The 114304-nt window shown below is 71.2% G+C and carries 102 protein-coding genes and 1 pseudogene (1 of these 103 only partly in view); 57 read left to right on the forward strand and 46 right to left on the reverse strand.

Annotated elements, in window-relative coordinates; genetic code table 11:
- Positions 1-701: 701 nt before the first annotated feature.
- A complete protein-coding gene (locus DTL70_RS10475) occupies positions 702-1121 on the forward strand; it encodes a hypothetical protein (protein ID WP_245979233.1) in 420 nt (139 codons plus the stop codon).
- Positions 1118-1300, forward strand: a complete 183-nt coding sequence (locus tag DTL70_RS10480; protein ID WP_114021606.1) for a hypothetical protein — start codon at positions 1118-1120, stop codon at positions 1298-1300. Before DTL70_RS10475 ends, DTL70_RS10480 begins: the two co-directional genes overlap by 4 nt.
- Before the next feature lie 149 nt (positions 1301-1449).
- Here DTL70_RS10480 and DTL70_RS10485 read toward each other — a convergent pair whose 3' ends face one another.
- The 12 genes from DTL70_RS10485 to DTL70_RS10540 form a co-directional block, all read right to left on the reverse strand.
- The gene (locus tag DTL70_RS10485) at positions 1450-2508 is read right to left on the reverse strand and encodes a hydroxymethylglutaryl-CoA reductase (RefSeq protein WP_114021607.1); all 1059 of its coding nucleotides are present in this window, start codon (positions 2506-2508) and stop codon (positions 1450-1452) included.
- The gene (fni, locus tag DTL70_RS10490; RefSeq protein WP_114021608.1) at positions 2505-3596 is read right to left on the reverse strand and encodes a type 2 isopentenyl-diphosphate Delta-isomerase; all 1092 of its coding nucleotides are present in this window, start codon (positions 3594-3596) and stop codon (positions 2505-2507) included. The genes DTL70_RS10485 and fni overlap by 4 nt, the downstream gene beginning before the upstream one ends.
- Positions 3593-4714 carry a phosphomevalonate kinase gene (locus DTL70_RS10495; protein WP_114021609.1) on the reverse strand — a complete coding sequence of 374 codons (1122 nt, stop codon included), beginning with the start codon at positions 4712-4714 and terminating at the stop codon, positions 3593-3595. Before DTL70_RS10495 ends, fni begins: the two co-directional genes overlap by 4 nt.
- Positions 4714-5766, reverse strand: coding sequence for a diphosphomevalonate decarboxylase (gene mvaD / locus DTL70_RS10500; RefSeq protein ID WP_114021610.1), 1053 nt, complete (start codon positions 5764-5766; stop codon positions 4714-4716). Before mvaD ends, DTL70_RS10495 begins: the two co-directional genes overlap by 1 nt.
- Complete coding sequence (mvk, locus tag DTL70_RS10505; RefSeq protein WP_281278665.1) at positions 5756-6769, reverse strand: mevalonate kinase; 1014 nt, start codon at positions 6767-6769, stop codon at positions 5756-5758. The genes mvaD and mvk overlap by 11 nt, the downstream gene beginning before the upstream one ends.
- Positions 6770-6878: 109 nt before the next feature.
- Positions 6879-8222, reverse strand: coding sequence for a cytochrome P450 (locus tag DTL70_RS10510; RefSeq protein ID WP_114021611.1), 1344 nt, complete (start codon positions 8220-8222; stop codon positions 6879-6881).
- A gap of 211 nt (positions 8223-8433) precedes the next feature.
- Positions 8434-9354, reverse strand: a complete 921-nt coding sequence (locus DTL70_RS10515) for an aromatic prenyltransferase (protein WP_245979237.1) — start codon at positions 9352-9354, stop codon at positions 8434-8436.
- A gap of 84 nt (positions 9355-9438) precedes the next feature.
- A complete protein-coding gene (locus tag DTL70_RS10520; RefSeq protein WP_114021612.1) occupies positions 9439-11025 on the reverse strand; it encodes a class I adenylate-forming enzyme family protein in 1587 nt (528 codons plus the stop codon).
- Positions 11026-11137: 112 nt separating this feature from the next.
- Positions 11138-12133 carry a class I SAM-dependent methyltransferase gene (locus DTL70_RS10525; RefSeq protein ID WP_114021613.1) on the reverse strand — a complete coding sequence of 332 codons (996 nt, stop codon included), beginning with the start codon at positions 12131-12133 and terminating at the stop codon, positions 11138-11140.
- Positions 12130-13287 carry a DegT/DnrJ/EryC1/StrS family aminotransferase gene (locus tag DTL70_RS10530; protein ID WP_114021786.1) on the reverse strand — a complete coding sequence of 386 codons (1158 nt, stop codon included), beginning with the start codon at positions 13285-13287 and terminating at the stop codon, positions 12130-12132. The genes DTL70_RS10525 and DTL70_RS10530 overlap by 4 nt, the downstream gene beginning before the upstream one ends.
- Positions 13288-13292: 5 nt before the next feature.
- A complete protein-coding gene (locus tag DTL70_RS10535; RefSeq protein WP_114021614.1) occupies positions 13293-13862 on the reverse strand; it encodes a cupin domain-containing protein in 570 nt (189 codons plus the stop codon).
- 52 nt (positions 13863-13914) lie between these two features.
- Complete coding sequence (locus tag DTL70_RS10540) at positions 13915-14985, reverse strand: type III polyketide synthase (RefSeq protein ID WP_181860872.1); 1071 nt, start codon at positions 14983-14985, stop codon at positions 13915-13917.
- A 581-nt stretch (positions 14986-15566) separates the two neighbouring features.
- Here DTL70_RS10540 and DTL70_RS34210 point away from each other — a divergent pair.
- A complete protein-coding gene (locus tag DTL70_RS34210; RefSeq protein WP_425470344.1) occupies positions 15567-15905 on the forward strand; it encodes a hypothetical protein in 339 nt (112 codons plus the stop codon).
- Between the two features lie 92 nt (positions 15906-15997).
- A complete protein-coding gene (locus DTL70_RS10550) occupies positions 15998-16627 on the forward strand; it encodes a hypothetical protein (RefSeq protein WP_245979238.1) in 630 nt (209 codons plus the stop codon).
- 109 nt (positions 16628-16736) lie between these two features.
- Here the strand turns inward: DTL70_RS10550 and DTL70_RS10555 are convergent, their stop codons facing one another.
- On the reverse strand, positions 16737-17123 hold the full coding sequence (locus tag DTL70_RS10555; RefSeq protein ID WP_114021615.1) for a VOC family protein: 387 nt from the start codon (positions 17121-17123) through the stop codon (positions 16737-16739).
- Positions 17120-17413 carry an ArsR/SmtB family transcription factor gene (locus tag DTL70_RS10560; RefSeq protein WP_114021616.1) on the reverse strand — a complete coding sequence of 98 codons (294 nt, stop codon included), beginning with the start codon at positions 17411-17413 and terminating at the stop codon, positions 17120-17122. The genes DTL70_RS10555 and DTL70_RS10560 overlap by 4 nt, the downstream gene beginning before the upstream one ends.
- A gap of 263 nt (positions 17414-17676) precedes the next feature.
- Between DTL70_RS10560 and DTL70_RS10565 the strand changes: the two genes are divergently transcribed.
- Positions 17677-18603: a hypothetical protein gene (locus DTL70_RS10565; RefSeq protein ID WP_114021617.1), complete on the forward strand. Its 927-nt coding sequence runs from the start codon at positions 17677-17679 to the stop codon at positions 18601-18603.
- 158 nt (positions 18604-18761) lie between these two features.
- Here DTL70_RS10565 and DTL70_RS10570 read toward each other — a convergent pair whose 3' ends face one another.
- A complete protein-coding gene (locus tag DTL70_RS10570; RefSeq protein WP_114021618.1) occupies positions 18762-19454 on the reverse strand; it encodes a haloacid dehalogenase type II in 693 nt (230 codons plus the stop codon).
- 83 nt (positions 19455-19537) lie between these two features.
- On the opposite strand from DTL70_RS10570, the gene DTL70_RS10575 reads away from it, so the two are divergent.
- Positions 19538-20089: a CGNR zinc finger domain-containing protein gene (locus DTL70_RS10575; protein ID WP_114021619.1), complete on the forward strand. Its 552-nt coding sequence runs from the start codon at positions 19538-19540 to the stop codon at positions 20087-20089.
- Positions 20090-20154: 65 nt separating this feature from the next.
- On the opposite strand, the gene DTL70_RS10580 is transcribed toward DTL70_RS10575, so the two are convergent.
- Together DTL70_RS10580 and DTL70_RS10585 are read right to left on the reverse strand one after the other, a co-directional pair.
- Positions 20155-21087 carry a DUF3048 domain-containing protein gene (locus DTL70_RS10580; protein ID WP_181860873.1) on the reverse strand — a complete coding sequence of 311 codons (933 nt, stop codon included), beginning with the start codon at positions 21085-21087 and terminating at the stop codon, positions 20155-20157.
- Positions 21088-21357: 270 nt separating this feature from the next.
- Entirely contained in the window at positions 21358-21819 is a 462-nt protein-coding gene (locus tag DTL70_RS10585) for a hypothetical protein (RefSeq protein ID WP_114021621.1), read from the reverse strand.
- A gap of 627 nt (positions 21820-22446) precedes the next feature.
- Here DTL70_RS10585 and DTL70_RS10590 point away from each other — a divergent pair.
- Entirely contained in the window at positions 22447-23376 is a 930-nt protein-coding gene (locus DTL70_RS10590) for a D-alanyl-D-alanine carboxypeptidase family protein (protein ID WP_114021622.1), read from the forward strand.
- Between the two features lie 272 nt (positions 23377-23648).
- On the forward strand, positions 23649-24320 hold the full coding sequence (locus DTL70_RS10595) for a chitinase (RefSeq protein WP_245979242.1): 672 nt from the start codon (positions 23649-23651) through the stop codon (positions 24318-24320).
- Positions 24321-24489: 169 nt separating this feature from the next.
- On the opposite strand, the gene DTL70_RS10600 is transcribed toward DTL70_RS10595, so the two are convergent.
- Positions 24490-25059, reverse strand: a complete 570-nt coding sequence (locus tag DTL70_RS10600; protein WP_114021623.1) for a TetR/AcrR family transcriptional regulator — start codon at positions 25057-25059, stop codon at positions 24490-24492.
- Between the two features lie 83 nt (positions 25060-25142).
- Here DTL70_RS10600 and DTL70_RS10605 point away from each other — a divergent pair, with 83 nt between their 5' ends.
- The 9 genes from DTL70_RS10605 to DTL70_RS10645 all read left to right on the forward strand — a co-directional run bounded on the left by DTL70_RS10605 (position 25143) and on the right by DTL70_RS10645 (position 34795).
- Positions 25143-26087: an NADP-dependent oxidoreductase gene (locus DTL70_RS10605; protein WP_114021624.1), complete on the forward strand. Its 945-nt coding sequence runs from the start codon at positions 25143-25145 to the stop codon at positions 26085-26087.
- Between the two features lie 1071 nt (positions 26088-27158).
- The gene (locus DTL70_RS10610) at positions 27159-27479 is read left to right on the forward strand and encodes an antibiotic biosynthesis monooxygenase (RefSeq protein WP_114021625.1); all 321 of its coding nucleotides are present in this window, start codon (positions 27159-27161) and stop codon (positions 27477-27479) included.
- A 111-nt stretch (positions 27480-27590) separates the two neighbouring features.
- Positions 27591-29105 (forward strand): pyridoxal phosphate-dependent decarboxylase family protein, encoded by a 1515-nt coding sequence (locus tag DTL70_RS10615; RefSeq protein ID WP_181860874.1) that lies wholly within the window; start codon positions 27591-27593, stop codon positions 29103-29105.
- A gap of 182 nt (positions 29106-29287) precedes the next feature.
- Positions 29288-30388 (forward strand): cupin domain-containing protein, encoded by a 1101-nt coding sequence (locus tag DTL70_RS10620; protein ID WP_114021627.1) that lies wholly within the window; start codon positions 29288-29290, stop codon positions 30386-30388.
- Positions 30385-31077 (forward strand): type 1 glutamine amidotransferase domain-containing protein, encoded by a 693-nt coding sequence (locus DTL70_RS10625; RefSeq protein WP_114021628.1) that lies wholly within the window; start codon positions 30385-30387, stop codon positions 31075-31077. The genes DTL70_RS10620 and DTL70_RS10625 overlap by 4 nt, the downstream gene beginning before the upstream one ends.
- A 64-nt stretch (positions 31078-31141) precedes the next feature.
- Positions 31142-32146: an L-tyrosine 3-hydroxylase gene (locus tag DTL70_RS10630; RefSeq protein ID WP_114021629.1), complete on the forward strand. Its 1005-nt coding sequence runs from the start codon at positions 31142-31144 to the stop codon at positions 32144-32146.
- A 72-nt stretch (positions 32147-32218) separates the two neighbouring features.
- Positions 32219-33223, forward strand: a complete 1005-nt coding sequence (locus tag DTL70_RS10635) for a class I SAM-dependent methyltransferase (RefSeq protein WP_114021630.1) — start codon at positions 32219-32221, stop codon at positions 33221-33223.
- Between the two features lie 61 nt (positions 33224-33284).
- Positions 33285-33707, forward strand: coding sequence for a cupin domain-containing protein (locus DTL70_RS10640; protein ID WP_114021631.1), 423 nt, complete (start codon positions 33285-33287; stop codon positions 33705-33707).
- A gap of 8 nt (positions 33708-33715) precedes the next feature.
- Positions 33716-34795 carry a branched-chain amino acid aminotransferase gene (locus DTL70_RS10645; RefSeq protein WP_220183601.1) on the forward strand — a complete coding sequence of 360 codons (1080 nt, stop codon included), beginning with the start codon at positions 33716-33718 and terminating at the stop codon, positions 34793-34795.
- A 62-nt stretch (positions 34796-34857) separates the two neighbouring features.
- On the opposite strand, the gene DTL70_RS10650 is transcribed toward DTL70_RS10645, so the two are convergent.
- Positions 34858-35799 carry a DMT family transporter gene (locus DTL70_RS10650; protein WP_245979244.1) on the reverse strand — a complete coding sequence of 314 codons (942 nt, stop codon included), beginning with the start codon at positions 35797-35799 and terminating at the stop codon, positions 34858-34860.
- Positions 35800-35873: 74 nt separating this feature from the next.
- Between DTL70_RS10650 and DTL70_RS10655 the strand changes: the two genes are divergently transcribed.
- Positions 35874-36785 (forward strand): LysR family transcriptional regulator, encoded by a 912-nt coding sequence (locus DTL70_RS10655; protein WP_114021634.1) that lies wholly within the window; start codon positions 35874-35876, stop codon positions 36783-36785.
- 97 nt (positions 36786-36882) lie between these two features.
- Here DTL70_RS10655 and DTL70_RS10660 read toward each other — a convergent pair whose 3' ends face one another.
- Positions 36883-38061 carry a Cmx/CmrA family chloramphenicol efflux MFS transporter gene (locus DTL70_RS10660; protein ID WP_114021635.1) on the reverse strand — a complete coding sequence of 393 codons (1179 nt, stop codon included), beginning with the start codon at positions 38059-38061 and terminating at the stop codon, positions 36883-36885.
- 297 nt (positions 38062-38358) lie between these two features.
- Between DTL70_RS10660 and DTL70_RS10665 the strand changes: the two genes are divergently transcribed.
- From DTL70_RS10665 to DTL70_RS10680, 4 genes are all read left to right on the forward strand, one after another.
- Positions 38359-39624 (forward strand): MBL fold metallo-hydrolase, encoded by a 1266-nt coding sequence (locus DTL70_RS10665; RefSeq protein ID WP_425470345.1) that lies wholly within the window; start codon positions 38359-38361, stop codon positions 39622-39624.
- A gap of 198 nt (positions 39625-39822) precedes the next feature.
- On the forward strand, positions 39823-40974 hold the full coding sequence (locus DTL70_RS10670; protein WP_114021637.1) for a S1 family peptidase: 1152 nt from the start codon (positions 39823-39825) through the stop codon (positions 40972-40974).
- Between the two features lie 227 nt (positions 40975-41201).
- Positions 41202-43493, forward strand: a complete 2292-nt coding sequence (locus tag DTL70_RS10675; RefSeq protein ID WP_245979246.1) for a phosphoinositide-specific phospholipase C-related protein — start codon at positions 41202-41204, stop codon at positions 43491-43493.
- A 329-nt stretch (positions 43494-43822) separates the two neighbouring features.
- Positions 43823-44593: a DUF4232 domain-containing protein gene (locus DTL70_RS10680; RefSeq protein ID WP_114021638.1), complete on the forward strand. Its 771-nt coding sequence runs from the start codon at positions 43823-43825 to the stop codon at positions 44591-44593.
- 129 nt (positions 44594-44722) lie between these two features.
- On the opposite strand, the gene DTL70_RS10685 is transcribed toward DTL70_RS10680, so the two are convergent.
- Positions 44723-45478, reverse strand: a complete 756-nt coding sequence (locus DTL70_RS10685; RefSeq protein ID WP_181860876.1) for an IclR family transcriptional regulator — start codon at positions 45476-45478, stop codon at positions 44723-44725.
- Between the two features lie 135 nt (positions 45479-45613).
- Between DTL70_RS10685 and DTL70_RS10690 the strand changes: the two genes are divergently transcribed.
- The 9 genes from DTL70_RS10690 (at position 45614) to DTL70_RS10730 (ending at position 51731) form a co-directional block, all read left to right on the forward strand.
- Complete coding sequence (locus DTL70_RS10690; protein WP_114021640.1) at positions 45614-46756, forward strand: amidohydrolase/deacetylase family metallohydrolase; 1143 nt, start codon at positions 45614-45616, stop codon at positions 46754-46756.
- A complete protein-coding gene (locus DTL70_RS10695; protein ID WP_114021641.1) occupies positions 46753-47154 on the forward strand; it encodes a hypothetical protein in 402 nt (133 codons plus the stop codon). The genes DTL70_RS10690 and DTL70_RS10695 overlap by 4 nt, the downstream gene beginning before the upstream one ends.
- Before the next feature lie 18 nt (positions 47155-47172).
- Positions 47173-47538: an SFCGS family glycine-rich protein gene (locus tag DTL70_RS10700; protein WP_114021642.1), complete on the forward strand. Its 366-nt coding sequence runs from the start codon at positions 47173-47175 to the stop codon at positions 47536-47538.
- Entirely contained in the window at positions 47535-47870 is a 336-nt protein-coding gene (locus DTL70_RS10705) for a DUF4312 family protein (RefSeq protein ID WP_114021643.1), read from the forward strand. Before DTL70_RS10700 ends, DTL70_RS10705 begins: the two co-directional genes overlap by 4 nt.
- 7 nt (positions 47871-47877) lie before the next feature.
- Positions 47878-48669 (forward strand): DUF4311 domain-containing protein, encoded by a 792-nt coding sequence (locus DTL70_RS10710; protein WP_114021644.1) that lies wholly within the window; start codon positions 47878-47880, stop codon positions 48667-48669.
- Positions 48670-48686: 17 nt separating this feature from the next.
- Entirely contained in the window at positions 48687-49430 is a 744-nt protein-coding gene (locus DTL70_RS10715) for a DUF4310 family protein (protein ID WP_114021645.1), read from the forward strand.
- A gap of 32 nt (positions 49431-49462) precedes the next feature.
- Positions 49463-50638 (forward strand): DgaE family pyridoxal phosphate-dependent ammonia lyase, encoded by a 1176-nt coding sequence (locus tag DTL70_RS10720; RefSeq protein ID WP_114021646.1) that lies wholly within the window; start codon positions 49463-49465, stop codon positions 50636-50638.
- Positions 50639-50766: 128 nt separating this feature from the next.
- Positions 50767-51039, forward strand: a complete 273-nt coding sequence (locus DTL70_RS10725; RefSeq protein WP_114021647.1) for an HPr family phosphocarrier protein — start codon at positions 50767-50769, stop codon at positions 51037-51039.
- Positions 51036-51731: a bifunctional 4-hydroxy-2-oxoglutarate aldolase/2-dehydro-3-deoxy-phosphogluconate aldolase gene (locus DTL70_RS10730; protein WP_220183602.1), complete on the forward strand. Its 696-nt coding sequence runs from the start codon at positions 51036-51038 to the stop codon at positions 51729-51731. The genes DTL70_RS10725 and DTL70_RS10730 overlap by 4 nt, the downstream gene beginning before the upstream one ends.
- A gap of 135 nt (positions 51732-51866) precedes the next feature.
- On the opposite strand, the gene DTL70_RS10735 is transcribed toward DTL70_RS10730, so the two are convergent.
- On the reverse strand, positions 51867-53501 hold the full coding sequence (locus DTL70_RS10735) for a fucose isomerase (protein WP_114021648.1): 1635 nt from the start codon (positions 53499-53501) through the stop codon (positions 51867-51869).
- 352 nt (positions 53502-53853) lie between these two features.
- On the opposite strand from DTL70_RS10735, the gene DTL70_RS10740 reads away from it, so the two are divergent.
- The 4 genes from DTL70_RS10740 to DTL70_RS10755 are packed head-to-tail and all read left to right on the forward strand — an operon-like array spanning position 53854 to position 58179.
- Positions 53854-54942, forward strand: a complete 1089-nt coding sequence (locus tag DTL70_RS10740) for a glycoside hydrolase family 172 protein (protein ID WP_114021649.1) — start codon at positions 53854-53856, stop codon at positions 54940-54942.
- A 48-nt stretch (positions 54943-54990) separates the two neighbouring features.
- On the forward strand, positions 54991-56367 hold the full coding sequence (locus DTL70_RS10745; protein WP_114021650.1) for an ABC transporter substrate-binding protein: 1377 nt from the start codon (positions 54991-54993) through the stop codon (positions 56365-56367).
- The gene (locus tag DTL70_RS10750) at positions 56364-57326 is read left to right on the forward strand and encodes a carbohydrate ABC transporter permease (RefSeq protein WP_114021651.1); all 963 of its coding nucleotides are present in this window, start codon (positions 56364-56366) and stop codon (positions 57324-57326) included. Before DTL70_RS10745 ends, DTL70_RS10750 begins: the two co-directional genes overlap by 4 nt.
- Complete coding sequence (locus DTL70_RS10755; RefSeq protein WP_114021652.1) at positions 57316-58179, forward strand: carbohydrate ABC transporter permease; 864 nt, start codon at positions 57316-57318, stop codon at positions 58177-58179. The genes DTL70_RS10750 and DTL70_RS10755 overlap by 11 nt, the downstream gene beginning before the upstream one ends.
- A gap of 77 nt (positions 58180-58256) precedes the next feature.
- Here the strand turns inward: DTL70_RS10755 and gad are convergent.
- The 3 genes and pseudogenes from gad to DTL70_RS10770 form a co-directional block, all read right to left on the reverse strand.
- A pseudogene (gene gad, locus DTL70_RS10760) lies at positions 58257-59694 on the reverse strand (glutamate decarboxylase).
- A gap of 133 nt (positions 59695-59827) precedes the next feature.
- The gene (locus DTL70_RS10765; RefSeq protein ID WP_114021792.1) at positions 59828-60235 is read right to left on the reverse strand and encodes a RidA family protein; all 408 of its coding nucleotides are present in this window, start codon (positions 60233-60235) and stop codon (positions 59828-59830) included.
- Between the two features lie 159 nt (positions 60236-60394).
- A complete protein-coding gene (locus tag DTL70_RS10770; RefSeq protein WP_114021653.1) occupies positions 60395-61348 on the reverse strand; it encodes a GntR family transcriptional regulator in 954 nt (317 codons plus the stop codon).
- A 197-nt stretch (positions 61349-61545) separates the two neighbouring features.
- Here DTL70_RS10770 and DTL70_RS10775 point away from each other — a divergent pair, with 197 nt between their 5' ends.
- Complete coding sequence (locus DTL70_RS10775; protein ID WP_114021654.1) at positions 61546-62850, forward strand: aspartate aminotransferase family protein; 1305 nt, start codon at positions 61546-61548, stop codon at positions 62848-62850.
- An 88-nt stretch (positions 62851-62938) separates the two neighbouring features.
- Here the strand turns inward: DTL70_RS10775 and DTL70_RS10780 are convergent, their stop codons facing one another.
- From DTL70_RS10780 to DTL70_RS10790, 3 genes are read right to left on the reverse strand one after another with little or no spacing between them, the layout of a single operon-like run.
- Positions 62939-63769, reverse strand: a complete 831-nt coding sequence (locus tag DTL70_RS10780; RefSeq protein ID WP_114021655.1) for a methyltransferase domain-containing protein — start codon at positions 63767-63769, stop codon at positions 62939-62941.
- A gap of 50 nt (positions 63770-63819) precedes the next feature.
- Positions 63820-64377 (reverse strand): hypothetical protein, encoded by a 558-nt coding sequence (locus tag DTL70_RS10785; protein ID WP_114021656.1) that lies wholly within the window; start codon positions 64375-64377, stop codon positions 63820-63822.
- Positions 64378-64423: 46 nt separating this feature from the next.
- Positions 64424-65053, reverse strand: coding sequence for a TetR/AcrR family transcriptional regulator (locus tag DTL70_RS10790; protein WP_114021657.1), 630 nt, complete (start codon positions 65051-65053; stop codon positions 64424-64426).
- Positions 65054-65122: 69 nt separating this feature from the next.
- Between DTL70_RS10790 and DTL70_RS10795 the strand changes: the two genes are divergently transcribed.
- Entirely contained in the window at positions 65123-66559 is a 1437-nt protein-coding gene (locus tag DTL70_RS10795) for an FAD-dependent oxidoreductase (RefSeq protein WP_114021658.1), read from the forward strand.
- Between the two features lie 117 nt (positions 66560-66676).
- Here the strand turns inward: DTL70_RS10795 and DTL70_RS10800 are convergent, their stop codons facing one another.
- From DTL70_RS10800 to DTL70_RS10815, 4 genes are all read right to left on the reverse strand, one after another.
- On the reverse strand, positions 66677-70819 hold the full coding sequence (locus DTL70_RS10800) for an nSTAND1 domain-containing NTPase (protein WP_245979249.1): 4143 nt from the start codon (positions 70817-70819) through the stop codon (positions 66677-66679).
- 385 nt (positions 70820-71204) lie between these two features.
- Positions 71205-71414: a hypervirulence associated TUDOR domain-containing protein gene (locus tag DTL70_RS10805; protein WP_114021660.1), complete on the reverse strand. Its 210-nt coding sequence runs from the start codon at positions 71412-71414 to the stop codon at positions 71205-71207.
- Positions 71415-71539: 125 nt separating this feature from the next.
- Positions 71540-72280, reverse strand: coding sequence for a response regulator transcription factor (locus DTL70_RS10810; protein ID WP_114021661.1), 741 nt, complete (start codon positions 72278-72280; stop codon positions 71540-71542).
- Positions 72281-72311: 31 nt separating this feature from the next.
- On the reverse strand, positions 72312-73499 hold the full coding sequence (locus DTL70_RS10815) for a sensor histidine kinase (protein WP_114021662.1): 1188 nt from the start codon (positions 73497-73499) through the stop codon (positions 72312-72314).
- Between the two features lie 275 nt (positions 73500-73774).
- Between DTL70_RS10815 and DTL70_RS10820 the strand changes: the two genes are divergently transcribed.
- The 3 genes from DTL70_RS10820 to DTL70_RS10830 all read left to right on the forward strand — a co-directional run bounded on the left by DTL70_RS10820 (position 73775) and on the right by DTL70_RS10830 (position 78911).
- Positions 73775-76297: an ABC transporter permease gene (locus DTL70_RS10820; protein ID WP_114021663.1), complete on the forward strand. Its 2523-nt coding sequence runs from the start codon at positions 73775-73777 to the stop codon at positions 76295-76297.
- Between the two features lie 392 nt (positions 76298-76689).
- Complete coding sequence (locus DTL70_RS10825) at positions 76690-77472, forward strand: hypothetical protein (RefSeq protein WP_181860877.1); 783 nt, start codon at positions 76690-76692, stop codon at positions 77470-77472.
- A 929-nt stretch (positions 77473-78401) separates the two neighbouring features.
- The gene (locus tag DTL70_RS10830; RefSeq protein ID WP_114021664.1) at positions 78402-78911 is read left to right on the forward strand and encodes a GNAT family N-acetyltransferase; all 510 of its coding nucleotides are present in this window, start codon (positions 78402-78404) and stop codon (positions 78909-78911) included.
- A gap of 180 nt (positions 78912-79091) precedes the next feature.
- Here DTL70_RS10830 and DTL70_RS10835 read toward each other — a convergent pair whose 3' ends face one another.
- Positions 79092-79715, reverse strand: coding sequence for a TetR/AcrR family transcriptional regulator (locus DTL70_RS10835; RefSeq protein ID WP_114021665.1), 624 nt, complete (start codon positions 79713-79715; stop codon positions 79092-79094).
- Between the two features lie 52 nt (positions 79716-79767).
- Here DTL70_RS10835 and DTL70_RS10840 point away from each other — a divergent pair, with 52 nt between their 5' ends.
- The 3 genes from DTL70_RS10840 (at position 79768) to DTL70_RS10850 (ending at position 82656) form a co-directional block, all read left to right on the forward strand.
- A complete protein-coding gene (locus tag DTL70_RS10840; protein WP_114021666.1) occupies positions 79768-80610 on the forward strand; it encodes an alpha/beta fold hydrolase in 843 nt (280 codons plus the stop codon).
- 251 nt (positions 80611-80861) lie between these two features.
- The gene (locus DTL70_RS10845) at positions 80862-81686 is read left to right on the forward strand and encodes a SigB/SigF/SigG family RNA polymerase sigma factor (protein ID WP_114021667.1); all 825 of its coding nucleotides are present in this window, start codon (positions 80862-80864) and stop codon (positions 81684-81686) included.
- 127 nt (positions 81687-81813) lie between these two features.
- Positions 81814-82656: an aminoglycoside phosphotransferase/kinase family protein gene (locus tag DTL70_RS10850; protein WP_114021668.1), complete on the forward strand. Its 843-nt coding sequence runs from the start codon at positions 81814-81816 to the stop codon at positions 82654-82656.
- Between the two features lie 175 nt (positions 82657-82831).
- Here DTL70_RS10850 and DTL70_RS10855 read toward each other — a convergent pair whose 3' ends face one another.
- From DTL70_RS10855 to DTL70_RS10870, 4 genes are all read right to left on the reverse strand, one after another.
- Entirely contained in the window at positions 82832-84172 is a 1341-nt protein-coding gene (locus DTL70_RS10855; RefSeq protein WP_114021793.1) for a GH1 family beta-glucosidase, read from the reverse strand.
- A gap of 134 nt (positions 84173-84306) precedes the next feature.
- On the reverse strand, positions 84307-85146 hold the full coding sequence (locus DTL70_RS10860; RefSeq protein ID WP_114016592.1) for a carbohydrate ABC transporter permease: 840 nt from the start codon (positions 85144-85146) through the stop codon (positions 84307-84309).
- A 202-nt stretch (positions 85147-85348) separates the two neighbouring features.
- The gene (locus tag DTL70_RS10865) at positions 85349-86485 is read right to left on the reverse strand and encodes a carbohydrate ABC transporter permease (protein WP_245979250.1); all 1137 of its coding nucleotides are present in this window, start codon (positions 86483-86485) and stop codon (positions 85349-85351) included.
- Between the two features lie 7 nt (positions 86486-86492).
- Complete coding sequence (locus tag DTL70_RS10870) at positions 86493-87809, reverse strand: ABC transporter substrate-binding protein (protein WP_114021669.1); 1317 nt, start codon at positions 87807-87809, stop codon at positions 86493-86495.
- A gap of 233 nt (positions 87810-88042) precedes the next feature.
- Here DTL70_RS10870 and DTL70_RS10875 point away from each other — a divergent pair, with 233 nt between their 5' ends.
- Positions 88043-89314 (forward strand): ROK family protein, encoded by a 1272-nt coding sequence (locus DTL70_RS10875; protein WP_114021670.1) that lies wholly within the window; start codon positions 88043-88045, stop codon positions 89312-89314.
- A 120-nt stretch (positions 89315-89434) separates the two neighbouring features.
- Here the strand turns inward: DTL70_RS10875 and DTL70_RS10880 are convergent, their stop codons facing one another.
- Together DTL70_RS10880 and DTL70_RS10885 are read right to left on the reverse strand one after the other, a co-directional pair.
- Complete coding sequence (locus tag DTL70_RS10880) at positions 89435-89959, reverse strand: hypothetical protein (RefSeq protein ID WP_147266762.1); 525 nt, start codon at positions 89957-89959, stop codon at positions 89435-89437.
- A 67-nt stretch (positions 89960-90026) separates the two neighbouring features.
- The gene (locus DTL70_RS10885; protein WP_114021672.1) at positions 90027-91253 is read right to left on the reverse strand and encodes an FAD-dependent monooxygenase; all 1227 of its coding nucleotides are present in this window, start codon (positions 91251-91253) and stop codon (positions 90027-90029) included.
- A gap of 150 nt (positions 91254-91403) precedes the next feature.
- On the opposite strand from DTL70_RS10885, the gene DTL70_RS10890 reads away from it, so the two are divergent.
- Both DTL70_RS10890 and DTL70_RS10895 read left to right on the forward strand, forming a co-directional pair.
- Positions 91404-91943, forward strand: coding sequence for a MarR family winged helix-turn-helix transcriptional regulator (locus DTL70_RS10890; RefSeq protein WP_114021673.1), 540 nt, complete (start codon positions 91404-91406; stop codon positions 91941-91943).
- 179 nt (positions 91944-92122) lie between these two features.
- On the forward strand, positions 92123-92494 hold the full coding sequence (locus DTL70_RS10895; RefSeq protein WP_114021674.1) for an AQJ64_40280 family protein: 372 nt from the start codon (positions 92123-92125) through the stop codon (positions 92492-92494).
- Between the two features lie 41 nt (positions 92495-92535).
- On the opposite strand, the gene DTL70_RS34945 is transcribed toward DTL70_RS10895, so the two are convergent.
- Complete coding sequence (locus DTL70_RS34945; protein ID WP_114021675.1) at positions 92536-93894, reverse strand: Rid family hydrolase; 1359 nt, start codon at positions 93892-93894, stop codon at positions 92536-92538.
- 176 nt (positions 93895-94070) lie between these two features.
- Here DTL70_RS34945 and DTL70_RS10905 point away from each other — a divergent pair, with 176 nt between their 5' ends.
- The 4 genes from DTL70_RS10905 to DTL70_RS10920 all read left to right on the forward strand — a co-directional run bounded on the left by DTL70_RS10905 (position 94071) and on the right by DTL70_RS10920 (position 100581).
- Entirely contained in the window at positions 94071-95300 is a 1230-nt protein-coding gene (locus DTL70_RS10905; protein WP_114021676.1) for a M20 family metallopeptidase, read from the forward strand.
- A 227-nt stretch (positions 95301-95527) separates the two neighbouring features.
- A complete protein-coding gene (locus DTL70_RS10910; RefSeq protein ID WP_114021677.1) occupies positions 95528-96925 on the forward strand; it encodes an MFS transporter in 1398 nt (465 codons plus the stop codon).
- Between the two features lie 118 nt (positions 96926-97043).
- Positions 97044-98240, forward strand: a complete 1197-nt coding sequence (locus DTL70_RS10915; RefSeq protein ID WP_114021678.1) for an MFS transporter — start codon at positions 97044-97046, stop codon at positions 98238-98240.
- 583 nt (positions 98241-98823) lie between these two features.
- The gene (locus DTL70_RS10920; protein WP_245979251.1) at positions 98824-100581 is read left to right on the forward strand and encodes a BCCT family transporter; all 1758 of its coding nucleotides are present in this window, start codon (positions 98824-98826) and stop codon (positions 100579-100581) included.
- A 327-nt stretch (positions 100582-100908) separates the two neighbouring features.
- Here the strand turns inward: DTL70_RS10920 and DTL70_RS10925 are convergent, their stop codons facing one another.
- The 3 genes from DTL70_RS10925 to uriH form a co-directional block, all read right to left on the reverse strand.
- Positions 100909-101358 (reverse strand): NUDIX hydrolase, encoded by a 450-nt coding sequence (locus DTL70_RS10925; RefSeq protein ID WP_114021796.1) that lies wholly within the window; start codon positions 101356-101358, stop codon positions 100909-100911.
- A gap of 275 nt (positions 101359-101633) precedes the next feature.
- Entirely contained in the window at positions 101634-103088 is a 1455-nt protein-coding gene (uriT, locus tag DTL70_RS10930; RefSeq protein ID WP_114021679.1) for a uridine transporter UriT, read from the reverse strand.
- Complete coding sequence (gene uriH, locus DTL70_RS10935) at positions 103085-104032, reverse strand: uridine-preferring nucleoside hydrolase UriH (RefSeq protein WP_114021680.1); 948 nt, start codon at positions 104030-104032, stop codon at positions 103085-103087. The genes uriT and uriH overlap by 4 nt, the downstream gene beginning before the upstream one ends.
- A gap of 273 nt (positions 104033-104305) precedes the next feature.
- Between uriH and DTL70_RS10940 the strand changes: the two genes are divergently transcribed.
- Positions 104306-105382 carry a LacI family DNA-binding transcriptional regulator gene (locus DTL70_RS10940; protein ID WP_114021681.1) on the forward strand — a complete coding sequence of 359 codons (1077 nt, stop codon included), beginning with the start codon at positions 104306-104308 and terminating at the stop codon, positions 105380-105382.
- Complete coding sequence (gene rbsK, locus DTL70_RS10945) at positions 105379-106284, forward strand: ribokinase (protein ID WP_114021682.1); 906 nt, start codon at positions 105379-105381, stop codon at positions 106282-106284. Before DTL70_RS10940 ends, rbsK begins: the two co-directional genes overlap by 4 nt.
- A 27-nt stretch (positions 106285-106311) precedes the next feature.
- Here rbsK and DTL70_RS10950 read toward each other — a convergent pair whose 3' ends face one another.
- Positions 106312-106686, reverse strand: coding sequence for a hypothetical protein (locus DTL70_RS10950; RefSeq protein WP_114021683.1), 375 nt, complete (start codon positions 106684-106686; stop codon positions 106312-106314).
- A gap of 170 nt (positions 106687-106856) precedes the next feature.
- On the reverse strand, positions 106857-107528 hold the full coding sequence (locus DTL70_RS10955) for a GntR family transcriptional regulator (RefSeq protein WP_245979252.1): 672 nt from the start codon (positions 107526-107528) through the stop codon (positions 106857-106859).
- Positions 107529-107691: 163 nt separating this feature from the next.
- Between DTL70_RS10955 and DTL70_RS10960 the strand changes: the two genes are divergently transcribed.
- The 5 genes from DTL70_RS10960 (at position 107692) to DTL70_RS10980 (ending at position 113105) form a co-directional block, all read left to right on the forward strand.
- On the forward strand, positions 107692-108867 hold the full coding sequence (locus DTL70_RS10960; protein ID WP_114021685.1) for a 4-oxalomesaconate tautomerase: 1176 nt from the start codon (positions 107692-107694) through the stop codon (positions 108865-108867).
- Positions 108864-109889 carry an amidohydrolase family protein gene (locus DTL70_RS10965; RefSeq protein ID WP_114016380.1) on the forward strand — a complete coding sequence of 342 codons (1026 nt, stop codon included), beginning with the start codon at positions 108864-108866 and terminating at the stop codon, positions 109887-109889. Before DTL70_RS10960 ends, DTL70_RS10965 begins: the two co-directional genes overlap by 4 nt.
- A gap of 23 nt (positions 109890-109912) precedes the next feature.
- Positions 109913-110596: a 4-carboxy-4-hydroxy-2-oxoadipate aldolase/oxaloacetate decarboxylase gene (locus DTL70_RS10970; RefSeq protein ID WP_114021686.1), complete on the forward strand. Its 684-nt coding sequence runs from the start codon at positions 109913-109915 to the stop codon at positions 110594-110596.
- A 137-nt stretch (positions 110597-110733) separates the two neighbouring features.
- Complete coding sequence (locus DTL70_RS10975; RefSeq protein WP_245979253.1) at positions 110734-111654, forward strand: amidohydrolase family protein; 921 nt, start codon at positions 110734-110736, stop codon at positions 111652-111654.
- Between the two features lie 44 nt (positions 111655-111698).
- Positions 111699-113105 (forward strand): MFS transporter, encoded by a 1407-nt coding sequence (locus DTL70_RS10980; protein WP_114021688.1) that lies wholly within the window; start codon positions 111699-111701, stop codon positions 113103-113105.
- 43 nt (positions 113106-113148) lie between these two features.
- Here DTL70_RS10980 and DTL70_RS10985 read toward each other — a convergent pair whose 3' ends face one another.
- On the reverse strand, positions 113149-114304 hold the 3' portion of the coding sequence (locus DTL70_RS10985) for a sugar porter family MFS transporter (protein WP_114021689.1). Its footprint extends 248 nt past the window's final position; the window shows 1156 of its 1404 coding nt (coding positions 249-1404); its start codon lies beyond the right edge, outside the window — the gene reads right to left on this strand; it ends in the stop codon at positions 113149-113151.

Below are 114304 nucleotides of genomic sequence, written 5' to 3' on the forward strand. Positions count from 1 at the left end.
TCCTCTGGTTCATAGAGAGAAGGGGCGCTCGGACACTCGCGTGCGTGCGTGCGTCGGTCGGCCAGGCCGCCGCGGCACGGCCGACCGTGCCCCTGACCTCGGCGGCGACGCCCGTACGAGACTGAATCTGGAGTTCCCCTTTAGCGGCGGTGGACTGTGAATGTTGAACGTTGACACCCTTGCCCGCTCGGTGGAAACCTTCCTGGCGTCCGGGTCGGAACCGAACGGGCAGCCAAGGGCACGGAAAGCACATGGCGGGCCTCGTCCACCGGGAAAGGGCCACGCCGCCGGGAAAGGGCCACGAGGGAAACGGCCCAGGTAAAGGGGCCGCAGAGAAAGGGCCGCGGGCCACCGCGCCGTATTCGGATCCTTGACGGCGACCTCACGCATTCCTCACGAGCCGACGCCTCGACCACCTCTGCGCCCTCCGCGGGCACGTTCACCGTGCCGTGAGACGGCCGCCGCGCAAACCACGTCAGAATGGAGACGGAATGGAGTTCCACACCTGCCCCAGGACTGCGCCGCGGGAGCCCGGAGAGGTGGCAGAAGCGGTCCTCGGCGCCTCGCGCGTCCGGCAGCTGGAAGACAACCTACGCGCGCTTCCCGGCCTCTACCAGGAGAGTCTGCACCACGTCTCACCCATATCCAGACGGACCCACCACACGCGCGTGTCCGGGAGCCGGAGCGGAGACCGACTGAACATGTCCGCGCTCGACTCCCGGCACAACATTCTCGCGGTTCTCGAGTCGTGGTGTTCCCTCGTCGCCGACGAACTCGGCCACGCCGCCCCGACACGCTCGGTTCCCGACCTGGCGCGTTTCCTCCTGCGGAATGTGGAATGGCTCACCGAGCAGCCGCCTGCCGCCGATTTCGCGGACGAGATCGACGGTCTGCGACGGGAGTTGCTGCGGACCATCGACCCGGAACGCGGCGAGCTGCGTGCACCCGTCTGGGAATGTGTGATGACCGACTGCACCGGAAAGATCTCCGCGCCCTCACAGTCCGTCGGCACCGCGGGCGCGACGAAAATCCGATGCTCGTCGGGGCACGCCTGGGAAATGCACGAGTGGATCACCCTCCGACCGCTCGTGGAGCGCCGGCGGAAGGCCGTCGGGACATGAGCAGACCGCCGCGCCACCGGCTGGTGCCCACCAACGTGGCCGCGCTCGCCGCGGGGGTGTCCGAGGCGACGATCCGCAAGTGGGTGAGTCGCGGGCAGCTCACCCGCTACGGCACACCGGGCCGGTCCGAGTTCGACATCGACGAACTCACGCGGATCGCCCTGCGGCGCCGGCGCTAGACACCGACGAGCACCTTATGGCCGTCCCCGGACACGCGCAGGTCAGCGAGGGTCTGCGAGTGCCGGGACGGCCTTTGCGCGCGCGTCTCGTCAACACGCTTGTGGGCACGGATGCCCGCCGGCCTGAAGGGCCCCGTGGTCTCAGCTTCCTAGACACCGGCCTTCGCACGCGTCTCGTTCCGCTCCAACTGGACATGGGCCCGCATGAGCTCGCCCGGATTGGTCTGAGCCGCGAGGAGGGAGAGTTCACCGCACAGTACGGTGGCCGCCGCGAGGGCGGCGAGCCGCCGCGCGTTCTCGCCGGGGTCGCGCTCGGCCCGGCAGCCGAGTTTCGCCAGGTTCGCCTCCACGAAGTCGAGGCCCTTGCCGTTGCCGACGGAGCCGACGATCAGGTTGGGCAGGGTGCAGGCGAAGTAGAGGTCTCCGTCCCGGTCCTCGGCCATGACGACGCCCTGGGAGCCCTCGACGATGTTGGCCGCGTCCTGTCCTGTGGCCAGGTAGAACCCGAGCAGCATGTTGGCGAAGTGGGCGTTCGCCGAGCGGATGCCGCCCGCGAGCAGCGTTCCGAGCATGTTCTTGCGCACGTTCAACTCGGCGATCCCTGCGGCCGTCGTGTGCAGCACGTTGCCGACCACGTCGCGCGGCACGAGCAGCTCGGTGACCACGTTCTTGCCGCGGCCGAGGATGCCGTTGATCGCGGTCGCCTTCTTGTCCGTGCAGTAGTTCCCGGAGATCGACCCGTAGGAGATGTCCGGGATCGTCTTCAGCAGGTGTTCGAGCAGCAGATCGGAGGCGAGGGTCGCCATGTTGTGCCCCGAGGCGTCGCCTGTGGTGAACTCGAAGCGGACGAAGAGCAGGTTCGCGTTGATCTCGTGGCGTACGCCGATCAGTTCGGCGAACCGGCTGCAGGTGCGCACCACCTCGCGCAGCTCGCCGATGCGGGCGTCGATGGTCCGTGCGGCCGTCAGCGCGGCCTGCGCGTCCACGGCCTCCACGAGGACCGAGCGGGTCATCCGCTCGTCGACGAGGGTGGCGACGATGCCCCGCTCGGAGAGCATGGAGACTTTCGCGCCCCGGCCCACGGAGGGCCACAGCGGCGACTCGTAGGTGGCGAGGGGGACCTGTGTCTCGGTGGTGGCCACGTTTCCCGAGATGCGCACGGGCCCCACCCAGCGCATCGGGACACCGGCGATCGCATGGTCGGTCATCGTGTGTTTCCCGTCGTCTCGTTGGGCAAGTCAGGGCTGCTGGAACGGCGGGCGAAGGGGCCGGGGTCGATGCCCCGGTCGGCGCAGAAGTCGCGCAGCTCACCGCGGATCAGCAGGTCGCAGTGCGTCAGCTCGGCGGGGGTACGCGCGCCGAGCATGGTCAGGAGCGCGGTCAGTTGGTCGAGCCACACCGTGATGCGCTCGATCAGCGCCGACACACCGTCGTCGAGCAGCGTACGCAGGAAGGTGCCGGAGACGCCGACGCCGGACGCACCGAGCGCCAGCGCCCTGGCCACGTCGAGAGGGTGGCGCACACCGCCGGAGGCGAGGACGGGCAGCCCAGCCTCCTGCGCGTCCAGCAGGCAGGCGGCGGTGGACTGTCCCCAGTCGGTGAGGTAAGCGTAGTCGCCGAGCCGGCGTCGACCGTTCTCGATCCGGGCGAAGTCGGTGCCGCCCCGGCCGCCGAGGTCGGCGACCCGCACCCCCAGGCCCTCCAGCCGGCGCACCGTCTCGCGGCTCAGCCCGAAGCCGACCTCCTTGACGATCACGGGGACGTCGACGCCGGCCGCGATCTCGCCGATCCGCGGGGCCCAGGACGAGAACGACCTGTCGCCTTCCGGCATCACCGTTTCCTGCACGGTGTTGACGTGGATCTGCAGGGCGTCCGCCTGGAGGAGGTCGACGGCCCTGCTTGCCTTGTCGACGGAGGCCGTCGCGTTGACGTTGGCGATGACGAAGCCGCCCGGGTTCTCCTTGCGCAGCACGCTGAAGGTGTCGGCGCAGTCCGGGTCCTTGAAGTAGGCGCTCATGGACCCCGAAGCGAGAGCCACGCCGGTCTCGCGGGCGGCGATGGCCAAATCCCGGTTGATGAGGCCCGTGCGCTCGCTGCCGCCGGTCATCGCGTTGATGTACAGCGGCACCTGCCACGAGATGCCGGCGAAGGCGGTTCCCAGTCCGACCTCGGCCCTGTCGAGGCCGGCCAGCGCGTGGTGGACGAACGCCACTTCGTCGAACTGGTTGCGCCCGCTGTGCTGCTGCTGTTGCTCGACAGCGAGCCGGACGTGGTCGTCCTTGCGTTGAGCGATCATCCCTCGTTCCCTTCCGCGGTGGGACGGATCGGCAAGGGCACCACCCCGGCCGAAGCCCACCTCTCGCGCAATCGAGCCAGCTGTCGCGGGGCACCGGCGTCCAGCAGGGCGATGCCGCAGTCTCCGCCACCCGCCCCTGAGGGCTTGGCCGCGCCGCCGACGGCTTCGGCGGCCTCGCACAGCGCCCTCAGCCGGGGCGTGAAGACGCCCAGAGCGACCTCGTCGTCCAGCCGCGCCAGCTCCCGCCCGGCCCGCCGCACCTGTTCCAGCAGTTCCCGGCTTTCGCCCGCCTCCAGCGCCCCGATCGCCGCGCACACGCAGTCGGTGGTGGCGCGGATGAACCTCAGGTGTGCCGCGGTGCCACGCCAGTTGCGCCGGTGCAGGTCGGACACCAGGGAGGTGGTGGAGGCCGGGCTGCCTGTCCAGCCGACCTCCAGTGCGAGGCCCTCGGGAGCGGGCAGGCGACGCGCCGCGAACCCGGGCCAGGGCACGCGGAGCGCCTCCTCGACGCCGCGGCTGCGGGCGAGTTCGAGCGCGGCGGCCCGGTCCGGCGCCCGGTAGGAAATCCAGCCGCCCCAGGTGCTGGCGGCGACGTCACCGCCGGAGCCCTTGGGGTCGATTTCGGCGGTGGCGAGCAGAGCCAGTCGGAACCGCTCCTCGTCGGTCGGTGTGAGACCGCAGAACGCGGCGACCGCGGCGACCGTCGCCACGGTCACGGCACCGCTCGACCCCAGCCCGTACTTGGTGCCGCCCTCGTGGAGGCCGCTGTCGACCGACACGCTGAGGGCCGGCGCGGAAGAGCCGCGTTCGGCCGGCAGCGCGGAGACGGTCTCGATCGCGGAGACCACGTGCGCGAGGCCCGATCGTGCACCCTGCTCGTCGCTCGTGTCGCACGGGCTGAGCCGACCGTCTTGCCACCGCCATCGCGTACCGTGCGGCCTCAGGTCGGAGGAGATGACGACGCCCGCCTCCTCCAGGCCGGTCACGGTGACGGTGACGGTGACGTGGCGGTCGACCGCGACGAGGATCGCCGGGTTGCCCGGCTCGACCACCGCGTACTCCCCCACGACGAACAGCTTGCCGGGCGCGCGGCTGACGACTGTTCGCCCGCGGGTCATCAACCGCTCCCAGGCAGCAGGCGGGCGCCGGGGCCCTGACTGGCGACCAGCACCGACCCTGCGGGGGCTGCTTCGCGTACGGCCTCGGCGACCCGGTCGGCGTCCGCGCGGCGGCACAGCACCTTGACGTTGGGACCGGCGTCCATGGTGGCGTAGGCCGGGACGCCGTCCTCGCGCAGCAGGAGCACGCGGTCGAGGACGGTGAGCGTGGCCGGCGACAGGTAGCGCACGGCAGGCCGCGCCGCGAGCATGGTCGCGTGCATGCCGAGCGCGTTGCGCTCGGCGATCTCCCCAACCGTCTCGAAGTCGCCCGCGCGCAGTGCGGCGCGCATCTGGGCCAGGTCGTCCCCGCTGGAGACGGCCCACGGCTCGTACAGCGGAGAGGTCTCGACCGTGCGCCGCATGGCCGCTCGGCTGGGGGTGGTCTTCGGGCCCGCGTCCACCACGGCGATGACCAGAGCCGGATCGATGTCACCGACGGCAACGGGCTCGGCGTAGGAGCCGAGATCGGCCTGTTCCGCGGTGCCGGAGTCCGTGCCGGCGTGCCACACCGCGAACCCGCCGAAGAGGGAGCGTGCCGCCGATCCCGAACCACGCCGGGCCAGCCGTGACAAGGCGGTGGCGTCCAGATCGAGCCCGTGCGCGGCAGCGGCGGCGACGGCCAGGGCGGCGAATCCGCTCGCCGACGAGGCGAGCCCCGCCCCGGTGGGGACGGTGTTCTCGCTGGCCACGACGGCCTTGGAGGTGAGACCTGCCCGCTTGCGCACCAGGTCGAGGAAGGCGACGACGCGGCGCAGCTTCTCGCCTTTCGCGGGCCGGCCGTTCAGCGTCACTTCGTCGTGCCCGGCCTCGTGGTCGAGGCGCACGCGGGTCGTCGTCGGAAACAGGTCCAGGGTCATCGACAGACTGTCGACACGAGGCAGGATCAGGTGCTCGTCCCGCTTGCCCCAGTACTTGATCAGCGCGATGTTCGGATGCGCGACGGCGGTGGCCCACCCAGCGCTGCCCCGATCAGGCGCGCGGCCGAGGAGGGCCGGACGTTCAGCGCTCATCGTCTGCGGATCCTCTCATCGGCACGGCCCAGCTCCGCACGGCGCCCGCCGCACGGAGCCGCTGTTCGACCTCGTCGGCCTGCTCAGTCCCGGTCACAGCGATGACGCAGCCGCCCAGGCCACCGCCGGTGATCTTGGCTCCGAGGCTGCCCGCGGTGAGCGCGGCCTCGACGAGGCCGTCGATGGCTCCGGTGCTCAGCCCGGCCGCCCGCAACAGCTCGTGGTAGTCCGTCAGCCGCCTACCGAGCTGCTCCGCCCTGCCGTCGGCCAGGGCGTACCTGGCCTCTTCGGTCAGCCGCGCAGCACGGCGGAGGAACTCCTCTTTCGCCCCGCGGCGCATCTGGAACGCGTCACGCAGCAGCTCGACCGCGTCCTTGGTACGGCCTACGACGCCGCTGTCCGCGACGACGAAGACCCCCTGGCAGCCGACGCTCAGCTCCTGGACCTCGCCCTCGCGGAACAGCAGCGGGGCCCACGCGCCGACGGCTCGTGCGTCGACGCCGCTGGAGCGGCCGTGCGCCACGTTCTCGGCCGTCTGCACCAGGGCGAACGTCTCGTCCTCCGTGACCTGACGGCCGTGCAGGTCCGCGAGCGCGTGGACGACCGCACGTGCGCAGGCCGCGCTGGAGCCGAGCCCCCTCCCGTGTGGGATGGCACAGTCGAGGGTCACCTCGAGGTGCGGGCGGTCCTCCACGCGCATGGCCGCCGAGAACTCGGAGATCAGCCGGCGAAGGCCGTCGGACGCCTGCGCCGCCACCGGCCGCGACAGTGGACCGGCCACCGTGAAGGACACGTCGCCTGGCCCTTCCGTCTGCCGGCCGGACCGGCGGGCGCTCGCCGTGACCGTCAGCTGCGGAAGGGGCACGGCGAGCGCCTCAGCCCCGTACACGACCGCATGCTCCCCGAGCAGAACGGCCTTGGCGTGGGCGCGACCGACGCCGACGGGAGAAACCCGGCGGCCTTGTGACACCCCCTCGGGCGAGGTCGACAGAGTCAAGGACACTCAGCTCCCTGGTCGAGTCCGTGGTGACATCGCGTCGTCCAGCGGTACGGCGGCGCGGCTGCCCCGCGCGGTGGAGTGCCGCAGACGGCAGCGCGCGGGGGGCCGCTGCTCACCGCGGCTGGGGGATCAGGAACAGGCGGCGGGGATGAAGCGTGGTCTCCGGCGCGGTGCGCACCTGACGGCCGGGTTCGGTACCCAGCTTCCACTCCTGCGTCACCACGTCGAGGATGACCTCGAGCTCCTGCCAGGCGAACAACTCCCCGATGCACCCCTTCGAGCCGATGCCGAAGGGGATGTAGGAGGCTTCGACATTGCTCGGATGGATCGAAAGCCACCGGTCGGGGTCGAACCTGTGCGGGTCCGGGTAGCTCACGGGGTCCCGATGCATCAGGTAGGAGCTGAACACCACGTTCGTGCCCGCGGGCAGGTCGTGGTCGCCGAGCGTCACGTCGGACAGGGTCTTCCGGCACGAGATCCACACCGGTGGGTAGAGCCGCAGGACCTCCATCAGGAACCTCAGGGTGTAGGACGGCGCGCCATGGCCGTCGTCCGTCCCACCGCTGCGCCGTCGCGTCAGGTCCTTGAGGAGCCTCTCCTCGGCCAACGGGTCCCTGGAGAGGACGTGCAGGGCCCACGACATGACGGAAGCTGTGGTGACCGTGGCGGAGGTCAGCATCATGACCGCCTCGTCACACACCTCCTCCGCCGTCAGGAGGCGGTTCCCCTGCTCGTCGGAGTCGGCCAGGAGTGCCGAGAGGTAGCCGCCGGCGGGGTCGGGAGAATCGGGGAGGTCGGCGACGCACGCCGCTAGCAGCTCCCGGAACTCCTGGCGGGCGCGGGACAGCTGCCGGTTCGCACCCGGCCGCGCCGCCCGGGCCGCTGCCGACTTCCCGTACAGCGGTTTCCTGATCATCTCCCAGGCCAGCCGGGAGAGCCGCTCGCTCAGCGCTTTCGTCGTCTCGGGCGCCATCCCCGGGATGAGTGTGCCCACAGCGATCGCGCAGGCGATCGAGCACATCTCCGACTGGATGTCCACGGCGTCGCCGGCGCGCCAGGAGGACGCGGTCTCACGGACCACGTCACCCATGAGAGGCAGATATCCCTCGACCGCGCTCGACCGCAGGTAGGGGTTGGCCAGGCGCCGGTAGTGCCGGTGCATGGCCTCGTCCTGCGAGAGCATCCCTACTCTGCTGAGGTTTCTGGCCTTCCGGAAGAGTTCGCCTTTCCCGAATTTCTTGCTCTCGCTCACCAGGATCTGGCGCACCAGGATCGGGTCCCTGACGAACACGGCGTCGACGCCGTCCACGGTCAGACGGCGGAGCCGACGTCCCCGCAGCAGGCTCTCCATGCGGCTGAACCGGAAATCGGGGCTGCCTTGTACGCCCTGGCCTTCGAGGCTGTCGGGGGCACCCCGGTCCTCCGGCGGTAAGGTTGCCGTCGTCTGACTCGTCATTGCACACCTCTCGTACGCAATCTCGCGCGCGCTCCGGAAAATCGGGCTAGAAGACTGTGGGGCCACCGCGGCAGAGGCCGCGCGCGGGCACGACGCGACCGCGCGCGACTCGCACTCCGAGCGCCTTACGCCCCGCCGCGTGGGCAGCACACGACAGGGGACCCCGCGGCGGGCGGGGCCCCCTGGGAGCCGCGTGGAACCGCGGGTTCTGTTACGCGGATTCCTTGTCGCGAGCGGCGATGTACGCGGCGTTCAGCCGGCTGACGGAGCGCCAGCGGTAGTACGACTGGAGTTTGTAGTACTCCTCGCCCGAGGACGTGACGGCCGCGTAGACCATCTTGGGGTCGTCGACACCGTAGGGAACGTTCTTCACGAAGTGCTCGATCTTGGTTCCCAGCCGGGCGAAGAACGCCATCGGGTCCTCCGTCTTCGCGCCGTAGGACATCCGCTGAATCTCCGCCGCATCCCAGTTGTGGGTGGTGTAGAGACCGAACGACCTCTCGCAGAAGTTGAACATCTCCTCACTCGGGCTCGGCAGCCCCAGTTCCCGGTGCATCGCCAGGACGGTATCCGCCTCGAAACATGTCGCGGGAGCCGCGAGGTAGGCGTTCATCGTCCGGCTGCGGTAGTCGATACCGATCACGTCCACCTTCTCGGCCAGGCCGTAGCGGGTGAAGAAATCGATGTTCTCGGCCAGGCTCCGCGGCATCGACGCGAGAGAGGTCAGCCGGGCCAACGTCTCCTGCTCGCCCTCGGGGAAGTACACCCAGATCTTCTTGAACCCGGAGGTGACCCCGAAGTCGATGCCGAAGCTGTCGATGGCGCACAGCTGCTGAATGTCGGAGAGCAGCCCGCCAATGGGGTGGTCCGTCTCCTCCACCAGACCCTTCGAGAGGGCTACGGCGTACGGATCGACCTCCTTGGGCAGGGTGAAGCGGGCATCGAAATCCCCCTCGTGCTGCGCGTTGGTCGCCACCCTGAAGGCGATGACGGCATCGGCGAGTTCGTCCTCGAACGCGGTCAGAATGGGCCACACGACGTCGCGTGAAGCGGTCACGTCGATCAGCCCGGCTGACTCCTCGATGGCGGAGTAGACACTCGCCACATCGGCATCGGCTGTACCCGGCATCATGACTCCAAAGGTGCGTTGCGGTTCCTGTTTGCCTTGCTCACGTGGCCGCCCAGCTCACGTCTGGTCCGGTCACGCGTGAACCGGTCACGCCTGGTCCGTCGGCCGGTTCTGGAGCCGGTCGGCCAGCGAGCGGCGCCGAACCTTGAGGGTGCCGGTGCGCGGCAGTTCCGCCTCGGGGATCTGCACCGGGTCCGCCAGCTTGGGGAAGTCGGCGACGGCCGCGCGCCAGCGGTCCAGGTCGAGCGGCTGGTCATCGTGGGTGCACAGCACCGGGACGGCCTCGGAGTCCGAGCCGTGGACCACGACCAGCTCGCTCAGCTCCTTCAGCCTGTCGAGCATCACGTCCTCGACCTCCAGGGAGCTGGCGACGCCGGGGACCATGTCGACCTCGCGGTCGAGCATGTGGAGGCAGCCGAACCTGGTGAAGTAGCCGACGTCGCCTGTGGCCCACCAGTCGCCGTCCCGGTTGCTGTCGTAGCGCTCCTGCTCGCCGAAGTACGTCTTGGCCAGGGCGGGCCAGGAGACCTGGATGTGACCGGGGTTCTCCTTCGTGGGCCGCTGTCCCTGGCGGTTGACGACGCGGACCTTCGCGGATCCCACCGGCATCGGCCAGCCGACACAGCGGCCGTTGGCCTTGTGCGCGGAGTGGCGGAAGTAGGCGCGCCCCACGGCGGGACCGACCTCGCTCTGCCCGTAGATCTGGAAGAAGAGGGCGCCGCGCCGCTCGGACGAGGTGAGCAGCCGGCCCATCGTTCTGGGGTGGATGGCGTCGAAGGTGCTGCTGAAGTACTTTACCGAGGCGAAGGGCTTGCGCGGGTCGTCGGTCAGGTCCTCCCAGGCCATCAGCGAATTGGGCAGCGCCTCGACGAGCCCGGGGCGGTTCTCGATGAACAGCTGGGCGACGGTGCCGGGGTCCGACTCGTTCATGAGCAGCACCGGCATCTCCTTCAGAAGGGCCAGCGTCATCGCGGCGACGTTCCGGGAGTGCACGAAGGGGATGTGGATCGCGACGTTCTCCCGCTTCCGCATGAGGGAGAGCAGCCGCCACTGCGGCTTGAGCCGGAGGCCCTGGGTGCGGGGGGTGTGCACGACCAGCTTGGGCACTCCGGTGGTGCCGGAGGTGTGGGTGATCACCGCGGCCTCGTCGAGGGGCCGCACCACCGGCTTGACCCGCATGGACCCGGCGAACGTGGCCAGTGAGACGGTCTGCGGCCGCTCACCGGCCACGATGATCACCTGCCCGGCCAGTTCCGCCAGGGGCAGTTCCGCGAGCGCGTCCAGTTTGTGCTCGTCGGTGAGCAGGCGGGGCTTGTCGATTCTCTCGAGCAGCGCGCCCACGGTCTCCGCGTCCAGGTTGGGCGAGAGCAGCACGGGCACCGCGCCGACCCGGGAAGCGGCGCAGGCCAGCATCCACACGTCGGCGTTCGCCTTCTTGTGGAGCACGAGGTGCTCGTCGGGCCGCACACCCGCGGCCCACAGGCGGGCCGCCAACTCATCGACCAGCTCGGCGAGTCTGGAGACCGTCAGACGCCTGCCCACCTGGGGAAGAACGTCCAGGTCGTGGTCGAGGGTGATCGGCGTCGTTCCGTTGACAGCCGCGGCCATGGCTGGCAGCAGGCCGATGTGCAGACCTCGCTTCTGTATCGATTGATAGGCCACAGAGCCGTTCATCGGACTGTCTCCCTTGCAGTGACGATGGGCATGGAGGGCTGTCACCGGATCGCGGTGCGGTACCGGGCCGCCCGCGGTGCGTGTCATGGCGCGGACGCGATGGGCCTCGCGCTTACCGGGCGATGACGAGGGTGGCGGGCGGCGCCGAGTGGAACGAGACGTCCCGGAAGCCGACCTTGAGGAGCCAGTCGCGGTAGTCGGACCGCCGCCAGGTGTTGCCACGATTGCTCTTGACCAGCATTTCCGCGGCGAACATCAGCGGGAAAGCGGGACCGCTGCGGTCGTCGTCGACGACATAGTCGCAGACCACAAGGGCGCCGCCGGGCTTGAGCGCGCCCCGGAGGCGTGCGAAGACCTCGACGTTGTCCTCCGGCCCCTCTTGGTGGGCGATGTGGGAGTACAACGCGATGTCGTACTCGCCGGTGCCGAAGTCGGTCGTGTGGAAGTCACCGTCGACAGTGGTGAACCGGTCGTCCACGCCGCGCTCCGCCAGCAGCCGGCGGGCGATCCCGTTGATGCGCTCCCAGTCGATCTGGGTCGAGCGGGCGGACGGGTTGGCGTCCAGCAGGACGGATGAGTAGACGCCCGACCCACCGCCCACGTCGAGGACGGAGAGCGGACCGGCCGAGGCCACGCCCAGCACCTCCGCGGCCATCGTCGCGGTGGGGACCGACTGCGCGGCGAGGGCCGTGACGAGCTCCTCCCAGTGCGGGTTGTCGGCCACCTCGGTCACCGCGTCGTGCGCCGGACCCCCGGCACGGACCACCTCCGGCAGTGCTGTCAGACCGCTCATGTGTTTCAGCTTCAGCTTGGCGAAGCCGCTGAGGGAGGTGGGCTTGCCCTCGACGAGGTAGGCGGCCGCCTCGGGCGTGTTGTGGTACCGGCCCTCGTGCACCTCGACCAGACCCACGCTGACGAGACCGTCGAGGAGGGTCTGCGCGCCGCGCTCGGCGATCCCGGCACGGTCGGCCAGCTCCGCGGCCGTGCCGGCGCCGTTCTCCAGGTGTGTGAAGAGCGAGTGGTCGGCCGCGGCGCCGATCACGCCGGTGGCCCAGTAGCCGTTGATCAGCCGCAGTACGCCGTCCGGTGCCGTCCGGTTGTCCGTCACGCTGTCCCTCCCGGAGTCGTGGTGGGCACCACATGGGTGCGGACCGCGCCGCGCAGCGCCTCCACGACCCGTTCGACCTGGCTCGTGCTGAGTTCCGCGTGCATCGGTATGGCGAGGTGGCGCTCGAAGAGTTCCGCCGAGACCGGGCACTTGTGCTTCGACTCGAAGACCGGCTGCACGTGGGTGGCGAAGGTACCGTGGCCGCAGCCGATGCCCTTGGCGCGCAGCTCGGTCGCCACCGCCGCGCGGTCCACGGCCGGGTCCAGCGTCACCATGTACGTCTGCCAGGCGTGGGTGCGGTCGTCCGGCACCTGCGGCACCGCCAGCAGTTCTTCGCCGGCGAGCAGCTCGGCATACTGCGCCGCCACCGCGTCGCGGCGCGCACGCAGTTCCCCGACCCGGTCGAGTTGCACCTGGAGGATGGCCGCGGCGATGTCGGACAGCTTGTAGTTGTGGCCGATGCGGGTGAACTCCGGGATGGGCAGGCCGACGACCTCACCCATGTCGAAGATGCTGCCGATGCCGAAGGAGGCCCGCAGCCGCGCGTCCGCGCCGATCTTCGGGTCGGCGGCGAGGAGCGCGCCGCCCTCGCCGCTGCTGGCGCCCTTGCGCCCGTGGAAGGACAGGACACCCACCTCGGCGAGCGCACCGGCCTCGCGGCCCTGATACGTCGCACCGACGGCGCAGGCCGCGTCCTCGATGAGGAACAGGCCATGGCGGTCGGCTATCGCCTGCAGCTCCACGTAGTCGGCGGGGATGCCGACGGTGTCCACCGCGATCACGCCGACGGTACGCGGGGTGATCAGATCGGCCACCGCCCGCGGGTCGACGGTTCCGGTGTCGGCGCGTACGTCGGCGCAGACGGGAACGGCGTCGAGGTAGCGGACGGCGTGAGCCGGCGCGGGGAAACCGTAGTCGGCGACGATCACCTCGTCACCCGGCTCGACCCCGAGGGCGAGCAGGGACACGTGCAGCGCGGCACCGGCGTTGCACAACGCGACGGCGTCACCGACGGCGTACCTGCCCGCCAACTGGGCCTCCAGGGCCTTGCCCTTCGGTCCCTGCCCGGCCGGCCAGCCCGAGGCGAACACCTCGGCGACGGCCGCGAGTTCCCTCTCCCCCAGGCTCGCGTGCACCAGCTGAACCGGTTCCATCTCGGTCACCTCCCGCTCCGCTCCCCGTCGGCTCCGTGGCCGGTGTCACCGGCGCTCGTCGGAGGCTCGTAGCGCAGCGGCGTGATCTGCCTGACGTCGTACCGCTGACGCATGGCCTCCACGGCCGCGGGGTCCACGGCGGTGCCACGCGACCAGATCTCGGCGATCTCCTCGAAGTAGGTCTCGTGCTCCGGCGAGGGGAAGCTATGGAAGAGCATCTTCGTCGGCTTGTCCGTGGCGTTGCGGAACGCGTGCGGGGTACCGGAGGGCACGAACATGCAGCTGCCCTCGCCGGCACGGACGACGCGGTCGCCCTTCAAAGACTCCCAGTGGTGCCAGGTGTCCGGGGTACGTTCGGTCGGCTCGAAGCACAGCAGGTCCAGCTCGCCCTCAAGGACGTAGAAGAACTCCTGCGAGTTGTCGTGGACGTGCGCTCCGACGTCGAATCCGGGCGGGACGACCACCTCGAAGATCGATACGGAGGATCCCATCTCTCCGGTGGCCTTGAAGGTCACCTCCTGCGCCGGTGTGATGAGCTTGCGCCCGGCTCCGGCCGGGATGATGAGGTCGGTCATGTACTCCGCTTCCTTGTGTGCGCGCGTGCGGTCAGGCTGTACGCGCGTGCGGTCAGGCGAAGGTCTGCGGTACGCCGTCGGCCGCCCAGGTGCCGAGCGCCATCTCGGCGGTGATGCCGGGGCCGAACCCGGCGATCAGTCCGGTCGCGCCGGCCACCTGAGCGTCCTCCTCGAACAGCCTGCGGCCGGCCTCGAGTACGACGGCGCTGGCGATGTTCCCGTACTCGTTCAGGGTCGACCAGCTGTGCCGGAACACCTCGCGGTCGACTTCGAGGAACTTCGCGAGGTCGTCGAGGATGCGTGGTCCGCCGGCGTGGATGAGGTAGAAGTCGAGCTTGCCGACGTCCCAGCTGTGATCCTTGGCCATCTCGCGCAGGACCGGGGCGAGCGGTTCCATAGTGCCGGGCACGCGGCGGTCCAACTGGAAGTGGAAGCCGGTGTCCTTGACCGCGTAGGAGATCCAGTCCTCGGTGCCCGGGATGAGGTAGGAGGCGTTGCGTTCCAGGTCGATGCCGACACCCCCTTCGCCCCGTACGACAGCTGCGGCGACGGCGTCGCCGAACAGACCGTCCGAGAGCAGCGAGCCGACGTCGTCCGCGTCGGGCTGGTAGCAGAGCGAGCACAGTTCGCAGGAGACGACCAGGACGTTGCTGCCCGGGTGGGCGGCGCAGAAGTCGTGGGCGCGATTGATCGCCGCGCCACCTGCCGCGCACCCCAGTTGGGCGATGGGTATCTGGCGGGTGTCGGACCTGAAGCCCAGGGTGTTGATCAGCCATGCGGTGAGCGACGGCATCATGAACCCGGTGCACGAGACGTAGATGATCGCGTCGATGTCCCGGGCCCGCAGCTCGGCGTTGGCCAGGGCCTGCTCGATGACCTGGGGCGTCCGCTTCTTGGACTCGACCTCGTAGACGCGGTTGCGTTCCGCGAAGCCCGGGTGGCGGAGCGTCTTCTCGATGGGCTGGACGATGTGCCGCTTCCTGACTCCGGTGTTCCGGATCAGACGGAGCGCCAGCGCAAGCTGTGGCTTGCCCGCATGGGCTCTCTCGGCGAAGTCCAGCGTCTCTTCCACTGTGATCACGTGTTCAGGCGCATTCATCGCCGGCTTGCATAACCTCGGCATATCCGGGATCCACTTCCTCAGGGTCTCTGGTGAAGGGCAGGGAGGCATTGCGCTGGTGGCAGAGCGTTTCGCCCGCCGTCCTGGCATGTGGTGCTGACGGGTGCCCGCGTCGGATGTCCTGACGTACCCGCCGCGCGGAGGCGGGCAGTCGGACGAGGGGCAGACTGACAGGACCTCATGCCGACAGATCCTCAGACCGGCAGGTCCTCAGGGCGACCGGCTGGACGGGTCGGCCATGGTCGGCCCGATAACGGGAGAACAACGCGAAGGAAGCGTTCGTGGCAACGCCCGGCCCGACAGAGAACGTCGGCGGGGACTTGCGCCTGCCCTTCGGGGGAAGGGACTTCAACTGCTCGGACAGTGCCTCGCGGGCTGTTTTCGGGCAGGGAAGGCGTGCGGAAATCGTGACACGCCGGATGCGCCGACGCCAAGAGCACCCTTGAGTGACTCAGGTCACATGACCCCTCGCCCCTCCCCTCCCGCACAGGTAAGGCCCACCTCCCTGAGCGGAGGCGGGCGCCCGCGACGCGGGATCCATGACCGGAATCGCGTGAGGAGCGGAGTAGCGGGGTCGTCGTCTCGTGGAGTTCCTTGATCCGACTGGTGACGAAGACCTCGCGGTCCACGCCGACGGCCGCGATGACGACGCCGCCGATGCCCGCGCAGCCGAACGAGCGGAGGAAGTACGGGGGCAGATGCACGGCCTCGTCGTCCTGGAGGTGTTCGGACGCACCTCCTTCCTCGGCGACCACCATGCAGAGACCTTCCGCATGGCGATGCGGAACATGCTGGAGGGCATCCACAGCGTGAAGCCGTGGGCGCAGGGTAGGGGCGCACCACGTGCGCCTCGATCTTCCGGACGGACATGGCCTGGGTATGAAACCGTTCGGCTGCTCAGTCCGTTTGCACGTCTGGTGTGATGTCTCGGTCGGAGAGGCTTCGACAACGCACCGACGCATATGACGTATACAGCGCGCATGACGCAATGACGCAGATGAGAAGGATCACCAGAGTGAAGACAGACACTTACCGGAAGAGGCCCTTCGGTTGGATAGCCTGCGCCGCGCTGGCGGCGATGGTCGTGGGGGTCACCGGGTGTTCGAGCGACTCGGATTCCGGTGAGAAGAAGCCGGCCGCGGACGGCTCGTCCGCGGACCGGCCCAAGGAGGAGAAGAAGGACGACGCGGCGACGCCGCCGCCCTCGAACACCCGCCAGTCCTCGGCCGAGGAGGCGGTCGCCGCGTGGGTCACCGCGGTCGTCAAGGGGCAGCCGAAGAAGGCCTGCCTGGTGATGGCGGAGCCGGCGTCCGGCTCCTCGCCCGCACAGGTCGGCTCCCCGTCACGGTGCAACAGTGACGATCCCGAGGTGCGCAAGATGCGGGAGAACCTCGGAAGGTTCCGCGAGTCGTTCTCACCCAAGCCGCCGCCCAGCGACCCTCAGGTGGAGGTCGCCAAGACCCCGGCCACCGGTGGGAAGGCGGTGGTCCCGGCCGACAAGGTCACCATCGACGGAAAGAGTCTCGACAAGGTCATCGTGTCCAACTCGTCCGGCGTGAAAGAAGGGCAACTGGACGTCAACATGACGTCCTCGAAGATCGACGATGCCTGGTATGTGACCGACTTCGCCCTCGACATAGGCTGACTACCCCAACTTCGGCCCGCCTGGTGGCAGGCAACCGTGCCGATGGCCTCCGCTCCGGCGTCAGAGGCCTCGGCACGGTGCCAGCCCTCGGCAGGGGCCGTGGACCACCTCACCTGCTGTGCATGATCTGGATCAGGTTGCCGACGGTGTCGTCCAGGACCGCTGTGGTGACCGGGCCCATCTCCAGCGGCTCCTGGGTGAAGCGCACACCGAGCCCGCGCAGCCTCTCGCATTCCGCTCGCACGTCGCCCACCGCGAAGGACGCGGCCGGGATGCCGTCCCGGACCAGCGCCGTCTTGTACGGCTGGACCGCGGGGTGACCGGACGGTTCGAGCAGCAACTCGGTCCCTTCGGGGTCCTCCGGCGAGACCACGGTCAGCCACCGGTCGGAACCCAGCGGAACATCATGCTTCGTCACGAAACCCAGCACCTCGGTGTAGAAGCGCAGAGCCTGCTCCTGGTCGTCGACGAAGACGCTGGTGAGATGGATCCTCATAGGTGCTCTCCCGGTGCATCGGGCCTGAGCCATCGGGTGACGATGCACTCAAGGGGTTCGGTGTTCAGGTCGTGGAACTTGTAGCGGCCCTGGCGGCGCGAGTGGACCAGCCCCGCGGATTCCAGCACCGCCAGATGCTGGCTGATCGCCTGGCGGGACAGCGCGAGACCGTGCTTGGTCACCAGCCGTGCGCAGATCTCGAACAGGGTTTGACCGTCCCGCTCCGTCAGCTCGTCAAGGATGTGCCGGCGGGTGGGGTCGGCCAGTGCCTTGAAGACATCCTCTGCCATGCCCCACACGATAGGCAAGCAACGACTTGCCTATCAAGCCCGGTGCTTCACCGCCGTCTGGCAGCCGGCGCCACGACCCGCCCGACCACTCGATCGCCGTAACCGGCGACAGTCCCGAGCCCTCGTGAGGAGGCACAGCGCGGAAGCCGGACCGGTCGGGTTCGAAGACCCGCCCGCGTGGGTCGGCCACCCTGAGGGAACTCTCGCCGGACAGGCCACGTCATACCAGTGAGCGGTGCGCTCATCCCCTTTCGGGAGGTCATATGCGGGCCAGACCGTCGCGTTCCCGTTGCCTGGTCGCGGTGCTCGTCTTGTCCGTCGTCGGTCTGGGCGCCCTGGCCGCCGGTTGCGGTGGTCGGGAAACCAACGGTGGCAGCACGCGGGAGGCGGACGACGAGAGCAGACAGGTGCGGGCACACCGTGCCCGGCAGGTCGCCGCCGCCTGGGACGGATCGAGCGCTGCTGTCGCGTGGCGCGCCGGCTACCACCCGACGGACGAGATCACCCAGCCGCCGCGGGAAGGCCTGCACACCAAGGACGACAGGCAGGCCTATCGGGACCGAAGTTTCGCTCTGCGCGGCAAGTTGCCCCCCACCGGGGCAAAGGAAGGCCAGGTTGCTTTTGCCGAAGGCAGAGCGCTCACCCGGCCCCTGGAGGCAGCAAAAGAGTCGTACGGGGCCCTGGTCCGTTCCGGCGCAAAGCCGCGGCTGACGGTGACCGGCGCGAAGCTCGGAGAGATGACCGTGGTCACCAGCCGCGGTCCTGCTACGGTCCCCGCCTGGCTGTTCAGCCTGAGGGGCTACGACACTCCGCTCAAGCAGGCTGCCGTCACCGCCTCCGGACTCCCCCGGTCACCGGTCGAGCCGGTCGCGGGACCGTCCACGCGGCTCGGCGGCCTGGTGCGCTCTGCTGTCGACGCGCGAGCGGTGACCGTGATCGCCTCGCACGGCGCCTGCGACGACGGCGCCGTGGTGGACGTGACGGAGACGTCCGGCAGCGTGGTGCTGTCCGCCTCCGTCAGGGGGCGACGGGCCGGCCTCTGCACCAAGCAAGCCGTGCTGCAGCAGGTGACGGTGCAGCTGAGCCGGCCCGTGGGCGACCGCGTCCTGCTCGACGCACACACCGGCCGACCTGTCCCCTACCGGCCATGGGGCGCTCGCCTTCAGGCGGGAGAGGAGGCTGCCTCGTAAGCAGCGTCTATCAGGGCCATCTTCCGCGGGTCGTCGGCGATGTGCGCGCCGCGACTCCCCGGGCGGGGCGGCGACCGGCGCGTCCCGAGTTGGCCGCGCTCGCGGAAGTTCTCCGCGAGAGCGGCACGGACGCCTGCGAAACGTGACAGGCACGTCGGCTAACTTCGCACCAGGGTGGCGACCAGTTCGTGCAGTCCGTTGAAGTGCTGGTCGAAGGTGTCGGAAGGCTTCGGTGGGTCGCCGGACGGGCGGTGAACGTAGGCGGTTCGCATTCCGCTCGTTCGGGCGGCGCGCAGGTCCCACGCGTGAGCGGCCACCATGAGGACGCGCTCCGGTGGGCAGCCGGCGGCCTCGACGGCGAGTTGGTAGACCCGGGGCGACGGCTTGTAGGCCGGGACGGCTTCGGCGGACAGTGTCTGGTGCCAGCGCAGGCCGGCATGCGCGTTGAGTCGCAGCAGAGCGGTGCGACTGGCGTTGGAGAGTCCGAGGACGGGGAACCGCTGCGCGAGCCGCGCGAGCCCGGCGACGGAGTCGTCCCAGGGAGGCAGTCGCTGACCAGCCGTGGCCAGCCGGGCGATCACCGCCGGGTCGGTGAGTCCGGCTCGGCCGGCCGCCTGTTGCGCGGCTTCCGCGTCGATGACCTCGGTGTTGGCGTACGTGCGGTCTCCTTGGCCGATGCGCTGCTCCTCGCGTTCACGGCGCCGCCGCCACAAGGTGAGCAGTTCGTCGGCCGCCGCGTCGTCGGCCGCGGGCACAGCGTCGCGAAGGGCCGCTCGGAGCCCGCTGGGTTCGTCGACGAGCGTTCCGAGGACGTCGAAGACGACGACCTCGATGCCGGACAACTCGGCCACTGCTTCCCCCCGTGTGTGGTGGCGTCACCGGTTCAACCGGTGACGAGCTTGCCGTCAGGTTCGTCACCGGTCAAGATGGTGACGTGTACTTCGCGTTCGTGAGTGGCAACCCGGTCCTCGATCTCGCCGGCACCGTGGCGTCTCGCCGCAGTGATCCCCTCGACGCTCTGGCCACGCCCGCAGACCTCGAACGGTGGGTGGCCCGATGTGACGAACTGCCCGACGGTGTCACCGCCGACGCCGCGGGTTTCCAGTCGGCTCTGGCGCTGCGGGAGGCCCTCTACCGCCTTGCGCTCGACCGGGTACTCGGGCGGCCCTTCGACCGGGGAAGCCTTGAGAGCGTCAACGCCGCGGCCGCAGGACCGCTTCCCACGGTCGAGCTCAGCGACGCCGGGCTGCGTGTCTCGGGGGATCTCCTCGCAGCGCTCTCGCACCTGGCCAGAAGCGGAATCGCCCTGCTCGCCGACCCCCATGCCAACATCAAGGAGTGTGGCGGCGCCGACTGCACACGTATCTACCTCGACCGCTCCCGGGGCGCACGGCGCACCTGGTGCGGGATGGACGAGTGCGGCAACCGCGTCAAGGCCGCTGCGTACCGGACTCGCAGACGAGGCGCGCGGGGTGCCACGCCGTGAACACCCGACGTGGCACCCCGCTCGGCTCGGGCCCGTGCGCCGGTGCGGCGGCCCGAGGTGAGGTGTCAGCGCTCCTGGTAGACGAGCCAGACCTGCCCGGGGTCGAAGGGCATCCGCTCGCCGTTCGAGAGCGTGTACGTGGTGTCCCCCGTCGCGCTCGTGCGCTGCCATTTGGTCTCGAACGCCTTGCCGTCGCGCAGTACGGTCGCCTCGCCACTGCCCACCGTCTCGATGTACGGCGTCTCGCCGCTGGAGTCCGGTGGCATGTCCGTCTTCTGGATGATCACGGTCTTGCCGCCGAGCAGCCGCCCGGACGTGCCCTTCGCCGGTGCGCCGTCGAAGGACGCCAGCCAGCGGTCCTCCTCGGACGACCAGGCGAAGGAGACGCTGGAAGAGCCGTAGTCGACCGTCCGCCCCTCGGTGGGAGTACCGCCGCCGGGTTCCGCGCCGAAGCGGAAGCCGATGTCGTCGGCCTCGCTCGCTCCCGGGGCCTTCGCGAGGATCTTGTCCGGGTGACCGTAGAGGTTGTGCGGTGGCTCGTGGTCCCCGCCGCGCTCGTAGGCGTCGGGGTGGTCGTCGTGCGAGACGCCGTACAGAGGTGACTTCTTGATCTTGTCCACGACCCCCTCCCGTGCGCCCGAGTAGGCGAGTGCGGGCCGCTGGAACATGCGCATCTGCTCGACGTTGTACTCACGCGCGCTGCGCACCGGGCCCAGGGTCTCGGGGTAGTGGCTGGAGTAGATGGCGAACAGCCGTCCCAGCCCGCCCTCGACCTTCTCCACGCCGACGATGTCGGCATCCTCCAGCGCTGTCTGCGGACGCGCGTCCTCGTGATTGTCGATCTTCACCGCGAGCACGGGGTTCTTCTCGGCGGGAAGACCTGTGAAGGGGGAGGTGAAGGCGGCTTCCCGCCGCGTCGAAGGGGCACGGGCACCGTCGTCGGCGGCGAACGAGGCGGACGACGTGACGGTCCCCGTCAGCCCCCCGACAACGGCCAACGCGGCGACCACGCGGAGCCGCCGGCCGCGGGCGCGCGACGTCGCTCGCGTACTCCGCGACCTCCGGGGGCCGGGCGCGGGATTCTGTGGGGTGGAGCTGCCGGTCATGAACTGGCCTCCCGTGGGGGGATGGTGTGGGGAGGCCCAACCTCATCCAGCGCGTGTCGCGTCGTCAATACCTCATCAGCACGGTCCTGGTGTGCGAAGAAAGCGGCCACCGCCGCCCCGACGCGGTGCTGGGCGGGACGGCGGCACGTGACGACGCGCTGCTCAGCAGGGGCTCAGTGACCAGACAGGGGCCCAGTCCGCCGTGCCGGAGTCGTAGGCGGTGGACTTCCAGAGCTGATTGCCGTTCTTACCGTAGAAGCGGGCGACGGTGCCGCTCGTCTGGTTGTTGATGTAGGGGCCGGAGCCCCACCAGTTGGTCACGTTCCACTTCCCGCAGGTGTAGAACGAGAACTCCGTACCGCGGACCTCCATGCACAGGTGCTCGTACTCGCAGTTCAGTGCCTGCCCGGACACCGCCTTCCTCGCGGTGAAACCGTTGTAGTCCAGCGTCGTCGCGTTGATCCGACGCCCCTCGACCCGGTCGCCCATCACCGCGGAGACCGTCGCTCGCACCTCGCTCAGATCGTCCTGCGCGGCGGTGGCCGAGCTGGTCACACCCAGCGTCAGACCGGCCATCAGCGTGCCGACGGCCGCGGCCGCGCCCAGTTTCCTTCCGCTCTTCATGTGCTTCCCCTCCCGTTGTCGCCACCGCCTGACGAGACGTCACCGGTGGCGCTCGTGTGACCGTGACACAGCACACCAGGCAGCCCGGATCCGGTCATCCTCGGACATACGAGGTTGCGCACGAATCCGGCCAACGCACCCACGGTGCGCGGCGCACAGCCGACCCAGCTCGAATTCGTTGAACTGTTCAACATCGGCTACTGTGACAACTGGTTGATCAGCAATTCGAGAAGATCCTCGACGCTCACCAACACGGGCGCAGCCGAACAGTTCCCGTGATGCCCCACGTGCGGGAGGGGCCATGGGGCCGGGCCTTCCCGCCCGTCACTCGGCACGTCCACGAGGTCGACACGGCGGTATGGGAGACCCCCCGATGCCTACGGCGTGTGACCCGCGCAGGTCCTACGGGGCTCGCTGAACCCGACCTCCGGGCACGCAGATCTTTTCCCGCGTCACCGTGAACTTTTCCGTGGAACGGGTCATCAACACGGATGTCCGACACGAGCATCACAGGGGCACCCGTGTCCCGCGGGTCGGGCGTCGCGAGCCCGGACCCGAGACACGGGATACCCGGGCTCGCGTTCACATGACCACAGTTCGACAACACGTCCAACGGAGTATTTCTCCATGGCAAGAATCCTGACCGCACGCAAGACGGTCGCCGCTGTCGCCGGAGGCGCAGTTCTCGCGGCCGCCCCGCTCATCGCCTGGGGCACCACATCGAACGCCTCCGACACGCCTCCGCCCAAGCTCACGGCCAAGGGTGCCTCCCTGATCAACGACAAGGGCGAGTCACTCTTCGGCAAGAACGTGAACGACGACCGCGCCATGGCCAGCACCGTGAAGATCATGGTCGCCTCCATGATCCTCGACAAGAAGAACGTCGACCTGGACCGCAAGGTTCCCGTCCAGCAGGCCTACCGCGACTACGTCGCCGAGCACCACGCCAGCACGGCGGATCTCCAGACCGGCGACAAGCTCACCATCCGTCAGCTCCTCTACGCGGCCCTGCTGCCGTCGGGCGCGGACGCCGCCTACGCCCTCGCCGACACCTTCGGGCAGGGCGCCACCAGGGCTCAGCGGGTGCAGTCGTTCGTCGTCGACATGAACGCGAAGGGCCACGCGCTCAACCTCGGCAAGACGAAGTTCGACACCTTCGACGGCACGGGTGGCGACTCCAGCACTCCGAAGGACCTGGCGAAGCTCGCCCAGCACGCCATGAAGAACGCCACCTTCCGCAAGATCGTCAAGACCAAGGAGTACGAGGGCGAGGCGCCGGCAGCCAACGGCCGCACGCGCTACTACACCTGGAACAACACCAACCAGCTCCTCGGCTCGTACAAGGGCGTCGTCGGCATCAAGACCGGCACGACCAGCAAGGCGGGCGAGTGCCTGGTGTTCGCGGGCGAGCGGGACGGCAAGACCCTCGTCGGTACCGTGCTGAACAGCAAGGACCGCTACGAGGACGCCGCGAAGCTGCTGGACTACGGCTTCGGCGCCGATGACGCGAAGGACATGAAGATACGCAAGCTGCCGTCGGACGCCCAGAGCGACTGACACGCGGTAGCCGCAGTACGACGGGCCCGGTCGCCGAGCGACCGGGCCCGTCGCCGTGGCGGAGAGCCGGACCGGGCCGGCCGCACCCCCGCCCGCCCCGGCTCACACGGACGCATCCCCTCTCCTCCCGCCGTCACGGCCTCTTGACTTGGTACAGACCAATGCTGTTGAGTTCCGTGCGCCCCCTACAAGCGAGGAGTGCGCCCGTGTCGAAGCGACGCATCATGGCGCTGCTGACCGCTCTGGCGGTCGGATGCGCCCTATGGTTTGTCATGCCCACAACTTCTCAGGCAGCCCCGGCGCAGTCACGAAAGGCCTCCGCCGCCGAGTTCGTGGTGAGCGAGGCCCAGTTCAACCAGATGTTCCCGGGCCGGAACTCGTTCTACACCTACAGCGGTCTCACGGCAGCACTGGACGCCTACCCGGCGTTCGCCAACACCGGCAGCGACACCGTCAAGAAGCAGGAAGCCGCCGCGTTCCTGGCCAACGTCAGCCACGAGACAGGCGGCCTGGTCCACGTCGTGGAACAGGACCAGAGCAATTACCCGCACTACTGCGACGCCAACCAGCCGTACGGCTGCCCCGCCGGGCAGGCCGCCTACTACGGCCGCGGCCCCATCCAGCTCAGCTGGAACTTCAACTACAAGGCCGCCGGGGACGCCCTCGGCATCGATCTGCTCAACGACCCGTACCTCGTGGAGCGGGATGCCGCGGTCTCCTGGAAGACCGCGCTGTGGTACTGGAACACCCAGACCGGTCCCGGCACCATGACCGCGCACGACGCCATGGTCAACGGCGCGGGCTTCGGCGAGACGATCCGCTCGATCAACGGCACCCTCGAATGCGACGGCGGCAACCCCGGCCAGGTCCAGAGCCGGATCGACAAGTACAAGGAGTTCACCCAGGTACTGGGAGTGCCCCCGGGTGACAACCTGAGCTGCTGAGCGGCCACCCCCGCGGCGAACTCCGCGAGGGCTCCGGATCTGACACCCTTACGCGGCCCAGGCCGGCCCACCCGGCCTGGGCCGCACCTGCCCCCGAACCCGGCGTCAGCACGAGGCGCCTTCCCCCGAGCCCGGCGTCAGGGCGACGCACCCGTCCCCGAACCCGGCGTCAGCACGACGCACTGGCCGCACGCACCTCGGCGAGTGCCCGTCGCGCGAGTTCGGCGAAGTCGGCGCGACCGGACGTGTCCCTCCAGCGCTCGTAGGCGATCTTCCAGGCGAGCGCGCCGAGTTCGGCGGTCACGCGCGCCGTCAGGTCGGGAACCCCGCGGTGCTTGAGAGCGTCGGTCATCGCCGCGATGAGGCCGAGTTCCTTCAGCGCCTCGCGTTCGCGCAGTTCCGGGTTGGTGGCGATCACCGCCGACCTCCGGGCGCTGAATTCGCGGCGCTCGGAGGTGAAGGCCTGCCTGCCGATCGCGTCCAGAGCATGCGCCACCGTTTCGAGGGGGCCGGCTCCGGCCGGCGCCGCCTCGATCCCCTCCCTGAGCAGCCCGGTCATCGCGCCTCCCCCGAAGAGCACCTCCCTCTTGTCCGGGAAGTGCCGGAAGAAGGTGCTCTTCGTCAGCCCGGCGCGCTCGGTGATCTCGACGACCGTCGTGTTCTCGTATCCCCGTTCCTCGAACAGTTCGAGCGCGGCGACGAGCAGTCGCTCGGGTGCGTGGGGCTGCCAGCGGGCCATGGGGACAAGCCTACGGGACTTGGTGCCGTCACTCGGGTACGGTGATGGGACCAAGTCCCGTCACTGGTCCACTGGAGGTACACATGAGCCGGGCAGTTGTCTACGAGACGTTCGGTGGCCCCGAAGTGCTGGAGCTGCGGGAGGTCCCCGAACCCCACGCCGGACCGGGCGAGGTCCGCGTCCGTGTCACGGCCGCCGGACTGAACCCCATGGACTGGAGCATCGCCGCGCAGCCCGAGCTCGCGGCGCAGTTCGGCATCAGCCTGCCGTCCGGCTTCGGGTACGACTTCGCCGGTGTTGTCGACGAGGTCGGCGCCGGTGCCACGGGGTTCGCCGTGGGGGACCGCGTCCACGGCGGCGCGCAGGGCAGGGCCGTTGCCGATTTCGTGGTGGTCGGGACGCCCACCGAGGTGACCGAGCCGCTCTGGCACACGCCGGAGGGAATCAGCGACGAGGTGGCGGCCACGCTTCCGGTGGCCGGCCTGACCGCCGCCGCCGCGTTGGCCGCGATCGACCTGCGGTCCGGCGACACCGTCCTGGTCGGCGGCGCCGCGGGCGGCGTGGGCGTGTTCGCCGTTCAACTCGCGAAGCTCGCCGGCGCCGACGTGATCGGGACCGCCTCGCAGGGCACGTTCGCGTTTCTGCGCAGGTTCGGCGCCGAGCCCGTGACCTACGGTCCCGGGCTGGCAGACCGGGTACGGGCCCTGGCTCCGGAGGGCGTGACCGCGGCGACCGACCTGTTCGGCACCGAAACGGCCGAGACCGCGCTCGCGCTCGGCGTGCCGCCCGAGCGGATCTCCACCATCGCCGCGGGCCCTCATCCTCCCGGCGGTGCCCGCGCAACCGGTGGTTTCGACGCGAGTCCGGATGCCATGGCACGGATCGCCGACGCGCTCCTCGCCGGCACGGTCACCGTACCGATCGCCGCGACCTTCCCGATCGAGCAGACCCGCGATGCCGTGGCACTGCAAGCCGCGCGCCACGTCCACGGCAAGGTCGTGCTCACGCTGCGGCCTGACCCTCACTGAACCCGAGCCACGCTCCACCCGCCGGGAGCGGGCGTTGAGCGACACGTGCCGGATGCCGAGCGCCGAATGGCAGGTGCCGGCCAGGAGACAGCTGAGCACCGAGCACCGAGCAACCTCGTCGCCGCTTCGGCGGGATTCCGCGGCTACGTGCTCGCGCGTCGCCCGCACCACCCACCGGCGCCGAACTCGCCGTGTCACAGCGGTGGCACGCCGCTGTGACACGGCCCGGCTCGCGGACCGGCTCCGCCCGCGTCAGCCACTCTGGCAGCCGGCGGCGACACGAGGAGAGCGACCGCACGCACCTCGGAGAACGCGCGGGCGTCGTTCAGCTCGCGCCCACCGGACTTCACCTCGCATCAACCGAGTCTCCGCACCGCGGCCGAGAGGCGCGCCGCACTCTCAACTCGCCTACGCGGCCGCCTCGTTGACTCCTCCCGCCAAACGACACCAAACGCCTCCCCCACACATCACCAACACCTCGAGCAACACGCATTTCCCCTCTCCCGAAACAGCGCATACAACACGCCGACCACAGCAATCGCGCCGGATAGGGAGCACCGCGCCCGCCGCCAGAGATGTGCTCCAGAATTCAATTTCTGGACCGAACCAAGATATGCAGTGTGACGAGGATCACATGCGGTGTCCTCTATTGTCGCGCCGCGCGCGAACCGGGACTTGGCGAGCGACGCCGACCAGGGAATGTACGCCTCCGTGCATACTCTTCCGCCTGGACGCATGGCGCGAGGCTCGGGGCTTGCCCGGGGGCGCACTTGTCAGGGGGTGCCACGGCTCTTATGGTCAATTCATGGTCGAGCTCTGACCGTGCTCGAACGTGCAATTGACCTCCCCGCATCACTTGTTGAGTGGCCGCCCCGTGAAACCGGCCACTGGCCGTCGGCTGTCTGCTGGTGCAGTGCCTCCGCACAATGCTCCACGCAATGCCGAAATCGGCCTGCCCAGCTCCGCCATGCGGGAGAACACGGACCGCGTACGCCGGGTCCGACATTTTCGAAAGCCTGCCCGGGGCCTTCCTGTGCCCCGGCAGGCTCCAGAACAGGAGGTACCGAAGTAGTGATCACCGTTGTCGAAACCTGGTTCCTGAAGGCGGGACTGGAGACTCAGGCGCTGAAGATCATGCAGGAAATGGACGAGATCGTCGGTCCTGGCGGACACAGCGATCCCGGCTGGATAGCGCACGGCCGGTTCTTCCAGAGCGAGGAGGACCCCGCCCGAGTGGTCATGCTGTACCCGTGGGAAAGCAGGGAGTCCCACGAGCGCATCACCGAAGCCGAGGAACCCCTTCTCCGTCAGTTCTGCGCCGACTACTGCGCTCAGCCCCGTGTGATCGAATACTTCACGGAACTCCCGGTCGAGGTCGAGCACGACCACTGAGAAACCCGACGGCAAGTGCGGAGCCCGTACGGAAACGGACGGAAGGCCCCTGTCGTTTCCGCTCGGACACCTACCGCGGACCCGAGTGTGTTTCTCAACTGGAGGAAACGCGTGTCTGATCCCGTGGGTTTGTACGGGGACTGGGACCCCCAAGACCTCGAAGAAAACGGTCGAGCCCTGCTGGCTCGCATAAGGAACCACCTGGAGAACATCCGGGACGTACCCGTCGCGCCCGACATCGACGCGCGGCAGTTACAGGACCTCATCGACGAACCGCTGCCGGACTCCCCCACCGGGTTCGAGGACATGCTGGAGGACACGTGGCAGCGTGTCGTCCCGTATCTGACCCTGTGGCACCACCCCTCCTTCCACGCCTACTTCTCCACCAGTTCGAGCGGCCCGGCGATCCTGGCCGACGCCCTCATCTCGACCTTCAACGTCAACGCCCACGTCTGGAAGTCGGCGCCGGCCGCCGCGGCCGTGGAGCGTACCGTGCTCGGCTGGATGGCCCAGATGGTGGGCTATCCCGAGGATGCCGACGGAGTGCTGGTCAACGGCGCTTCACTGGCCACCCTGTACGCCCTGACCGCCGCCCGGGACAGCAGTCTGGGTGCTCTCCGGATCCGGGAGCGCGGCCTCGCCGGACAGAACGCGCCCACGCTGCGCGTCTACGCCTCGGACCAGGCGCACAACTCCGTCGACAAAGCAGCCATCGCGCTCGGTATCGGTACGGACAACGTGGTGCGGCTCCCCGCGGACGGAAACCAACGGCTTCAGCCCTCCGTCCTGGACGCCGCGATAAACGACGACCTGCGGCACGGTCGCCACCCCGTGGCCGTGGTCGCCACCGTGGGGACGACGTCCACCGGAGCCGTCGACCCGGTGGAGGAGATCGCCGAGGTGTGCCGGGCGCACGGGCTGTGGCTGCACGTCGATGCCGCCTACGGAGGATTCTGGCGACTCGTCGAGGATATCCGGCCTGATATCGCTCCTCTGGAGTCGGCCGACTCCGTCGTGGTGAACCCGCACAAGGTGCTGTTCTCCTCCTTGGAGGTCACAGCGCTCTACTGCAAGCGGAAAGACGCGCTCGCCAACACGTTCCGACTCGTTCCCGAATATCTGCGGACCGACCCGGAGGAGTCGGCCGTGGACTACATGAACCACAGCCTCCAACTCGGTCGGCAGTTCCGTGCGCTCAAACTCTGGTGGATCATCCGCTCGTTCGGCCGAAGCGGCCTGGCGGCGCGACTGACGCGCTCCGTTCAGATGGCGGAGACTCTGCGGACTCGGGCGAACGCACATCCGGACTGGACAGTTGCCGCCTCCTCGGTGCTTCCCCTGGTGTGTTTGCGGTACGAACCGGTGTCCGGATTCCCGGAAAGCGAGGGCCCGGAAAGTCGCCGACAGTTCCACGACCGGCTCAACGCGTCGATCCGAGACGCCGTTTCCCGGTCAGGAGAGACCTATCTCTCCCATGCGGTCATTCCGGCCGGCTATGTGCTGCGCATCTCCATCGGGAACATCCAGACCCGCCCCGAGGACATCGAGAGACTCTGGGAGCTCCTGAAGAAAACCGCGCAGGCGTGTCACAGAAACCTCCTGGAGTCGGAACACCTCGTGCCGTAGGCAGCGGCTCCGTACCTGTGACATCTCCGGGCAGACGCGCGGCATCCCCGTTTCCGTGCGTGCCTCTCGCGGAAGCTCGGTTTTTCGACGGACCGGTTACTCCGCCGTGTCGCGAAGCCCCCTCTGTTCACCCCGCGCTCACCGAGTGCGTCACTCCGAACCGCAGTGAAAGGAGTCGAGTCATGCCGGAAGAAGTATCCGAGCAATCCGGTGCGCAAGGCACAGCGTCCGAGCAGCCGGCCGGGCAGGAGTTCTACGCGCAGTTGGCGAAGCTCAGCGCCGAGGCCCGGTGGACCGTGGAACCCGGGCCCTGGTCGCCGAAGCCCGCCTCCGTCCCCATGCACTGGAAGTACACCGAACTGAGGCCGTTCGCCCTGGAGTCGGCCTCGTTCGTGAAGAGCGACGACGCGGCGCTGCGCGTCGTCTCGCTGATCAACCCCGGGCATCCCGAGCGCGGCGCCGCCGTGGGACACCTCTACACAGGGTTGCAGATGCTCAACGGCGGCGAGGCGATGACCGCGCACCGGCACGCCGCGTCGGCGATGCGCTTCGTCATCGAGGGTGACGGCGCGTGGACCACCATCGCGGGCGACCGGCTGGAGGTCGGCGCGCGCGATCTCGTCGTCACCCCGAGCCGTCTGTGGCACGAGCACGGCAGCGGCGCGGAGGCGGACGCCGACCCCGTGATCTGGCAGGACGCCACCAACGACCCGCTCGTCGACACGCTGGGGGCCAACTTCTTCGAGCTGCTTCCGGAGCGCCGGCAAACATCCAGGCCGGTCACCAACTCCACCCTGTACGAGCACGGTTACGGCATGCTGAAACCGGACGGCCGTCGGGCGAGCCGGTACTCGCCGCTGCTGATGTTCCCCTGGGAGAAGACCTACGAGGCGTTGCACGCTCTGGCGCGGGTCAGCGACGGGTCACCCTTCGACGGCATCTTCATGGAGTACGTCAACCCGTCCACCGGCGGTCCCGTCCTGCCCACCATGAGCGCCCACATGCAGCTGCTGCGCCCCGGTGAGGCCACCCTCGCGCACCGGCACACGGGCTCTGTCGTGTACCAGGTGGCCAAGGGGCGCGGCCATTCCGTGGTGGCCGGCCGCCGTTTCGACTGGCAGCAGAACGACATCTTCTGCGTACCCTCCTGGGCGTGGCACGAGCACGCCAACGATGACGGCTCGGACGACGCCTGTCTCTTCTCCTTCGACGACTTCCCGACGCTGAACAGCCTGGGCCTGTATGTCGAGGAGCCGCTCGAGGAGAACGGAGGCCACCAGTGAGCACCACCACTTCGGTCCTGTTCGTGGTCACCGCGGCGGAGCACTGGACCCTCGCAGACGGCACCCGGCACCGCTGCGGGTACTGGCCCGAGGAGCTCGCCGTCCCCCATCGGACGTTTCACGAGGCGGGATTCCGTACCGCTGTGGCGACGCCGGGGGGCGTGCCGCCCACGCCGGACCCGGCCGGCCTCATCGAGCCGTGGTCCAGCTACCTGGACGGGCTCGCCGACGAGCTGGCCTCCCCCCTGACGCTGGAGGAGATCGCGCCGGAAGCGTTCGACTGCGCGTTCGTGCCCGGTGGCCACGGCCCGATGGAGGACCTGGCGCACTCGGCGGCGTTCGGCACGCTGGCGCGCGGCATGTTCGAGGCGGGGAGACCTCTCGCGGCCGTCTGCCACGGGCCGGCCGCGCTCCTGCCCGCACGGGCCGACGACGGGCGCTGGCTGTTCGAGGGGTTCGCCGTGACGGCGTTCAGCAACGTCGAGGAAGCCGAGTTCGGTTTGGCCCAGAGCGCCCCCTGGCTGACCGAGGACCGGCTCAAGGAGAACGGGGCGTCCTTCTCGGTGGCCGACAAGCCCTGGGACGAGCACATCGTCGTGGACCGTGCCGTCTACACCGGCCAGAACCCCGCCTCCGCCGGTCCGCTCGCCCGGCGGCTGGTCGAGGACATGACCGCCCGCGGTCACTGACGCGCGGCAGCCGGCGCCAGTCGCCGCACGCCCTCCCCACACGCCTCCCCTTCCGGAAGTGCCGATGAGACTGCATGACCCCGATGCCGTTCCGATCACTCTCCCGACCGCCGGCTCCTGGGAGTTCGGCGACCACGTCTACGGGCTGGAGCCGCTGGCTCTGCCCACCGATCCGCCCCCGGCCTCCGAGATGAAGGCCACGGCCCCCCACGAGGACGCCTCCGCGCAGTTACGCGCCTGGGTCGAACGATGGCGTGCCGACCCCGGGACCGCGGCGGCGATGGTGCCCGCCGACGAGCCCGAGATCGACAGGGTCTTCTGGTTCCGGTGGATCACCGGCCACCAGACCACGTTCTGCCTGTGGCAGCTGCTGGCCGCCGTGCTGGAGAAGGCCTCTTCCCCGACCGACCCCGCGGAAGCCGACCGGCTCTCCCAGCAGGCCCGTTGCATGGTCCGCTGCTTCTCGCTGATCCTGCTGTACACCAGTGCGCCGCCCCGGGACATCTACGAGCGCGTCATCCGGCTGCCCATGGGGCGCCAGCACGCCAACCTCAGCGGTGCCTGGGCGAAGGACTACGGCCCGGTGCGGCCTCTCATACGCGGGCGGATCCGGGTCGGCGAGGGCGCCACCGCCGCCGCGCTGGCGGACGAGTGCGCCCTCAACGACCGGGTGCACGAGGGTATCGCCGCCAAGGTCATGGAGACGGGGGTCTCCCTGCTGCTGACCACGCACGACCGCCCGTCCGTCACGCCCCTGGCCCGCGACACCCGCCGCTGGCTCTACGACGGGATCTTCCTGACCACCCGCTCGCCGGTCTCCTACGAGCTGATCGTGCGCCAGCTGCTGCGCAGGGTGCACGCGATCCTCCTCGACATCACCGCGAACGGCCTCTACCCGTCCTACGCGCCCAGCGCGCACGACGAGCCCGCCGAGCTGCGCACACCGGAGATCACCGAGCTGAAGGAGTCCTTCGCCGACACCTTCCGTCACCTGGTGACCCTCGTCGGAGCCCCCGGAGCCGCAGCCGCGGAACTCGGCGGCCCGACGCCGGACAGCGGCGCTTCCTGACGCCGACCGGCACCGTCACGCACCCACCCCTTGGCACACCGTCCTCTGCGAACACGAAGGGCTTTGACAGTCATGGCCACAACCGAACTGGACGAGGCACGCTACTGCGCCGACACCTTCAACGGCGCCATCGCCTCGGCCGCGATCAGCGCGGCCTGGGAGCTCGGTCTCCTGGACGAGCTGGAGCAGCAGGGCGTCGTGGATATCGCGGACTACGCCCGGCGCCACGACACGCACCCGGAGGCGCTGCTCACCATCGTCGTGGCGCTCTCCAGCCGGCACGTCGTCGATCTCGACGCCGACCGGACCACGGCGAAGCCCGGCGCCGGTTTCCGCAGCGCCTACCTCACCAAGGGCTTCTTCCACTGGCTCACCCGGGGCTGCGGCGAGCTGTTCACCACCCTGCCGACCAAGATCAAGAATGCGGACCGGGTGGGCACCTACGTCCGCCGGGACGCGCGCGCGATCAGCGTGGCGTGCCGCAACATCGCCAGGACGTTCTTCGACCCGCCGTTCCGGGAGCTCATCGACGACCTCGACATCGGGACCGTGGCCGACCTGGGCTGCGGCTCGGCGGACCGGCTCGTGTGGCTGGCCGGGCTGCGCCCTGAGATCGACGCGATCGGCATCGACGTGGCAGAGGGCGCCATCGCCGTGTCGAAGGAGGCCGTCGCCCAGGCGGGTCTCGAAGAGCGGGTCTCCCTCGTGCAGGACGACGTGCTGAACCTCACGCCCCGGGAGGAGTACGCGGACGTGGACCTGGTCACGTGCTTCCTGATGGGCCACGACTTCTGGCCCCGGGAGAACTGCGTGCGCACTCTGCGCCGTCTGCGCACGGTCTTCCCCAACGTCAAGAACCTGGTACTGGGCGACACCTGCCGCTCCACCGGTCTCGCCGGGCCCGACTACCCCATGTTCTCGCTGGGGTTCGAGACCGTGCACGGAGTGATGGACCAGTTCCTGCCCAGCCTGGACGAGTGGACCTCGGTGCTGGAGGAGAGCGGGTGGCGGTGCGCCGACCGTCGGATGATCGACCTCCCGGCCTTCAGCTTCGTCTACCGGCTCACGCCCGCCTGACCGGCGGCGTGCCCTCGCCCACGGAGTACCCCGCCTCCGGCCCCCGACCAGGGAAGTGAATATGAGCACCGAAACGAGCACTTCGACCCTCTCCGGCAGTCCGCTCGTCCTCCAGGACCTGCCCGTCTTCCAGCAGGTGCCCGGCCACTACGCGCAAACGCCCTTCCTCCTCACCCGCGGGCTGCTCGACGGTCTGGAGTTCGAGATCGCCGGCGGTGAGATCAGCGACAAGGTCGACAAGCCGGTGGCGGCCCCGCACACCCACGAGGTGCCGGAGATCTACCTCCTTCTGGCTCCCGAGCCCGGTGCGGCCGTGATCGACGTCGTGACGGACGGCACGACCCACCAACTCAGCGCGCCCGCCGCGATGCTCATCCCGGCCGGTACCGTGCACCACTTCGTGACCAAGAAGGCCGTCCCAGGCAGCTTCTGCCTGGGGATCCTGCTGACCGGACCGCGCGGCGACGCCGAGCCGGCCCGGTGAGCGCTCCGGTGGTCTTCGCGAAGCAGGCGGTGCCCGACCGTCTGCCCTCGCACCGGCGTGCCGCGCTGCTGCGCGACCCGGCCTTCGGCACCGTCTTCACCGAACACATGTCCACCGTCCGCTACCGGGAGGGCAAGGGGTGGCACGACGCACGGGTCGAGCCGTTCGGTCCCCTGCCGCTGTCGCCGGCCAGTTCGGTGCTGCACTACGGACAGGAGGTCTTCGAAGGGCTGAAGGTCTACCGCACCGACAGCGGCCGGGCGCAGCTGTTCCGTCCTGACGCCAACGCCCACCGGTTCCGCCGGTCCGCCCGGAGGCTGTCGATGCCCGAGGTGCCGGACGAGCTGTTCCTCGGTGCCGTGGAGGCCCTGTTCGCCGCCGACCGCGACTGGCTTCCGGCGGAACCCGGATCCACGCTCTACCTGCGGCCGTTCCTCATCGCGACCGAGGTCTGCATCGGTGCCAGACCCGCCGCCGAGTACCTGTTCTGCGTCATCGCCACCCCGCCCGGCGCCCACTTCGCCGCCGGGACACCTGCGATGACGGTGTGGATCTGCGACGGGTACACCCGTGCCGCGCCCGGTGGCACCGGAGCTGCCAAGTGCGGCGGGAACTACGCCGCGGCCATGGCGGGACAGGCGGAGGCCGCCGAGGCGGGCTGCGACCAGGTCGTCTTCCTCGACGCCGCGAAGCGGTCCTACGTCGAGGAGCTCGGCGGGATGAACATCTTCTTCGTCTTCGACGACGGGACCCTGCTCACCCCGCCCCTGACCGATTCCGTCCTGCCCGGTATCACCCGTGACTCGGTCATCTCACTCGCCGAAGCACGCGGCTACCGGGTGGCCGAGGAACCGTACACACGTGACCAGTGGCGGGCGGACGCCGCGGCGGGCCGGGTCCGCGAGGTGTTCGCCTGCGGAACGGCCGCGGTGGTCACCGGGATCGGCACGGTGCGCTCTCCCGCCGGGGAGTTCACCCTCCCGGGACCGGCCCCCGGGCCGGTCACCGTGGAGTTGCGCACCGCCGTGGAGGACATCCAGTTCGGCCGCGTCGAGCCGCCGCCACACTGGACGCACGCTCTGGTGTGAGAACGGGTCGGCCGCACCCGGATGCCCCGCCGCCGGGGCACCGTGTGCGGCCGCTCACGCTCTCACGCGGCAGCCGCCGCCTTGGCCGGGCGGCTGTTGTACCAGACGGCCGCGACCACCAAGGCGCAGCCGCCGGCCTGCGTGAGGGTGGGACGTTCGCCGATCAGCAGACCGAGGCCGAAGGCCATGACGGGCTGGAGCAGCAGCAGCGCGGCGGCGACGTTGGGTGCCAGCTTCGGCAGCGCGGCCGTGATGAACAGCCACGCCACCACCTGTCCGATGAACGCGAGCATGATCAGCCAACCCCAGGCGGGCCAGCCGGGGTTGAGGTCGATGCCCGTCCACAGACCTCCCATGATGCCGGCGGCCACCGCGGCAGCTGCCGTGGAGACGCACACCGGAGAGACGGAGTGCTGCCTTCCACCGCCGAGTCGCATGAGGAACAGGTACCCGGCGTAGGCCAGCCCGGCCGCTGTTCCGTAGGCGACACCGGCGACGGGGTTGCTGCCCGACTCGGCGTGCCCGATCGCGCCGCTGGCGAGGGCGACGCCGAGCAGCATCACGGGCGCCAGCAGCAGGAACCGGGACGACAGCGGCGACCTGGAGATCACCCGCGCGAGCAGCGGATAGAACACGACCTGGATGTTGAGCAGCACCGTGGAGACGGAGGCGCCGACGTTCAGCACGCTCGCCGCCCAGAAGACCATGTCGACGCCGAGCAGGACACCGGCGCCGATGTCCATCAACTGATAGCGCATCGGGCGCCTTCCCACCCTGCGCACCTCGCGCCACGCGAGCGGGACGAGGAGGACGAGAGCGAGGGCGCAGCGCAGGAAGGCGGCCGTTCCCGCGTTGGTGTCGGACAGCTTCATGAACACGGCGGAGGCCGAGATGCAGGCCGACCCGGCGACGGCCATGAGCACGGGGTTGGCCCGGCTTCCTGTGTCCGGGACCTCGATGGTGCCCACTCCGGGCTCAGCGGCCGAACCGCTCTTCAACGACATGCCCAGTACTGTGCCCGAGCCGAGAAGGAAGGAAAAGCAACAGGTTTTCACCATGATTCGGTAGCATCGGTGAAGTGTTCAGTATCGACAGGCTGCGCGCCCTCTCCACGGTCGCCACCCACGGTTCGATCGCCCGCGCCGCCGAGACTCTCCACATCACCCCCTCCGGACTCTCGCAGAAGCTCGCCAAGCTGGAGCGGGAAGCGGGCCACCGGTTGCTGGAACCGTACGGCCGCAGCATCCGCCTCACCCACGCCGGACGCGTACTGGCCGGGCACGCCGAACGCCTCCTGAGCGCACTCACCTCGGCGGAGGCCGATCTCGCCGACCTCCACGACGAGGTGCTGGGCCCGCTGCGGATCGGCGGAGTGGGCAGCGCGGTGCGGACGCTGCTGCCCCGCGCCCTGGACGTGCTCGCCGAGGAACACCCCCGGCTGCGGCCCACCGTGACCGATGGTGAGGCCGTCGAGCTGATGCCCTCTCTGCTGAGCGGCGAGATCGACCTCCTGCTCATCGAGAGCTGGGCCAACCGCCCCGCCTTCCTCCCCGAGGGGCTGACCCTGCGCACCCTCGTCAGCGAGGACGTGTGCGTGGCGCTGTCCACCCGTCACCCCCTCAGCGGCCGCGACAGCATCGACCTCGCCGAGCTGGGCGACATCCCCTGGGCCAGCTGCCCGCCGGGCACCGAACCGTACGAGTCCCTCGTACAGGCGCTGCGCGCCCGCGGAGTCGAGCCGGAGGTGCGGTACACGCTGACCGAACACATCACCCAGCTCTCCATGGTCGAACGCAACCTCGCCGCCGCGCTCGTCCCGACGATGTCCCACAGCCCCGCCCCGACCGGCGTCCGCTTCGCCCACCTGCGACCCGGCCTGCGCCGCGACATCCAGGCCGCCTGGCTCGCCAGTACCGAGAACCCGCCCGTACGCGCCTGCATCACCGCCATCGAGAAGGCCTGCCCTGGCCGGCCTCGGTACGACTGCTGATGAGAACGAGGCCGCGATGGCCTTCGCCCGGCGCCGCTTCGCAAGGGCTCCCCGCCCATCCCATCCGGTCCGGCGAGCCGGACCGGATGGAGACGGCTCATCGAGGCGCCTCGGGGCTGCGACCCGGCGCGATCACGCCCCGCAGGGGGAATGCCACGAGCAGCGCGAGCGCGACGAGCAGTCCGCTCACCCACAGCGGCCCGAGCTTCGAGAGGGCGGTGCCGAGGGAGGCCGCGGCGAGGAGCGGTCCGATGGCGGCACCGATGTTGAAAGCCGCGGTCGCGTACGAGCCGGCCATGGTGGGGGCGCCGCTCGCCTCGTAGAGGACTCGCGTGATCAGCGTGCTGCCCAGCGCGAACGACAGCGCGCCTTGCAGGAACACGAGGACGAGCAGTGCGGCCGGCCGGTCGGCCAGCACCGCCAGGGACGGCCAGCCGAGGGCGAGCAGCGGGCCGCCGAGCGTGAGGACCAGGCCGGGGCGGTGGTCGGACACGCGTCCGGCGACGGTGATGCCGACGAAGGAACCGAGACCGAAGAGGACCAGAACGGCCGAGACCCACAGCTCGCCCAGTCCCGCGGTGCCGGTCACGACGGGGGCGAGGAAGGTGAAGCTCGCGAAGGTCGCCGCGTTCACCAGGGCACCGAGCAGCATCACGAGAGCCAGACGCGGGCTCGTCAGCTGGACGAGCTCCGCTCGCAGCGCCGGCCTGTGCGAGGTGTCCGCCGGCGCGGGAGAGGCCGGAACGCCCTTGAGGATGCCGAGGGCCGCGGGCAGGCAGAGGGCGGCGACGGCCCAGAACGTGGCGCGCCAGCCCAGCAGGCTGCCCAGCACCGAGCCTGCCGGGACCCCGGCGATCGTGGCCGCCGTCGTGCCGGACAGCAGCACCGCGAGCGCGCGTCCCTTCTGGTCCGCTGCCACCAGCCGGGCGGCGGTGGTCAGCGCGACGGCGAGGAAGCCCGCGTTCGCCAGCGCGGCGATCACCCGGGTCGCGAACAGGACGGGGAAGCTCGCCGTGGTGGCGCCCAGTACGTGCGCCGCGGCGAACACGACGACGAACCCGAGAAGCCCTGACCGGGCCGGCCGGTTGCGGGCGAGCCCGGCCATGAGCGGAGCGCCGACGACCATGCCGATCGCGAAGGCCGACGTGAGCGTTCCCGCTGTCCCGACGGTCACGTCGAGGTCGGCGGCGATACCGGGCAAGAGGCCGGCGAGCATGAATTCGGAGGTGGCCATGGCGAACACGGCCATGGCAAGCAGGTAGAGCGCGAGAGGCATCGAGGGGCTCCGAGGCGAGGAGAAACAGAGTGGAGGCGTTCTCGTCACCGCGGTCAGCAACCCACGGGCACACAGACATCCGGCCGCGTAAGGCGGCGGGACGGCGGAGCTACGGCTCAGTGGTGCGGGGGCTGACGGCGTGACCGAAAGCCCCCGTCCTGGACGCTTCGGGGCTCGACATGCCGCGCACGCTACCTGACCGCCGCTCGACGTCGCACACCGGTTTTCGCGCGTGGCCCGGTGTTCCGCCCGCCCAGCCGAGGTGATGCAATGAGGTGAAGATCCCCAGGAGGTCACGTGCCCGGCTCAAGTGCCCCGCAACCGCAGCGCCCACAGCCGCGGAGACCGCGAAGCCTGCGACCCCTCGCTTTCGGAGCCGATCCGGCCGGGGCGCGGATGGAGCGGATTCGTCGCTCTCCCCATTTCGCCGACGGTGTCTTCCGTAACCCCGAAGGGCCACGGCCCGCCGATCCGGAAGAGCCGCGGCCCGCCCCGTCCGGTTCCAGAACCGCGTTGGCGAAGACCTTCTTCACCAAGGAGGCGCGCGAGCGGCGCCGTCCGGCCTCTGCCGTGCCGCTGCACCCCACCACGGCGGAGGACCTGGCCAGGCCTCCGGCCACCGGGCTGCGGGTCACCTGGATGGGACACTCCAGTGTGCTCGCCGAGATCGACGGTGGGCGGGTGCTCTTCGATCCGGTGTGGGGGCGGCGGTGCTCACCGTTCACGTTCGCCGGACCCAAACGGCTCCACCCCGTGCCGCTGCCGGTGGCCTCACTCGGCCGCGTGGACGTCGTCGTCATCTCCCACGACCACTACGACCACCTCGACCTGCCCACGATCCGGGCACTGGCCTCGACGGACACGCTCTTCGCGGTGCCGCTCGGCGTGGGAGCGCACCTGGAGCGCTGGGGCGTTTCCGAAAGCCGGATACGGGAGTTGGACTGGACCGAGTCGACACAGGTGGGCGATCTGCGGCTGACCGCGACTCCGGCCCGGCACTTCTGCGGGCGTGGGCTGCGCAACCGGCAGCACACTCTCTGGGCGTCCTGGGTCGCCGAGGGGCCCTCGGGTCACCGGGTCTTCCACAGCGGCGACACCGGCTACTTCCCCGGTTTCCACGAGATCGGCGCCGCGCACGGCCCCTTCGACGCGACGATGATCCAGGTCGGCGCGTACAGCGAGCACTGGCCCGACATCCACATGACACCGGCCGAGGGCATGCGGGCGCACCTGGATCTCCAGGGCACCCCGTCCGCCGGGGTGATGCTCCCGATCCACTGGGCCACGTTCAGCCTGGCGCCGCACCCGTGGGACGAGCCGGGGGAGGGCACCGTCGAGGCGGCCGCGCGGATGGGCGCACGGGCCGCTCTGCCGCGTCCTGGAGAGCCTTTCGAGCCGACTTCGGATGAGGTGCCGGCCACTCCGTGGTGGCGCGCCGTTGCCCCGAGGACGACCGAGGGGCGCCCCGCCGGTTCATCCACCACCGGGGACCCGCGGAGCGCCGACACCTCCACCTCCACCTCGGGGCCGGATGCCGCGGAGGCGGCCCCCACCTCGTCGTAGCGGAGACGGCCCCGGACCTCGTCGGACCGGGGGCAGCCCCGGACCTCGTCGGAGCGGAGGCAACCTTTCGGACCTCGTAGCGGCATTGGCATGGACCTGTACATGATCCCTCGCTAATCTGCGCACCGGCATACCCCGGGGTGTCCCCGGGCCTTGCTGTTCCACCCCCATGACGTTGGAACAACGAAGGGCCGATCCATGAGACGTATCAGAACTCCGCGCGCCGTCCTCTCCGCGCTGCTGGTCAGCGGCGCCCTCGTGGCGGCGGGATCCCTGCCGTCCGCCGCGGCGGGGACCGACGCGCCCGCAGCGGGCAAACCCGCCTCTGACGGCGTACTGAGCGCGATGCAGCGGGACTTCGGGCTCAGCAAGCAAGAGGCCGAGGCGCGGCTGTCCGCCGAGAAGCACGCCGCCGGCACCGAGAAGAAGGCACGGCGAGCCGCCGGACCCGCCTACGCGGGCTCCTGGTTCGACGCCGACACCAAGAAGCTGACCGTCGCCGTGGCCGACAGCAGGAAGACAGCGGCGGTGCGGGCCACCGGCGCGACCGTCGAGCTCGTCGACCGCAGCGCGAAGAAGCTCGACGCCATCACCAAGCGCATCGACGCGCTCGACGCGCCCACGGGTGTGAGCAGTTGGCGCGCCGACTGGAAGACCAACCGGGTCGTCGTCGAGGTCCGCGAGGACCGCCGGCGCGACAACGATGTCGAGGACTTTCTCGCCAAGGCCCGTCGCGCCGGACCACTGACCGTGCGCACGACGGAGCACTCCCCCACGACCTACGCCGCGGGCACGGTCGGCGGAGACCCGTACTACACGGGCAACGTCCGGTGCTCCATCGGCTTCTCGGTGCAGGGCGGGTTCGTCACGGCCGGGCACTGCGGGGGCGCGGGACAGTCGGTGAGCGGCTGGGACGGCAGCCACATCGGCACCTTCCAGGGCTCGTCCTTCCCCGACAACGACTACGCGTGGGTCAACGTGGGCAGCGGGTGGTGGACCGTCCCGGTCGTCCTCGGCTGGGGGACGGTCTCGGACCAGCTCGTGCGCGGCTCGGCGGAGGCCCCGGTCGGCGCCTCCATCTGCCGTTCGGGATCCACCTCCCACTGGCACTGCGGCACCGTGCTCGCGAAGAACGAGACCGTCAACTACAGCCAGGGCGCCGTCCATCAGATGACCAAGACGAACGCGTGCGCCGAGGGCGGCGACTCGGGCGGCTCGTTCATCAGCGGTGACCAGGCGCAGGGCGTCACCTCCGGCGGCTGGGGCGACTGCACCGGCGGCGGCGAGACGTGGTACCAGCCCATCAACGAGATCCTCGGCCGCTACGGCCTGACCCTGCACACGGCCTGACCCCTGCCTCTCCCGCACCCCCCACCCCACGCACCCCGGCGCCCTCGCACCAGGAAGCCGCGAGTCCGGCGCATGGGGCGCGTGGGGTGGCTCCGCTTGGCCGCGCTGCCACGGCCTCATCTAGCCTGGCTGCACGGTGCGCGCCGTCCGCACGGCGGCTGGAGGGCACGCCGCTGGCAGGCAGCGCACCACCGGCCGGCACGAACAACACGAGCGCGGGAGAACCGTTGTCCCGGAACACGGAGGAAGACGCCACCGGCGCGGGAGGCGGGGAGGAGCACGCCCTCGCGCCCGGCTCGTCTCCCGCCGCCAGCCGGCGCGGACACTGGCGCCACGCACGCTGGGTCGCCGCGGCACGGGCCCTGACAGCGGTGCTGGCGGTGCTGTGCGTGACGGTTCTGGCAACGGTCAGCACCCTGCGCACCACTGCCCTGGACCGCGGCTACTACCAGCAGGTGCTGGACGACGAACGGGCCTACGACAGGCTCTACGACGAGGTGCTCGTCGATCCGGAGGCCCAGCCGGTCACCCGCAGCCTGCTGGCGCGTCTGCCGGTGCCCGAGTCCGTGGTGACCGCGAACCTGAAGACGGTGCTGCCGCCCGCGACCGTGCGGGAGCTGACGGACGAGCAGATCGCGGCCGTCACGGCCTATCTGCGCGGTGAGACGGACACCTTGGCCGTCTCGGTCGATCTCACGCCCGTGCTGGCGAATCTGGACAAGCTCGCGGAGCTGTACCTCAGCGGACTGGTGTCCCAGGCACAGGGCAGGGAGAAGGCCGACTTCCCGGCAGCCGTCAAGAGCGTCGAGGCGGCGCTGGAAGACGTGGCCGCCGGGCGACGCCCCGCGGATCTGCCCACCGTCGAGCTGAGCGACTCGGCCGTGAAGGACGTCGGCGAACTGCTGCTCTCCGCTGTGCCCAAGGGCGAGCGGGCGGCGCTCCGACCGCAGATCGAGGCGGCGCTGGGGGTGGGTGACGTCGCCACCGCGCTGGCCGCGGCGGGGCCGCACCTGGTCGGCGGGCGTGCCGGGGACGGCGCGCAGGAGGGCGAACGGGAGCTGCTGCGGCTCACCGAGGGCGGCCGGTGGAACGTCGTGGACGACCTGGAGAGCACCGGGATGCACCTGGGCGCTCTGCAGTCCGCCCAGGACGTCACCCGCCTCGCGCTGGGACGGGTCTACACGCTCGCCGTCGTCCTCGGTGTCCTGTCCGTCGCCTTCCTGTGGATCACCGGGCCTCGCCGGCGGCTGCGCAGGCTGCGCACCATCGGCTGGAGTCTCGCGGCGGGTGGTCTGCTGACAGCGGGCCTCTTCCACTTCGTCCGGTGGAAGGCGGACGAGGTGTGGGGGCAGGCGCCCGGGTCGTGGCCGCCGTCGCTCGCGGCGCTGGTCGAGGATCTGGAGAGCACGGCGCTTGAGACCCTGACGCTCGCGGGCTTCTCCGCCGCCCTCGTCCCGCTGGTGGCGGGGTTGTCGATGGCCGCGCTGTCCTCGGTGCGGCGGCGTCCCCTGGCCGCGCGGTCGCTGACCGCCCGTGGCCGTACCAAGCTGCTGGCCGGGATGTCCGCGGTGACGACCACCGCGGTGGTCCTGGGCGTCACGTTCGTACCGGCTGCCGCGAGCGGCTCCGAGGAGATGTACTGCAACGGCTCCCGCCAGTCGTGCGAGCTGCGCTACGACCAGGCCGCCTACGTGGCCACCCACAACGCGATGTCGACGACCGCCGACCGCTTCATCAGCCCGCTCCAGGACGGCGACATCACCGCGCAGCTCGACAACGGCGCCCGTGCGCTGCTCATCGACACGCACACCTGGGAGCGGCCCGACCAGATCGCCGAGCGGCTGAAGCTGTCGGAGTTCGCGCCCGACATGCGCGAGGAGATCACCGGTCTCCTCGACAGGTCGCACCCGTCCAGGCCGGGGCTGTGGCTGTGCCACGCCGTCTGCCGGGGCGGCGCGATCCCGCTGGTGGACACCCTGCGCGACATCGGGTCCTGGCTCGACGAGCACCCGGGAGAGGTCGTCACCCTGATCGTCCAGGACGGCATCTCCGGCGAGCAGACGGCGTCCGCGTTCCACCAGGCCGGTCTGGACCGGCTGCTGTTCACCCCCGACGACGATCCGCAGGCGGCCTGGCCGACGTTGGGGCAGATGGTCGAGGACGACAAACGCCTCGTCGTCTTCGCGGAGCACGCCGACGGTCCGGCCGACTGGTACCGCAACTTCTACCGGTACGGCATGGAAACGCCCTACGCGTTCGCCAGGCCCGAGGACATGACCTGTGCGCAGAATCGCGGCGGGGAAGGCAAGCGACTCTTCCTGATGAACCACTTCGTCACCAGCGGCGGCGGCAGCAGGATCGACGCCCGGCAGGTCAACGCCGAGGACTTCGTCCTGGACCGCGCCCGGCGCTGCGAGGCCGAGCGCGGTCACCCGGTGAACTTCGTCGCCGTCGACTTCGCCAACCTCGGTGACGCCGCGGCCGCCGTCCACACCCTCAACGCCCGCCGCGACCCCTGAGGGCGTGGCCGGTGCTCGCCCCGTTCCCCCCGCCTGCGTGGGGAGTCTCGTCGCCTGGCTCGTTAGAGTTGCTCCTTGTGGTGGAGGCCATTGAGCGGCCGGCGCGACGGCTGACCAGCGCTTTGCCGCAAGGACGAGAGCCGAGGTGCGGGCGGGATCTCCCCGTCGGCCCGCTATGCGCAGTTTCGATACGCCACGTTCCGTCGCGAACTTTTCCGCCGGGCCGGGCATCGGACTCCGTGTACGGCACGGGAGCCGCCTGAGTCAGGGGGCGGCGGCTGTGCGCGCCCGGCGCAGGTTCGCGACGAGATGATCAGGAAGGGACGGCAGTGAGGGAACAACAGGAGCACACCGCGCGGGCGACCGGGCGGGCCGACGAGGCGGGGGCCGCCGCACGGCGGGTCGCCAGGGGGCCGCGCCTGGCGACGGTCGCCGCGGTGGGTCTGGCCGCAGCCCTCCTGACCGGATGTGGCGGGGAGGGGGCGGACGCGTCCGCCCCGAAGAAGGTCAACGGACAAGCAGCACCCGCGCCGGGTGACTCCCCTGGAGACAAGTCCGCGAAGAAGTCCGCCTCCCCCTCCGAGTCGTCGCGCTCCGAGGACGGGAAGGCCGGGAAAGGCAAGGAGCCGACGGACTCGCCGGGCAGCGGCGGCTCGGGCTCTTCCGGGCAGGAAGAGGGGTCGGGGCCCGGAGACGGGGGGCCCGGTACCGGGCCGTGCAAGACCTCGGGGCTCGCTTTCAGCAGCTCGCCCGGCATGGGTGAGGGCACGATGCTGGTGAACATGCGGAACACCGGCTCGGCCCCGTGCACGCTCCACGGCTTCCCCGGAGTCGACCTGCAGATGCGGGAGGGGTCGATCAGCGCGAACCGCAACAACGCCCCGGCTCCCTCGGTCAGCATCGAACCGGGCGAGGAGACCCGCTTCACCCTTCACTACCCGCCGAACGACACCGGTGGCAGCGGGGTGACCGTCAACAGCCTGACGGTCACCCCGCCCAACGAGACCGCCTCGCAGTCCGTACCGGCCACGATCAACCTGCCCGTCACCGACGGGACCGGCCCCGGGGTCACGGTCGGCCCTGTCGGCGCCGGCAAGTGAGCGCACCGGACGGCGTCGGGCCCGGCCCGGCGGGCGGCCACTCGGCCCGTCGCAGGACCGACCCGCACCGTGCGGGGCCGGCTGCCGTGCCGCGCGTCTGACGGCGCCCGACAGCGGCACCCCGCCGGGTCACAGGCGCCGGGAGACCTCCTGGGCGGCCTGGCAGACGGCGGGGGCGAAGCCCGGCAGCTGCTCACGGGTGACGAGAAACACCAGGGACGAGACGGAGACCGCGCCCATCGGGTAGCCCTCGGGGTCGAGGACGGGGGCGGCGAGTGAGCACACGGCCTCGTCCGCTTCCTCGTATTCGGTGGCGTAGCCCCTCTTGCGTACGAGGTCGAGCTCCGCGCGCAGCCCGTCCCGGTCGGTGAGGGTGTGCGGGGTGCGGGCGGGGAGTCCCGCCCGGTCCAGGAGGTTCTCGGTCTCGGCCTCCGGCAGGTGTGCGAGCAGCACTTTTCCCGCCGCGCTGGCGTGCAGCGGCAGCGGCGTTCCGACTTCGGTGGCGATGCGGTAGGCGTGCCCGGGGTCGACTTTGTGGGTGTATGTGGCGTGGTCGCCGCTGAGGACGGCGAGGTGCACGGCCTGCCCGAGCCGCTGTTGCAGAGCGCGCAGTACGGCGTCGATGCCGACGGAGTCGTCGGAGAAGACCTGCGCGGCCAGCGCGCGGAGTTGGAAGCCGACGCCGTAGCGCCCGTCGCCGTCGGCGACGACGTACCCCTCCTCCGTCAGAGTCGCGAGGATGCGGTGGGTGCTGGCCTTGGAGACGCCCGCGCACTCGGCGATGTCCTTGAGGCGGTGCGGGAGTTCGGGCCGTGCGACCGCTTGGAGCACGCGGAGTGCCTTGGCGACGGCGTTGCCCGCGGACACCGACTTCTCACGATCCATTGACCCTCCGTACGCCATCTGATTAGTTAGCAAACGATCCGCTGAACGGAACGCCAATCCATTCTACGGAACGCTTGGCGCACTCCGACCACCGCATCGTGCCCTTTTCACCACGCCCGCGAAAGGCGGCCGTGCATGTACGAACTACTCGTTTCCGGCGGCCTGTTGGCCGACCCGGAGCGCGGCACCATCCAGCGAGGCGATCTCGCCGTCCAGCACGGGAGGATCGCCCGCCTCGGCGCCCCGGGATCGCTCGAAGCCCAACAGACCGTGGACGCCACCGGGCTGCTGGTCTCCCCCGGCCTCATCGACCTGCACACACACGTCTACCCCCGGCGCACCGCGCTCGGCGTACCGGCCGACTCGGCGGGGGTCGAGCGAGGCGTCACCACGGTCGTCGACGCCGGCAGCTGCGGCAGCGACGACTGGACGCACTTCCGCGCCCACGTGATCGCCCCCGCCCGCACCCGGGTACGCGCCTGGCTCAACGTCTCCCGGCACGGGCTCGTCAAAGGCCACGCCGAACTGTCCGGCGGCCGCCGCGACCTGGACCCCGAGGCGAGTGACGCCCTGCTGCGCGCCGAGCCCGGGACCGTGTGCGGACTCAAGATCCGGATGAGCCGTTCCGTCCTCGGCGACAGCGGCCTCGCGCCGCTGCGCGCGGCCAAGGAACTGGCCGGCGCGCACGGCCTGCCCGTCATGGTGCACGTCGGCAACGAGCCTCCCGCCCTGGGCGAGGTACTGGAACTGCTCGGCGACGGCGACGTGGTCACCCACGCCTTCCACGGCAAGCCCGGCGGCCTCTTCGGCACGGGACCCGAGCCACTCCCCCAGGTGTGGGCGGCGCTGGAGCGCGGCGTACGGCTGGACGTCGGACACGGCAGCGCCAGCTTCGCGTTCCGCACGGCCAGGCGGGCCCTGGCCGCCGGGATCAGGCCCTGGACGGCCAGCACCGACCTGCACAACCGCAACACAGACGGCCCCGTGCACTCGCTCACCGAGACGCTGAGCAAACTGCTGGCGCTGGGAATGCCGCTCACCGAAGTGCTGGCCTGCGCGACCTCGCGGGCCGCCCGCGTACTCGGGGCCGGGGACGACCTCGGCACGCTGCGCCCCGGCGCGCTCGCGGACCTGAGCCTGCTGGAGTTGCGCGACGGCCCTGTGACGCTCGCCGACGCGGACGGCGAACAGTACGAGGGGGACCACCGCCTCCTGCCGCGCGGCGCCGTCGTCGCGGGCCGGCCCCACCTGGTCGCCCACCGGGAGGAGACGGTATGACCCCCGCTCCCCGGCGCGCCGCCGAGGTACTGGAACGGCTGGCGGCCAACGTCGCCGACACCACGCCCGTCGGCGCCGAGGACCGCGCCGAACTCGGCGAGTTGCTCCCCCTGATCCTGCTGCACGCCCGGGAGGAGCACGTACGCCTGGACGACGAGAGGCTGCTGGCCCTCGCCGTGCACGCGCTGGCCTTCGTCAGACGGGTCCGCGACCGCGAGAGCCTGCCGGAGCTCGACGGCCTCCTCTACGACGAAGTGCCCGCCGCCCGGCTGGCCGCGGCCAGGCGGCTCGTCGACGCCTACTGCGGCCCCCGCTCCTTCACCCCGCCCGACAGCGAGGTCCTGCTGTTCGCGCTGCACTTCGAGGTGGCGCACGCGTCCGCTTCCGAGACCCACTGAAGACACCAGGAGACACACATGAGCGTCAAAATCGTGATCGGGCACCGGCTGGGCAAAGGGCAGGCCGTCGCCGACGGGGTACGGGCCGCGGGCGCCGAACCCGTGCTGATCCCGGGGCCAGGCGCCGACATGAAGGTCGGGGACGTCATGGCCGCGGAAGGCGCCGCACTCGGCATCTCCTTCTGCGGCAGCGGCGGGGCCGGCGCGGTGACGGCGAAGGCCAAATACGGCCACGACATCGAGTTCGGCATGCGCACGGCCCAGGCGGGCGTCACCGCGGTCGAGCAAGGCCGCACCGTCCTCGGCTTCGGCTTCCTCGACAGCGAGGAGCTGGGCATCGCGGTCACCGAGGCGCTGCTGAAGAAGCTGGGGGAGAGCGCATGAAACACACCCGGCACATCCTGCGGCTCACCGGCACGGGCCCGACGCGCGACAAGGCGTTCGCCGACGCCATGGCCCGGGTGCGGCAGACCGCGGGCGAGCGCACCACCGGCGTGTGCTTCCGCGTGGAGCCGGTGGACCTGGAGGTCGTCGAGGCCGTCGAGCACCGCTGGCGGGAGCGCTTCTTGGGCCTGCTGTTCGCCCGTACCAGGTCCCGCTTCTCGCTGACGCTCCGCATAGAGGTGCGGGTCGCGGCGCTGGATCTGGACGCGGTCGACTTCACCGTGCGCGAGGAGCGGCTGACCCCGCTCCAGCACGCGCTGCGTATGAGGTGAGACGGCCGTGAACGAGACCCTCACCATCCTGCTGGAGTCCATGGTCATCGGCGCGCTCATCGGCTTCGGCGCCTCCGCCGGGGTGGCCCGCATGTTCCACGCGCCCAAGGTGCAGGGCATGGGCGCGTTCCGGACGCTGGGCGAACTGAACGCCTGCGAGAACGACCCGGTGGCGCACTTCTCCTTCGGCTTCGGGTTCTTCTTCAACGCCTGGGCCAGCGCGGTCGGCACCGGCGCACTGACCTCCGACGTGGACCACCGCATCGTGCCGCACTGGGCGGCCGCGCTGTCCATGACCCGCAACCGCAACCTCGCCGAGACGCTGCACAACCCGCGGCGCATGGCGTTCTTCGGCGCGGGCGTCGGCCTCGTCCTGGTCTCGGTGCTCAACACCACCGCCGCCTCGATCCCGCACTCGCTGCAGAAGGTCGCTGCCGAGGTGCTGGGGCCCGCGTCCGAGTGGCTGATCAACCCCGTGATGCCCATCGTGTTCTGGATGGCGGCCGTGGACGCGGGGCAGCGCACCGGCGGCTGGGGCACCGCGCTGGGCGGCCTGGCGCACGTCGTGATGGGCAACGCCGTCCCCGGGATCGTGCTCGGCATCGTCGTCGGCAAGGCCCTGGACGACCTGGGGCGCACCCGGGTGACCCGGGTGCTGGTGGGCGCCGTCGTGGCCCTCTTCGCCGTGAGCGCCCTGCTGCGCGGGGTGGACATCCAACTGCTCCAGCAGATGAAGGTCGACGTACCGCACTGGCTGAGCCGATTCCACGACGCGACCGGCACCACCCCGACGGACTGAGAGGCAGGAGCACAGGCATGGCGCACGCGGATTCCGGCGCGACTCCCGGCGCGGCGACCGCCGCCTCCGGCGCGCAGCGCACCCCCGCCACCCCGTCGAAGGCGCTCAAGATACCGGGCGAGGGCAGCTTCTGGCTCTCGGAGTGGGCCTTCCCGCTCTTCGTCGCCACCCTCGCGGCGGGCATCTTCACCGGCACACACCTCTACTACGTCTACCGCACCGGCACCTTCAGCGACGTCGCGGTCACCGCCCTCCTCAAGGGCGGCATGGAGAACGGGAGTTACGGGGCGGCGGCCGCCTTCGGCGCGGGCTTCCTCTTCGCCCGCGTCATCGAGGGCCCCATGGTGGGCATCCTCGACATCGGCGGCTCCCTGCAGACCGGCGTGGGCATCGGTATCCCCGCCATGCTGCTGGCGGGCGGCGTCACCGCACCTTTGGAGCACTTCTGGCTGGCGCTGCCCACCGGCGCGGTGATCGGATTCGCCATCGGCTGCGTGATCCTGCTGATCCGCCGCGCGACCGTCAACTCGACCGGCAACACCTCCACCTTCGGCGCCGACGTCATGATGGGCGCCGGCAACTCGGCGGGCCGCTATCTGGGGCCTCTGGTCATCATCGCCGCCGCGACCGCCTCCATCCCCGTGGGGCTCGGCTCCACCCTGGGCGCGCTGCTCTTCTACTGGTGGAAGAAGCCGCTGACCGGCGGCGCCATTCTCGGCGCGATGCTCTTCGGCCTGTTCTTCCCCCTCACCGGCAAGTGAACTCCCCCGTCACGACAGCGGAGAAAGGCACCATGACCGACTCCCTCTCCTCTTCCCCTACCCCCGCTCCCCCGCCCTCCCTGTACGAGGAACTGGGCCTGGCCCCCGCCCTCAACGGCAACGGCAAGATGACCGCGCTCGGCGGCAGCAGACTCAGCGACGGGGTGATCGCGGCGATGGCCGAGGCCGCACGCAGCCACGTGGTAATGGACGAGCTGCTCGTGGCGGCGGGCCGGGACCTGGCGGCGGCGACCGGCAGCCAGGACGTCTGCCCCACCACGGGCGCCGCGTCCGGTATCGCCCTGGCCGTCGCCGCGCTGATCGCCGGCGAGGATCTGGCCAGGATCGAGGCGCTGCCCGATCCGGGCGGCAGGCCCCACGAGGTCGTCCTGCCCAAGGGGCACGCGGTGCACTTCGGGGCCCCGGTCCGGCAGATGATCGCCCTCGGCGGCGGCAGGCCGGTCGAGGTCGGCTCGGCCAACAAGGTGCGCGCCGCGCACCTCGCCGGGGCGATCGGAGAGCGCACGGCGGCGCTGTTGTACGTCCAGTCGCACCACGCGGTCCACAAGGGCATGCCGTCCCTCGCGGAAGTGGTCGCGGTGGGCCGGGAGTACGGGGTGCCCGTGATCGTCGACGCGGCGGCGGAGGAGGACCCGCGGGCCTGGACCTCCACCGGCGCCGACCTGGTCGTCTTCAGCGGCGGCAAGGCTCTCGGCGGTCCGGCGTCCGGCCTCGTCTGCGGGTCCGCGGCGCTGGTCGCCGCCTGCCGGGCCCAGTACGCCGGCGTCGGCAGGCCGATGAAGGTCGGCAAGGAGACGGTGCTCGGGCTGGTGCGCGCGGTGCGGGAGCACGCCGCCCGCTCCGACGGCGGTCAGGATCTCCACAAGGGCCAGGGCGTCCACCACGACCGTATGGCACGGCTGGCTGCCCGGCTGGACACCCTGGCAGGCATCACGGCCCGCGTCGTGCCCGACGAGGCGGGCCGCGACATCCACCGGGCACAGCTGCTGGTCGATCCGGTGCGCGCGGGCCGGGACGCGACCGGGCTGGCAGCCGAACTCGCCGCTGGCAGCCCGCCGGTCTTCCTCCGCGACCACCACGCAGGCTCGGGCCGCCTGGCCGTGGACCCGCGCTGTCTGACACCGGACGAAGAGGAGGCGGTGGTGCGCCGCCTGACGGAGCTGCTCGGTGCCGCCCCACCGAACTGATCTCGCTGACCCGCACTGACTTCCGCCGAACCAGGCCTGCTCACCGTGCTCGGACGCCCCGGCGGCCGCCGCGCACGCACTGCCCCCGCCGCACAAGGCACCTACCCATGCAAGGAGATCATCCCGTGATGACGGTCGAACGACGCCTCAAGGTCACCGAAGCGGCAGGCCTGCACGCCCGCCCGGCGGCGGCCTTCGCCCAGGCGGCCGCCCAGGCGGCGGCCGAGGTGACCGTCGCCCGCGTGGACGCCGGGCCCGAGGCGGCCGGTGTCCCGGCCCACAGTGTGCTGTCGCTCATGACGCTCAACATCCGCTGCGGCGACGAGATCGTGCTGCGCGCCAGCGGAGACGACGCGGACAGCGCGCTGGAGACCCTCGTCCGTATCGCGGCCCCCGCGTGAGCGCCGCCCGGCAGCCGGCGGTGCCCGGCCCGAAGGACGCACCCGTCGCGGACCTCGGCTCCACCGCCCATCTGTCCGACGCCCTGCGGTCGGTCATCGACCGGCTGGAGACGGCGCGGATCGTACCGACCGTGCGGGCGCACGACGCGGAGAGCGCCGACCGGCTGGCCCACACGCTGTGGGGAGCCGGCGTGCGCGCCTTCGAGTTCACCGCGACCACGCCCGGCTGGCGGGAACTGGTCGCCAGGTGGACACGGCAGGAGCCCGGGGGCCTGCTGGGGCTGGGCACGGTCACCTCGGCGTCCGTCGCCGAGGCGGCGCTGGAGGCCGGCGCCCACTTCCTCGTCAGCCCGTTCCAGGTCCCCGAGGTGCGGCCGGTGGTGGACGCGGCCGACCGGCTGTTCGTCGAGGGCGGGCACAGTCCGACGGAGCTGCGGGCCGCCGCGCTGCGCGGCGTCGCCAAGCTCTTCCCCGCGCACGTGGGCGGCCTCGCGTATCTGCGCTCCCTGCGCTCGGTGCTGCCGGGAGCCCGGATCATGGCGACCGGCGGGGTGCGGCTGGAGACCGCCGCCGACTGGCTGGCCGCGGGTGCGTTCACCGTGAGTATCGGCAGGGAGCTGGCCGAGGCCGACGACGTGCCCGCCGCGCTGCAGCGGCTGCGCAAGCGGCAGGAAGCGGGCAGCGACGTCTGAGCGGGTGCCGCCCTGTCAGGCGGCCGGGCTCGGGCCCCGGCGACGAGCCGGGCTCCGCACGGACCGGGGCGGCGTTCGCGGGCGCCGCCCCCCAGGTGGGTCCGGGCGCCGCCCGCGCGTCGGCGGCCCGCACGGTCACAACTGGACGTCGCCGCACAGGTGCACCTCGACCCCCAGCTCGGCGAAGAGCGCCGCCTTGGCGCGCAGCGCCTTGTCCGCGGTGTCCGCGTCCGCGCCGTAGGCCACGTTGAGGTGGTTGGCGCGGTGCCGGGCCATGAACTGATCGCGGCTGACGCCGTGCAGCACGGCGTGCATGATCGGCCACTGCGGATTGGTGGCGTCCAGCCGCCGCCGGGTCTCCTCCCGCGGCAGCTCGACCGACGTACCGCGGCCGAGGTCGACGTGGAGACGGCCGTCCCTCACGAAGACCCGGGACCAGACGATCTCCCCGGGCTTGGAGACGCCGCTGAGGGTGCCGCCGCCGAGCGGGAAGAACATCGGGGGCTGCCGCATGCTGTACGACTTGTCGTAGCCGCCGTTGTGGGAGGCGGGCACCGATCCCGAGATCTCGAAGACCCACACGAACCGGCCCTCGTACTCCTCGCCCCACCTGATGTCGTGCAGCGTGGTGGCCGGGTCGAGGCCCATCGCCGTCCAGATGCGGTTGGTGACCAGCGAGTCGACGGCGACGCCCTCGTCCACCTCGTTGAAGTGCGGCAGCGGCACGCCCGGGTACAGCTCGCGGGAGCCGTCTCTGCTGCGGACAGCCGGGCGCTCGACGTTGTTGAGCAGTCCCTCCGCGAGGTCGCTGGCCGGCACGGTGTCCTTGAGCCCCTGCTGGTATTGGATGCCGACCGCGTCGAGCCCGAAGTCGTCGGCGATCCGCAGCGTGGCTATGTACATCCTGAACTGGCTGAGCAGCTGTGCGTCGGTCAGCTCGGTGGCCTCGTCCGTGCCGGTGTGGAACGTCATGCCCGCGCCGTCGAGCCAGTCGCGGACCTGCTGGGCCTCCTCGTCGGAGACCTTCCGCATCTCGGCGACCAGGGCGCTTTGGGACAGGCGCTCCTTGTAGACGCCGAGCGGGTTGAGGAGTTCGTCGTCGATGATGGCGTTGTACATGCCCATGCAGCCTTCGTCGAAGACGCCGATGATCGCCTTCTCGTGGCGCAGCTGCCGGGCGAGCGCCGCGCCCAGTTCCGTCTCCGGGTCACGCGGGAGCGCCGGCAGCGGGCGCACATGGCCTGTGTCGTGGCTGAGCGTTCCGGTCTCCAGCCAGGTGCGCAGCCCCTGCCGGGCCCAGTCGTCGGTGAAGTCGGCGCTCCACAGCACCGAGTAGTCCCGCCCCGCCTTGGTGAGACTCCCGGCCAGGTTCAGCAGTCCGACCAGCCCGGGGAACTCGCCGCTCCAGTTGGCGACGATCAGGACGGGCCCCCGGTGGCTGCGCAGTCCGGCAAGCACGTGATGGCTGTACTGCCAGACGCCCTCGACGACGATCAGCGGCGCGTCGGGCGGCAGCTGCTTGAAGACCTCGATGCCCGCCCGCTGGCTGTCGATGAACCCGTGCCCCTTGTCCGGGTCGACGTCGTGGCCCCTTCGCACGTTCCAGCCGGCGTCCACGAGGGCCGCGGCGAGGTCGCTCTCCAGCTTCTCCTGGGTGGGCCAGCAGGTGGTGTTGGCGGCGGGGCGCAGGTCTCCGCTGGCCACGGTGTAGACGGTGTGCGGCGCGGCGGCGGGCGGTTGGCTGGGCTCGGGGAGGGCGTAGGTGGTCATGCGGTCTCCGTTGGTCGTACTTCCGGCCCCGGGCGGGTCGGCGGATCGGAACAGCCGGCAGTCGGCCCCGACATGACCTGGGACAGTGGCAGAAATCGATTTCAGGGTCAAGAGAGCCCACAACAGCGACCGCACCCCGGGCCAAAAACCCGCGGAAGGGCCCGTATCCGCGCCGCCACCGACCGGAGAAGCCCACCTCTTGACACTCTCGGAGGCCCTCTCTACGTTTCGGTGAAATGGATTTCACGAGTCCGCGCCGCTGACCGGTGCCGCCTCGCTCCCCCCGTGCCCCACGGTGCCTGTCCGAGGACCGCGGCGCGCGCCACGTACCCCACCACGAGGGCAAGAGACGATGACGACCTTTGGACTCGACGGCCTCACCCGCACGACACGCACCGTGAGCCGTTCCATCAGCGCCGAGAACCGCACAGGCGCCAAGTCCGGCGGCGGCCGTGCCACGGAAGGCACCGGCGCGGTGGCGGCAGGACGGCTCGGACCGGGCTGGAAGATCTCCCCCAGCATCGACATCGCCCCCAAAGACAGCGCGGAGCTCGCCGACATCGAGGGCCCCGGCACCATCCGCCACCTGTGGTGCACCACCGACCCGCACGCGGCCTGGCGCAGCACCCTGCTGCGGATGTACTGGGAGGGCGAGGAGGAACCGGCCGTCGAGGTGCCGCTCGGTGACTTCTTCTGCAACGGCTGGAACGCCTTCAGCCAGGTCTCGTCCGTACCCGTAGCCGCCAACCCCAACGGCGGCTTCAACGCGTACTGGCCGATGCCCTTCCGGCGCCGGGCGCGTCTGACACTGGAGAACCTCGGCGCCGAGAAGGTCACCCTCTACTACCAGGTGGACTACGAGTTGGGCGACGTCGAGAAGGACGCGTCCTGGTTCCACGCCCAGTGGCGGCGCAGCCACCCGGTGCCCTACGGCGACGTGCACACCCTGCTCGACGGGGTGACGGGCGCGGGGTGCTACGTCGGCACCTATCTGGCCTGGGGCGTCAACAGCCCGGGGTGGTGGGGCGAGGGCGAGCTGAAGTTCTACCTCGACGGCGACACGTACCCCTCGGTCTGCGGCACCGGGACCGAGGACTACTTCGGCGGTGCCTGGAACTTCGACGTCCCCGGCCAGGGCTACACCTCCTACACCACCCCGTATCTCGGCCTGAACCAGATCCTGCGCCCTGACGGGCTCTACCGCAGCCAGCAGCGGTTCGGGATGTACCGCTGGCACGTCCTGGACCCGATCAGGTTCGGTGCGGACCTGCGGGTGACCGTGCAGAGCCTCGGCATCGGTCCGGGCCAGGGCAACGGCCTGCCGCACCGCTACCGGCACACCAGCGACGACATCGCCAGCACCTCACTGTTCTATCTCGACGCCCCCGCCTGCGCCTCCCGCCCCGCCACGCCGGATCTGACGGCACTCGAAGTCGACTGACCCCCGTCCCGGCCCCCGTACCCGCCCCCTCCCGACAGGAGCGCGCGCATGCTCCACCACCGCGCCGCCGCCGAGCGTGCGGCCGCACCCCCAGGCGCCACCCGCCGCCGGTTCCTCGCCACGACGGCCGGCGCCGGGGCGGCCGCGGCGTCCCCCGCGCTGCTCACCGGGTGCGGTACGGCCCGCGCCGGCACGGGCCGCCTGCGGTTTTGGAACTTCTACGGACCGCAGCGCTCGCCCGACCCGGCGATCAACGCGCAGTCGAAGTGGTTCGTCGACACCGTGGCCCGGTGGAACGCCACCCACAAGACCCAGATCGACCTCGTCTACCTGCCGCGGAACACCTACATCAACGGCTTCAAACTGCCGTCCGCGTTCGCCACAGGCGAGGGACCCGACGTCTTCCTCCTCTCCCCCGGCGACTTCCTGCGCTACCACAACGGCGGCGTGCTGGCCGACCTGACGCCGCACATGGCCAAGGAGGCCGTCGACGACTTCGGCTCCGCACTCGACAGCCGCACGGTCGACGGCAGGGTCTACGCGCTGCCCATGGAGGTGGAGCCGCTGGCGATGTTCTACGCCCAGGACGTGTGGGAGAAGGCCGGCCTGTCCGAGGCCGACATCCCCACCAGCTGGGACCGGATGCTCGACATCGGCGACAAGCTGCGCGCCAAGACCCGGGCAGGACTCGTCTTCGAGACCAACCCCGGCTATCTGCAGAACTTCACCTGGTACCCGTGGATGTGGCAGGGCGGCGGGGAGGTCCTGGACGAGAGCGGCGAGGTCGCCTTCGACTCCCGGGCCACCCGCCAGGCCCTCCAGCTGTGGCAGGACGCGGTACGGCACGGCATCGCGCCGCGCACCCCACCCGCCGCAGGCGATGTCATCAGCGGGTTCAAGGGCGGCAACGTCGCCATGTGGCAGCAGGGCATCTGGAACGTGTCGAGCTTCAAGGCGTACGCGCCCGCGTTCAGGTACGGGGTCTTCAAGCTGCCGGTGCCTCCCGGCGGCAGGTATCTCACCGCGCTGGGCGGCTGGTCCTTCGCCGCGAACGCCCGCAGCGGCAACGCCGAGGCCGCGGCCGAGTTCTGTGTCTGGGCGCTGGGCTCCATGCAGGACGACGCCGTGGACCGGATGGTGGACTGGTGTGTCGGCGCCAAGTCCGATGTCGCACCGCGCGAGAGCGCGCTGGAGCGCGGCGCGGCCAAGGGCGGCTACGACTCGGCCGTCATGCGGCGCTTCAAGGACGAGATCTTCCCCGGCGGCCGCGCCGAACCGCGCTATCCCCCGGTCGTCTACAAGGCGATCTCCGACGCCATCCAGGGCACCATGCTCGCCGACCGCGGGGTGGCGGGCGAGACCGAGAGAGCCGCCAGTGCCATCGCCGCCTACACCGAGAGCTACAAGGGGGCGAGCCTGATATGAGTGGCGTCGTCACACCGGAGCGCCGTGCGACCACCGCACCGGCTGGGGCCTCCAGCGCGGCGAGGGGCCCGCGCCTGCGCCGCGAACGCCGCGAGTGGCTGGCCGCGGGGCTCTTCCTGGCACCCGATGTGCTCGGGCTGCTGGTCTTCGTCGCGATCCCCATGGTGCTCTCCTTCGCGTTGAGCTTCTTCCAGGTCAGCGGCTTCGGCTCCTATGAGTGGATCGGGCTCGGCAACTACCGGCGGATGATGGGCGACCCGCTGTTCTGGGACTCGATGAAGATCACCGGCCTGTACGTGGTGGTCCTCGTGCCCGTGCTGTTCTGCGTGAGCCTCGGTCTCGGCCTGTTGGTCAAACAGCGGCTGCCGGGTGTCGGCGCCTACCGCACCGCGCTGTTCATGCCGTACGTCATCAGCCTCGTCGTCGTCGGCGTGCTGTGGAAGTTCCTGCTCGACGAGCAGACCGGTGTGGTCAACCGGGCCATGCGCGCCGCCGGGTTCGACGGCGCGTCCTGGCTGGGCAGTCCGGGCCTGGCTCTCGGCTGCGTCATCGCCGTCACGGTGTGGGTGATGATGGGCTACTACATGATCATTTTCCTGGCTGGGCTGCAGGAGATCCCCCGCGAGTACTACGAGGCCGCGCGGCTCGACGGTGCGGGCCCCTGGACCACCTTCCGCACGATCACCTGGCCGCTGCTGCGCCCCACCAGTTTCTTCGTCCTGCTGATGTCGACGGTCGCCGCCCTCACCGGCGGTCTCGACCTGATCTTCGTGCTGACGAACGGCGGCCCCGCGAACGGCACGTCCCTGGCCATCTTCTACATCTACCAACAGGCCTTCGGCTTCGGAGAGTACGGCTACGCGTCGGCCATGGGCTCGTTCCTGGTGCTGATCATGGTCATCGTCTCGGCGGTGCTCTTCACGGTCACGAGAGGCGGGAGGTTCGACGATGGCGAGTGATCCCGTGGCGACCCGGTCGGGCAGCGCACCGGGCGGCGGGCGAGGGCGGGTCTCCTCCCGTACCGGGCTGACGGTGCTGGCCGTCATCGTGTCGTTGATCAGTCTCTTCCCGGTGCTGTGGATGGTCACCTCGTCCTTCAAGACCAGGACGACCGTCACCGACGGCAACCCGCTCCCGCGCGACTTCACTTTCGACAACTTCGTCTACGTCTTCACCGAGGTGCCGTTCGCCCGCTACCTGTGGAACAGCTTCTTCACCTCAGCGGTGATCACCGTGGTGGCGCTGTTCTTCCACTCCATGGCCGCCTACGCGCTGGCGCGGCTGCGCTTCCCAGGGCGCGACAGGCTCTTCGGAGCGATCTTCGCGACGCTGCTGGTCACTCCGCCCGTCGTGCTGATCCCGCTGTTCATGGTGGCCCGCCAACTGCACCTGCTCGACAGTTACGCGGGGCTGATCGTCCCGGCCGTCTTCAACGCCTTCGGCATCTTCCTGCTGCGCCAGTTCTACCTCCAGTTGCCCAGGGAGCTGGAAGAGGCGGCGGTCGTGGACGGCTGCGGCCACTGGCGGGTGTACTGGAACATCGTCCTGCCGATGTCCCGGCCCATCCTCTCCGCCCTGGCCATCTTCTTCTTCCTCGCCAACTGGAACGCCTTCGTCTGGCCGCTGGTCGCCACCAGCGACCAGGACCTGACGGTCGTGCAGCTGGGTATCGCCTCGTTCCAGACGCAGTACGGATCCAACTGGAACTACATCCTCGCGGCCGCGACGGTGGCCGCGCTGCCCATGCTGCTCCTCTTCTTCGCCTTCCAGCGGCAGATCGTGGAGTCGGTCAAGACGTCCGGGCTGAAGTGACGGCACGGCGACGGCGCGCCGGCCCACATGGCCGGGGACGACCGAGCGGACAGGGCGGCGCAGCGCGACAGGGCGGCTCAGTGGTGGAACCCGGTCGCCTTCCGCTCGTCGCGCTCCAGCGGGCCCGGCTGGCGGCGCAGTTCGGGCGTCAGCCGGTCCAGGGAGTCGAGCAGCAGATCGGCCAGGTCGGCGGTGAAGCCGTTGCGGCAGACGATGCGCAGCACGGAGAGGTCCTGCCGGTGCGGCGGGAAGGTGTAGGCGGGGACGAGCCAGCCGTCCTCGCGGAGGCGCCGTGAGACGTCGAAGACGGTGTAGGCCGAGACGCCGGGTGCGGTGGTGAAGGCCAGTACCGGCAGGTCGTCCCCGCGGGTGAGCAGGCGGAAGTCGTCCAGCCGCGCGATGCCCTCGGCGAGGGTGTGCGCCACGTCCCGTGCTGCCTGCTGGACGGCCCGGAAGCCTGCCCGGCCCAGCCGCAGGAAGGTGTAGTACTGGGCGGCCACCTGCGCGCCGGGACGGGAGAAGTTCAGCGCGTAGGTGGGCATGTCACCGCCGAGGTAGTTCACGCGGAAGACCAGTTCCGCCGGGAGGCTCTCGGCGTCCCGCCACAGCACCCAGCCCACCCCCGGATACACGAGGCCGTACTTGTGCCCCGAGGTGTTGATGGAGGCGACGCGCTCCAGGCGGAAGTCCCACACCAGGCCGGGATCGAGGAACGGCGCGACCATCGCGCCCGAGGCACCGTCCACATGGACAGGGATGTCCAGGCCCGTGCGTTCGCGCAGGGCGTCGAGCGCGGCACACAGGTCCGCGATCGGTTCGTAGGAGCCGTCGAAGGTGGATCCGAGGATTCCCACGACGCCGATCGTGTTCTCGTCGCACAGCTCGGCCGCGGCCTGCGGATCCAGGTGGAAGCGCTCCCCCTCCATGGGCACCAGCCGGGGCTCGACCTCCCAGAAGTTGCAGAACTTCTCCCAGCACACCTGTACGTTCACACCCATGACGAGGTTGGGCCCGCCTGTCGCCGGCCGGGGTCCCGTGCCTGTGCGCGTCCGCGCCGCGGCGCGACCAGCGCCGCTTGAGGGCCATTCCGGCGAGCATGCACGCCTCGCTGGACCCGGTCGTGGAGCAGCCCACGGCCTGCTGGGGGTCGACGGCGTGCCACAGGTCGGCGAGCATCGCCACACAGCGGCGCTCCAGCTCCGCCGTCCGGGGGTACTCGTCCTTGTCGATCATGTTCTTGGCACTGCACTCGGCCATCAGCGCGTCGGCCTGCGGCTCCATCCACGTGGTCACGAAGGTGGCCAGGTTCAGCCGGGCGTTGCCGTCGAGCATCAACTCGTCGCGCACGAGGTTGTATGTGGTCTCGGGCGCCATCGCCTCGTCGGGCATACGGTCCACAGGGGGCGTGGCCCGCATGCCGGCGGCGGGGTCGGCCCCGGCGTGGAACGGGTTGACCGACAGCGTCCCGCGCCGGGAGTCCGCATCCCGGCGCGGCGCACCATGATGGACGGCCACGAGATCCCCTCTCGACCGGTCGGCGGTGACGGCGGGCGACAGATCGAGCGTATGCGGGGCCGACGTTTCCGGCACGGCGAGCCGGGGCCCCTCCTCGGCCCGGTGCGGGGACGGGTGGCGGCCGCGCCTCGGCTCAGTCGAGGACCGCGGTGGCCTCGACCTCGACCAGATGTTCGGGTACGTCCAGTGTCGCGACGCCCAGGAGCGTGCCGGGTGGGGCCGGGGTGGTGCCCAGCTTCGCGGCTGCCCGCGCCACTCCGTCCAGGAACAGGGGCATCTTGTCGGGGGTCCAGTCGACGATGTGGACGGTCAGTTTCGCCACGTCGTCGAAGGAGCCACCGGCGTGGGCGAGGGCCGTGGCGATGTTGAGGTAGCACTGTTCGACCTGGGCGGCGAGGTCTCCCACGCCGACCGTGATCCCTTCCGCGTCCCAGGCGACCTGCCCGGCGACGAAGACGAGCCGCGAACCGGTCGCCGTCGACACCTGGTGGTAGACATCGGCCTTCGGGAGTCCTTCGGGGTTCATCAGACTGATGGCCATGCCGCACATCTCCTCGTTCATGTGAGCCCGGGAGCCCACTACCCACCGGGCCACGACGCCCGTGGTCTCCTCCGGTCACAGGAGACGCTAAGACAGCCGCCGCTGACCTGGAAGAACGCACTTTTCGGTGACTGGGGAACCGGAGGGTGACCCAGCAGCTCAGCGCGCGTGCGGCCGCGTCCGGCGTGACGCGACGGGCCGAAGGTCGCGCACCACATCGCTCACCATGCGGAGCGAGGCGGCGTCGAGGACGTTGCCGAACTCGATCACGCGCACGCGCCCGGCGAACCGTGCGCTGAGGCCGGGCATCTCGCTGGGGACGACCACGAGGTCGATGCCCCGCAGATGCTCGTCGGTGGTGCCGGTCAGCACCTCGATGTTGGTGACGCCCGCCTGCGCGAGCGAGTCGCGGATGCTCACGGCCTGGTCGTCGGTCGCGTACCACAGGCCCACCGTGCGGCTGCTGGGCACCTTGGCGATCTCGAGCAGGGTGCGGATGTGCGGCGCGACCACGATCGCGATGACGTCCGTCGCCGGACGGCGCAGCAGGCCGCGCGCCTCGGCGAGGTGGAAGAACGTCGTCAGCACCAGGTCGTGGCGCTGTTCGGCGGGCTCGAACTCGCCGAACACGAGCGGCTCGACAGGGATGCCCAGGTGCTTGGCCAACTCGCCGCTGAAGTAGTCGGCGCGGTCGGCGTTGCACTCGACGAAGGACACCCGGGGCACCGCGTCCGCCGCCTGCCCCGCGAAGCCCGCCATGAGCTCCTGGATGTCAAAGGCGGACAGCCCGAGCTCGGCGCACTCGCGAGCAGCCGCCTCCAGGACGGCTCGCGCCCGCTCCCGGGCAGCGGAGGCCGAGCGCGCCTGCCGGCCGCCGACGACGACCATGCCGTTGCGTCCGCGGGCCTCGACGAGACCCCGCGACCGCAACTCGCCGTAGGCGTGTGCCACGGTGTTGCGGTTGATGCCCAGATTGTCGGCGAGCAGGCGGGATCCGGGCAGGCGCTCGCCGTCGTGCAGCTCCCCCATCTCGATCATGTACGTCAGCTGCGTGACGATCTGGCGGTAGACCGGAACGTCGGACTGCCGGCTGACGTGGAGGTTGGCGACCATGGTCCCCCGCTTCGCTGTTATGACCTACGGAGAAGCGTAGTGCACTAGGCCAAAAAAAGTAGCGCGCGGAGATGCCGCCCACCAACATTGGCCTCGGAGCGTGAATGGCATAGCGTGCTATGCCACAAGCGTGTCGGCGTTCCGCGTCGTCACAGACCACCGCCCCCAGGGGCCGCCGCAGCGATGCAGGAGATTCCATGAGCACGGACACCTTCTGGAACGACGTCGACCGCCACCTGGTCAGGTACGGCGCGGGCTTCACACCGCGCGTCATCGAGAGCGCCGGCGGCTCCTACGTCCACGACAGTGACGGAGCGGCCGTCCTGGACTTCACCTCCGGGCAGATGAGCGCCGTCCTGGGGCACTCGCATCCGGACATCGTGCGCGCGGTCAGCCACGCTGTCGCGACACTGGACCATCTGTTCAGCGGAATGCTGTCCCGGCCGGTCGTCGACCTGGCGAAGAAGCTCGCCGCGACGTTGCCGGAATCCCTGAGCAAGACGCTGCTGCTGACGACCGGAGCGGAGTCCAACGAGGCGGCCCTCAAGATGGCCAAGCTCTACACGGGCAAGTACGAGGTCGTCTCCTTCGACCGGTCCTGGCACGGCATGACCTCGGGAGCCGCGGCGGCGACCTTCTCCGCCGGGCGCCGCGGATACGGCCCTGCCCTGCCGGGCAACCTGACGCTGCCGACCCCCAACGCCTACCGCTCGCCCTTCCGCCGCCCCGACGGCTCCTACGACTGGGAGGCCGAGCTCGAGTACGGGTTCGCTCTGGTCGACCAGCAGTCGAGTGGGGCACTGGCCGCGTGCCTGATCGAACCGGTCCTCTCGTCCGGCGGCATCATCGACCTGCCGCCCGGCTACCTCGCCCGCCTCAAGGACCTGTGCGCCGAGCGCGGCATGCTCCTCATCCTCGACGAGGCGCAGACGGGCCTGGGGCGCACGGGTCACATGTACGCCTTCGAGCGCGACGGGGTGGCACCCGACATCCTCACCCTCTCCAAGACGCTCGGCGCAGGTCTGCCGGTCGCCGCCGTGGTGACCAGCGCCGCCATCGAGCAGGTCTGCCAGGAGCGCGGCTTCCTCTTCTTCACCACGCATGTCTCCGACCCCCTGGCGGCGACCGTCGCACTGACCGTCCTGGACGTCATCGAGCGCGACGGCCTCGTCGCACGCTCCGCCGAACTGGGCGCCCAGCTCACCGACCGGCTGATTGGTCTCCGGGACACCTACGAGGTCGTCGGCGACGTCCGAGGACGCGGCCTGCTCCAGGGCCTCGAGCTGGTGAAGGACAAGAAGAGCAGGACGCCCGCCGACGCGCTCGGTCAAGCCGTCACGGCGGCCTGCCTCGAACGGGGCCTGCACCTGAACATCGTCCAGCTGCCCGGCATGGGAGGGATCTTCCGGATAGCCCCGCCGCTCACGACGAGCGACGAGGAGCTGCACGCCGGCGTCGACATCCTGGAGGCCTCGCTCAAGGCGGTCCTCGCGGGGAGGTGACGGACCTTGGCGGACAGCGGCGTCAGGCGCCGGACGTCGCCCACCGGCACAGCCCCTCGCCCGGCCGCGCCCTCACCAGACCGCGCGCTCATCGGGCCGTGTGCGCCTCCGTCACCCGGCGGCCCCAGGCGGAGATCATCGGGGAGGTGGCCAGGTCGAGGCCGCCCGCGGCGATGTTGGCCAGGTGGCGGTCGATCTCCTCGTGTGTGGCCAGCCCGGCGGCCACGAGCCTGTCGCGGACCTGGCGGACGGTGGCCTCCTCCAGCACGGCGCACGCGGGCGAGGTGATCGGGAAGTAGGCGTCGGCCTCCACGTCGGCCAGTCCGGCCTCGCGCAGCGTCCGCGGCAGCTTGCGCCCGTAGGCCAGGTCCGCGCCGCGCTGTCGCAAAAGCGTGCGGAATCCGCGGCGGAGCCTGTTGGCCAACTCCTGCGCGGGCCCGTACTCCTCCGGGCAGATCCGGGGCTGCAGTGCCGGATCGGCGTCCTCCACGAGCAGCCACCCGCCGGGGCGCAGCGCCTCGACCATCGACCGCAGTGCCCTGTCGCGGTCGGCGACGTGGACCAGCACCAGTCGGGCGTGTACGAGGTCGAAGGGGCCGCCGGGCGGTGGCGCCTCTGCCGCCACGTCGTGACGCAGCACCGTGAACCCCCCTGCCCGGCCCATCCACGAGGTGTCGATGTCGGTGGCCACCACGTGCCCGGTGGAGCCGACGCGCTCGGCCAGCCAGGCCGGCACGGCGGTGCCGCCTGCCCCGGCCTCCCAGCACCGCCACCCCTCGGTGACGCCGACCGTCTCGAAGTGCCGGAACGTCGACGGGTCGAAGAGCTGGGACAGCGCGGTGAACCGCGACCCCGCCTCGGCCTGCCGGTTGTCCAGCAGGTACCCCTCGTCCCCGGTGCCCTGCGTCTGCCGTGCCATGGCTCGATCATCGCACCCGGTCCTCGCCTGGTCGCGCCAGGCGCCGTGCCTCAGCCTCGGGAACCGAGAAGCCGGGTCTGCTTGCGTTTGAGCTCGTCGAAGCGTGCGCGCACGTAGCGGGTGGCCGCACCGGCCGGATACTCCTGGGGCAGCTGTGTCCGGGTTCCGGTGATCCATCGGGGCAGCTCGATCTCGTCGATGGCGGAGAAGACGTACAGCTCCATCAGGAGCCCGGGCATCTCGGGCTCGACCAACAGGTCGGCCTTCGTGGTGAAGATCTGACGCATGGCCCGCTGGTTGGGCAGGATGATCGCCTCCGTCCAGGTCCGCCACTCGGCCAGTTCCTCGTCGGTGGGCGGCTGGTCACCGGGCCGGTCGGGGTGGTGCTGGAAGAGGCTGCGGCCGTCGTCGCGGGGGTGGAGCCGACTGAACATGCGGTAGGCACCGTGGTTGGCCTCGACCAGGGCCAGCAGGGGCCCGTACAGCTCGGCCAACTGCCGGTTGAGCCGCTCGAGGCCGCGTTCACGCTGGGAGAGACGCAGCCCGTTGAGGTACGTCGCGAAGTAGCCGGTCAGAGCAACGCAGAGGGTGATCAGAGCACTTGTCATGAGACCCGAACACTAATACCGCTGCTCGGTGTTGGTGGAGCCGTGCCTACCACCCGGCCGCCGCCCCGCGACGCAGCAGGTCGAAGGCGCGCTCGGCCGCCCCGACCGCCTCGCGGTAACGGTCGTCGGCGGACGAACCGTCCATGAGGCAGGCGTGGTTCATGAAGGTCAGTTCCTGCTGCACCGCGAGGACCTGAGCCGCCGTGAGGCGCGCGGTCAGCGGGTCAGCTCCCGCCTCCCGCAGCGCCTCGGCCAGCGCGTCGATGCCACGCGAGGCGTACCGGGTCAGGCGCGCCGCCAGGCTCTCGGTGTCGAGGATCAGCTGGAAGAAGGCCCTGGTCTCCGGGGTGTCGTTCAGTCCGGTGTTGGGGTCCCGCTGCTCCAGTGCCGCCAGCAGGGCATCGCGGAGGGCCTCCAACGGGTCCTGGCCTGCCGGGCGGGCGCGCACGATGCGGGCGGCCTCGCTCTCGTGGTCGGCGAACCGCTGCAGCACCAGGTCTTCCTTCGTCGGGAAGTAGGTGAACAGCGTCCGCCGGGAGACCTCCGCCGTGGCGGCGACCTCCGTGACCGAGACCTGGTCGAACCCCTTGGCCAGGAACAGGCGGATCGCCGTCTCGGCGATCGTCTCCCGCGTCCGTTCCTTCTTGAGCTCTCGCAGGCCCATCCGTGCGTTCATGCACTCAGTCTACTTTGAGCGGGGTAGACTGAGTGCATGTTTGCACTCGATGCGGAAAAGAGGGGTGGCATGCGTACCCAGGTGATAGTGGTGGGCGCCGGGCCGACCGGGCTGATGCTCGCCCACGAACTGACCCTGGCCGGAATCTCCGTCGTGGTCCTCGAGAAGCAGCGTGAGCGCGGCACACAGTCCCGCGCCGGCGGCCTCCAGCCGCGTACGGCCGAGGTGCTCGACCTGCGCGGGCTCCTGGACCCGCTGCTCGACGGCGCCCAGCCCCACGACCCGGTCGGCGGCCACTTCGCCATGCTCCCCGTCGAGTTGGACTGCCGGCCCTGGAACACCCGCCACCCCCACCCGGTCAGGCTCCCCCAGGCGCGGCTGGAGGCCCACCTCGAACGGCTGCTCACCAGCCGAGGTGTTCCGGTGCTGCGCGGGCACGCGGTCTCGGATGTCGAGCAGGACGAGCACGGAGTGCGGGCCGGGAACATCCACGGCAGCTACCTGGTCGCCTGCGACGGCGCCCACAGCACGGTCCGCTCCCTGCTGGGCGTGGACTTCCCCGGCAGGGCGGGCCGGATGTCCGCCGTGGCCGCCGACCTCACCCTCGCGTCCGTGTCCGAGGCCGTCCCGACCACACGCGGACACTTCAGCCGCTACCCCCGCACCGCGGGCGGCTTCTTCTCGATCCTGCACCCCCTGGACGACGGCCTGTACCGCATGCTCTTCGGCAAGCTGTCCGGCGACGGCCCCGGACGCGAGGCGCCCGTCACCGCCGGCGAGGTCGGCGAGGCGCTCCGGGCCGTGTACGGACCCAAGACGGAACTGGCCGAACTGCGGGCGGCCTCGCGGTTCAGCGACGCCGCACGGCAGGTCGGGCGCTACCGCGAGAACCGGGTCCTCTTCGCGGGCGACGCCGCACACATCCATATGCCGATCGGCGGCCAGGGGGTGAATTTGGGCGTGCAGGACGCCGTCAACCTCGGCTGGAAGCTCGCCGCCACGGTGCACGGCTGGGCCCCCGCGGGTCTGCTGGACAGTTACCACGACGAACGGCACCCCGTGGCCGCGCGCGTGCTGCGGCACACCCGGGCGCAGGAAGTGCTCATGAACCCCGCACTCGACGAGGACGCCGGTGCGGTCCGTGACCTGATGACGGAACTGCTGCGCCTGCCCGGCACCAACGCTCACGTCTCCGGCATGATGTCCGGACTCGACCTGCGCTACCCCGGTCTCGGCCCCCGCCTCATCGACTACCGCCTCACCACCGAGGACGGCCCCGTCCGCGCCAGCGACCTGATGCACACGGGCCAGGGACTGCTCCTCTCCCTGGACGGCAAGGAGAGGCGGCCGGGAAGCCACTGCGACCGGGTCCGGCACGTCACCGCGGAGACCGACGAGGACACGCAGGGCGCCGACGCCCTGCTCGTCCGGCCCGACGGCTATGTCGCCTGGTCCAGCACGGACGCGGAACCCCTCGAAAGGGCCCTCGCCCGATGGTTCGGCTGACTCGCTCGCGCGTTGCGGCGGCCAGCGGGTCGGCAACCGTCGCCGACAGCGGGACGCCCGCCGACCGCGAAGCGGCCGAGTCCGGCGGCGGCCTGGCCGTGACGATCGCACCACGGGCTAACGTGACGCGCACACCTCGCGGTAGGCGAGCTGCGGCAGGTGTTCCTCCCACTCGGCGCGGGTGAGGACACCACCGGTGCGGTCACACACCCGGTCCGCCGCACGGCCCGGTTCGAGGGTCCACACCCGGGCCGTCAGGTCGTAGCCGACAGAGGCGAGCGTGTCGCCGTCGGGGCTGAACGCGACGGAGGTGACGGTGTCGAGGTGCCCGGTCAGGGGCTGCCCGAGGGGCTCGGCGTGCGCCGCGTCCGCCACGTCCCACAGGCGGACCGTGGTGTCGCCGCCGCCGGTGGCCAGCGTCTTCCCGTCCGGGGAGAAGGCCACGGTCCTGACCGGCCCGCGGTGCCCGGCCAACTCCTCGCCCAGTGGCCGCGCACGGCTGGGACGGCGCACGTCCCACAGCCGCACCGTACGGTCGTCGCTGCCGGTTGCCAGCGTCTCTCCGTCCGGCGAGAAGGCCACGGCGTTGACGGTGTGGTCGTACCCCGTCAGGGCGCGGCCCGCGGGACGGGCGCGCGCTTCGTCGCCCACGTGCCACAGCCGCACCGTGTGGTCCTCGCTGCCGGTCGCCAGGGTGCGGCCGTCCCGGGCGAAGGCCACGGAGGTGACGGCGTCCTGGTGGCCGCGCAGCGGTTTCCCGAGCGGCCTTGCGTGGTGCGGCCGCCGGACGTTCCACAGGCGCACCGTCTCGTCTCCCCCGCCGGTGGCCAGCGTCCGGCCGTCCGGGGCGAACGCGAGGGCGAGAGCGCCTTCGTCGTGTGCGTCCAACGGTGAGCCGAGCGGGACGGGACGGCGTGGCTCGGAGACGTCCCACAGCCGCACGGTGCCGTCCTTCGAGCCGCTGGCCACCGTACGGCCGTCCGGCGAGAAGGCGACTGCCAGCACCTCGTCCTCGTGGCCGACGAGCATGCGCGGCAGCCGGCGCGGACGCGCCGGATCGCGTACGTCCCACAGGCGGATCAGTGCGTCGTCGGTGCTGGCGGCGGCGAGCAGGCGGCCGTCTGGGCTGTAGGCGACGGAGGTCACGGGGTTGGTGAAGTCGGTGAGGACGGTCGGCGGCCGGTGCCAGAGGCGGACGCTGTGGTCCGCTCCGGTGCTGGCGAGGGTCTGCCCGTCGGGACTGAAGGCCACCTCCCACACGGCCTCCGTGTGACCGGTCAGCGGCTCGCCGAGCTGCTGCGGGTACGCGGGGTTGGCCACGTTCCACAAGAGCGGTGAGTCGTCCCTGCCCGCGGTCGCCAGGGTGCGGCCGTCGGGGCTGAAAGCCACCGACATCACGGCCTCGTCGTGTCCGGTGAGCGGCTCGCCCAACGGCTTGAGATGCTCGGGTTCCGACGCGTCCCACAGCCGCACGCTCTCGTCGAAGCCGGCCGTGGCGAGGGTGTCACCGTCCGGCGAGAAAGCCAGGGTCCAGACGGGTTCGGTGTGTTCGCGCAACGGCTTGCCGAGCGGTGCGATGCCCTCGTCCCCGCCGAACCGCCACATCCGCACCGTACCGTCGTAACCGGCCGAGGCCAGGGTGTCGCCGTCCGGCGAGAACGCGACCGCGCGGACGCTGTCCTTCTTCGACCCGTCGGCGTCGGCGGGCTCGCCGAGCGGTTCCGGGTGGGCCGGATCGCTCAGGTCCCACACCCGTACGGTCCCGTCGTCCCCTGCGGTGGCCAGCGACCGGCCGTCGGGGGAGAACGCGACGGAGACGATGTTTCGTTCGTGGTGGCTGACGACGGGGCGGCCGACGGCGCGGGGCCGCTTCCGGTCGCTGACGTCCCACACCTGGATGGCGCCGCCTCCGCCGGTGGCGACCAGCAGGTCGCCCGCCTCCGCGTCCGGCGGGCTGAAGGCGACCGCGCCGACCTCTCCGGTGCTCAGCCTCAGCGGTTCGCTCAGCTGTCCGCGTTTCTCGCCTCGGCTGTCCGCCGATCCGGGCCGCGCGGTGGTGTCCCACAGCCGGACCGTGCCGTCGTGGCTGCCGCTGGCGAGGGTGCGGCCGTCGGGCGCGTAGGCGACGGAGCTGCCCAGACCGCTGTGTCCTGGCAGCCGGGTGGCCAGCACGCGGCCCGCGTCGGAGGCCAGCCGGGTCCGCAGGTCCGGTGTGGAGCGCATGCGGTGCGCGGCGACGTCGAGCCTGGCGGCCAGCCCCGCGCGGGTGCCGCGGACGCTGTCGGCCTCGGCGGTGAGGCGGCCGAACACGGCGTCGTCCCGTTCGGCCTGCGCCGTGGCGCGGGCCTGGAGGGCGAGGACGGCGGTGCCGGAGGCGAGCAGTACCAGTGCGGCGAGTACGGCCACCACCGTGCGGCGCAGTCGCAGGGCACGGTACCGGCGTCGGAGCGAGGCGTTGAGGAACTGGCGTTCGGGCGAGGTGAGGTCGTCGTCCCCATGGACCGTACGGGCCTCGCGATCCGCGCGGGCTTCGTCGTCCGGGCCGGCCTTGCGGCGTGTGCGGGCCTCGCCGTCGGGGCGGGCTGCGTCGCCTGTCGGGGTCTCGTGGTCTGTACGGGCTTTCCGAGCTCTGCGGATGCTCGGCGCGGTGCCGCGCGTTCGCGCGGGACCCCGCGGGAAGGCGTCGCGGGCGGCGCTCAGGCGGGATCCTGCCCACAGCGCGGCGTTCTCCCGGCCGAGTGTCTGCCACGTGCGGGCCGCGTCGGAGAGCGAGCGGTGGATACGCAACCGGTCGCGTTCGGCGTCGATCCACGCGCGCAGCCGGGGCCAGGCGGTGATGAGGGCTTCGTGAGCCAGGTCAAGCGTGCCGTCGTCGAAGGTGACGAGGCGGGCTCGGACCAGCCGTTCCAGTACCACCCGGGTGTCTGCGGGGTCGCCGAAGTCGAGTTCGGCGTGCTCGGTGGGGCGACGCGTGTCGGGCGTGCCTCCGCCGAGCTCCCGGCTCCTCCCCCACTCGCGAGCGCCCTGCGGCCGCGGGCCGTCGGCAGCTCCGGGGCCGTCCGCCGGCCCGGGACCGTCCGCCAGCAGCGGGGACTCACGGCCGGGGGTGACGAGGCGGAGGAGGATACGGCGGGCCACCTCGGCCTGGGCGGCGCTGAGTTCGCCGTACACCTGCTCGGCCGTCCGGACGACGGCGCCGTGCAGCCCTCCCGCCGCCTCGTACGCGGTCTCGGTCAGGGCGCGGCCGTTGCGGTGGCGCCAGGTCTCCAGCAGGGCGTGCGACATCATGGGCAGCCCGCCCGGCGCGTCCTCGACCTCGTCCAGGAGACGGTCGGTCAAGGAGCGCTCGACCATCAGCCCGTACGCGGCGGCCGGGCGGACGATGGCCTCCCGCAGCTCGGCGCGGCTCATCGGCCCGGCGAGCAGCGTGGCGTCCTGCAACGCGGCGGTCAGCCCGGGGTGTTCGGCGCACCTGCCGAGGAAGTCGGCCCGCACGGCGATGACGACGCGGAGACGGCTGTCGGCGTCGGTCGCGGCGACCAGGTGGTCGATGAACCTGTCCCGCTCGGCCGGATCGGCGCCGAGGGTGTACAGCTCCTCGAACTGGTCGACGAGCAGCCAGGTGTCGGCGTCGGTCTCGGGAACGGGCACGAGATGCTCGGCGTGCGTGCGCAGCGGGTCCGCGCCGGGTGTGAGGATCCGTACGGCCGCGGGAGTGGCGTCGCGGTCCCCGGAGCCCTCGGCGTCACGCCGAGTGCGCAGCCTGGGGATCAGACCAGCGCGCAACAGTGAGGACTTGCCGCTGCCTGAGGGGCCGAAGACGGCGGTGAACCGCTGCTTGCCGGTCAGCTCGATCAGCCGCTCCACCAGCCGGTCGCGGCCGAAGAAGAGCGCGGCGTCACCCGGTTCGAAGCGGGTGAGTCCCCGATAGGGCGAGCGTGCGGTCTCGTCGTCGTTGCTCTCGGCCGACGCCTCGCGCCAACGCCGCTCCCACTCGATGACGTCGCCGCCGCAAGCCTTGACGTAGGCGAGCATCACCGCGCGGGTGGGCAGCTGCTTCCCGGCCGCCGCCTGCGACAGCGCGGTCACTCCGTACCGCGCACGCTGAGCCATCACCCGGTACGTGGGCTTCCCCGCGGACGCGCGCAACGCGCGCAGCTCGGCGGCGAACCGGGGCACGGGCCCCGCCTCGGGGTCCAACTCGCCCTCGCTGCGCCCGGGTCCCGGTCCTGTCGGCCCCGGTGCTGTTTCTGACGACACGACCCCGCCCCACCCCCGTCGCTGAGACCGCCACCGAGCCATCACCCAGCGCGGCCACTCGGGCGCCCACGGTAGGGAGTCGCCGTGACGGCCGCAACCGAACGTGCGAGGTATCGACAGGCGTGGCAGGGGCGTTCACTCGATCTCCACCATTTCCCGTCCGGTTGGTTCCGCCCCGTCCCGCGAGTTGTTCGGCGCCGATGCGGGACTGCTGAACAACCGCGCACCACGGTCGAATGTCGAAGGGACGTGGCCGGACCGGGCCACGGCGGGGTCCGAGCCCTGTGAAGGGGGGAGGGCTCGGACCGGCCCCCGTGTCCGCGCAACCGGGACGGACCTGTCCGTAGGGCCCGCCACGGACGTCCCCGTGGGGGCGCGTCCGTGCCTACAGTTTCGTCAGGGCATCCCCTTTGTGCATCGCGACGTGATCCGTCCTGTCGCTCTTGATCTCGTACTGGGGGTCGTCCTCGGTGCACCGGCGCATGTGGCCCTTGTACTCCACATCCTTCGTGTGCTTCTCGACGATGACGCCTTCGACGTGTCCGGCCTCGGAGTTCCACCTGACGTGGTCTCCGACGGAGAAGTCCTTTCCCACCCGGGTCCCCTTTCGTCGCTACGCGCCGTTCTCCGTCCCTACGCGCCGTTCCCGTGGACACGCGCTGCGGACACGCTCCCGGGTTCCCCCTGGCGCGGCGACCACGCCGGTGCCGTGGGTACTCGTCAGTCCGGGTCGGCCGTGCAGACACCGTGCTCCCACGCCCAGGCGGCGATCTCCACCCGGTTCCGCGCGGCGAGCTTGCGCTGGACGTTGCCCAGGTGTGTCTTCACCGTCGACAGCGACACGTACAGCTCGGCGGCGAGTTCCTCGTTGGTGCGTCCCCGCGCCACCAGCCGTGTCACCTCCAGCTCCCGCTGGGTGAGCGGCTCGTGCGGGGCAGCGGGCCCGCCGGACGGCGGGCGGGGGCGGCCGTGCGCACGGTCCGTGTCGTGGGGTGTGCCGGGCGTGCTGTGTGCCGCGGGGACGGTGTCGCCGCCCGCGGTCATCCGGGCGAGTAGCCGGACCGTCACCGACGGGGAGATCATCGCGTTGCCGGCCGCCGCGGCCCGTACGGCCTCCGTCAGCAGCCCCGGTGCGCCGTCCTTGAGCAGGAAACCGCACGCGCCGTTGCGCAGCGCGCGGTAGACGTACTCGTCGAGGTCGAAGGTGGTCGCGATCAGCACCTTCAGCGGGTCCTCGACGCCCGGGCCCGCCAGCAGCCGCGTGGCGTCCAGCCCGTCCAGGCCGGGCATCCGGATGTCGAGCAGGCACACATCGGGTCGCAGGCTGCGGGCCCTGTCGACGGCGGACGCGCCGTCCGCCGCCTCCGCGACGACCTCCAGGTCCGGCTGGGAGTCGAGGATCATGCGGAACGCGGCGCGGACCATCTCCTGGTCATCGGCGATGAGTACCCGGATCGTCATGCCGCCATGTTCCCAGGCGCACCACTGTGGCTCAGTGGCTCGGGGCGGTGTCCTTGGCAGGCAGCACGGCAAGGACCCGCCACCCGCCACCCGGCCGCGGCCCTGTGGTGAGGGTTCCGCCGGTCGCCTCGACGCGTTCGGTCAGTCCGATGAGGCCGAACCCCCCGCCGTCCGTGGGGCCCGGTGCCGCCGCGTCCGGGGAGCCGTCGTCGGTCACCTCCACCTCCAGGGTCTCGTCAGGACACAGCACCACCCGCACTGTGACGCGCGTGGCCACGGGCGCGTGGCGGCGCACGTTCGTCAGTGACTCCTGCACCACCCGCTGCACGGTGGTTCCCGTCTCCGGCGGCAGCGGCCGCTGGGTCAGCCGCGGGTCCAGGCTCAGTTCGGCCCGCGCCCCCGTCCCGCCGAACTCGTCCACCAGGTCCCGCAACACCTGCGGGTCGCCCGGAGGGCGGGTCGGCGCGGGCGCGGAGGTGTCCCGCAGCGAGGAGACCATCGCCCGCATGGACCCCAGCGCCTGCGAGCCCGCTTCCTCGATCTGCGCGAGCATCCGGTCCAGGTCCTCGGCCGACGGTGCCTGTCCCGCCCCGGAGGCGAAGCGCGCCGCGCGGGTGCGCGCGACGATGGCGGTGACGTGGTGGGCGACGAAATCGTGCAGGTCGCGCGCGTAGCCCAGCCGCTGCTCGCGCAGGAAGGCCTCCCGCTCCCGTGCGCGCAGCGCGTCCCACAGGCGCAGGCAGAGACCGAGCACGGCGGCGAACGGCACACCGACGCAGGCGATCAGCGTCATGACCAGCAGCGTCAGGCTGTCCCAGCTCTCGATGCGCAGCGGGAGCGCCACAGCCGCGACGGCGGACGCGGTGCCCAGCAGCATCGCCTGCCGGGGCGGGCACCGCCGCACGGCCCGGACGAGCACCAACAGCAGTGCTCCGGCCTCCACCATGCCGGGCGTGTTCTGCGGACGGTGCGTCGTCGACGCCCCCACCGCGGTCACCAGCGCCGAGGCGCCCACGGCCCAGGCCACCTGGCGGGGGAAGCGGCGCCGCGGCACGGCGGGCGCGCTCAGACACAGCAAGCCGGAGGCCATGGTCAGCGCGGCCACCGGCCAGAGCGGTGCGTTGAGCGCCTCCAGGACAACGAGCACACCGAGCGCCGTGCCGGTCAGGCCCAGCAGTGCGTACCGCGGGCGGGGCCGGACGGCAAGAGCGGAGATCATGCCAGGTCACGCTACGGCAGCACGGTTGCGTACGCCTCGGTCATTCGGTCGAGACGCCTCGTGGAGGATTCGGCAGTTCGGCCGATCCGCCACGCCCGGTGCGGAGCACAGGATCGTCAGGGCAAGTGCCGCCCGGCACGCGGACGCGTCCCGTCCGCAGGGCCGCCTCTCGTCCGACCCGCCTCCCGATTCCCTCGCCCCTGTCGGCGTCAGCCCCTCACGGCCCCGCCCTTTCCCACTTCTTCCCGCCTCTTCCCGTCCGAAGGACGCCACCGATGTTCCGCTCCGCACTGCGCACTCTCGTCACCCACAGGCTCCGCTTCCTCCTTCCCGGCCTCGCTGTCGTGCTCGGTGTGGCCTTCGTGACGGGCTCGTTGCTCTACAGCCAGTCCTCCGCCGCGGCCCTGGACGGCGGTCGCGGCGGCGCACAGGCCGACGTCTCCGTGCGCATGGAGCCCGGGCACTCCTCCGGCGACGAGCGCACCCGCCTGGACGACAGGCTGCTGCGTCGGCTGCGTGACCTGCCCGGTGCCGCCGCCGCCCGCGGAAGTGTGGAGGGCAGCGCACACCTGGTCGGCAAGGACGGGGCTCTCGTGGGGCAACAGCAGCCGGCGACCGGGGTCAACTGGGTCCCCGGGCGTGACGGCACCGACCCCCGCTACCCGCTGACCGCCGGGCACGGCCCCCGTACCGCGGGCGAGATAGCCGTCGACGAGCGCGCCGCCGAACGCGCCGGGCACCGGGTCGGCGACCGGGTGCGCGTCGTCGTCGAAGGCAGCGCCCGCACGGTCCGGCTCGTCGGTGTCTTCGCCGCCGAGGACCCGCGTACGGCGACGGGCGGCACCCTCACGGCCTTCGACCCGCGCACCGCGCAGCGCCGGTTCGCGCCCGCGCCGGGCACCTATGCGCAGATCGGTCTCACCGCCGCGCGCGGCACCTCGGATGCCGCCTTGGCCGAACGCGCTGCCGCGATGCTGCCCGCCGGCGCCGAGGTGAGCACTCGTGCGGAGAACGACGCCGCCGCCTCCGCGCTCAACGGTGGCGACAAGCGCACCACCTTGCTGCTGGGCTTCGCCGGAGTGGCACTCTTCGTCTCGACGTTCCTGATCGCCACCACGTTCACCATGCTCAGCGCGGCCCGCGCACGCGAACACGCGCTGCTGCGCGCCGTCGGTGCCACGCGCCGCCAGGTGACCGGGCAGGTGCTCACGGAAGCCTCCCTCGTCGGCGCCGTCGCCTCCGCCCTCGGCTACGGGCTGGGGATCGGTGTCGCGGCGGTGCTGAACACGCTGTTCGGCGTCACCGGCAGCGGCGGCGGCCCTGCGGTGCCCCTGCGGCTGGACTCCGTCACCGCTCCCCTCGCGGCCTTCGGGGTCGGTATCGGTGTCACCGTGGTCTCCGCCTACCTTCCCGCCCGCCGCGCGGGCGCCGTACCGCCCGTCGCGGCACTCCGTACGGGAGGTGAGGGGTGTGAGGTGCAGGGCCCCGCGCCGCTGCGCCGCCGCGGTATCGCCGGTACGGCCGTCACCGCGGCGGGCGTTGTGCTGCTCACCATCGCGGCGGACGACCCCAACACGGTCTTCGTCGCCGCCCCTGTCCTCCTGCTGGGTCTCATCCTGCTCACTCCGTTGCTTTCCCTCGGCGTCACCGGATTCCTGCGTGTGCCGCTGACGCGCCTGGCGGGGGTGCGCGGCACCCTCGCTGTGGAGAACGCCCGCCGCAACCCGCGCCGCACAGCCGCGACCGTCACCACTTTGATGATCGGACTCGCCATGGTCAGCGCACTGACCATGGCCATCACCGCGGTCAACCACCACGCCGAGCAGGAGGCCGCCGCCCGCATGACCTCGGATCTGCGCATCACCGCTGTCGACTTCGGCGAGATCGGCCCGGACACCGCGGAACGGGTGACGGAAGTGCCCGGGGCGAAGGCCGTCAGCCCGCTCGTCGGCGCCACACTCCAGCCGGCCGACGGGCAGGATGACCTGACCGTCACGGGCGTCGACCCCGGCACCATCCGCGAGGTGACTCCGCTGACCGTCCGCGCGGGCTCCCTCGACCGCCTCGACGACGGCATCGCCGTCACCACCGACCTCGCGCGCGAACGCGACTGGCAGTTGGGCACCCGCGTCACCGGCACCTTCGACGGCGCGCACACCCGGACCTCCCTGCCCGTCGTCGCGCTGTACGACGGGCCCGACGCCGTGACACCCGCGCTCGTGTCCGCTCACCACCTGCCCGAACCCACCGTGGCACAGGACAGTCCCCGCATCGACTCCGTGCTGGTCGAGGCCGCGCCGGGCCGCGCCGACGCGCTGCGCACACAGATCCGCGAGACGCTCGACAACCCCGCACTCCTCGTCCAGGACCGTGCCGACGTGCGGGCCGCCGCGTCCGCCGGTACGGCCCCCCTGCTGACGCAGGTGTACGCGCTCCTCAGCATCACCGTGGTCATCGGCTGCCTGGGCGTGGTCAACACCATGGGTATGGCCGTCCACGAACGTGTCCGGGAAATCGGGCTGTTGCGGGTCATCGGGTTCGACCGCGGCCGAGTCGGTCCGCTGCTGCGCCTCGAAGCACTGGTCATCGCGCTGCTCGGATGCCTGCTCGGGCTGGGCTCAGGACTCGCGATCGGCGCCGCTGCGGTGCTCGGCCAGGGCGGGTTGACGCTCGTCGTGCCATGGTCCCAACTGGCCGCCTTCGTCGTCGCGACGGCCCTGATCGGCACTCTCGCCTCCGTCGTCCCCGCCCGTCGGGCCGCTCGTGTCCCGATGCTGCGCGCCACCACCGCCGAGTGAACGGCCCGGATTTCGCCGCGGTGTTTGTTGTGTAGGACGGGCGCCGAAGTGGCACATGAGGTGGTGACGTCACGTGCGCCGGTGTCATGTTGGGGCCACGACATGACACCGGTACATACGGGTTCCAGGGCCGGAGCGACAAGTGGGAACCCGAAGAATCGGCGCTGACGTGCGTCGCGGAAGCGGGAAGGGAGCCACCACAACGTGTGCACACCACCACCCGTGGAACTCCCGGTATTGCTCGGCCGTACTATCTCTATGGCCCAGCATGGTGTAGAAGTCACTGCACACTGTGGTGCGGCGGTGTCCGTGCCGCCGATGATGTGCCCCCGACTTCTCCAGCCCGCTCCCGGGCCCACTCACCGTCTCCCGATTGTGGAAAGGCAAACGCGATGACCGACACCACCACCCCCGCCGACCTCACGTCGCAGTACACCGAACGACTGACCGAAGACCTCGAACACAACACCAGTGAACAGGAGCGCCTCACCGCCGAGATCTCGGCAATGGAGGAGCGGTTGGCCGCTTTGAAGCGCGACCACACCATTCTGCTGAACATGCAGCAGGCTCTGGGCGTGACGGTGGCACCCACCGCGCCGAAGGGTGCCGCTGCCGTTCCCTCCCCCCGCAAAAAGCCGGCCCGCGAGCCCGCCAAGCGCAAGCCCGCGCGCGCGGCGGCGACCACGGCGACGAGCAGCGGCTCGGCGGGTGCCGGCGCCGGGAAGACGGGTGCCGGCGCGGGGAAGAAGAGCGCCGACACGGGCAAGAAGAGCGCCGACACCGAGGGCAAGAAGTCCGCACAGAACAAGAAATCCGCGCAGAAGGCGACGCAGAAGCCCGCCCAGAAGCCGACTCAGAAGACGGCTCAGAAGTCGGCGAAGAAGCCCGCTGCGAAGTCGGCTCAGGCCACCCTGGTCGAACTCGTGCGCGCACACCTCGAGCAGCAGAGCGAGCCGCGCTCGGCGGCGGAAATCACCACGGCTCTCGACAAGGAGCACCCCGACCGCGCCGTGAAGACCACCGTCGTGCGCACCACTTTGGAGAACCTGGTGGCCAGGAACGCGGCCCAGCGCAACAAGCAGGGCAGCTCGGTCTTCTACACCACACTCACTCCGAGCACCTCCACGGCCGCGCCGTCGACCGAGGCTCAGGGCGACGAGGTCAAGGCCGCATAGAGACGCCGGGGGTGTTCGTCCCTGGAGGCACGCGCGGTATCACTCGGGGAGCGGTGTCACCCAGGGACACGGCCCTTCGCCGACGGAGCAGACGGAGCAGACGGCACACATCAATGGGTATGTGTGTGACACCTCCCTCGGCCCGCCGGAGCACCCCGGACGAGGCATGAGCCGAACCGCATGGCGCGGTCCCGGTGTGCGCCGGTACGACCACGCGCCGTCGTCGCTGCCGTTCCCCGCCCCACAAGTCATGGCTGCGCGGTGATGCGGCAACACGGTGACGGCGGCCGGTGCCCAGCGCTGTGGTGTCGAGGCGGACGCACCTGGCACGTGGCCGCACGCAACCGGCCGCCCGCCACCCGCCACGGGAGCAGCCGCGTCGCGCCGCCGCTCCGCTCGGACGGCGACCGGGCCTGCGCGGCAAAGCGCGTGTTATCTTGGCCGCGCAGCGGCGACCGGGTCGGCTGCGGGGATCGACAAGGGAGGTGAGTTGATGACCGTCGTAGAGGTCACTGCCGTGTGCGGTGCCCGCCGGACCATCCTCACGTCCCTGGCCCCGGCCTGACGCGAAGCTGACCCCCGATGAGCGAGCCTTCATGGCTCACGGGCGGCAGCATCGGCGTGCTCACCGGGGCCCCGTTCAAGGGTCTTCACGTTGCCTCAGACGTTGTCTCAACCTTGTGATCCTCCTGCCCAGCCGCATCCGTTCGCGGACCGGGGCTGCGACGAGGCGTGTGAGCACGCCTTCGCACCCCGCGCGGTACGGACGGGCCGGCCCCCGTCCGTACCGCGCGGCCCGCACGCGGCTCGCGTACGGCAGTCGGCTCTTCCACCCCCGGCGAGTCCGCTCAGGGCGCCGGCTGGCATCTCCTCCCCCATCCCCCCACCACCACAACGACCACGCCGAACACGACGAGAGCGGTGACTCCATGACCACGTGGACCACACGGACCGAGACCGCCGACGACATCACCGCCATCCGCGACATCGTCCTGGCGGCGTTCCCCACTCCGCAGGAAGCCGACATCGTCGACGCCCTGCGCGCCGATCCGGAAGCGTGGATCGCCGGCCTGTCCATGGTCGCCACCGCTCCTGACGGCACGCCGGTCGGACACGCGCTGCTCACCCGCTGCCACGTCGAGGGCCGGCCCGCTCTCGCGCTGGCCCCCTGTGCGGTGCTGCCGTCGTTCCAGCGCACCGGCGCCGGGTCCGCCGCCATCCGTGCCGGGCTCGACGCCGCACGGGACATGGGCGAGAACCTCGTCGTCGTTTTGGGGCACGCCGACTACTACCCGCGGTTCGGTTTCACCCGCGCCTCCCGCTTCGGCATCCGCGCACCGTTCGAGGTGCCCGACGAGGCCATGATGGCGATGGCCCTCGACGAGGCCCGCGACCTGCCCGCCGGCACCATCCGCTACCCCGCCGCGTTCGGCGTCTGACGCGCCCGCGTCGGTGCCCTGGGGGCGCGGCCCCCAGGGCACCGACCCGTGGTTGCGCTCCCGGAGCGGGTGACAGGTGTGCCGCACTGGTCGGGCGCGGCTCCGCCGCAGAGAGGCAAGGTGCGGTGCCCGGTGCGCGGTTGCCGGGCGCCCCGACGCGAGGCCGACCGCGAGGTGCGCTCACGTCCCCGTACGCTTCCCGGACTGCGCGCGTGCCCGCGTCGGCGTTTTCGGCTGCTCGGTGCACAGCGACGCGACGTAGGTTTTGATCGTGCGTCCGGCGGCGTGGAACGGCTCAGCCGAGCGCAGTCCCCGGGCGAGGACGAACGCTCCTTCGAGGGCGGAGAGCACGGCGAAGACGACGGTGCGGGAGTCCGTCTCGGCCAGCCCCCGCGTGGTGAAGTACCGGCTGCCCGTCTCGACCCAGGTGCCCATCACCTCCGCCGCTACCTCACGCAGTTCGGGTTCCGTGTCGGCGGTCTCGGCTGTGACCGTGCCGACCGGGCACATGTTGGCCCAGCCCGTGTCGCGCATGTCCTCGGCGGCTTGGGCGAACAGCGCCTCGATCCCGGCCGCGAGATCGTCGTGCGCGTCGAGCAGCAGCGGCAGCAGTTGGATGTACGCGGCTCCGGTCTGCCGCAGCGCGGCCGCCGCGATCTCGCGCTTCCCCCCTTTGAAGTGGTGGTAGAGGGAGCCGGTGGGCGCGCCCGCCGCGCGGGCGAGTTGGTTGATGCCCGTGGCGGCGTAGCCCTGTTTGCGCAGCAGTTCCGCCATCGCCAGCGCGATCCGCTCGTCGGTGTCCATGCGTCCATGGTAGAACGGCCATTCTAGAGTGACCGTTCTACCGGGAGCCGCTATGCGCGAGGTCGAGGTACCTGCCGGTGTCATCGAGTACGACACGGTGGGCTCGGGCCCACCGGTCGTCCTGCTCCACGGGCTGCTGATGAACCACACGGTGTGGGACCGTGTGCTGCCCCTGCTGCCGCACGGATTCACCTACGTACGCCCCGTACTGCCGCTGGGATCCCACCGGCGGCCGATGAACCCGGACGCGGACCTGACCCTGCGCGGACTGGTCCACCTCGTCGCCGACTTCCTCGACGCCCTCGCCCTGGACGCGGTCACCCTGGTGCACTCCGACTGGGGCGGGGCGCTCTTCCTCACCGCCCACGGCCGGGACGAGCGTGTCGCCCGACAGGTGATCCTTCCGTGCGAGGCGTTCGAGAACTTCCCGCCGGGGCTGCCCGGCAAGATGGTGAACCTCGCCGCCCGCGTCCCCGGTGGGCTGCGGTTCGCCGCCCGCCAACTGCGCGTCGGCGCTCTGCGCGGTCTGCCGATGCTGTTCGGACAGATGGCTCGCCGCCCGGTGCCGGACGACCTGGTGCGCGGCTGGACCGAACCTCTCCTGCGGGAACCCGGCGTCCGGCGCGACCTCCTGGCCTACTGCCGCGGGGCCATGGACAGGGAGGAACTCGTACGCGACACCGAGGCGCTGCGCCGGTTCACGGGCGAGGCCCTGGTCCTGTGGTCGCCCGACAACCGCGTGATGCCACCCGAGCACGGCCACCGTCTGGCGCGGTTGCTGCCGGCCGGGCAGTACGCCGAAGTGCCCGACGCGCGGGTGCTGTCCATGCTGGACGAGCCCGAGAGCGTCGCGCGTGAGATCGGCGACTTCCTCACCTCTCCCTGGGCCCGATAGCCGAGCGGTGGTCGCTCCAGAGCAGGCCGGTAGCCGCTCCGCAGCCGGCCGGAGAGCGTCGGTGGCCGAATCCGAGAGCCGTACGCCTGTGAGGTTTACGGGACAGCGTGGCGGTTAGAAGGAAGACCACGTGCTTGGGAGGACAGGCACATCCGCGGGAGGCGACCGTTCACGGCGCCCCGGGTGTGTCACCCGAGCCGCTGCTCCCGCGGTGGTCCACGTGTCAGCGACACCGCAAGGAGGCAGTTTCCATGTCTGCCGTTCGGTACCGTCCCCAGCGAGCCCGCCACAGCCACAACGACGCCCCCGACACCGCCGAGGACTTCCAGCGTCTCGCCGCCCTCCCGCACGGGCCGCAGCGGGAGGAGCTGAGCGCTCGGCTGGTGGAGGCGTGGCTGCCGATGGCGCGGAGGCTGGCCGCCAAGTACCGCAACCGCGGCGAGAACCTCGAAGACCTGGAACAGGTGGCGGCCCTCGGCCTGGTCAAGGCCATCGACCGCTACGACCCCGCACAGGGCACCCCGTTCGTGCCGTTCGCCGTACCCACCATCACCGGCGAGATCCGCCGCCACTTCCGCGACCACACCTGGGACGTCCACGTACCGCGCCGCGTGCAGGAGATGCGCAACAAGGTGCGCGCCGCGGTCCGCGAACTGGCCACGGCGGCGGACGACCACATGCCCTCGGCCGAACGGATCGCCGAGCACACCGGCCTCACCCGGGAAGAGGTGGCGACCGGCCTGGAGGCCATGGACAGCTTCCGCAGCCTCTCGCTGGACGCGGCCACCACCGGCTCGGACGACGGGTTCTCCCTGGCCGACACGCTCGGCAGCAAGGAAGCCGGCTTCGACACCGTGGTCGCCCGCGAGGCGGTCAAGCCGTGCCTGCGCGCGCTGCCCGAGCGGGAACGCAAGGTGCTCTACCTGCGCTACTTCCGCGACATGACCCAGTCGCGGATCGGCAAGGAGCTCGGCATCTCCCAGATGCACGTCTCCCGCCTGCTGTCCAAGAGCTGCGACCGCGTCCGCCGCCAGATCGAACACGGTCGCCCTGCCACACGCGCTCACCATGCCTGACCGCGAGTGCCTCACCCGTCATGTCGGGTGAGGCACTCGCCGCGGCGCGGGGTGGGTGACCGTACGGTACTGTGCGAGCCGGTCGATGGTCGACGGGTAGGGGTATGCGGCAGGCAGGGAGAGCGGTATGGATCCATCAGAACTCGGCCGCGCAGTCGAGGCCGGACGGGCGACGGCCTCGGAGCTGGGCCTTCAGGTCGACGACGCGTTCGTCGTCCACAACTCGGACCGCGTCGCGCTGCACCTGGCGCCCTGCGATGTCCTTGCCCGGGTCGCGCCGTTGGGGCATCTGGCCGACTCCGAGTTCGAGGTGGAGGTTGCTCGCCGTCTCGCCGACGCCGACGCTCCGGTGGCTGAGCTCGAGCCCCGTGTCGAGCCTCGGGTCCATGTGCGCGACGCCTTCGCCATCTCGCTGTGGACCTACTACGCGCCTGTGGGACGGGAGATCGCGCCGGCCGCCTACGCGGAGGTGTTCCTGCGGCACCACGCTGCCCTGCGCCGGCTCGATCTGGACGCGCCGCACTTCACCGATCGGGTCGCCGCGGCGCTGCGGGAGGTCAACGACCGGGAGCGGTCTTCCGAGCTGTCCGATCGCGACCGGGAACTCGTCAGCGACACACTCGGTGGACTGGGCACCGCGTTCAGCGACGACAGAGCCGGCGACCAGTTGCTGCACGGCGAGCCTCACCCGGGCAACCTCCTGAACACGAGGAGAGGGCCGCTTTTCGTGGACCTCGCCACGTGCTGCCGGGGGCCGGTCGAGTTCGACCTCGCGCACGCGCCCGAAGAGGTGGCAGCACACTACCCGGGGGCTGACCACGGGCTCATCCACCGGTGCCGCGCCCTGAACTGGGCGATGTTCTCGGCCTGGCGCTGGCGCCGAGACGACCAGATGCCCGACCGGAGCCACTGGAGAGTGGAAGGGCTCAACCGGGTTCGGGCCGCACTCGATCGCTGCGGACGGGGCTGAACCGGGAGGCGGCGGCACAGCTGACTCCGGTTCAGCCCCGTCTCCCGCTCCTCGCTCGGCAAGCCGCCCCACCCGTGTCCCGCCCCGTGTCCCCCGGCGTCCGCGTGCAGACTGTGCGGACTGTGCGGACAGCGCGGACAGCGGCGGAAGGGCGGGCCGGGGGGACTGCGGGGTGTCAGGCCGCCCTCCGTGCCCTCGCCCGGTGCGCCGACGCGAGGTCGGCGAAGCGGCGGCCGCTGCTCTTGACCGTGCGGCGCTGCGTCGGGTAATCGACGTGCACGAGACCGAACCGTTGCGCGTAGCCGTACGCCCACTCGAAGTTGTCCAGCAGCGACCAGGCGAAGTACCCGGCCAGCGGCACGCCTTCGCGGACGGCGCGACCGCAGGCTGCCAGATGCTCCTCCAGGTAGCGGACGCGTTCGGGGTCGTCGATGTGGCCGTCAGGGCCGACGGTGTCGGGGTAGGCGGAGCCGTTCTCGGTCACGTAGAGGCAGCGGGCGCCGTAGTCGTCCGTCATCCGGCGCAGTGTCCTGGTGAGCCCTTCGGCGTGCACCTCCCAGCCCATGCCGGTCACCCGCGCCCCCGTCGGCAGTGCGGCGGGCCGCGCCCGGGGGAAGGGCCCTTCCGGGTCGTCGCGCAGGACGTTGCGGAAGTAGTAGTTGAGGCCGAGCCAGTCCAGCGGGGCCGCGATGGTCTCCAGGTCGCCGTCGCGGGCGGGCGGCTCGGTGCCGTACAGCTCGATCATGTCGGCGGGGTAGCCGCGGCCGTGCACGGGGTCCATCCACCAGCGGTTGACGTGTCCGTCGGAGCGCCGCGCGGCGGCGACGTCGGCCGGATCGTCGGAGGCGGGTTCGCAGTGGGTGAGGTTGTTGACCAGGCCGACGCGGGCGCCGGGCGCGTGGGCGCGCAGCGCCTCGACCGCGTATCCGTGGCCCAGGTGCAGGTGGAAGGAGGCGCGTACGGCGGCGGTGATGTCCGTCAGCCCTGGCGCCATCCGGCCCTCGTAGTGCCCGATCCAGGCCGAGCACAGCGGCTCGTTGAGGGTGGCCCAGTGCTGGATGCGGTCGCCGAGCCGGGCGGCGACGACCGCGGCGTACTCCCCGAACCGTTCGGCTGTCTCCCGCGCGGGCCAGCCGCCCCGGTCCTGGAGGATCTGCGGCAGGTCCCAGTGGTAGAGGGTGGCGAAGGGGGTGATGCCCGCCTCCAGCAGAGCGTCGGTCAGCCGGTCGTAGAAGCCCAGGCCCCGCTCGTTGACCTGGCCGCCGCCGTCGGGCAGCACGCGTGGCCACGCGAGGGAGAAACGGTAGGCGTCGAGACCCAGCTCGCGCATGAGTGCCACGTCCTCGGGCCAGCGGTGGTAGTGGTCGCAGGCCACGTCTCCGGTGTCGCCGCCGTCCACCTTGCCCGGGGTGTGGCTGAAGGTGTCCCAGATGGAGGGCGAGCGGCCGTCCTCGGTGACCGCGCCCTCGACCTGGTACGCGGCGGTCGCGGCGCCCCACACGAAGTCGTCGGGCAGGTCGCCGGTGCTCTCGTGCGGCCCGTCGGGGGAAGGGGCGGGAGTTGCACAGCGGTGCGTGTCGGACACGGAGATCCTTTCGCAGGGAACAGCGGGGTCGCCCGGCGCGGGGCGCCCCGACCCGGCGGCTGAGGTCACTTGACGGAGCCGGCGGTCAGGCCGGCGACGAGGTAGCGCTGGAGGAGCAGGAATCCGGCGACGATGGGCACGCTCACCACCAGGGAAGCGGCCATGACCTGGTTCCAGTAGACCTCGGTCTGCGTGGAGTAGCCCTGGAGGCCGATGGAGAGGGTGCGGGTGACGTCGTTGGTCATCACCGAGGCGAACAGCACCTCGCCCCAGGCGGTCATGAACGCGTAGATGCCCACGGCGACGATGCCAGGGGTGGCGGCGGGCACGAGGACGCGGAAGAGCGCGCCGAGTGCTCCGCACCCGTCCACCTGGGCGGCCTCGTCCAGGTCGCGGGGTATGGAGTCGAAGTAGCCGGCCAGCATCCAGATGGACAGCGGCAGGGTGAAGGTCATGTAGGTGAGGATCAGTGCGCCGCGTGAGCCGTAGAGGGCGATGCCGGTGGCGTTGCCGATGTTGACGAACAGCAGGAACAGCGGCAGCAGGAAGAGGATGCCGGGGAACATCTGCGTGGAGAGCACCGTCACGGTGAACACGCGCTTGCCCCGGAAGCGGTAGCGGCTGACGGCGTAGGCGGCGAAGGTCGCCACGACCACCGAGCACAGTGTCGCGGCGGCGGAGACGATGAAGGAGTTGAGGAAGTACCGGCCCAGCGGCACCGTCTCCCAGATGTCCAGGTAGGGGCGGATCGTCAGGTGGGCGGGGATCCAGCGGAAGGAGCCCGTCACGTCCTGGAGCGGTTTGAGAGAGCTGCTGAGCATCACGTAGAGCGGGGTGGCGGCGAAGACCGCCAGGAGCGTCAGCAGGATCCGCCGGGTCCACAGGAAGGAGACGGGCGCCGCCATCGGGCTGCGCGCCGCACCGGCACGCCCCGAGCGGCGGGCGCCTCCTGCCGTACGGCGGGCGCGGCGGCCGAGCCGATCGGGTGCGGCGCCGCGGGTGGAGGCGGCCGGGGCGCCACGGGGGGAATCAGCCGAGGCGCCGCGGGTGGAGGCGGCCGGGGCGGCGGACGCGGTGCTGGTGGCGGACGCGGGGGTCGGGACGCCCTCAGACATGGGCCCTCTTCCTTCGCCTGGTACCGCAGGACCGGGTGGCGCGCGGGGCACGTTCCCTGGTCAACAGCAGATACGCCGCCGTGACCAGCAGCAGGAACAGCAGCAGCAGGACGGACATCGCCGAGCCGGCACCGAAGTCCCAGGTGGCGAAGGACGACTGGTAGATGTGCAGGGAGATCAGGTCGGCCGACTCGGGAGCCGACTTGCCGAACAGCACGAAGGGGACGTTGAAGTCGTTGAACGTCCACAGGAACAGCACCAGGACCAGGACCTGGTTGACCGGCCGCAGCGCGGGCAGCGTGATGTGCCGGATCTGCCGCCACATCCCGGCGCCGTCGATCGCGGACGCCTCGTAGACGTCCCGTGGGATATTCTGAAGGGCGGCCGTCAGCATCAGGAAGGCGAACGGCCAGGTCCGCCAGACCGAGACGACGACCAGGGAGAAGAAACTGTTGTCGCCCACGAGCCAGAAGGGCGGTGCGTCGGTGAGCCCGAGTTGGTCGTGCAGCACGTGGTTGACCAGCCCGTTGTCCCGCTGGAGCAGGAACGACCAGGTGATGACGGCCGCGTAGACGGGCAGCGCGTACGGCGTGAGGAACAGTGCGCGCAGCAGCCCCCGGCCGCGGAAGGTGTCCTGCATCAGGATCGCCGCAGTGGCGCCCAGCAGCCAGGCGAGTCCGACGGCGAGCACGGTGAAGGCGCAGGTGATGGCGAAGGAGCGGAGCAGTGCCTCACCCACGGGGGCGTTGACGTCCACGGCGATGTGGAAGTTGTCCAGGCCGGCCCAGGGCGCCGCGCCCCAGTTGCGGATGTACTCCTGGGTCAGGTCCCGGAACGCCATGGTGATGCCGGTGATCATCGGCACGATGTGCACCAGCAGTTCGAGCACCAGCGCCGGGACGAGCAGCAGGTAGGGCAGCCCGGCGTGGCGTACCCGGTCGCGCAGCGCGGACGTGCCGCGTCCCGCTGACGGCGGCGATGGCGTCGGCGGCGCGGGTGCGTGACCCGGGCTCGCCGGGGCGTCCCGCGGCGCGTCCTTCGCCGCGCCGGCGGGCGCGGGAGGAGGGACGGCCGAGGCCGCGGGGTCCGGCGCCGGCGCGGCGGTGGAGCGGCGGTCTCCGCGGGTCACGGCCGCGTCACTTCCGCATCTGCTGCTGGGCCTTGGCGAGCCGTTCGCGCACGGACTCGGTGGTGACCTTCTGGCCCGCGGCCGCCTGGGCGAACAGCTCCTTCATGGCGGTGCCGACCAGCGTCTCGAACTTCGACTCGTCGGGCACCTGCGGCAGCGGTGCGGCGCTGTCGGCGAGCACGGCGCGCATCACCTTCTCGTCCTTGTCTCGGGGCGCCGCCTTCTGTGCGGCCCGTACCGGAGACAGGGACCCGTAGGTGGTGTTGAGTTTGTGCTGCTCGGCGTTGGAGGTCATGAACTTCACGAACTTCAGCGCGCCGTCGATGTTGTCGGTGTTCTTCAAGACGGCCAGGTTGATGCCCGCGACCATGGACGTGGTGCCCCGGTCACCGGTGTCGGAGGCCGACTGCACGGGAACGGGGGCGACGCCGTAGTCGTCCGGCTTCATGCCGTTGCCCAGCAGCTGGGAGCGGGCGGCCTGCCACAGCAGCATCCCGGCCTTGCCCTTGGCGAAGTCGCGCACCGACTGGCGGGCCGCGTACTCGGCGTTGCCCTTCGCGGAGATCCGGTCCTGGGCGAGGAAGTCCACGTACTGCTTGACGGCCTTGACGTTCCCCGGTTTGTCGAAGGTCGCCTTGCCCGAGGCGTCGAAGAAGTCGGCTCCGTGCTGCTTGCCGAACACGAAGGCGTGGTGGGCGTTCTCGACCGGGTCGCCGGCTTCCAGCGCGAGTCCGTAGTGGCCGTCACCCGTCAGCTTCTTGCCCGCGGCGACCAGTTCCTGCCAGGTCTTGGGCGGCTCGTCGATACCGGCCTGCCGGAACATCTTCTTGTTGTAGTAGAGCGCGTAGGTCAGCGAGTAGAGCGGCACGGCGGCAGGCGGCTTGCCCTCGGCGCCGGTCGCGGCGAGCGCGGAGGGGCTGAACCGGTTCTCGCCGCCGATCTTCGCCATGTTCTTGTCGTCGAAGGGCAGCAGCGCGTCGCTCTTCTGGAGCGACGAGGACCAGGTGTTGCCGATGTTGAGGACGTCGGGGCCCTGCCCGGAGGAGGCGGCGGCAAGGATGCGGTCGAGCAGACTGGACCAGGGGATGACCTCCAGTTTGACCTTGATCCCGGTCTGCTTCTCGAACTTGGCCAGCTCCGGTTTCAGGATCTTCTTGTCCTCCTGGAGGCTGGATGCCTGGTTGGTCGCCCAGTACGTCAGCTCTTTGGGTTTGTCGTTGCTGCCCGCGCCGTCAGTGGTCGTTCCTCCTCCGCAACCGGAGGCGAGCGCGGCTGTCAGTGCCGTGGTGAGCGCGGCGGCTGCCGCCGTACGGAATCTGCGCATGGCCTGTGGCACCTCCGGGAGGCGTGGGGAAGCGTCGAGCCTCAAGGCCGGGGCGTTAACCCCCTGAAGGCGGCTCGTACTTAACTTGGAGCGTGAGTTAAGTAGTGAAAGAATTGCCCGTCAAGACATCGCGCACCGGTAAGTTGCCCCGCGGACCGCGCGACCGGCACCGCGCACGCGTACGGGACCGGCAGCGGCGAGCCGTGGCGCGGCCGCCGCGAGGAGGGAGCCAGATGACCGGCGAGAAACGGCGGACGGTGCGCGACCTGCGCCGCACCAACCGCGCCACCCTGCTGCGCCGCCTCTACTTCGACGGGCCGCTCAGCCGCCAGGAGTTGGGCCCCGCCACCGGCCTCAGCTCCGCCTCGGTCTCGAACGTCACCTCCGAACTCCTCGCCGAGGGCCTGCTGGAGGAGGCCGGCTTGGTCGACTCCGACGGTGGCAGGCCGCGCACCCTGCTGCGGGTCGCCCCGGCAGCCGGGACGCTGATCGGAGTGGACGTCGGAGAGACCAGGGTGCGCGTTGAACTCTTTGATCTGGCACTGACCGAAAGGGCCCGCGCCGAATACCCGCTGCGCGAGGGCGGACACGCGATGGCGCACGTGCTGCGGTTGATCGCGGACGGGCTCACCGCCGTACGCGCACAGGCCGCGCGGGCCGGGGTCCCGGGGGCCGCCGCGCCGCTGGGCATCGGCGTCGGCGTGCCTGGCATCGTCGAGCAGGACCCGGAGCGCTCAGGTGCCGTCGTGCACGGCCAGACGGTCGGCTGGGACGCGGTGCCGCTGGAGGCGCGGCTGCGCACGGAGGCGGGGCTCCCGGCGCGAACGCCGCTGTTCGTCTCGAACGGCGCCAAGACCCTCGGTCAGGCCGAGATGTGGTTCGGCGCCGGGCAGGGCGTGCGGGACGCGGTGGTCGCGCTGATCGGCTCCGGGGTCGGCTCCTGCGTCATCACCGACGGCAGCGCCTACGGCACCGCGTCCCGCGGCGCCGCCGAGTGGGGACACACCACCGTGCACCTGGACGGGCGGCGCTGCCGGTGCGGCGCCCGCGGCTGCCTGGAGGCGTACATCGGCGCCTCCGCCGTACTGGAGCGCTGGCGCGCCGCGGGTGGCACGCCACGGGGCGACGAGGAGAGCGGGCTGGCCGATCTCGTCGGTTCGGCGGACCCGAGCGCCGAGACGGTCCTCGCCGAGACGGCCCGCTTTCTCGGGGCGGGCATCGCCGACCTGGTCAACCTCTTCAGCCCCGAACGCATCGTCCTCGCCGGCTGGGCCGGACTGCTGCTGGGCAGCCGCATACTGCCCGCTGTGCGCGCGGCCGCCGAGGAGCGCGCACTGCACCACCCCGCGGCCCGTACGACGATCGAGCTGGGCCGCCTCGGCCCGGACGCCGTCACCGTCGGTGCCGCCTCCCTTCCTCTGACCCGCTTCCTCGACGCGGGTGGCCGCGCGCCGCAATCCGCTCCCCCGCCGGCGCTGGGGGCACCGAACGCCCGGGCCAGGTAGGGCGATCCGCGCAGCGGGGCGTCGGCCTTGTCGGGCGGGCGGGGGCGCCCCCGCCCGCCCGACAAGGCCGATGCGGCGGGCGAGACCGACGACAGCCGCCGCCCGAGCCCCGCCCTCGCCTCAGGAGAGCTCATCCGGGGCAGAGGTGCCCCGGGGCAGCTTCTCCAGCGCCTCCCGCAGACCCGGCACGTCGTCGGGGGTCTCGGGCAGTTCGGCGGGGGCGTCGGCGACCCGGGTGAAGGAGGTGCTGCCGAACTCGCCGTTCCAGTTCACCCGCATGCCTCTGGGGTCCGCGTACTCGATGGCGCCCTTGTCACGCCCTTCCTCCGTGTCCCCGGCGCACTGGAGTACCACCTCGGTGACCGATCCGGTGGTGGTGACCTGGCCGTCGCACAGCCCGTTGCGGCCCTTGTCCCACTGCATCAGAACGCTGTCCCCGACGATGATCAGCGTGTGGTCCTGACCCATCGGACGCGCGGACCACACCCCTGACAGCTCGGCGCCGTCCGCGGGGTTCTCCGGCTGGGAACGCCCGGTCTTCTTCTCCCCACCCCCGGCGGACCCCTCGTCGCTGCCGCAGCCGCCCACCAGCAGCGCCAACGCCACCGCCGCAACGGCCGCCGTTCCCGCCCCACGCCCCGTCATCAGCACGCCCCTTCCCGACGAATGCCCTCCGGTGTCCTCACGAGAACGACAACCTAGCGGACCTCCCTCACCTACGGACGTCGGCGTAGTCGGGCCTACAGACGTCGGCGTAGTCGGGGAGGGTGAGCGCCGTGGTGGCGGCCCAGCCGCCCTGGTCGTCGGGGAGGCGGGCCGGGTCCCGCAGGGCGTGGTTGCGCCGTGCCAGTTCCTCGGCGGTGCCGGGAAGGACGTAGGCGCCTCCAGTGGTCGCGAGCGCCTGGTTCAGCTCGACGAACGCGCGTGTGCGCTCCTCGTACGCCGTGAAGGCGGTCGAGTGGTCGGTCTGTGCGGCCAGTTCGCCTGCGAGGACGTAGGCGCCGACCAGCGCGATGCTGGAGCCCTGGCCCGAGAGGAACGACGGAGCGTGGGCGGCGTCGCCGGCGAGGGCGACCCGTCCGCTGGACCAGTGGGGCAGGTGGATCTGGCTGATGACGTCGAAGAACAGGTCGTCGGCGCGCCGCATGGCGTCGACCATGCGCGGAATCTCCCACCCGTCCTGGGAGAAGACGTCAGCCACCAGGTCACGCTGGGCCTCGGGGTCGCGGAAGGCGTCGAAGGGCGGTTCGGGGCGGGCGAAGTTGAGGAACGCGTGCACGTGGTCGCCGTCGCCGACGGCGTAGAGAATCGCGCCCCTGCCCGGGACGTTCCACATCAGGGCCTCGTGGGAGAGTGCGAAGTGGTTGGGCATGGTGAAGCCGGCGAAGCAGTTGCCGAGATAGTGGTGGTAGCGCTCCTCGGGGCCGAAGACCAGGCCCCTGGTGTGGGAGTGGAGTCCGTCGGCGCCGATGACGAGGTCGAAGGTCCGCTGGGCACCGCTGTCGAAGGTCACGTCCACACCGCCGCCGTGGTCGTGGAGGGCGGTGATCCAGTCGCCGAAGAGGAACTCGACGTCTCCTCGGACGGCGTCGTAGAGGGCCTCGGCGAGGTCCCCGCGGCGGACTTCGAGGTCGCGGCCCTCGACACCGCCGGTGATGACCTCGGGCCTGACCGCTCCGACGCGGTCGCCGTCGGCGTCGACGAAGGTGATGTTGCGGCTGTCGACATGCGCGTCACGCAGGCGCGGGAGCAGGCCCATGCGGCTGACCACTTCCAGCGCGGTGCCGCGGATGTCGATGGGGTATCCCCCGACGCGTATCGTGTCGGCCTTCTCCACCACCGTGACGGCGAAGCCGTGACGGTGGAGCCAGTAGGCGAGCGCGGGTCCGGCGATGCTGGCGCCGGAGATCAGGACCGTACGTGCGGGTGCCGTGCCCATGGGTGCTCCCTTCCCGGCCGGGCCCTGGACGAGCCGCCGACCGGATACGTAACGTAGGTATGTTTCTTCGGGGCGTCGTGACCCGTGAGCGGCCGCGCCCTCGGTCCCCACGATTACATACCTAACGTAGGTATTCAATAAGGAGACGAGATGAGCCCCCAGCAGCCGGACGAGACCACCGCCCGGGGCGCCGCACGCGACCAGGAGCTGCGCGAGCAGCAAGTGCTCGCGGTACTCCCCCGGCTGACGCAGCTCGGCAACGTCCTCAACCGCGGCCGCCTGGTCGAACGCGCCATGGAAGCCACCGCGGTCCGCGTGGACCGCCCCGCGATGTCGGTGCTCCTCATGCTGCACATGTCGGACCAGCCGCTGCGCGTCGGCGAGATCGCCACGCGGATGCAGGTCGTGGGACCGCACGTCACCCGGCAGGTGAACGCGTTGCAGCAGCGCGGTCTGATCGTGCGCGTCACCGACCCGGAGGACCAGCGAGCCCGCCTCGTCGAGGCGACTGACGAGGGGAAGGCGGCGGCCGAGCGCTACATGCGCACGCTCGTCGGCTGGTTCGCCGACGCCCTCGCGGGATGGCCCGAACAGGACCGCCAGGACCTCGGCCGCCTCCTGGGGCGCTTCACCGACGACCTCACCGCCCACCTCGCGACCCTCGACGACCCCACGGTTTCCGAGGGATGACACGCTCCGGGGGCGGCACACACGGGCACCTCGTGGAACCCACCGGCTGCCGGTCCCGGCAGGCCGCGCAGGCGGATACCGACGAGGGCGCGCACGTGCGGGATCGCTCATCCGGCGGCGCACGGCGGGTCCCGGCTGACAGGATGGCCCCAGGTGACAGACGTGAAGCGGGAGGCGGCATGGGAGCGGACATACGCGCGACGGTGGAGTGGGTGGACGCCCGCGAGAGGCTGCCGGAGGACGGCATGCCCGTGGCCGCGGCAACGTCGGGCCGCTATCCGTCCGGCAGCGCGGACGCGCCGCACCCGGAAGCCGGAGTGGAATTCTGGCTCGTGATGCCGATGGTCTTCTCGCACCTGCACTTCGCCGAGGACGGCAGTGAGCACCACGACTGCTTCATCGACTCCGACCGTTTGATCCGCCTGCCCCACGGCCGCGGCGACGCCTACCCGGTGACCCACTGGGCCTATCTGCCCACCCTCCCCGGCACGGACGAGCACTACCTGCGGGGCGGGGAGGCGAGGGCCGCTCTCGGGGACGCTCAGTCCTGAGATGGCGCGCCGCCCGCCGGGACGACGTCGCGCCGGGCGGGTCAGCGGAGGACGGCTGTCATGTCGATCTCCAGCAACACGTTGGCCAGGTCGGCGCCGACCGTGGTGCGCACCGGGTAGGGCGGCGTGAGGTGTAGTTCGTAGGCCGTGTTGAAGTCGTCGAAGTCACGGTCGAGATGTTGCAGGTGGACGGTCGCGCGCACCACGTCGGAGAAGTCCAGCCCGTGCGCGTCCAGTACGGAGGCGAGGTTGCGCATCGTCTGCTCGGTCTGCTCGGCGATGGAGGTGCCCTCGACCCGGCCGGAGACGGGATCGTGGGGCCCGAGACCCGCGGTGTGCAGAAAGCCGCCCGCGACGATCGCCTGCGAGTAGGCCCCGACCGGCTGCGGCGCCGCCTGCGTGCTGATGACCTGCCGTCTGTCCATGGGCGTGTCCCCCTTCCGGGTACGGTGCGGTCCCCGCGCGGGTGGGCCGGTGGGGCCGCTCCTGTGGGGGTCGCCCGCGCCGGAGGATCCCGGCGCGGGTGGTGTGGCACGGGAGCCGCCGGTTCCGCCTGCCGTGCCGGCCCTGTCGCCGAGCGCGTGGGACACCTCACGGGCCGCCGCGCGTACCGCCGCGCCGAGTGCGGACGCCGATGCCCCCGAGGCGCCGCCCGGCACCGGGCCTGACAGACCGACAGCGGCGATCGGTGTCCCCGCGTGGTCGAGGACGGCCGCGTCCACGCCGAGGACGACGGGACCGGCCCTGCCGTCCTCCTCCAGCGCGAAGCCGTTCCGCCTGGCCGCGGTGACGGCCGTGCGCAGTCGTTCGGCCGCTTCCTCGGCGGCGTCCCCGACCGCGTTCTCGGCGGCCGAGTCGTTCCGTGCGGCCGTCCGCACCGTCTGCCGTACGCGGGCGACCTCGCCGTCGTCCACCCGGGCCAGCAGCGCCCAGCCCGCCGCGCCGTCGTACAGGGGACGGCGGGCGCCCAGCCGGGGGCGCAGCGGCATGGGGCCGCTGCCCTCGACGGCGTCGACGAGCACCGTCTCGTCGGCCTCACGGAGGGTCAGCCGAGCGGTGTGTCCGGTGCGTTCGGCCAGCCGGGCCAGCGTACCCCGGGCGACTTCCCGCAGATCGAGTCGGTCCAGATAGGCGCCGCCCAGGTAGGCGGCGTGGGAGCCGAGCCGGTAGCGGGCGCGCTCCGCGTCGCGCAGCACGAGCCCGTTGTCGGTCAGCGGTGTCAGCAGCCGCAGCAGAGTGCTCTTGTGCAGTCCCAGGCCCTGGGCTATGTCCGTCAGGGAAGCGCCCGCCGGGTCGGGGTAGTCGGCGACGTAGTCGAGGACGGTCAGCGCGCGTCGCAGGGACGAGGAGCGGTTGCGCGTCGCGGCGCTCGCGGCCTCGTTCCCGTCCGTGTCCGACACCCTGCCCGCTCTCCTTCCGCGTGGCGTCTCCTTCCGCTTGGACGAGACGCTGCCCCAGGCGGTGGGCGGTGTCGCCCGGTCTCGTGACGAGGCTCGTCCGCCCGGCGTGCGTGCCTCATTGCTCTGTGTGCAACGGGCTCTTGACCAGGCCGATCCTGCCTTCTAGTGTCCGCCAAATGCAACACAGCGTTTTGCAATGCAACACAGGAGAGGCGCTGCTCGCCGAGCTGATCGCCGTCCCCAGCGTCAACCCGCGCGAGAGCGCGCTGCCGGCCGAGACGCCGCTGGCCGAGTTCGTCGCCGACTACTGCCGCCACCTGGGCATGACCGCACGGCTGGACGAGGTCACCGACGGCCGCTGCAACGTGGTCGCCACCCTGCCGGGACGCCGCACAGACGAGTGCGTCCTGCTGGAGACCCACCTCGACACGGTCGAGACCGAGGGCATGACCGTCGCCCCCTTCACCGCCCAGGTCCGCGACGGACGCCTGTACGGGCGTGGCGCCTGCGACGCCAAGGGGCCGCTGGCCGCCTTCTTGTCGGCGCTCGCCCGCATCGCCGCTTCCGGGCACCCGCCTGAGCGCACGGTCGTGCTGGTCGGCGCCATCGACGAGGAGCACCGCTACCAGGGTGTGACCCACCTGCTTGCCCGGGAGGCGGGCGGGAGCGCCGCGCACGAGGGTGGCTCACGGATCGGCCCGCGTCCCGTCGGCGCCGTCGTCGGCGAGCCCACCAGCCTCTGCCTCGTCGTGGCCCACAAGGGTGTGATGCGCTGCCGCATCGCCGCCACGGGCCCCGGCGGGCACAGCTCGCTGCCGCAGGGACGGGTCAACCCGGTCGAGACGCTCGCCGAGGTGGTCGGCTACCTGCGCGACGAGGTCGCCCCGCGTCTGGCCGCCCGGCACGAGCCGCTGGTCGGCGCGCCCACCCTCGTCGTCACCCAGATATCCGGTGGCTCAGGGCCCAACGTGCTGCCCGAGCGCTGCGAAGTGACCATCGACCGCCGTACCGTCGGCGGCGAGGAGCCCGAGCAGGTGTGGCGCGCACTCAAGGACGAGCTCGAAGGGCGGTTTTCCGGGCCCGTCGAGGTGGCTGAGCCCCATGTCGTCGACTACGCGCTGCCGGCCCAGGACGACGGCGCGGCTGCCGACTTCACCGCGCGGGTCGGCCGCGCCCTGGCCGCCCACGGTCTGGATCCGGTGGGAGTCGGTGTGGGGCACGGCACCGACGCCAGCAAGATCTGCCGGACCGGCATCCCCTCCGTCGTCTTCGGTCCCGGTTCCATGACAGAGGCCCACACGCCCGGCGAATTCCTCGACCTGGCCCAACTGGAGGCCGCCACCGATGTGCTGACCACGTTGCTCGCCGACGGCACCGCCGGTGCCGCGAGGGAGGACCGCGGCTGACACTCCCCGCCGCAGCCGGCAGGGCGTGTGTCCCGTTCCGCGTCGCTCGGTGCCGGACCCCACACCCCTGCTCTCCCGATCGCGCACCGAGCGCCCTTGACTGCCCCTCGACGTACTCGACGTCGGCGCAGGTCACCGCGGCGCGGTCTTCGGCCGCCGCCCCTCCGGAGCGGCGCCGGCCTATCTCCCCTCCCCGCTCCGGCGATCCGCCACCGGAAGGACCCACCGTGCCCACCTCCCCCTCCCCCGCCCCACCCCGCGGCACCGCTGCCGCGCGTGGTGGTGACCGGCCGCCCCGGTTCCGCGCCCGCTGGGCGATACTCGCCGCCGACTTCATGGTCCTGGGCCTCAACTACGCGGACCGTGCCGCCATCGGGGTCGCCGCGCCGTACATCATCAGCGAGTTCGGCTTCTCCGAGACCGCGTTCGGCTGGATCCTGAGCATCTTCGCCCTCTCCTACGCGCCCTTCGGCTTTCTCGGCGGCTGGGCAGCCGACCGCTTCGGCCCCCGCAAGGCCATGGGCTGGGCCGCCCTCGCCTGGTCGGTGTTCACCGCGGCGACGGCAGCGGGCGCCGGGCTCGTGAGCTTCCTGGTCATCCGGATCCTGTTCGGCGCCGCCGAGGGCCCGCAGGCGACGGTGACCGCCAAGCTCATGAACACCTGGTTCCCGAAACGCGAGCTGGGCACCGCGGTCGGTGTCGCCAACGCCGCCACACCGCTGGGCGGGGCCGTCGGCACACCCATCGTCGTCGCCGTCATCGAGGCGACGGACGGCAACTGGCGCGTCCCCTTCGTCATCTTCGGCGTCATCGGAGTGCTGTTCACCGTCGGCTGGTTCGCCGTCGTACGGGACACTCCCGAGCGGCACCCCTGGGTGCGTCCTGCGGAACTGCGCGAGATCCGCGGCGCGGAAACCGGGAAGGACACGGCGGACGGCACCGCAGCGGTCGGCCAGGAGAGCGGCGCCGGGGGCGGGAGCGCCGAGCAGGGGTCCGCCGCGTTGCCGGGCATGTGGCACTACGTCGCCCGCCCCGTCATCTGGGCCACGGCACTGGCCTACTTCGGTTACGCCTGGATTCTCAACGTCTTCCTGACCTGGTTCCCGACCTATCTGGTCAGCGAGCGGGGCATCGATCTGGACCAGCTGGCCGTCGCCGGTGCCATCCCCTGGATCGGCGGCTGCGTCGGCATGATCGCGGGCGGGGTCGCCACCGACTGGCTCGTGCGCCGGCTCGGGGCCGCGGCGACCGTGCGCCGCTGGACGATCGTGGTGTGTCTGATCCTGACCGCCCTGCTCTTCGGCTGCATCGCACTCGTCGGGAGCGCCGGTGAGGCCGTGGCGCTCATGGCCGTCATCGTCTTCCTGCTCTACTTCACCGGCGCGCAGTACTGGACGGTGGTCGCCGAGGAGGTTCCCGGGCCGCGCTACGGCTCGGTCGCCGGGGTCGTGCAGTTCATCGCGGGGTGCGCCGGTTTCCTCGCCCCGCTGGTCACCGGGGTTGTGGTGGAGCACGCGCGTTCGTGGACCACGGCGTTCGCCATCGCGGTCGTCATCACCGTCAGCGGAGCGCTGCTGCTGGCCGTGGCCGGACGCGCGAAGACGGTGCGCGAGTCCGCGCGGTGACGTGGGGCCCGTGCCGCCCACCCGGCCGTACGGGCACCTCCAAGAGCCCTCTTCCCACCGCGAGTACGGCACCGTGAGAGAGTGTACGTTCGTACGCTCCGGCTATAGGGTTCCGCGCATGACTGTCGACGTACTGCGCGGGCCTGCGCGAGCCGAACGGCGGGCGCGCGTAGCCGTTGCTGTCCTCTTCTTCACCAACGGAGCCCTGTTCGCCAACCTGCTGCCCAGGTACCCGCAGATCAAGGCGGACCTGCAGATGGGCAACGCCGCCTACGGGCTGGCTGTGGCCGCGTTCCCGGCAGGCGCCATCGCGGCCGGCCTGGCGGCCGGGATACTCATACGCCGGCTGGGTTCCGCGCGGGTGGCCGTCGCCAGCACGCTGCTGACCGGTGCGGGGATCCTGGCAGCGGCCCTCGCCGACTCGGTCGTGCTCTTCGCCGGAGCCCTGTTCTGGGCCGGGGCGATGGACGCGATCACCGATGTCGCCCAGAACGCCCACGGCCTGCGGGTGCAGCGCCGCTACGGACGCTCCATCATCAACTCCTTCCACGCCATCTGGTCCATCGGGGCCGTCACCGGCGGCAGCATGGCCGCCGGCGCCATCGCACTCGATCTGCACCGGGGAGCGCACCTGGCGATCTCTGCCGTCGTGTTCGCCGCCGCCGCGTGCGTCGCCCTGCGGTTCTGTCTGCCAGGGCTCGACACGGAACCGGTCGCGGACGCCGACGACGAGCCGCGTCCCGCGCCGCGCATACCAGGTTCGCGCACCGCCTACGTCCTGGCCGCACTCGTCCTCATCGCCACGGCGAGCACACTCGTCGAGGACGCGGGCAACTCCTGGGCAGCGCTCTACCTCTCCGGCTCGCTGCACGCGTCGGCCGCACTGGCGGCATCCGGCTACATCGCCCTCGTCGGGGCCCAGTTCGTCGGCCGGCTCGCCGGCGACCGCCTCGTCGACCGGTTCGGCCAGCGGGCCGTGGCCCGGACCGGCGGACTGATCGCCGCCGCCGGCATGGGCATCGCGCTCGCCGTGCCCACGGTGCCAGGTACCGTTCTCGGTTTCGCCGCGGCCGGACTGGGCGTGGCGACGCTGGTCCCCGCGGCGATGCACGAAGCCGACGAGCTGCCAGGGCTCAAGCCCGGTTCGGGGCTCACCCTCGTCTCCTGGCTCATGCGGCTCGGCTTCCTGCTCTCCCCTCCTGTTGTCGGACTGGTCGCCGACGCGGCGAGCCTCCGCGTGGGCCTGCTGGTCGTCCCCCTGGCCGGGATCCTCGTGCTCTCGCTCGCCGGGGTCCTGCAGACCAGGCGCCGCTGACCGGCGCCCGGACGTTTCGCCCCTCGGACAACAACCTGCGCACTCGAGAAGAACCTGCGCACTCGTTGAGGGGCTGGCGCTCCACCGCGCGCCCTCCCGTGAGCCGCACGCGCGCACCGGCCCTGGAAGCCGTCGTCCATATCACCGCTCCTGACCACCGGCGGGAGCGACCGGGCAGCTTGGCGGCTCCCCGATCTGCATGACCGACCGCTCCCTGTACGACCGACTGCTCGTGTCCCTGCACGACCGACTGCTCGTCGGAGCCGCTTCTCGTGCGGGCCGCTCCCTCGACGACCTGTCCCTTGAACGACCGCGGCCCGGTCCGCCTTCCCGCCACGCGGCGGCGCGACGCGGGCCGAGGGTGATCCTTCTCAACCACCGACTTCCCAGTGGACCGGAAAACCGCACGTCAGGAGGGGGGTCCCGGAGGCTGCCGGGCTGTCCGCAATTTGACCGCGTCGCCGTGCGGATAGCAGCCTGTGGGACTGACCCGCGCACCGAGCGGTCCTGCGTCTCGAGAGCGCGTGCGTCCTTGCGGTGCGTCATGTCCCCACGCCGACTGACCCCTCCCGCAAGGAATCCCATGCCGACTCCGAATGCCCGATCCGCCACCGGTGCGGCCGCCCCCGCGGGGACGGAACCGACCACGGACGGTGAAGAAGGGTGTCATACGGCGGCGGCCACGCCGCCGTCAGGTGACCGCTCGCGCACCGACGTGCCGGTGCTCGCGATCAGCGGCGGGCTGCTCCTCGCGTTCGTCCTCGCCGCGCTGCTCGCGCCCACCGCCACGGGCGACGTCGTGGACACCGTCTTCACCTTCGCCGCACGCTGGTTCGGCCCGCTGTGGCAGGTGTTCCTGCTCGCGACGTTCGGCGTCGCACTGTGGCTGGGTTTCTCCCGGTTCGGCAAGGTGCGGCTGGGCGGCAGCGGGGCACGCCCCGAGTACGGCCGCTTCCAGTGGGTCGCGATGATCATGTCGACGCTGCTGGCGGGCGGCGGCGTCTTCTTCGCAGCGGGTGAGCCCGTACAGCACTACATCGAGACGCCCCCCTTCTACGAGGGCGTCAAGAGCGGCACCCAGCAGGCGGCCAACGCGGCCCTCTCGCAGAGCTTCGCGCACTGGGGCTTCCTCGCCTGGGCCGTCCTGGGGACGCTCGCCTCGATCGTGATGATCCGCGGCCAGGAACGCGGCATGCCGCTGCGCCCCAGGACGCTGCTGTACCCCTTCCTCGGCGAGCGCATCCGGCACTCCAAGCTGGGAGCGGCCGTCGACATCGTGTGCGTCATCGCCGTGGTGGCCGGGACGGTCGGTCCGATCGGCTTCCTCGGGCTGCAGGTCTCCTACGGGCTCTCCCAGGTGTTCGGCATCTCCGGCGGCTACCCGGTGCAGCTCGGCGTCATCGTCCTGCTGACCGTCGTCGCCGTGCTGTCCGTCGCCAGTGGCGTCAGCCGTGGCATCCAGTTCTTCAGCAAGGCCAACGTCTGGCTCGCCGTCGCCCTCATGGCCGTCTTCCTCGTCCTCGGCTCCCTGGGCTTCGTGCTGGACTCCTTCCTCGGCGGGCTCGGCCAGTACGCGCGGGACTTCGTGCCGCTGGCCCTCAACCGGGGCGACCACGCGTGGCTCGGCTCGTGGACGGTCTTCTTCTTCGGCTGGTTCCTCGGCTACGGGCCGCTGATGTCCATTTTCGTGGCACGCATCTCCCGGGGCCGTACGGTGCGCGACCTCGTGGTCTCCACCGCCATCATCCCGCCGCTGGCCACCATGTTCTGGTTCACGGTCTTCGGGGGCACCGGCATCTTCCTGGAGCAGCGCAGCCCCGGCACCATCTCGGGCCCGCTCAAGGCCGTGGGCATGGACGCGGCGGTCATCTCCATGGCCGAGCAGCTCCCCATGGGCGCCGTCGTCGCGGTCGCGCTGCTGCTGCTGACCATCACGTTCGTGGTGACCACCACCGACTCGATGTCGTACAGCATCGCCGCCGCCGGAACGAAGTTCGGCGAGCCCACCCGGGCGGTACGCGCCTTCTGGGCCCTGCTGATGGGCGCGGCGGCCGCTGTGCTCATTCTCGTCGGTGACGGCGGCATCACGGCGCTTCAGTCCTTCATCGTCGTCACGGCCGTGCCCGTCGGCTTCATCATGCTCCCGACGCTGTGGACCGCTCCGCGTGTGGCCAAGGAGATGGCGCTGGAACAGGGCATCCTCACGGCCGGGCCGCCGACCGCCGCTGTCCCGCCGCCCGGGTCGCGGGCGGCGGAGGACGCTCCGGCGGACCCGGAAGCCACGGCGTCCGCGGCATCCGAGGCGTCCACGGACGCTTTGGTGACCTCGGACCACGAGTGAGCCTCCGGCCTCCGGGCGGGCCCCGCCCGGAGGCCGTCGCGGGCCGTGCCGAGTGCCGCGGGGTGACCGGGTGGTTGCCTATGCCACACATCACAGGCGGAGCGGCGAGCAGGGCGGAACAATCCGGGGCGGTCTCCCGTTGACATCGGTGTGGCTGCGGGAGGGGACAGTGTCCCCGGGCCTCATCTACAGCCCGTGGGGAAGATCGTTCGGCTGAAGCCCCACGGAGCCACTCGCCGAGAGGCGACCGCCCTCCCGCACGCCACCCAAGAACAGGCCCCGGTTGGAATCCCCCCCTCCAGCCGGGGCCGTCCCCTGTGCGGGCCCCTATCGGCCGGCGTCGGTACCGGTGGCCCAGCGCGGGTCGATGCGTCCCAGCCACCCGTCTTGGCCGTCCGCCAGAGGCCGCGCGAGCGGAACGGGGAGGAAGCGGCAGGCGAAGGTGAGCCCGGTGTCCACCCCGTCGCCGTGGACGCGGTGCTCCCAGGCATCGGGCGGTACCTGGAGGTGGAAGAAGCTGGTGCGCCGCGGCTGCCCCGTATCGGGGTGCGGCTTGTCCTCCACGGCGACGAGCCGGAACACGGTGACTCTCCGCAGACCGGTTTCCTCGACGACTTCACGAAGGACCGCTTCTTCGAGTCGTTCATTGGGCCTGACACCCCCCGCGGGGACCTGGGTGCCGGCCTCCGGCATACCGACGTGATCGAACAGCAGCAGTTCGGGGGCAGCACGATGACGCACCACGTATGCGGCGACGCGGATCCTGGGAGAGATCATGGCGGCATTCTCGTGCCGGGGCACGGTTTTCCGGTCTCCGTGAGCGCGTCCACCGCTGTCGGCCACCTGATCTCGTGGCCGACGGTGCGGCAGCGGACCATGGGCCGTGGGCTCCGGTCGCGGCGCGAGGTCCGCTGCCGCACAGCCGCCGCACCGGTGCTGAGCATCCTTCTCGGGTGCGGTGGCGAAGCGGCAGGGACTGCCCAGGCTTTCCGCCCCGAGGGGGTCGGGCCCCTATCCCTGTCCGGACGCGCGGACCGCCGTCGGGCCGCGCGTCAGCGCGCCTCCGCCTCCACCGGCTTGGGGATGAGGAAGGACGTGCCGACCGCGACCGCGAGGAGGACGACGCCGGCGATCATACCCGCCTCGTACCCGGCAGGGGACGCCTGGTCCGCGGGCTGGGCCGCCGTCTTGACGGCGTAGAGCACCGCGAAGCTGAGACCGGAACCGAGGTTGAAGGCGCCCGCGTTGAGGCCCGGCAGGAAGCCGGGGTTCTCGCGAGGCGAGTGCACGATGCCCAGCCCGTTGAGGACGATGTTGCCGACGCCCGCGTAGGTGACGCCCACCAGCAGCGAGGCCACCAGCAGCATCGCCCGCGAGTCTCCGTGCAGCGTGACGATCATCAGCACGACGGTCGCGGCGGCGCCGATCAGACCGAAGCGGAGTACGCGCCCGTAACCGAACGTGGCCGCGAGCCGCCCCGCCACGGGGCCCATGGCGAGCCCGGCCAGCGCATACGGAGTCAGCGTCCACCAGGCCGACTGCTCGGCGGACATGCCCAGGCCTGCCGCCGCGTCCTGGGCGAAGGCGGGGATCAGCCCGTTCATGACGGCGAACACGCCGGTCATGGTGAGCACCGTGGTCAGCAGGGTCGCCCACGTGGCACGCCGCTTGAGGTGGCGGGTGGCGACGAGCGGGTGGCTGCCGCGGCTCTCCGTACGCCAGAAGAGCGCGAAGGCGACGGCGGCGACAGCGACGAGGAGGGCGACGAGCGGCCAGTTCGCGGCGGCCAGCTTCCCGGCCTCGTTCAACGCGATGAGCAGGGCGCCGACGGAGACCACGAGGAGCGCCACACCCGGCCAGTCCATGCGGGCCGCGGCGCGGTCCCCGTCGCCCGGGGCGGGAGACGCCTTCGACTCCGGGGTCATGGTGACGGCCAGCACGGTGGCGAGGGCGGCGACGAGCGCCATGGCCCAGAAGACCGACTGGAAGCCGTGGTGGTCGGCGAGGTAGCCGCCCGCGAGGGAGTCGACCCCGGCGATGCCGCCGTTGACGGCCGTGATGACGCCGAGCAGGGTGCCGTACTTCTTCGGATCGCTCACCTCGACCCGCAGCATGATCAGGCACAGCGGCACCGTCGGTCCCGAGACGCCCTGGATGATGCGGCCCGCGAAGAGCATCGGCACGCTCTGTGCCAGCGCCGCGACCACGCAGCCGACGGCCATGAGGGCGAGCATGCCGGCCAGTACCCTGCGCCGTCCGACGAAGTCGCCGAGGCGCGGCAGGAAGAGGGAGAAGAGCGCGGCGGAGGTGAAGAACGCCGTCTGCGTGAGGCCGATCTCGGCCGAGCTGGCGTGCAGCGTCCGCTCGATGCTGCTCAGCGCGGGGCTGAGCATGCTCGCGTTCAGCTGGAAGGCGAAGCAGGCGACGAGGAGCGCGGTGACGAGTACGCCGACGCGCACCGGCCGCGCCCGCGTGCCGCGGGCGTCGGCCGAGGTCGGCGCACTCACGGGGTCACGTCGCCGATCCGCTCGAGGGCGTCCACCACCAGGCCCCAGAAGCGGTCGCGGTCCAGCTCCACAGCGACCTGCGTGTGGCAGTCGTCGGGGGCGGGGGCGCGCAGGTCGGTGACGGTCATACCGAGCGTGAGACCGCCGGACAGCTCGATGTCCACGGGGGCCTTGCGCACGGTCATCACGTCGGGGTCGATGACGTACGCGACGGCGCACGGGTCGTGCACGGGCGGGTGCGCGAAGCCCTGGGCCTCGCGGTAGGTCGCGCCGAAGAAGTCGAGCAGTTCGCCGACGAAGCGGGCGGGACGGGTGCCGACACCGGCGATCCTCTCCACGACGTCGGGGGTCGCCAGCGCCTGGTGGGTGAGGTCGAGCCCGACCATGGTCACGGGCCAGGACTCGTTGAAGACGATGTGCGCGGCCTCGGGGTCGATGATGATGTTGAACTCGGCGACCGCGCTCCAGTTGCCCTGGTGGTAGCCGCCGCCCATCAACACGACCTCGCGGACGCGGGAGGCGATGCGGGGCTCCTTGCGCACGGCGAGGGCGATGTTGGTCAGGCCCGCCGTCGGGACGAGGGTGATCTCGCCGGGCTCGTGCGCCATGACCGTGTCGATGATGAGGTCGACGGCGTGCCGCCGGTCCAGTTCGAGCCGCGGCTCGGGCAGCAGCGGGCCGTCGAGGCCGGACTCGCCGTGGATCTCCAGCGCCGTCTCGACGTTGCGTACGAGCGGCCGCGGGCAGCCGGCGGCGAACGGCACCCCGGTGATTCCGGCGATGCGCGCCACGGACAGGGCGTTGCGGGTGACCTTCTCCAAGGTCTGGTTTCCCACGACGGTGGTGACGGCGACGAGTTCGACGTCGGGGTTGCCGTGCGCGAGGAGCATGGCGATCGCGTCGTCGTGTCCCGGGTCGCAGTCGAGGATGATCTTTCTGGTCACAGGGGCCCTTCCATGGCAAACGTTCTCCGAAGACTGTGCGGACTCTCCTCTTCCGCTGTCAACGGGTGTATGACCTGTCTCACCATGTCCGCAGGCCGGAGCCATTGATCTGTGCTCTGGGCACCGTGGCGCCCTGCTGATAACGTTTGCCGCCGCATCCGGCTGGCCCACCGTCACGCTGTCGGACGCCGACGGGCCGATCGAGGCAGGCAGTTCGAGGCAGGCAGTTCGAGGCGGGCCGATCGAGGCAGACCGTTCGAGGAGAGGGGAGAGATGGCCGACGTGACGCTCCACGACGTGGCGCGCGCCTCCGGTTGCTCCGTCTCCACCGTCTCGCGCGTGCTGGCCGGCAGCCGCCCGGTCGGCGCCGCGACCGCCGCGCGGGTACGGAAGGCCGTCGAGGACCTCGGCTACCGCCCCAACCACGTCGCCCGCGCCCTGCGCAGCCGCTCGACCGGCACCATCGGTCTCGTCCTGCCGCAGATCACCAACCCCTTCTACCCGACTCTCGTGCGGGAGCTGACGTACGCGCTGCACGCCGACGAACGGGCCGTGCTGCTGGCGGACTGCGACGACGATCCACTAGCCGAGGCCGGGCACCTCTCCGCCCTGTTGGACAGGCAGGTCGACGCGCTCTTGGTCATTCCCGCCCACGAGCAGCACAGCCGGGCCGCGGTCGCCGCCGCGGCGGCCCGCGTGCCACTCGTCCTGCTGGACCGCGGCTGCGGCCCGGGGGTCGCCGACTCGGTGGCTGTCGACAACGCCGCCGGGATGGCTCTCGTCCTCGAACACCTGGCGGTCGAGGGGTGCCGCAGGCTCTGCTTCGTCGGAGCGTCGGGAACCGCCTCGGCCGCCGCCGAACGCCGCGCCGCCTACGAGGCCGGCGCCGGCGTCCTGGACCCCGAGGCACCGGGGCGCGTCGCGCTCGGTGACTTCTCGGTGGCGTGGGGGCGGGCGGCCGTGGACCGGATCTGGGCCGGACGGCCCGCCGCTGAGCGGCCCGACGCGCTCGTCTGCGCCAACGACCTCATCGCCGTGGGGGCGTTGCAGCGGCTGCGCCAGCTCGGCGCCGACGTGCCGGGCGAGGTCGCCGTCACGGGATTCGACGACATTCCGCTCGCGGATCTCGCCGACCCCGCGGTGACGACCGTGCGGCAGCCGGTGGCGGAGCTGGCCGCCGAGGCGGCGCGGTTGCTCGACCGGCGGCCGGTCGGCGAACAGGCGGGGCCACGGCGGTCGATACGGCTGGCGCCCCGGCTCGTCGTGCGCGCCTCCACGAGCCGGCCGAGCGCCTCTCACACACCGAAGTCAGTCCCCCGAACGCGCCCGGAGACGGAGTCAGCCCAGTGATCGCAGTCGTCGGAAGCCTCAACCTCGACCTCGTCGCGCCCGTGCCCCACCACCCGGTGCCGGGTGAGACGGTGCTCGGCGGCGACATGGCCCAGCATCCCGGCGGCAAGGGCGCCAACCAGGCCGTCGCCGCCGCCAGGGCCGGCGGTGAGGTCGCCTTCGTCGGGCGGGTCGGCGACGACGACGCGGCCGCCGTCATGCTGGAGGCCGCCCGGGGACAGGGCGTCGAGACCACGCACATCCGCCGCACGCCGGGAACGCCGACGGGGCGCGCGCTGATCGCCGTCTCGCCTGCGGGCGAGAACACCATCATCGTCAGCCCCGGAGCCAACGCCCGCCTCACCGCCGACGACTGCGAGGCGGCCGGCGACCTGCTGCGCGGCGCCGCCGTCACCATCCTCCAGCAGGAGGTCCCCGACGAGGCCAACCACGCGGCGGCGCGGCTGGCCGGCGGCACCGTCCTGTACAACCCGGCCCCCGCGGTCGAGGGCGCCCAGCCGCCGCCGCACGTCGACCTGCTGGTGCCCAACCGCACCGAGCTGGCCGCCCTCACGGGCGCCTCGGCCGTTCCGGAGACGCTGGAGGAGGTGACCGCGGCGGCGGGCGAGCTCACCGGCGCGGGCGCCGTCGTCGTCACGCTCGGCGGCGACGGGGTACTGCTGGTGGAGGGCACGGCGAGCCTGCACATCCCCGCCTTCCCCGTGCGCCCCGTCGATACGACAGCGGCCGGCGACTCCTTCTGCGGGGCACTCGCGGTGGCACTGGCCGAGGGGCGTGCCCTCGCGGACGCCGCGCGCTGGGCGTGCGCGGCAGCCGCGATCAGCACGACGCGCGCGGGCGCGCAGCCGTCCCTGGCCGGACGCGACGAGGTGGAGGCCCTGCTGGCGGGGCACACCCCGTGACGCGCGCGTGGCCGCGGGCCCTGTGCCTCACTGGTCGGAGTAGCTGAGGTCCCCCATCGTCCACGCGCTCACGTCCTTGATCGCGATGCGGTACATCCCGCCCGTCTCCGGAATGCCCACCGTCCCCTGCAGGATCCGGGCGACATGGAAGTGCAGGTAGGAGGGGGGTTCGGTGCGCTGCGGCCCAGCGCCCCCGGACGCCCCCAGGAACGGGGCCGCGAACGGGGCCAGCCGGTCGGAGTCCCTGAGGACCTCCGCCACCCGTTGCCTCCACAACGCCTCCGGCGCCAGCCGCCCCGTGATCACTGCCCCGTGGGCGACGACGGTCAAAGACATCTGATTTGTTTGCTCCGACTCCACCATGGCGGCGATGTCCACGAGCAGCTCATCAGCGTTCGACATGAACGCTGATGCTATACGGCGCCGGAAGGGCTCGGCGAGCGACGAGGCGGCCGCCGGCCCGGCGAGGAGAAGTCCCCGTGCGGTCGGGGTCCGACGCCTCGGCGCGGCGGGTGGGCGCCTCCTACGACGCGTCTGTCCGCCGCCTCCGGGTGCGCGGACGGTTCGCGGGCTCAGGCCAGGTGCGGCGACGGGCCCGGGGTGGCCCGCAGTTGTTCGATGACGCTGTCGAGGTGGGCGCGCGCGGCGCGCTCGGCGGCGGCGGGGTCGCCGGCGAGGATCGCGTCGACGATGGCCCGGTGCTGGGGCAGTGACTGGGTGGGTCGTCCTGGCCGCAGGGCGAGCCGGAACTGGTACCTGACCATCTGTCCGTTCAGGCGGTCGAGCAGGGATTCGGCGACGGTCTGCCCGCTGACCCGGGCGACGAGCTCGTGCAGCCGGCGGTTGAGTGCCGAGTAGGTCTCCAGTTCCCCCTGGTCGACGGCGTCCTCCATGGCCGTGCCGATGTCGCGCAGTACGGCCCTGTCCTTCTCCGTCGCCCGCTCGGCCGCGCGCCGTGCGCACAGCCCCTCCAGCACGGCGCGGCACTCGGTGATCAGGACCGCGTCCTCGACGGAGATCACCCTGACGCGCGCCCCGCGCCGCGGGATCAACTCGACGAGTCCGTCGGCCGCCAGTTCCTGCAGCGCCTCGCGGACGGAGCTGCGGGTGGCGTGGAAGGTGTCTGCCAGCTCCTGTTCGACGAGCCGCTGCCCCGGCGCCATGTCCCCCGCCGCGAGGGCCTGCCGGATACCGCGGACGACCGTGCCGCGTCCCGCCTGTCCTGTGGCCCGGTTCTGCCCCACTCCACCCGCCCCTGGTCGCTGCGACGTCCTGTGATCGTCACGCAGTCTAACGGCGCCGGACGCCGCACCGACATCCTCGCCAACTTTTTCATCGGAGATATTGTCAACAATTTCATCGACAGCTAGCTTGTCCACAACGCGACACCCGGACGGAAGGCCGACCATGCACCACACGAGCCACCCAGAGGGACCAGGGACCCGGCTGCACGGCAGCCAGGTCGCCGTCCCCTGCTGGCTGTTGCGCGGCGGGACCTCCCGCGGCCCGTTCTTCCGCGCCGCCGACCTGCCCACCGACCCCGCCGCCAGGGACGCCGTGCTGCTGGCCGCTCTCGGATCGCCCGACCCCCGCCAGATCGACGGCCTGGGCGGCGCCACACCTCTCACCAGCAAGGCCGGAATCGTCGGGCCGAGCAGCCGTCCCGGCATCGACCTCGAATTCCGCTTCGCCCAGCTGCAACCGGACAGCGACCGCGTCGACACCACAGCGAACTGCGGGAACATGCTCGCGGCCGTCGTCCCGTTCGCCGTGGAGGCAGGGTTGCTGGCGCCGGAGGGCGATCTGACGACCGCCCGCGTCCTGACCCTCAACACCGGGCTGAGGGCCGAGATCCGCGTACACACACCCGCCGACGCCGCCGGGCGGCGCCACGTCGCCTACGAGGGTCCCGCCCGCGTCGACGGCGTCCCCGGCACCGCCTCCCCCGTCGAGATCGCCTTCCTCGACACGGCGGGCTCCGTGTGCGCGGGGCTGCTGCCCACAGGACGGGTCAGGGACCAAGTGCGGCTGAGCGGGCTCGGAACCGTCGAGGTCACCTGCATCGACAACGGCATGCCGCTGGTGCTCGTCGCCGCCTCGGCACTCGGCCGCACCGGCCGGGAGACCGTCGCGGAACTCGATGCCGACCGCGAGCTCACCGACCGCCTCGAAGAGCTGCGGCTGGCGTGCGGGGAGCTGATGGGCCTCGGCGACGTGACCGGGCGCAACTACCCGAAGATGACCCTGATCTCGCCGCCTGCCTCCGGCGGAACCCTCAGCACCCGCAGCTTCATTCCGCATGTGTGCCACACCTCCATCGGCGTTCTGGCCGCCGTCACCGCGGCCACCGCCTGCGTGCTGGAGGGCTCGGTGGCGCACGAGCTGGCAGCCGGTGTGACGGGCACGGACGTGGCCGTTTCGGTGGAGCACCCCTCGGGCGAGTTCACCGTGACGCTCGGGCTGGACAGCGCCCGGGGGCCGGGTGTCACCCGGGCCGCGCTGGTGCGCACGGCGCGCCTGCTCATGGCCGGGGACGTGCTCGTTCCCCGGCACACAGCCAACGGGGAGGAAGCACTGCGATGATCATCGACTGCCACGGTCACTTCACCACCGCGCCACCGGCGCTGGGGGCGTGGCGCGAGCGGCAGCTCGCCGCACTCGGGGGCCGCGGGCCCGAGCCGTCGCCCGCCGAGCTGCGCATCAGCGACGACGAACTGCGCCAGAGCATCGAGCCGAACCAGCTGCGGCTGATGGACGAGCGGGGAATCGACCTGACGGTCTTCTCGCCCCGCGCCTCCTTCATGGCCCACCACCTCGGCGACTTCGCCACCTCCGCCGCCTGGGCCGCCCTGTGCAATGAGCTGTGCTTCCGGGTCAGCGAGCTCTACCCGCGGCGCTTCGCCCCCGCGGCGATGCTCCCGCAGTCCCCCGGGGCCGACCCCGCCACCTGCGTCCCCGAACTCGTGCGCTGCGTCGAGGAGTACGGGGCGGTCGCCGTCAACCTCAACCCCGACCCCTCCGGCGGTCACTGGACGGCGCCGCCGCTCACGGACCGCGCCTGGTATCCGCTCTACGAGAAGCTGGTCGAGTACGACATACCGGCCATGGTCCACGTCAGCACCAGCGACAATCCCGCCTTCCACACCACGGGCGCGCACTATCTCAACGCCGACACGACAGCGTTCATGCAGCTCGTCCAGGGCGACCTGTTCACCGACTTCCCCACGCTGCGCCTGATCGTCCCGCACGGCGGCGGGGCCGTGCCCTACCACTGGGGCCGCTTCCGCGGCCTGGCCGAAGCGCTGGGCAAGCCTCCGCTCGAAGAACACGTGCTGGGCAATGTCTTCTTCGACACCTGCGTCTACCACCAGCCGGGCATCGACCTGCTGCTCGGGGTCGTGCCCGCCGCGAACCTCCTGTTCGCCTCGGAGATGATCGGCGCCGTCCGCGGCGTCGATCCGCGCACCGGCCACCACTTCGACGACACCCGCCGCTACCTCGCGGCGGCCGGGCTGCCGCAGGAGGACTTGGCCGCGCTCCAGGAACACAACGCCCGCACCGTCTACCCCCGTCTGGACACCCTGCTGACCGCGCAGGGCCGCTGACCCGCGGAAGGAACCGCCCCGCCATGCACGACATCGGAGTCGTACACCGCACCATCGACCGCCCGCCCCGCGAGGACGTCGAAGCGCTCGCCCCGTACGGGGTCAGCACCCTCCACGAGGCGATGGGCCGCACCGGCCTGATGCGCCCCCACATCAGGCCCGTCTACCCCAGGGCCGCCTGCGTGGGCACGGCCGTCACCGTGCTGCTCCAGCCCGGCGACAACTGGATGCTGCACGTGGCCGCCGAACAGCTGCGCCCCGGCGACCTGCTGGTCGCCGCCTGCACCACCGAGTGCGAGGACGGATTCTTCGGGGAGCTGCTCGCCACCTCGGTGCGCGCACGCGGCGCGGTCGGCCTGGTGATCGACGGGGGCTGCCGCGACGTGGACGCGCTGGAGGCCATGGACTTCCCCGTCTTCAGCCGTGCCGTCAACGCGAAAGGGACCGTGAAGGCCACTGTCGGCTCTGTCAACGTTCCGCTCGTGTGCGCCAACGCCCTCGTCCGCCCGGGCGACGTGGTCGCCGCCGACAGCGACGGCGTCGTCGTCGTTCCCGCCGAACGGCTGCGGGAGGTCACCGGCGCGGCACGCGCCAGGGAGGAGAACGAAGCCGGCAAACGCGCACGCTTCGCCGCCGGGGAACTCGGCCTGGACATGTACGGCATGCGCGAACCGCTCAAGGCCGCGGGGCTGCGGTACGTGGACTGACGCCCGACGCGTCCGCCCGCCTCCGTGACGCGCGGGCGGCCCCGCCCCCTCGCGCGCGGACGCTCGCGCGCACGTACCCCGCCATGCCCCTCCCCCGGCCGCTCGACCGGCGGGGACGACACCGCCGAGGAGACCTCGTGACCGCACTCGCACCCAAGAGCCCCCACTGGCTGGACTGGTGCCCACAACCCTCCGCACCGGCCTTCACCCTGCCCCCGGGCACCGTGGACGCCCACTGCCACGTCTTCGGGCCGCAAGCCGCCTTCCCCTTCGCTCCCGAGCGCAAGTACACCCCCTGCGACGCGGGCAAGGAAGACCTCTTCGCGCTCCGCGACCATCTCGGCGTCAGCCGCAACGTCATCGTGCAGGCGAGCTGCCACGGTGCCGACAACTCCGCGCTGGTCGACGCCCTGCACACGGCGGGCGACCGGGCCCGCGGCGTCGCCACCGTACGCCCGGACGTGACGGAAACCGAGCTGCGCGCCCTGCACGAGGCCGGGGTACGCGGCGTCCGCTTCACCTTCCTGCGCCGGCTCGTCGAGACCGGCTCGATGGGCGACCTCGCCACCATCGCCGCGAAAGTCGCCGAGCTGGGCTGGCACGTCGTCCTGTACTTCGACGGTGCCGAGTTGCCGGAGCTTGAGACCTTCTTCGCCTCTCTGCCGACGCCGCTGGTGATCGACCACATGGCACGCCCCGATGTCGGCAAACCCGTCGAGGGGCCTCAGTTCAGCCGGTTCCTGCGCTTCTGCGCGCGCCAGGACGCGTGGGTGAAGGTCAGCTGCCCCGAGCGGCTCAGCCGCACCGGACCGCCGGCCACCGAGGGGCGGCGCCGGGCCTACACCGACGTCGTGCCCTTCGCCCGCCGCGTGGTCGCGGAGTTCCCCGACCGCGTGCTGTGGGGCACCGACTGGCCACACCCCAACCTCACCGACCACATGCCGGACGACGGGCTGCTGGTCGATCACCTGCCGCACGTGGCGCCCACCGCGGAAGCGCGCCACAAGCTGCTCGTCGCCAACCCGACGCGGCTCTACTGGCCCGACGCACACCGCTGACCGCCGGCACGGCCCCCCGCCCCCCTCCTCGACAAGGCCACCTCATGCAGCACTCCAACGCGGTGAACCGGCTGGATCGACTGCCCGTCTCCCGGTTCCACAAGCTCACCCTGCTCGCGGTCTCCTTCGCGTACTTCTTCGAGTTCGCCGACATCAACAGCTTCGCCACCACAGCCCCCAAGCTGATCGACCTGTGGGGCGTCACCGTCAACCAGATCGCCTACGTCACCTCGCTCTCCTTCGTCGGCATGTTCGTGGGCTCCATCACCGCCGGAGCCCTCGCCGACCGGTGGGGACGCAAGAACGCGCTGCTGTGGACGACGGCCGGCTTCGGGCTCTTCTCCTTCGCCGCCGTCTTCTCCTGGGATCTGGTCTCGCTCGGTGTCTTCCGCGTCCTGACCTCGGCGGGCCTCTCCGCGATGACCGTCGTGGCCGTCATCTACGTCAACGAGATGTATCCGGCGGCCGTCCGCGGCAAGTTCCAGGCCTACGCCATCGTCATCGGCATCTGCGGCACCCCCGTCACCAACCTGATCGCCAGCGCCGTCGTTCCGCTCGGCGACTGGACCTGGCGCCTGGTCTACCTGTGGGGCGCGCTCGGCATCCTGCTGCTCCTGTTCGCGCGGCATCTCAAGGAGTCGCCGCGCTGGCTGGAGAGCAAGGGCGACCTCCAGCGTGCCGACGCGGTGCTCACCGCGATAGAGACCCAGGTCGCCGCCGAGAAGGGGCCGCTGCCCCCGCCCCGGCCGCCCGTCGACGAGCCCCACCGCGCCAAGGCGCCGCTCAGACTGCTGCTGCGGTGGAAGTACCTCGCACCGACCCTCCTGCTGACCGTCTTGTGGGTCACCCAGACCATCGGCTTCTTCGGCTACTCCAGCTGGGCACCCACCCTGCTGTCCAAGGAAGGCATCAGCGTCGAGAAGTCGGTCTTCTACGTGGCGCTCACCACCGTCGGCGCTCCCCTGGGGTCCTACCTCGCGGCGCTGGTGACCGACCGGTTCGAACGCAAGTGGTGCCTGGTCGCGTTCGCCGTGGTCATCGCGGGGTGCGGGCTGCTGTACGGTCTGACCTTCAACCCGCTGCTGATCGTGTGCTTCGGGTTCCTGGTCAACCTCTTCGAACGCGGCTACACGGCGCTGGCCTACGCCTACTCCCCCGAGCTCTTCGACACCCGCAGCCGCGCCCTGGGCACCGGCATCTCGTACGGCATCGGCCGGCTCTCCAACGCGGCGGGTCCGCTCGTCATCGCGGCGCTCTACAACCGGACCGGGTACCAGAGCGTCTTCTGGTTCATCGCGGGCACCTGGGTCGTCGGCGCGCTCGCCCTGGCGGTCTTCGGTCCCCGCACCCGCCACCTGCGCGGCTCCGCGCCCCGTCCGCCGTCCCCGCTGCCGGCTCAGGCGAGCACATCGGACGCACCGGGCGCGGTGCGCCCCTCCTCCACGGCGTGACCCCCGCGCCCGTGGTCGAGCGGGTGTCGCCCGGCTCAGCACCTCAAGCCGTGCGTGAGACGAGTTCGCGCTCGATCTCCTCCAGGCTCTTGCCGCGCGTCTCGGGGATGCGCCGGATCGCGAAGAGGGTCAGGAGCGCGCACACGACGGCGTACAGGGTGAAGGTGTTCGGGCCGCCCAGCGCGTCGAGCAGGGTGAGGAAGGTGAGGGAGACCACGAAGTTCATCGTCCAGTTGGAGAACATCGTGGCGCTCATGGCCGTACCGCGGATGCGCTGGGGGTACAGCTCGGAGGGGATGATGAAGACCACCACGTTCAGCGTGGTGGCCACCGCGGCGACGAAGACGACGACGCACAGGACGGCCAGCCAGGCGTAGGAGGAGTTCTGGCCTCCGACCGCGAGCGTGGCGGCCAGCCCGGCGAGGGCCGCCGTCATCACGGCGGCGCCGCTCGCGAGCAGCCTCTTGCGGCCGAACCGGTCGACGGCGGCCATCCCGAGGGGCGTCATGAGCAGGTTCACGACGCCGACCCCGACGGTGGCCAGGATGGCGGACGACGACCCCAGGCCGCTGCTCTGGAAGATCTTCGGCGCGTAGTAGATCACCGTGTTGACCCCGGACGCCTGCCCGAGGATCTGCAACCCCACCCCCGCGACGATGGCGGGACGCACCGAGCGCGCGGTCAGGGCCCGCCACCGTCCCACGCCGCGTGCGCCGGACTCCCCCGTGGTGGAGGTGGCGGCCATGTCGGCCAGTTCGGCCTGGAGTGCTGCGGTGTCGTCGTGTCCGCGCAGCCGGGCGAGGACGGCGCGGGCGCGTTCCGGGCCGCCGTTGAGCGCCAGCCAGCGCGGTGACTCGGGCTGTAGCAGCATGCCGATGCCGAAGAGGAGCGCGGGGAGCGCGGCCAGCCCGAACATCCACCGCCAGCTGTGGGTGACGTTCTCCAGCGCGTAGTTGGCGACGTAGGCGAGGACGATACCGAAGGTGATCATCAACTGGTTGAGCCCGACGAGCCGGCCCCGGTAGCGGGGCGGTGCGAGCTCGGCGATGAAGACCGGAACCAGGTTCGAGGCGACTCCGATGCCCAGTCCGAGCACCACACGGGCGGCCGTGAGAACCACCGCCGAGGGGGCCAGCGCGGCGAGGACGGCACCGACGGTGAAGATCGCGGCGGCAGCGACGAGGACCGGGCGGCGCCCG

The organism is Streptomyces diacarni, assembly GCF_003323715.1.
GTDB classification, from domain to species: domain Bacteria; phylum Actinomycetota; class Actinomycetes; order Streptomycetales; family Streptomycetaceae; genus Streptomyces; species Streptomyces diacarni.

Excerpts from the sequence above, each read along its gene's own strand:
- DTL70_RS10845 (WP_114021667.1), top strand. The coding sequence starts at position 80,862 with ATGTCTGCCGTTCGGTACCGTCCCCAGCGAGCCCGCCACAGCCACAAC.
- DTL70_RS10480 (WP_114021606.1), top strand. The coding sequence starts at position 1,118 with ATGAGCAGACCGCCGCGCCACCGGCTGGTGCCCACCAACGTGGCCGCG.
- DTL70_RS10740 (WP_114021649.1), top strand. The coding sequence starts at position 53,854 with ATGACGACCTTTGGACTCGACGGCCTCACCCGCACGACACGCACCGTG.
- DTL70_RS10895 (WP_114021674.1), top strand. The coding sequence starts at position 92,123 with ATGGGAGCGGACATACGCGCGACGGTGGAGTGGGTGGACGCCCGCGAG.
- DTL70_RS10875 (WP_114021670.1), top strand. The coding sequence starts at position 88,043 with ATGACCGGCGAGAAACGGCGGACGGTGCGCGACCTGCGCCGCACCAAC.
- DTL70_RS10795 (WP_114021658.1), top strand. The coding sequence starts at position 65,123 with ATGCGTACCCAGGTGATAGTGGTGGGCGCCGGGCCGACCGGGCTGATG.
- DTL70_RS10595 (WP_245979242.1), top strand. The coding sequence starts at position 23,649 with ATGCCCACAACTTCTCAGGCAGCCCCGGCGCAGTCACGAAAGGCCTCC.
- DTL70_RS10565 (WP_114021617.1), top strand. The coding sequence starts at position 17,677 with ATGCGGGCCAGACCGTCGCGTTCCCGTTGCCTGGTCGCGGTGCTCGTC.
- DTL70_RS10850 (WP_114021668.1), top strand. The coding sequence starts at position 81,814 with ATGGATCCATCAGAACTCGGCCGCGCAGTCGAGGCCGGACGGGCGACG.
- DTL70_RS10590 (WP_114021622.1), top strand. The coding sequence starts at position 22,447 with ATGGCAAGAATCCTGACCGCACGCAAGACGGTCGCCGCTGTCGCCGGA.
- DTL70_RS10515 (WP_245979237.1), bottom strand. The coding sequence starts at position 9,354 with ATGATGCCGGGTACAGCCGATGCCGATGTGGCGAGTGTCTACTCCGCC.
- DTL70_RS10560 (WP_114021616.1), bottom strand. The coding sequence starts at position 17,413 with ATGGCAGAGGATGTCTTCAAGGCACTGGCCGACCCCACCCGCCGGCAC.
- DTL70_RS10770 (WP_114021653.1), bottom strand. The coding sequence starts at position 61,348 with ATGGTCGCCAACCTCCACGTCAGCCGGCAGTCCGACGTTCCGGTCTAC.
- DTL70_RS10775 (WP_114021654.1), top strand. The coding sequence starts at position 61,546 with ATGAGCACGGACACCTTCTGGAACGACGTCGACCGCCACCTGGTCAGG.
- DTL70_RS10815 (WP_114021662.1), bottom strand. The coding sequence starts at position 73,499 with ATGATCTCCGCTCTTGCCGTCCGGCCCCGCCCGCGGTACGCACTGCTG.
- DTL70_RS10530 (WP_114021786.1), bottom strand. The coding sequence starts at position 13,287 with ATGGAACCGGTTCAGCTGGTGCACGCGAGCCTGGGGGAGAGGGAACTC.
- DTL70_RS10555 (WP_114021615.1), bottom strand. The coding sequence starts at position 17,123 with ATGAGGATCCATCTCACCAGCGTCTTCGTCGACGACCAGGAGCAGGCT.
- DTL70_RS10785 (WP_114021656.1), bottom strand. The coding sequence starts at position 64,377 with ATGACAAGTGCTCTGATCACCCTCTGCGTTGCTCTGACCGGCTACTTC.
- DTL70_RS10780 (WP_114021655.1), bottom strand. The coding sequence starts at position 63,769 with ATGGCACGGCAGACGCAGGGCACCGGGGACGAGGGGTACCTGCTGGAC.
- DTL70_RS10695 (WP_114021641.1), top strand. The coding sequence starts at position 46,753 with ATGACCCCCGCTCCCCGGCGCGCCGCCGAGGTACTGGAACGGCTGGCG.
- DTL70_RS10700 (WP_114021642.1), top strand. The coding sequence starts at position 47,173 with ATGAGCGTCAAAATCGTGATCGGGCACCGGCTGGGCAAAGGGCAGGCC.
- DTL70_RS10765 (WP_114021792.1), bottom strand. The coding sequence starts at position 60,235 with ATGGCCATCAGTCTGATGAACCCCGAAGGACTCCCGAAGGCCGATGTC.
- DTL70_RS10950 (WP_114021683.1), bottom strand. The coding sequence starts at position 106,686 with ATGTCGAACGCTGATGAGCTGCTCGTGGACATCGCCGCCATGGTGGAG.
- DTL70_RS10755 (WP_114021652.1), top strand. The coding sequence starts at position 57,316 with ATGGCGAGTGATCCCGTGGCGACCCGGTCGGGCAGCGCACCGGGCGGC.
- DTL70_RS10970 (WP_114021686.1), top strand. The coding sequence starts at position 109,913 with ATGCACGACATCGGAGTCGTACACCGCACCATCGACCGCCCGCCCCGC.
- DTL70_RS10635 (WP_114021630.1), top strand. The coding sequence starts at position 32,219 with ATGGCCACAACCGAACTGGACGAGGCACGCTACTGCGCCGACACCTTC.
- DTL70_RS10540 (WP_181860872.1), bottom strand. The coding sequence starts at position 14,985 with ATGCCGAGGTTATGCAAGCCGGCGATGAATGCGCCTGAACACGTGATC.
- DTL70_RS10940 (WP_114021681.1), top strand. The coding sequence starts at position 104,306 with ATGGCCGACGTGACGCTCCACGACGTGGCGCGCGCCTCCGGTTGCTCC.
- DTL70_RS10720 (WP_114021646.1), top strand. The coding sequence starts at position 49,463 with ATGACCGACTCCCTCTCCTCTTCCCCTACCCCCGCTCCCCCGCCCTCC.
- DTL70_RS10725 (WP_114021647.1), top strand. The coding sequence starts at position 50,767 with ATGACGGTCGAACGACGCCTCAAGGTCACCGAAGCGGCAGGCCTGCAC.
- DTL70_RS10920 (WP_245979251.1), top strand. The coding sequence starts at position 98,824 with ATGCCGACTCCGAATGCCCGATCCGCCACCGGTGCGGCCGCCCCCGCG.
- DTL70_RS10890 (WP_114021673.1), top strand. The coding sequence starts at position 91,404 with ATGAGCCCCCAGCAGCCGGACGAGACCACCGCCCGGGGCGCCGCACGC.
- DTL70_RS10790 (WP_114021657.1), bottom strand. The coding sequence starts at position 65,053 with ATGAACGCACGGATGGGCCTGCGAGAGCTCAAGAAGGAACGGACGCGG.
- DTL70_RS10535 (WP_114021614.1), bottom strand. The coding sequence starts at position 13,862 with ATGACCGACCTCATCATCCCGGCCGGAGCCGGGCGCAAGCTCATCACA.
- DTL70_RS10670 (WP_114021637.1), top strand. The coding sequence starts at position 39,823 with ATGAGACGTATCAGAACTCCGCGCGCCGTCCTCTCCGCGCTGCTGGTC.
- DTL70_RS10925 (WP_114021796.1), bottom strand. The coding sequence starts at position 101,358 with ATGATCTCTCCCAGGATCCGCGTCGCCGCATACGTGGTGCGTCATCGT.
- DTL70_RS10685 (WP_181860876.1), bottom strand. The coding sequence starts at position 45,478 with ATGGATCGTGAGAAGTCGGTGTCCGCGGGCAACGCCGTCGCCAAGGCA.
- DTL70_RS10605 (WP_114021624.1), top strand. The coding sequence starts at position 25,143 with ATGAGCCGGGCAGTTGTCTACGAGACGTTCGGTGGCCCCGAAGTGCTG.
- DTL70_RS10885 (WP_114021672.1), bottom strand. The coding sequence starts at position 91,253 with ATGGGCACGGCACCCGCACGTACGGTCCTGATCTCCGGCGCCAGCATC.
- DTL70_RS10475 (WP_245979233.1), top strand. The coding sequence starts at position 702 with ATGTCCGCGCTCGACTCCCGGCACAACATTCTCGCGGTTCTCGAGTCG.
- mvaD (WP_114021610.1), bottom strand. The coding sequence starts at position 5,766 with ATGAGCGCTGAACGTCCGGCCCTCCTCGGCCGCGCGCCTGATCGGGGC.
- DTL70_RS10880 (WP_147266762.1), bottom strand. The coding sequence starts at position 89,959 with ATGACGGGGCGTGGGGCGGGAACGGCGGCCGTTGCGGCGGTGGCGTTG.
- DTL70_RS10825 (WP_181860877.1), top strand. The coding sequence starts at position 76,690 with ATGACCGACACCACCACCCCCGCCGACCTCACGTCGCAGTACACCGAA.
- DTL70_RS10810 (WP_114021661.1), bottom strand. The coding sequence starts at position 72,280 with ATGACGATCCGGGTACTCATCGCCGATGACCAGGAGATGGTCCGCGCC.
- DTL70_RS10510 (WP_114021611.1), bottom strand. The coding sequence starts at position 8,222 with ATGACGAGTCAGACGACGGCAACCTTACCGCCGGAGGACCGGGGTGCC.
- DTL70_RS10715 (WP_114021645.1), top strand. The coding sequence starts at position 48,687 with ATGGCGCACGCGGATTCCGGCGCGACTCCCGGCGCGGCGACCGCCGCC.
- DTL70_RS10650 (WP_245979244.1), bottom strand. The coding sequence starts at position 35,799 with ATGTCGTTGAAGAGCGGTTCGGCCGCTGAGCCCGGAGTGGGCACCATC.
- DTL70_RS10705 (WP_114021643.1), top strand. The coding sequence starts at position 47,535 with ATGAAACACACCCGGCACATCCTGCGGCTCACCGGCACGGGCCCGACG.
- DTL70_RS10835 (WP_114021665.1), bottom strand. The coding sequence starts at position 79,715 with ATGGACACCGACGAGCGGATCGCGCTGGCGATGGCGGAACTGCTGCGC.
- DTL70_RS10750 (WP_114021651.1), top strand. The coding sequence starts at position 56,364 with ATGAGTGGCGTCGTCACACCGGAGCGCCGTGCGACCACCGCACCGGCT.
- DTL70_RS10630 (WP_114021629.1), top strand. The coding sequence starts at position 31,142 with ATGAGACTGCATGACCCCGATGCCGTTCCGATCACTCTCCCGACCGCC.
- DTL70_RS10735 (WP_114021648.1), bottom strand. The coding sequence starts at position 53,501 with ATGACCACCTACGCCCTCCCCGAGCCCAGCCAACCGCCCGCCGCCGCG.
- fni (WP_114021608.1), bottom strand. The coding sequence starts at position 3,596 with ATGATCGCTCAACGCAAGGACGACCACGTCCGGCTCGCTGTCGAGCAA.
- DTL70_RS10485 (WP_114021607.1), bottom strand. The coding sequence starts at position 2,508 with ATGACCGACCATGCGATCGCCGGTGTCCCGATGCGCTGGGTGGGGCCC.
- DTL70_RS10690 (WP_114021640.1), top strand. The coding sequence starts at position 45,614 with ATGTACGAACTACTCGTTTCCGGCGGCCTGTTGGCCGACCCGGAGCGC.
- DTL70_RS10915 (WP_114021678.1), top strand. The coding sequence starts at position 97,044 with ATGACTGTCGACGTACTGCGCGGGCCTGCGCGAGCCGAACGGCGGGCG.
- DTL70_RS10960 (WP_114021685.1), top strand. The coding sequence starts at position 107,692 with ATGCACCACACGAGCCACCCAGAGGGACCAGGGACCCGGCTGCACGGC.
- DTL70_RS10495 (WP_114021609.1), bottom strand. The coding sequence starts at position 4,714 with ATGACCCGCGGGCGAACAGTCGTCAGCCGCGCGCCCGGCAAGCTGTTC.
- DTL70_RS10965 (WP_114016380.1), top strand. The coding sequence starts at position 108,864 with ATGATCATCGACTGCCACGGTCACTTCACCACCGCGCCACCGGCGCTG.
- DTL70_RS10905 (WP_114021676.1), top strand. The coding sequence starts at position 94,071 with ATGCAACACAGCGTTTTGCAATGCAACACAGGAGAGGCGCTGCTCGCC.
- DTL70_RS10660 (WP_114021635.1), bottom strand. The coding sequence starts at position 38,061 with ATGCCTCTCGCGCTCTACCTGCTTGCCATGGCCGTGTTCGCCATGGCC.
- DTL70_RS10830 (WP_114021664.1), top strand. The coding sequence starts at position 78,402 with ATGACCACGTGGACCACACGGACCGAGACCGCCGACGACATCACCGCC.
- DTL70_RS10745 (WP_114021650.1), top strand. The coding sequence starts at position 54,991 with ATGCTCCACCACCGCGCCGCCGCCGAGCGTGCGGCCGCACCCCCAGGC.
- DTL70_RS10840 (WP_114021666.1), top strand. The coding sequence starts at position 79,768 with ATGCGCGAGGTCGAGGTACCTGCCGGTGTCATCGAGTACGACACGGTG.
- DTL70_RS10520 (WP_114021612.1), bottom strand. The coding sequence starts at position 11,025 with ATGAACGGCTCTGTGGCCTATCAATCGATACAGAAGCGAGGTCTGCAC.
- DTL70_RS10600 (WP_114021623.1), bottom strand. The coding sequence starts at position 25,059 with ATGGCCCGCTGGCAGCCCCACGCACCCGAGCGACTGCTCGTCGCCGCG.
- DTL70_RS10860 (WP_114016592.1), bottom strand. The coding sequence starts at position 85,146 with ATGGCGGCGCCCGTCTCCTTCCTGTGGACCCGGCGGATCCTGCTGACG.
- DTL70_RS10640 (WP_114021631.1), top strand. The coding sequence starts at position 33,285 with ATGAGCACCGAAACGAGCACTTCGACCCTCTCCGGCAGTCCGCTCGTC.
- DTL70_RS10585 (WP_114021621.1), bottom strand. The coding sequence starts at position 21,819 with ATGAAGAGCGGAAGGAAACTGGGCGCGGCCGCGGCCGTCGGCACGCTG.
- DTL70_RS10820 (WP_114021663.1), top strand. The coding sequence starts at position 73,775 with ATGTTCCGCTCCGCACTGCGCACTCTCGTCACCCACAGGCTCCGCTTC.
- DTL70_RS10980 (WP_114021688.1), top strand. The coding sequence starts at position 111,699 with ATGCAGCACTCCAACGCGGTGAACCGGCTGGATCGACTGCCCGTCTCC.
- DTL70_RS10620 (WP_114021627.1), top strand. The coding sequence starts at position 29,288 with ATGCCGGAAGAAGTATCCGAGCAATCCGGTGCGCAAGGCACAGCGTCC.
- DTL70_RS10870 (WP_114021669.1), bottom strand. The coding sequence starts at position 87,809 with ATGCGCAGATTCCGTACGGCGGCAGCCGCCGCGCTCACCACGGCACTG.